Raw genomic sequence first — 114405 nt, 5'->3', positions numbered from 1 at the left:
ATATAGGCGAGAAGCGCCGCGACGATGACCAGCAACAGATATTTGCTGGCCGTCTCAAGCAACCCGATCACGCCGCCGCGCGATTGCAACGTGCCGTCAGGATTAGCCTGTAGAGTGACCGGGCCTGCTATGAAGGCCATGACGTTTTGCACGACGACTGCGACGAGATAAAGCGCAATCGCGATCCCGAAAACGGGGTTGAGGATGGTGCCGAGGCTGCCTGTCCATGTAAGCGGTTCCATGTCCGGGTCCCCCTTAAGAAATACGGATGCGTGGGTTCAGATAGACATAGCCGATGTCAGAGATCAGCTGTGTCAGAAGCACCACGAAAACAGAGATGACAGAGACGCCTAGGAGCATCTCAATATCGTTGTTAGAGGCCGCGCGGACCAGTTCCCACCCAAAGCCCTGATAGGTAAAGAGCGTCTCAACGATAACCACGCCATTCAAGAGCCACGGGATTTGCAGCATGATGACCGTGAAGGGGGCGATCAGCGCGTTCCTGAGCGCGTGTTTCAGCACGATCTTGGGGAAACTCACGCCTTTCAGTCGGGCGGTGCGGATGTATTGCGCGGTCATCACCTCGGCCATGGAGGCGCGGGTCATCCGCGCGATATAGCCCATGCCGTAAAGCGCGATGGTGATCACCGGTAGGAAGAAGTTCTCAAACGTCGCATCCTGCACCGCCGAACTGGCAGAGCCTTTGAACCATTGCATACCAAAGGTGGAGGTGGCGAAGAGCGCGATGAAGACAACACCCGATACATATTCCGGTGTCGCGGTGGAGATGATGGAGGCGGTGGACAGTGTCCGGTCCGTGCGAGAGCCTTCACGCATGCCCGCGAGCACGCCCACGATCAAGGCACCGGGCACCATGACAACCATGACCCAGAACATCAACTTGCCGGTATTGGCGAGGCGCGTGGGCAGCACCTCACTCACATCTTCCTTGGCGACGGTTGAAAAACCCCAATCGCCTTGCAGGATACCGCAGAACCGGGGCGCCTCCGAAGCGTCTTGGCCGGGGTCGATGCAGCGTCCGCGTATCTCGCCATCAGTTCCTTCAATCACATAGCCCGGCACGACGCCCAGCCATTGGCCGTATTTGACGGGCAGGGGCTGGGAATAGCCGCGATTGGCCAGCCATGTCTCAACCGCTTCATCGCTCATCCTTGCATTGCCTTGCGTCTTCGCAAGTTTTTCAAGGTTGGGCGCGAGGTTGGTGAGCCAGAAAACAATGAAGGTGAGGCATAATGCTGTCAGCAGCATCACGCCAAGGCGGCGCAGAATGAATAATCCCATCAAGACCCCTGTTGGTCGTTTGCGGGCGTGTTCACCCGCGTTTTTTGCCCATCGTTTATCGGTGGTGCGTGGTATGAAAAGGGCCGCGTCTAGTTTGAGGCGGCCCGATTTCGTTTAGGCGGCAAGCCCAATCTTATAGATCTGCGGCAGATACGCGATATGCATATCCCAGCCCACAAAGCCCGGCTTGGCATGGCGGTAAAGCGAGCGCCAGTAAGGCTGGATCGTCACACCTTCGTCGCTCATGATAGCCTGCAGTTTGCCCATCGTCTCGCGCCGTGCATCAGCGTCGGCGATGGAGTTTGCCTCGGCCAGCAATGCATCGAATTCGGCATTGGCGAAGCCGCTTTCGTTCCAGGCTTCACCGGAGCGATAGGCAAGGCCAAGGATCTGCGTATCAAGCGGACGGTGGTTCCAGTTGGTCGAGCTGAACGGGTATTTCGTCCAATCGTTCCAGAAGGTTGAGCCGGGGATGATCGTCCGTTTGACGTTGAAACCCGCATCGCGCAACTGAGCCGCAACCGCGTCAGTCGTGTTCTTGCGCCAATCGTCGTCGATGGAAATGATCTCCATCTCGAAGTCGGCCATGCCAGCTTCGGTCAGCAATTCCAAGGCTTTCGCAGGATCATAGGGCAGGCCGGGCACATCCGCCCAAGCGGGGTGCATCGGCCCCACATGCTGGTTTCGTGCAACTTCACCCAGGTTCGAGTAGCCAAGTTCTAGACAAACATCGTTGTTCACCGCCATGGCGATGGCCTGACGCACACGCTTGTCAGCGTAAGGCTGGATACCATCAACCTCAGCCAACTGGTTAGGCCGGATGGCGATGGTCGCACCCGAGGCCACTTCAGAGCGTTCCCAACCGATCCCTTCGAATACGTCAACAAAGTCGCCGACGGTTTCGTAGGTCATGTCGACTTCGTCTGCTGCGGCAGCGGCGACCCAGGCGGAGGGGTCCTGGCCGTAATCGATGTATTCGATCCGGTCGAGGAAGGCGCCTTTGCCAGCCGCATAGCCCCACCATTCGTGGCCTTCATTGCGCACGATCACGCCGCGCACACCAACCTCAAGGCTTTCAGGCATGTAGGGGCCCGTGCCGACAGGATTGTCGAGCATGGCATCGGGGTTAAAGCCCGCAGGCACAATCGCCGCCGGATAATCGGACATACCAGCAATCAGTGAGATGTCAGAGGCGGGCAGGTTCAGGCGCACGGTGTGACTGTCGACCACTTCGATGCCGCCATCAATGGCTTTTTCGGTGGTGTCGTCAATCAGAACCGCGAAACGGCCTGCCATGGAGTTGCCTTCGACTGTCTTGTCGCACCAGCCTTCGATGTTGCGGGCCACGTCTTCCGCTGTGAATTCGGTCCCGTCATTCCATGTCACGCCACGGCGGACATTGAGCGTATATTGGGTCGCGTCCTCGTTAACCTCCCAGCCTTCCAGCAGCATCGGCTCAAACGAGCCGTCAGAATTGTACTCAACCAGATATTCCAGCCAGCCGGCTGTAAAATAGGCGATCTGGGTCCAGTCATAGGTGCGCGGATCTTTCAGCGCCCGCACTTCCATCTGCATGCGCAACGTGCCGCCTTGCTGGGCATGCCCGGCAGCCTGCGCTGGCGCGTTCATGCCAAGTAGACCGTAAGCTGCGGATGTGGTTACCCCCAAAGCGGTCGTGCGCGCCAAAAACTCCCGTCGGCTGAGTTTGCCGGCTTTCGCTTCTTCGGCATACATCAGCGCAGCTGGATGGATGGGCTTTCGTGATGGCGTCATTATTTTCTCCCTGTGACACATCTTTTTATAGCGTCGGCTTGTTGCGCGCCTTTGTCGCGTGGCGCCGCCGTCTGTCCCATTCCGCACGTTTTCCGGGCGCAGGTCAACCGACGCTTTGATCAAACACTTGTCAAAAGCGACATCTGACATGTCGGAAAGCGACATCGCGCGCTTCACCATCAAAGCGCTTTGGTGCCGCATCGCAGCAATAAGCGGCGCTCAGATTCGTGCGCCCGCACCGCCTGTGCGCCGGAAATCTGAGGGCGTTTGGCCCGATTTTTCCTGAAAACTGCGGGTGAAGTAGGCGGCGGACCGAAAACCGAGCCGCCGTGCAATGTCCTGCACCGGCTCTTTCGTGTCGCGCAGCAGCATGCATGCCTCATAATGGATACGTTCGTTGAGGAGCTTTAGCGCCGAGCGTCCGCAGGTCTGCTGGCAGACACGGGTCAGATGGGTTGGGGTGACGTTCAGCGCCGTGGCGAAATCGGCAACGCTGCGATCGGCCGCAAAGTCGCGGGCAATCAGTGTCGCATAGCGCGCGACAAGCTTGCCTGCCGCTGAATTGCGGCGCTGGTCGATGCTGGCCGGGTCGCGGGCCTGCAACTGACGCTCGACGAAGATCGTCAAAAGGCCGAGATGGCAGGCTGCCGCACGATCATCGCCACCGGGCTGGAGCTCACGTTCAATTGCCTCAATATAGCCCTGCAACTCTTTTTGCGGGGCGACATCACGCAGCCGCAGGTGAAATGGATGGTCGGGCCAGTCTGTGATTGATGGCAAGGTCATGATCTGACCAAAGACCGTTGGACCCACTTCGAGGCCATAGATCGTCTCGGCTGGAATGAAGATCAGGTTGTTGGGCCCATAGCCATTTGTCAGCCCAGCAACGGTGATACGGCCCTGTCCCTTGGTGATGTGGATCAGGCGCGGCGTTGCATGGCTGCGCATCGCTTCGGTCCGCCATTTTGCTGCCGGTCCGGCATAGGTCAATGTGGCCAGCGCCAGCGCTGGTTTGACATCGCTCATCATCGTCATCAACTTTGCCTCAATGTTGATTTTTGACAAGTTTCTCCAGAAAGCGCTGCGGAATCAACGGTCTGGGTGATCGGCGAATCGCAGTGTTGCGGATATGTCAGCCGTTGCGATGGGCAGGTGATACCAGTCCTTTTGCCGCGCGCGGAACCACGTGCGCTGGCGTTTGGCGTATTGGCGCGAGGCGATGATTGCGGCCTCGCGCGCGGCCTCCAGCGACATCTCACCCTTCAGATGGGCGATGAGTTCGGGCGCGCCGATTGCCTTGGAGGACAGGTGGTTGGGGTCCCAGTGATCCAACATCGCCCGCGCCTCATCCAGCGCGCCCTCTGCCAGCATCAGATCGAAGCGCCGCGCGATGCGGTCGTTCAGCCACTCCTTCGGAGCATCCAGCGTGATGGCGACGGTTTGGTCCAACGGCAATAGCGGCGGCGGCGTCGCCTGTTGCCAATTGCGCAAAGAACGGCCTGTGTTCTCTTGCACCTCCCACGCCCGTTGCACGCGCATACGATTGGCCGTATCGATCCCTGCTTTGGTCTCCGGATCAAGCGCGGCCAACATCTCTGACAGTAGCAGCGTATCGGCATGCGCGCGCAGCGCGTCTGGTGTTGCTGGGATTTCGGCCAGACCGGCGGTCAGCGCATGAAAGTTGAGCCCGGTGCCGCCGACGATGATCGGCCGGTCCGGGCCGTCCAAGAGGGGCGCAAGATCACGCAGCCAGTGTCCGACCGAGTAGTCGGCATCAAATGGGACGTGCCCATAAAGTGCGTGGGGCGCTTGCGCGAGATCAGCATCATCCGGCCGTGCGGTCAAGATGCGCCATCCGTCAAAGACCTGCAACGCATCCGCATTCACGATCACGCCGCCCTGCATCTTTGCGATATGGAGCGCCAAGGCCGATTTGCCGGACGCGGTCGGTCCGGCAATCAAAATGGGCTTGTCTGGGAGAAGTGTGATCATCAAGGTTATTTGCACGTTACTGGCTGCGACGCCCGTACATAGGAAAGGGAAACTGACAGGAAAAGCCCATGCTCATCGTTCTCAACGGATATCCGGGCGTTGGCAAGCTGACCATTGGCCAAATTCTGGCCGAACGTCTGCAGGGACGGCTTCTGGACAACCACACGGTTTACAATCCTGCTTTTGCGCTCACGACATTCAAGTCGCCAGCATTCTACGATGCTGTGCGGGCGATGCAGGTGCTGACCGACGACTTAATTGGCCGATTGGATGCGCGTATTCCGCTGGTTCTGACCGAAACCTTGGCGGGTTCGGCGCCATGGGGCGATGAATGCTGGAAGCGTATCGAAAAGCTTGGTCGGATCCGTGGGCCTTTTTACGTGGTTCATCTTCTTTGTGACCCAGAAGAGAACGTGCGACGCATTCAGGAACCTGGTCGTGAGTCAAAACGCAAACCGCGCGATGCAGAAATGGCGCTGCGCAACCACAAAGACGGATATCGCCTTTATGGCGATGACGCCAAAAACCTGCTCCGTCTCGACGTGACTGACCTGTCGCCCGATAAGGCTGCAACAGAGGTCCACAACTGGATCGCGTCGCAGGGTTGAAATCATGACGCAATCCTTTGCCCAAACGGTTTTGAGGGCCATTGAACCCCGCAACCTTTTGGGACATTTTGCGCGCCAATAACAAAGCGCATCAGGGGGACGCCATGACCGATATCGAGACAACCACGTTCAAACGTGTGATGCTCAAAATCTCTGGCGAGGCGCTGATGGGGGACACGAGTTTTGGCTTGCATCCACCGACCGTGCAACGGGTCGCGGCGGAGATCAAAGCGGTCCACGATCTCGGGGTCGAGATCTGCATGGTGATCGGCGGGGGGAACATCTTTCGGGGCTTGCAAGGATCGGCCCAGGGGATGGAGCGGACGACGGCCGATTATATGGGGATGCTGGCCACGGTGATGAATGCGCTGGCGATGCAGTCCGCGCTGGAAGAATTGGGCATTCATACGCGCGTGATCTCGGCCATTACGATGAACGAAGTGGCCGAGCCTTACATTCGCCGCCGCGCAGTGCGGCACCTCGAGAAAAAGCGGGTCTGCATCTTCGCCGCCGGGACCGGGAACCCTTACTTTACCACTGACACTGCGGCAGCTTTGCGTGCCAGTGAGATGGCTTGTGAGGCGATCCTGATGGGCAAGAATGTGGACGGCGTCTATGACAAGGACCCGAAGAAACATGCGGATGCGCAGCGTCTCGACAAGATCGGCTATGATGAGGTGTTGCAGAAGCGCCTTGGGGTAATGGATGCGAGCGCGATTGCGCTGGCCCGTGACAACAACCTGCCCATCGTTGTGTTTTCGTTGAACGAACCTGGTGGGTTCCGTGGGATCATGGCGGGTGAGGGGACCTATACCATCGTCGAAGACTAACATGCGCGGTCGGGTCGCGCTCTTTCTTCGCGGGCTGCCTTGATCCGCATTTTTGAACTTTCGAAAACATGATTTTGCTCAATTTCTGCGCGATCCTTGCGGATAACCTGACCTATACAAGGAACGCACCATCGCGTAATAGGTTCAAAAGTAGGGCAAAGTGGCCCCGAGGAAGAGCAAAGAATGTCTGAAGAATTTGAACTTGATACCGATGACCTGGGCCGCCGGATGGATGGCGCGATTGCGAATTTGCGGACGGAACTGGCCTCGCTGCGCACGGGCCGCGCGTCCGGGTCGATGCTGGAACCCGTGATGGTCGATGCATATGGTACGATGACGCCCATCAATCAGGTCGGCACAGTGAATGTGCCAGAGCCGCGCATGGTCACCATCAATGTCTGGGACAAGGGTCTGGTCGGCAAAGTCGAAAAGGCCATCCGCGAAAGCGGTCTGGGGATCAATCCGCAGATGAATGGCACGATCATCATGTTACCCATTCCCGAACTCAACGAAGAACGCCGCCGTGAGCTAAGCAAGGTGGCGGGGCAATATGCCGAAGGCGCGCGTGTTTCTATTCGCAACCTGCGCAAGGACGGGATGGACCAGATCAAGAAGGCCAAGGCCGATGGTCTCTCTGAAGATGATCAGAAATTCTGGGAAAGCGCGGTTCAGGAACTAACCGACGCCCATATCGCCAAAGTTGATGAAACGCTTGAGACCAAGCAAACCGAGATCATGCAGGTCTAGGCCATCTAATCAGTAAAGGGGCCATCCATGCCCAAAGACGCAGACGCAAAGATCAACCCGGCCCATGTCGCAATCATCATGGATGGCAATGGCCGTTGGGCGCAAAAGCGGGGTCGCCCGCGGCTCTTTGGGCACCATGCCGGCGCGCGGCGCGTGCGCGAGATCGTGAAGGCCTGCCCTGATCTGGGAGTGAAGTACCTGACGATCTTTGCGTTTTCGACCGAAAACTGGAAGCGGACTCAGACCGAGGTGGCGGGGCTCATGAGCCTCTTTCGTAAGTATTTGGAGCGCGAGGCGCAGGAGCTTTTCGAAAGCGGTGTCTGCGTGCGGTTTATTGGCGACCGGATCCGGCTGGACGACAAGCTGGTCACATTGATGGACGATCTGGAATTGCGCACGGCGGGCAACGACCTCGTGCACCTGACAGTGGCACTCAATTACGGTGGACGGGACGAAGTGACGCGCGCGGCTAAGCGGCTGGCCTATGAGATTGAGCAGGGGCGCCTGACACATGATGATGTTGATGCAGAAACCCTATCGAAGTTCCTCGATACACATGTTTTGCCCGACCCCGATCTGGTGATCCGCACCAGTGGCGAGGCGCGGATATCGAACTTCCTGCTCTGGCAATCGGCTTATGCGGAGTACGAATTCATCGACACGCTCTGGCCCGACTTCACGGCAGATGAATTTGCCAAAGTTCTTGCCAGCTTTGGCGGTCGTGAGCGCCGGTTTGGGGCGATTCTGGCCTGACAATGACACCCCCACCTGCCAATCCGACCAAGTGGGATGATCTGACCGTTCGCATCGCCTCAAGCGCCGCCATGGTGGTTGTCGGCGCCGTTGGCGTAATCCTCGGTGGCGTCTGGTTCCAGATGATGGTCGTTTTCGTCAGCGCCGTCATGATCTGGGAACTCTGGATGATGATCCGCCCGAAAGAGCCGACAAAAGGCATGCTGCTCGCGGCCCTTGCGGCGTCGGTCATGTCAGGGCAGTTAACGCAGGCCACACCCTGGGGGTTCTTGCTGTTTCTGATCGTGCCGCTGATCGGGATCTCGCAACTCAAGACGGAAAAGAAGACATTCTTTGTTTTCGCCTTGGGCATTCAAGTCGCGGGCTGGGGGTTGGTGCATTTCCGGGTCGATTATGGGTTCACCTGGCTTTTGTGGCTGATGTCAGTCGTGATTGTCACGGATATCTTTGGCTATTTCGCGGGCAAGGCCTTTGGCGGCCCGAAATTCTGGCCCCGGATCAGCCCAAAGAAAACCTGGAGCGGGACCGTGGCAGGCTGGATCGGGGCCGGTATCGTCGGGTTCATCTTCACGCTTCTAACCAATGCCGGGGTGTGGGTGATTTTGATCTCAATGATCCTCAGCTTCGCTGGCCAGATGGGTGATATCGCAGAAAGTGCGCTGAAGCGGCGGATGGGGGTAAAGGACAGCTCAACCCTCATCCCCGGTCACGGGGGGCTTTTTGACCGGTTTGACGCATTGCTGGGGGCTTCGCTTTTTCTGATTTTCGTCGCTGACATTGTCGATGTTCCGGGGGTGGTCTTTTGAGGCGGATCACGTTGTTTGGGGCAACCGGATCGGTGGGCCAGAGCGCCATTGATCTAATTGCGCGCGATGATCAGGCTTACGATGTTGTAGCGCTGACCGGCGGGCGAAACCTCCAACAACTGGCAAAAGATGCCGTCCGGCTGAAGGCCGATCTTGCGGTAACGTGCTATCCCGAATGCTATGATGAACTGAAAGCTCTTCTTGACGGCTCGGGCGTCGAGGTTGCCGCCGGGCCGGACGCTGTGGCAGAGGCGGCTTCGCGACCGGTTGATTGGGCTTTGTCGGCGATTGTAGGTGCCGCCGGACTTGTGCCGGGCCTCGAGGCGCTGTCACACGGCACCACCCTTGCGCTGGCCAATAAGGAGTCGCTGGTGACTGCTGGGCCGCTTTTGCTGGGCCGTGCGAAGGCGCATGGGGCGACGGTACTACCTGTGGACAGTGAGCATTCGGCCGTCTTTCAGGCGCTTGTGGGCGAGCATATGGCCGCTGTCGAGCGGGTGATCATCACCGCAAGTGGCGGTGCGTTTCGCGATTGGCCCGTCGAAAAACTGGCGCAAGCGACATTGGCTGAGGCCTCAAGCCATCCCAACTGGAACATGGGCCAACGGATCACCATCGACAGCGCATCGATGTTTAATAAGGCCATGGAACTGATTGAAACGAAAGAGTTCTTCGAGGTTTCGCCCGGTATGATTGAGGTACTCGTGCACCGCGAAAGCCTGATCCATGCGATGGTGGGGTTCAATGATGGGGCGCTTATGGCACATGTGGGGCCACCCGATATGCGGCATGCGATCGGTTATGCGCTGCATTGGCCGGAACGCAAGGACTTGCCGGTCGAGCGGCTGGATCTGGCGCACATTGGTCAACTGACCTTTGAGGCACCTGATCCTGAACGCTACCCGGCCTTAGCGATTGCGAAAGACGTGATGGTGCAGGGTGGCCTATCAGGAGCAGTCTTCAATGCTGCGAAGGAACGTGCGCTTGATGCGTTCATCGCGAGTGAGATCGGATTTCTGGACATGTCACGGGTTGTTTCCGCGACGTTGGACAAAATGTCATCGGACGGTGGGCTGCAAAATGCCGCAATCACTCTAGATAACGTGCTTGAGACAGACAGGCTGGCCCGTATCCGCGCGGGCGAGGCCATCAGCCAATTGGGATAATGCCTTGGACCTGATGCAATTCGTGCCGATATTCGGCAATTTCGCCTTTATGATTGCGGCCTTTGTGGTGGCACTGTCGGTCATCGTCGCGATCCATGAGTATGGCCACTATATCGTCGGGCGCTGGTGTGGCATCCATGCGGAGGTCTTTTCGCTTGGCTTTGGACCAGTACTTTTCAGCCGGACGGACAAACGGGGAACCGAATGGCAGATCGCGGCGCTGCCGCTTGGTGGATTTGTCAAGTTCCTGGGCGATGCCAATGCGGCGAGTGTTGGCTCTGACGGCTCGGTTGCAGAGGTGGATATGCGCCGCACGATGCTGGGCGCGCCGCTTTGGGCCCGCGTCGCCACGGTTGCGGCTGGGCCGATCTTTAATTTTGTCCTGGCGATTGCGATCTTTGCCGGGTCCATCATGTATGAGGGGCGTGCCGTTACACCTGTAACCTTTGGTGAGCTTCGCGATCTGCCGCCCAGCTACACAACAGAGCTTGAGCCGGGCGACGTGCTCATTGCGATTGAAGGCCAGCTTTTTGATGACCCTGACCGTGAAGGGATGCTGATTGATCTTCTGCCGTTGGAAGAGCGATTGGACTATCTGGTTGAGCGCAACGGGGTCGAGGTGATCGCCGAAGGCCCGTTCCTGATGCCAACGGCGGTTTCCAGTGTCGTACCGCGTTCCGCCGCTGATGACGCAAACATCAAAGTAGGCGATGTGATCACTGCCGTGGACGGGCAGGAGATATTTGCCTTTCCGCAATTGCAAGAGCTGGTTCTTGCAGCTGAAGGAGCGCCACTCGAGCTGACTCTATGGCGTGATGGCGACGAACTGACTGTCACACTTCAACCCCGCGCCACAGACGAGCCGCGCCCGGGCGGCACCTTCGAAAGGGTGTACCGCATCGGGATTGCCGGGCAGTTGTTCTTTGATGCGCAGACCGAGCCGATTGGACTGGCAGAGGCCACCCAGCTCGGTGCCCAAAGCCTTTGGAACCTGCTGACAACCTCATTGTCCGCCTTGCAGCATATGATTGTTGGCCAGATTTCGACATGTAATCTGTCTGGCCCGGTTGGCATTGCCGAAACAAGTGGCTCGATGGCCGAACAGGGGGCGCGCAGCTTCATCTGGTTTATTGGTGCCCTGTCGGCTGCTGTCGGCATGATCAATCTCTTCCCGATTCCGGTTCTGGATGGGGGGCACCTTATGTTTTACGCCTATGAAGCGGTTGCCCGCCGTAAACCGAGTGAAAAGGCCGTTCAGGTGTTCATGTTCGTGGGACTGACGCTGATTTTGTCGCTGATGACATTCACCATTCTCAACGACACGTTGCTCTGCCCATAAGCGGCGCCTTGCCCCAAATGTGTGGGGCTTTCTCTCACCCATTTCACCCTGTTTCATAAAGCGGGGCGAGAGCCGTTTGGTGTTTTGACATCCCCTTGAGGACGGGCTACTCCGACAGGAACTGGGATGTGAGACGGGCGGTAAAAATGAAAAGAATAGTCGAACTGATCAAGGCGCAAAGCCGCGGTCTGCTGCAACACTTATGCGCGGTTTTTCTGGTACTTTTCACGGCGACGCAACTGCATGCGCAAAGTGTGACCGTGAATTCAGTCACATTCGAAGGGAACCAGCGTGTCGCGGACGGAACGATCCTTACATTCGCAGAAATTGATCTGGGTGAAACGCTGACAGTGGCGGAACTCAATGATGCGGGGCAGCGTATCCGGGCGTCTGGCCTGTTTGAAAGCGTGGACGTCATTCCACGCCGGGGCGGTTTGCTCATCAGTGTGGTTGAATATCCGACCATCAATGTCATCAATATCGAAGGCAATGCGCGTCTGCGTGATGCCCAGCTTTTACCGCTGATCCAGTCGCAGCCGCGCCGGGTCTTCAACCCCACACAAGCCGAAGCCGATACGGCAGCGATCACGCAGGCCTATGCTCAGCAGGGCCGCATCAATGCGATTGTGACCCCTCGCATCATTCGGCTTCCAGACAATCGGGTGAACCTTATCTTTGAGGTTGTCGAATCCGCCGTGACCGAGATTGAGCGGGTGTCTTTCTTGGGTAACCGCACCTTTTCCGACGGTCGCTTGCGCCGCGTGCTGGACACTAAGCAGGCCGGTATCTTTCGCACGCTTGTGCGGCGCGATACATACTCGCCAGAGCGCATTGCGCGTGATCGTGAATTGCTGACGGATTTCTATCGCTCACGCGGCTTCGTTGATTTCGTCGTTCAAAACGTGGACGTGACGCTCACCAATGAACGGGATGCTTATCTGGTGACGTTCAATCTGCGTGAAGGTCAGCGCTTTACCTTTGCCAACGTGTCGGTACGCAGCGAAATCCCCGGCGTGAATGCGTCCGAGTTTGAAAGCGCCGTGCGGGTGCGCCGTGGTGCTACTTATTCACCTGTTCCCGTCGATACGGATGTTGACCGTATTGAACGCCTGGCACTGCAGCGGGGGCTCAACTTTGTGCGCGTTGAGCCGCGCATCACCCGCAACGACCGGGATCTGTCGCTGAACATCGAATATGTGATGGTCCCCGGAGAGCGGATTTTTGTGGAACGGATCGATATCGAGGGCAACGGGACGACCCTTGATCGGGTCATCCGCAATCAGTTCCGTGTGGTCGAGGGCGATCCGTTCAATCCGCGTGAAATCCGCCAGAGTGCACGCCGCATCCGGGGCTTGGGCTTTTTCGAGAGCGCAAATGTCGATACCCGCCCCGGCACATCGCCCAATCAGGTGATCGTGGATGTTGATGTGGTTGAGGGGCCGACGGGGGAATTGTCGTTTGGCGCGAACTTCAATAGCGATACCGGTTTTGGATTGGTAGCCTCTTACCGCGAACGGAATTTCCGTGGCCGTGGTCAGCGGTTCAGCTTTGATGTCTCAACTGCCGAAAACAACCAACGCTACGGCTTCGGCTTTGCGGAACCCAACCTCTTGGGCCGCGATCTGCGTTTTGGCATCGACCTCTCCTATCGGACGACCAACAACGAAAACGCCCTTTACGATACTGAAGCATTGCGGCTCAGCCCATCATTGCGTTTTCCCGTCAGCGAAAACGGGCGATTGTCGGTGTTCTATGCCCTTGAGTACACCGACATTAGCGATGTGTCCGACGATGCCAGCCAGATCATCCAGGATGAGGCGGAGCAGGGCGGCCTTACAACCAATGCGCTTGGGTACAACTACAGTTTCGACACGCGCCGCACGGGGCTGAACCCGAATGCGGGCGTCTTGTTCCGCTTTGGGCAGGAGTTTGGTTTTGGCGAGACACAGTTTATCAAATCGACCGCTCTCGCGGGGGCTGAGACACGTATCTTCAACGAAGAGGTGACATTACGCGCCACGTTGGAAGGTGGGAACTTGACCTACCAGGATGGCAGCAGCCGGGTTACCGACCGTTTCTTCCTCAACAGCCGGCTTATGCGTGGCTTCGATCCAGGTGGCATTGGTCCGCGTGACGCAGATACCGATGATGCGCTTGGCGGTAACTCCTTTGCCGTCGCTCGACTTGAGGCAGAATTCCCCCTTGGCTTGCCAAGTGAATATGGCATCTCGGGCGGTGTGTTCCTGGACCACGGCGCCTTGTGGGATGTGGGGGAAACCGGATCGGCCAGCGTGCTGTCTGACGACCCGATTGCGCGAACTGTCATCGGTGCGTCGATCTTCTGGACCACGCCCATTGGCCCCTTGCGGTTCAACTTCACTGAACCTCTGGATGTGCAGGATTTTGATGAGCCGCGCTCATTCGATCTGACAGTCTCAAGTAGCTTCTGATGCGGTTCTGGCGGGCCTTTATTGTTTGCATGCTGCTGGCGTTGCCGGCGGCTGCGCAACAACTGCAATCCGGCCCGGACATTCTCATTATCGAGAGTGAGCGGCTTTACCCTGAGACGCTTTATGGCCGCAGGCTCGCGCGCGAGCTTGAGATGAGAGCTTCGGAGGTGCAGGCCGAAAATGACCGGATCGCCGAGACGCTGACCGCAGAAGAGCGCAGCCTGACCTTGCGCCGCCCCGACATGACACCCGAAGAGTTTCGGGCCGAGGCGGATGCGTTCGATGAAAAAGTGCAAGAGGTACGCCGTGTCCGCGACGCCAAGAATGCCGAACTTCAATCGGCCGATGCGGCAGCAAGGGCCGAGTTTGAAGACCGGGTGCAAAGCGTCATCGCTGATATGATGCTGGAACGCGGCGCGTTGATGGTGATGGACCGCCGCAATGTGATCATGTCGATCCGCGCGGTCAACATCACCGACGATCTGATCGTTCGCATTGACGCGGCCTTGGGCGATGGTACCCGTTAGCCGGTGCTTGCCCCGTCTCTGCGCGCTTGCTAGGGGTGGGGGAGCGGACGAAGAACCGCAAGAATAACAAGGAAATGCTGTCCGATGTCCGATGTGGTGACCGAAGCAGATATTCAACTGATCCAGAAAATCCTGCCGCATCGCTATCCTTTCTTGCTGGTCGATAAGGTGCACAGCATCGAAGGAACCCAATCGGCGATTGGTATCAAGAACGTCACCATGAACGAGCCGCATTTTCAGGGTCATTTTCCCGGCAACCCGATCATGCCCGGTGTCACGATTGTCGAGGCGATGGCGCAGACGACGGCTGTGATGGTGGGCGCCTCGCTGGGTCTGACCGACGGCAATCTGCTGGTCTATTTCATGGCGATTGACGGCTGCAAGTTCCGCCGCAAGGTCGTACCGGGCGATGTGCTTGAGATGCATGTGGAGACGACCCGCGGCAAGCCCGGCGGCAAAGTCTGGCGCTTTAAGGGCGTGGCCAGTGTTGATGGCGAGATGGCCGCAGAAGCCGAGTTCACCGCGATGATGGATATGCAGGGCTGATGGCCGGGATCCACCCCTCTGCCGTGGTCGCCGAAGAGGCGCAGATTGGTCCGGGTTGCGCGATTGGCCCGTTTTGCGTGATCGGCCCGGAGGTGGTTCTGGGTGCCGATGTGAACTTGAAGAGCCATGTCGTCGTGACAGGCGACACGCATATCGGCGATGGCACAGAGATTTACCCCTTTGCTGTGATCGGAGAAATCCCGCAGGACAAGAAATTCGGCGGCGAAAGGACCCAGTTGCGTATCGGTGCCCGCAACCGCATTCGTGAACATGTCACCATGAATACGGGTACGGCTGGTGGCGGCGGCCTGACGCGTGTCGGCGATGACGGTCTATTCCTTGCGGGCTGCCATGTGGCCCATGATGCGCAGATCGGCGACCGGGTTGTTCTGGTCAATTCGGTCGCAATAGGCGGCCACTGCATCGTCGAAGATGACGTGATCGTGGGCGGGCTTTCGGGCGTGCATCAGTTTGTGCGCATTGGCCGGGGCGCGATTATCGGCGCACTGACAATGGTTGCCAATGATGTCATCCCGCATGGTCTTGTCGTTGGGCCACGTGGTGAATTGGACGGGCTGAACCTCGTGGGACTGAAACGCAAAGGCGTGAAACGCAGCGATATCACGGCACTGCGCGCCGCGTTCCAGATGCTCAAGGACGGTGAGGGCACGTTTCAGGACCGTGCGCGCAGGCTGGCCGATGAAAGCGATAGCGACTTTGTCCAGCAGATGGTGGCTTTCATTCTTGGTGCCTCCGATCGCAATTTCCTGACGCCGAGATAGCGGATGCTGGCCCTGATCGCAGGTACCGGTGATCTGCCGCCCGCGCTGGTCGCGCGCCTGCCGGAGCGTCCTTTGATCTGTGCCTTGCAGGGATTTGACCCCGCATTGCCCGTCGATATCCGGTTCCGGTTGGAGCATCTGGGCACCTTCATGCAAACGCTGCGGGACGCTGGTGTCACGCGTATCTGCATGGCCGGTGCGATCCGGCGCCCTGAGATTGACCCGAGTGCAATTGATGAGGCCACCAAACCCTTGGTGCCGCGCGTCCTTGCTGCCTTGGGTCAGGGGGATGATGGTGCCTTGCGGATTGTGATTGGACTGTTGGAAGAGCATGGATTTGAGGTGCTGGCCGCCCATGTGATTGCCGCAGACTTGCTGCCTAGTCCTGGTGTCCTGACGAAAACGGCGCCGTCTGACCAGCACCATAAAGATGCAAGCGTGGGCGAGTTTTGTGTGGGTGCTATGGGCAAAGCGGATAAGGGGCAGGCCTGTCTGGTCACGCAGCAAGAAGTCGTGGCCGTCGAAGACGCCGAGGGTACCGATGCGATGATCGCCGCCTATGCCAAGGGCGAGACACCACAGGGCGACGATGACTTTCTCGGCATCGTTTCGGATGCGGCCACCTCCGCCTTTGATGGGCTGACAAGCTTGGTGGTGGGGGAGCCTTTGGACAAATCTGCAGGCGCAGACACAATCCTTTTCAAAGCGCCCAAACCTGATCAGGATCGCCGTGCTGACCTCCCAGTGATTGGCCCTGCCACGGCGCAAGGGATCGTCAATGCGGGGTTTGCGGGCATCGTGATCGAAGCGGGGGGTGTGATGGTGCTTGAGCAGGAAGAGGTCATCTCCATTCTGGATGCGGGCGGCGCTTTCCTGTGGGTCCGTGAAAAAGGGGCAGAATGAGGGTCTTTCTGATCGCGGGCGAGCCGTCGGGTGACAAGCTGGGCGGCGCGCTGATGGCCGGACTCAAAGAGCTGCGCCCGAACGTCACCTTTGACGGGGTAGGCGGCTCGCTGATGCAGGCCGAAGGGCTGGTCAGCCGCTTTCCGATGGATGAGCTGAGCGTCATGGGCCTCGCCGAAATCCTGCCGAAGTACCGCGCACTGAAGGCCCGGATCAGGCAGATGGCCGAGGCGATTTTGGAGACCAAACCCGACGTACTGATCACCATCGACAGCCCGGATTTCTGCCTGCGCGTCGCACGTCTGGTGCGGGCAGCGAGCGACATCCGCACGGTCCACTACGTGGCACCTACCGTCTGGGCCTGGCGCGCGGGCCGGGCGGCCAAGATGGCGCAGCATATCGACCATGTGTTGGCGCTCTTCCCGTTTGAGCCGCCTTACATGCAAGCGGCAGGCATGGATTGCGATTTTGTCGGCCATCCGGTGGTGGCGGAACCGGTTGCCACGCTTGACGAAGCCGCCGCCTTGGGGTCGGGCACGGTGGTTCTGGTCCTGCCCGGTAGCCGCAAGGGCGAGGTATCGCGCCTGGCTGACCGCTTTGGCGATGCTGTAGCCCGGATCGCGGCAGAGGTACCGGATGCGCGTTTTGTCATACCGACGACCGAAGGGGTGCATGCGCTGGTGCAAGAGCGGGTGCAGCATTGGTCAGTGCCCGTCACGGTCTTGCCGCCCGCATCACCGGAAAAGGCGCTGTGGTTCCGGCGGGCAGATGTCGCCCTGGCGGCTTCTGGTACCGTGTCCCTGGAACTTGCGGCCAACGGCACGCCGATGGTCATCGCCTATGACATGGCCTGGCTCAGTCGCATGATCATCTCGCGGATGCTGCTGGTTGATACGGTGACGCTTGTCAATCTCGTCAGCGAGACGCGGGCCGTGCCGGAGTTCATCGGCAAAGATTGCCAGCCGGGTCCGATTGCCGATGCGGTGCTGGCGGTTCTGCAGGACCCGGGCGCACAGTTGGACGCGATGCGCGTCACGATGGAGCGGCTGGGGCAGGGCGGTGAAGCGCCGGGCCTACGCGCGGCGCGCGCGGTACTGGACCGCCTGCAGCAATCGCCCGTCGATGATGATAAGCCCAAGAGCGAGTAGCGCGAAACCGGCATAGGCGCGCAGCGGCAGCGCCTCACCCAACACAAGCGCGCCAAGGACGATGGCCACAGGCGCCACAAGCAGCGTGACCAGCATCAGATTGCCACTGCCCGCCATGGCCAGAACCCGGTAGTAGAGCAGATAAGCAACGGCGGTCGCGATGATGGCGTAATAGGCGACGGCGGCCCAGGTCTGCGGCGCAAGCGCGAGGCTGAACGGCCCTTCGATAATCCAGGCGGCAGGGATGGTGATTAGGCTTGACCCGGTCAGCATACCCGCAGCGGCCACCTGTGGCGGCAGGCCCCCAAGTGTCTTGCGCGCCCAGACACCTGCCAGAGCATAGCTGATCGTTCCGCCGATCACCGCCAATTGGCCCAGCGAGCGGATGTCGAACTGCAAAAGCGCTGACAGCCCGATTGCGGTGGCGACGCCAAGAAAGCCAAGGCTCACACCCACCGCCTTGCGCAGGGTCAGACGTTCATCGGCAAGGAAAATCGCGGCGGCGATGACACCAAAAATGGCGGTCGCGGCATTCAGGATTGAAGTGAGCCCCGTTTCGATATGCAACTGCCCCCAGGCCATCAGGCTGAATGGAATGACGTTGTTCAGAAGCCCCATGACAAGGAAAGCGCCCCAGATTCCCGGGTCTTTTGGGATCGGAAGCCGCCGGAACAGCACATAGGCCCACAGGATCAGCATCGCCCAGCCGGTGCGGTGCGCGACAGAGGTCAGAAAACCGAGCTCGTTCAGGGCGATACGGATCGACAAAAACGACCCGCCCCAGATAAAGGCCAGCAGGACGAGTTCAGCCCAAGCACGGGGCGAAATGGTCATTTGTGCAGTTGTCATGAGGCCGGTTTGACCGTGTCCCGAACAGTAGAGCAACCCGTATCATGCGAAAGAAACGAAAAAGCCCCGCCGGTTTTGGCAGGGCTTTGCTTGGTTTGCTTATCGGATTTAGAAGTTGTAGCCGATTTTGAAGCCGACGCCGATCGCGCTGTTGTCTTCGAAATCTGACCGCGCGGTGTCTGGCGTACCTGTTTCGGCACTTGCGTCACCTGGCATGATGTAACGCACACCGGCTGCGAGCGTTACATTGTCCACCTCGTATTCCCCTGCCACGCCAATCGAGAAGTTACCGTTTGTTGGCGACAAGGGAGATACCAGATCGCTATCACCTTCTGGTTCAAATCCAATGCTGACAGAGCCCGAAAACTCATCGGTGAAGCGACGACCGATACCCAAGGTGTAACCAAAGCCGTCTTCGATGTCAGTCAATGAACCGAGTGGGAAGTTTTCGGGCTCTACAATAACAACACTGTATTCAGCCCAACGCACGGAGCCAAAAAGCAAGGTGTCTGCCGCGATGCCGGTTTGAAAATCTAGGTTGACGGCCTGTGGTGTCGTCACCTCGGTATCCTCAGTCGAACCGAAAGTGTCCGTTGTGCCGAACTCATGTTCGATTTCGGAGATATAGGTAAGCGCGACGCGCAAGGCGATATCTGGAATTTCATACGCAGCACCAAGCGTGTACCCAAACCCGGTATCCCGGTCCAGATCGACATTGTAACCTGAAACGCCGCCGGGTGGTGGGCCGCCATATGCCAGACCATCAAGCGTCACTGAGCCCTCGATCGACTGTGCGCGAAGGCCGCCATAGACGCTGATATTGTCGTCAATTTTATAGCGCAGAAGACCAGTGACGGCGACACTATCAAGAATTGCTTCAGTACCACCCAAAGCGACGGAGTCCCCGGTTGGGTAGACAATATCTGCGCCGTATGGTTCGTCCACAATAACGGCAATTGAGAATTGATCATTGATGTCGCGCTTGTAGCCGAAACCAAGCACGCTGTAGTCTTCGGCGACGTTACCAGTTTCGCTTCCTCCAAACGCAGCAACGTCTTCACCGTCGACTTCTGGCATCACGTAGCCAAAGCTGAACTCGGCATAAGCGCCTGTCTCGCCGCCCTCTTCGAAGATGATGCCAATCGGCTGCCCGGACCGGTCCAAGCCTACCGCATGTGCCAGTGATGTCGTCAAAAGCAGGGCTGCGCCTGCGGTGAGTGCCTGTTTCATGTCCTCGTCCCTATCATGAACAAAATCTGTGCAGCGGACCCTAAGGAGTGCGTAACCTTTGCGTCAATTAATGACGCGACGTCACGTCGCAGGTGGCATCGTAGCGTCACAAAAATACACTACCTGACGTTGTTTTGAAATATTTGAACTGTCCCGTTCAGTTCGGCGCTGTTTTTCGCGCCTGACTGATATTGAGGTAATTGCCCGCAAAAATGAGCGCTGCACCGACAAAAACAATCAGTTCAAGTGGTTCATCGTAAAGGAGCATGCCCACAACCGCGATGGTTGGCAGCCGCACGAAGTCGATCGGCATGACGACGCTGGCGGGCGCAATGCTGAGCGCCTTGGTCAGGCAGAAATGCGCGACCAACCCGGCAATGCCTATTGCAATGACCCAGGGGATATGCGTACGCGAGGGCAGGGCGATATCGCCATCAAAACCTGCCGCGACGAGGCCGAAAAGGGCCTGCATGACGGTGAGGTAGAAGAGGATTGTCGTGATCGACTCAGTCCGCGTCAGCTTGCGGGTGAATATTGCGGTCAGCGCAAAGAAGATCGCGCAGGCCGCCGCGGCAATCAGGCCGGGGCTGAGATTGGCCGGATCAGGTCGCGCTACGATCAGGATGCCAGCAAACCCGATCAACGCGCTGATCAGACCAATCCGCGTGATCCGCTCGCCCAGAATGAGGGGTGAGAGCAGGATGACCCAGATCGGTGTGGTAAATTCCAGCGCAAAGACCTGCGCCAGAGGGATCATCGTGATCGCATAAAACCAGAGGTTCTGGCCGGTGAAATGGCACAGGTTCCGCAGGCTATGCAGGCCCAATCGCGATGTGCGCGTTTGATGCAGCGTGCCCGCCAGATGCGCGATCACGACGACAATCACGATCCCCGTCAGGCTGCGATAGAGCATGATCTCAAACGTATCAAGCTCATCGCTGACCGCACGCCCGGCCACGGCCATGCTGGTGAAGGCGCCGATGGCACCGATCATCCAAAGGGCGGCCTGAAGGACCGTGTTATGGGAGCGTGCAATATCCATGGCGCTACTTGGTCTGCTGCCGACGGCTTTTGCAACCTCTCATCGTCTGTGTAAGGCTTTGATCATGAAAGGGGGCTACAGATGCGCTGGGTTATTCTGTTCCTTGTCATGCCTGTGGTTGCTGTCGCTGACCCGGTCGAAAGGGTGGAGCAGGCCGCTATGGAGGCTTTCGACAGCATGCCGCCTGTGCAGATCGCGCGCGAGATTGCGGGGCGCTGCGGTGCGGATGCCAACGTGAACCCCCATGCCGCCTATTGTACCAGCCAGAACGTCATCTTTCTGACGCGAGACGTGCGAGACCAGCCGCAAGCCGCATATCTTGTCGCGCATTCCTACGGACATGCCGTGCAGGTGCGGCACGGCGTGGCTGATTTTGCACTGGCCCAGATCCGCGCGCGCCGCGATGAAGAGGCGATGCTGCGTGGACTTGTTGAGCGGCAGGTGGACTGTATCGCTGGGTTCCTGGTGGCGGGGGCCGATTTGCCAAAGGCTGCTTTGACGGATTGGTTTGACACCGATCCCTTTGACGACATCCATTGGGGCCGTGACCCGCTCAGCATCGGGCCCGTGATGGGCGTTGATCTGGCTGACCGTGATACGTGGTTTCAGATCGGGCAGGAGGGTGACATCGCGGCCTGCAGCCCCGGAGAGTTTACGGCCGATTTATTGGTCGCCGCGCTGAGGAAATAGGACCCAGCCTATTCCCATTCAATCGTGCCGGGCGGTTTGGAGGTGATGTCATAGGTCACCCGGTTGATCCCCGGCACTTCGTTGATGATGCGGGTGGCGGTTTCGCCCAGGAAGTCGTGGCTGAAAGGGTAGTAGTCCGCTGTCATCCCATCGACAGAGGTAACGGCGCGCAGCGCACAGGCGTAGTCATACGTGCGCCCATCGCCCATTACGCCAACGGTGCGGACGGGCAAGATCGCGACGAAGGCCTGCCAGATTTCATCGTAGAGCCCGTGTTTGCGAATTTGGTCGATATAGACCGCGTCGGCCTTGCGCAGGATGTCGAGCTTGTCGCGCGTGATCTCTCCCGGGCAGCGGATCGCGAGGCCGGGGCCGGGGAAGGGGTGGCGTCCGATGAAACTGGCGGGCAGGCCAAGCTCGCGACCCAAGGTGCGGACCTCGTCCTTGAAGAGCTCGCGCAGGGGTTCGACCAGTTTGAGGCCCATCTTTTCGGGCAGGCCGCCCACATTATGGTGGCTTTTGATCGTGACCGATGGCCCGCCGGAAAAGCTGACGCTTTCGATCACATCGGGGTAGAGCGTGCCTTGGGCGAGGAATTCGGCGCCGTCGATGTCGTTGGCGTATTTCTGGAAGACGTCGATGAAGAGTTTGCCGATGATCTTGCGCTTGGTTTCGGGGTCGGACTGACCTTCGAGTTCGCCAAGGAAGAGATTCTGTTCCTGCGCGTGGATGACCTGAAGGTTCATGTGATCGCGGAACATGCCGACGACTTCTTCGGCCTCGTTGAGGCGCAGGAGCCCGTGATCGACGAAGACACAGGTGAGTTGATCTCCGACAGCCTCGTGGATCAGGGCCGCGGCAACCGATGAATCTACGCCACCAGACAGGGCACAGATCACCTTTTTGTCGCCGACCCGCTCGCGGATCGCGGCGATAGCCTGTTCGCGATAGGCGCCCATCGTCCAGTCGCCTGTGAAGCCCGCCAGCCGCACGAAGTTCTCGTATAGCTTGGCGCCGTTGGGTGTGTGGTGCACTTCGGGGTGGAACTGGACGGCGTAGAACTGGCGGGCGGGATCGGCGGTGATGGCATAGGGCGCGTTGGGTGAAGTACCGTAGACCGCGAAACCTTCTGCGATTTCAGCGACATGGTCGCCATGGCTCATCCAGACTTGCTCTTTGCCATCAGCAAACCAGCCGTCCAGCAAGGGCAGTTCCCCGGCAGGTGAGACATAGGCGCGCCCAAACTCAGCCGTGCCGCCGCCGCCGGTGATCTTGCCCCCCTCAACGACACCGCCCAGGTCTTGCATCATCACCTGCTGGCCGTAGCAGATACCCAGGATCGGCACGCCGAGTTGATAGACCGATTGCGGCGGGCGGGGCGAGCCTTCGCGGGTCACGCTGTCGGGACCGCCGGAAAAAATCACGGCTTTGGGGGCGAAATCCGCGAGAAAGTCATCCGTGACATTCTGATAGGGGTGGATTTCGCAATAGACGCTGAGCTCGCGCAGGCGGCGTGCGATCAACTGCGTGACCTGGCTGCCGAAATCGATGATCAGGAGGCGTTCGTGGGTGCTGTGTTCCATGGCGCCTCTATAGCGGTTGCCGGACCCGGCGCAAGAGAGGCGCATGTCGCTTTTGCCCGCCAAGCGGCGCAAAATCGGCAGGGTCGGCTGGCGCCGGGCGCTAAGAACGGTGCAATCACTTGCCGGAGGGATCGATCATGTCGGATGCACCAATCAGAACGGGACGCCGCGGGCGTGGTGGCGGTGGTGCGGCGCGCCGGGCAGAGCGGACGGCGGTCAGTGTCGAGACTGCGAAATACATCGAACGGAATGTGCCCAACTACGAGGTGCTGACTGACGAGGCCTTGGCCGTGATTGAGGCCAATGCAGAGACGGTGCTGGCCGAGATTGGTGTGAATTTCGTGGAAAACCCCGAAGCGCTGGCCCGCTGGAAAGAGGCTGGTGCCGAAGTTGAGGGAGAGCGGGTGCGCATCCCGCGCGGACTGGCACGCAAGCTTTGCGCGACGGCACCGGCGGAGTTCACCCAGCATGCGCGCAATCCGGAGCGCAATGTCGTCATCGGCGGCAAAAACCTCGTGCTTGCGCCGGTTTACGGCCCGCCCTTTGTGCGCGATGCCGAAGGTGGCCGCCGCTATGCGACGATGGATGATTTCGAGAAGTTCGTGAAGCTCGGCTATATGTCGAAATGGCTGCATCATTCCGGTGGGACGGTGTGTGAGCCCACCGATGTGCCGGTGAACAAGCGCCATCTGGATATGCTGCTGACCCACATGATCTATTCGGACAAGCCGTTCATGGGGTCGGTGACCGAACCCAGCCGCGCGCAGGATTCGGTTGAGATGTGCGAGATCCTGTTCGGCAAGGAATTCGTGCAAGAGAACACGGTGATGACCTCGCTCATCAACATCAACTCGCCGCTGACATTCGACAGCATCATGATGGGCGCGTTGGAGGTCTTTGCGAAGAACAATCAGGCCTCAATCATCAGCCCGTTCATCGTGGGCGGGGCGATGGCGCCGGTGTCGGTGGCAGGCACGCTGACGCAGGTGCTGGCCGAGGTTTTGGCAGGGGTTGCTTATAGCCAGATCGTCCGGCCCGGGGCGCCTGTCATCTTCGGGACGTTCGTGACATCAATCGACATGAATTCCGGTGCGCCGACCTTTGGCACGCCAGAGGCGAGTCACATTACATACGGGGCCGGACAGCTCGCCCGCAGGCTCGGATTGCCCTATCGTTCCGCAGGGTCATTCTGTGGATCGAAGCTGCCTGATGCACAGGCCGCCTATGAGACGGCGAACAGCCTGCAGATGGGGCTGCTCTCCGGTGTAAACTTCATGTTACATAGCTGCGGCTGGCTTGAGGGCGGGCTTGTCGCTTCGTTCGAGAAATTCGTGATGGATGCTGACCAATTGGGCACGTTGCACCACTTCGCAAAAGGCGTCGATCTAAGCGTCAATGGTCAGGCCATGGATGCTATCGAAGAGGTGGGGCCGGGCGGGCATTACCTTGGATGCGCCCACACACAGGCCAATTTCAAGACAGCTTTCTGGCGATCGGACCTGTTTGACTACAAGCCGTTTGAGACCTGGGACGAAGAAGGCGCGCGTGACACACAGACCCTTGCGACAGCGCGGGTCAAGAAACTTCTTGATACCTATCAACAACCCGCGCTTGATCCTGAGATCGAAGCGCGCCTGCGCGCCTATGTGGCTGAAAAGAAAGCCAGTATGCCTGACACCTTTACCTAGCGTCAGGTGTGGCTGTCTGCAAAAGCTGCGCTTCGCCTGCCAGTGCGATCAGGATTTCGACATGTTTTGCTACGGCATAATTGCCTGATTTTGCCTCGCGCAGACCGTTCATTTCGGCCTCGAGATCAAAGAGCCGCATGATAGCAACGGCCGGACGTGGCAAGGTGTCGCATTGCAGGAGCCTGCGCAGATGGATGTCTCGGCGATAGTCATCAAGCCCGAATCGGACGCTGCGCGCCAGCAGCTTTGGGCGTTTAAGTGTGTGTAAACGTGTTTGAATATCAAGCATTTGAAGGCCTTTCTGAAAGCTTTTTGTGTCAGGTTAGGTGTACACTCCTTTGGCCGGTGTTGCGGGAAGTGCATTAGTTAAGAACGCTGCCCTCAGGATTGTTTATCCTTCAGAAAGAATGGTTGACGTACGAAACACGTCGTTAACAAATGAGTAACCATACACGCATACGTTGCGTCGCCGATGCGCTTTCGGTGTGGGTGGCTCTTCGTTTGCGTCTCGGGACTATCGGTAAGAGGACGAGTGAGATGACTGCACAACAGGGGTCGGCTGGGCCCAATGCGCTTCCACAATGGGTACCTGATGCGGCGCGCCACTATCTGGCGCATACCGAAACAGGCCAATCCATTCGCGCATTGGCCCGCGCGAGTGACTGCCACCCCTCAACTGTTTTGCGTCAAGTGCGTCGGTTTGAATGCCGCCGCGATGATCCGCTGATTGATGCGGCTCTGAAATCCCTTTCTGCCCGAGTGACGACCGACTGCGATCACATGGAAAGGGAATTGGGAATGACACAAGTAGATTGCCTCGATGCGGCGCCTGTAAAGACTGCGCCATTGACACAAAAGCAGATTGATCAGGATGCCAAACGGATCTTGCGCAGACTTTGTGAACCGGGCGCGGTGCTGGCCGTCGCACGGGAAATGGAGACGGCTGTCGTTGTGCGCGAGGGGCAAACGGGTGAGCAGTTGCGCACCGCTGTTGTCGATCGTGAGATCGCACAGGCGATGGCGCTGAAAGACTGGATTGGGTGTCCTGACCCCGACGGGCGCGTGGCACGGTACTTCATCACAAATACAGGCCGTGCCGCCTTGCGCCGCCTGACGGCAGAGGATGAAAACCGCGCCAGTGGTTTTGCCGAAAAGAAGGCCGATTTGGACAGCGATGCCGGCTGGGACATTGCGGCGATTGAAGGTGAGACGCGCCCGGCCCACCGTTATCATATGACGGAAAGCCCGCTTGTCGGTCTGGCGCGTCGTCGGGACCGTGACGGGGAGCTTTTCCTTAAACGGGATCTCGTAGCCGCAGGCGAACGGCTGCGCGAAGACTTCGAGTTGGCGCAGGTCGGTGCAAAAACCGTCGAAAGCTGGGAGGCCTTTGTGACCGGCGAGGCCGTGGAATTGCGCCCCGAAGCCTCCCCTGGGGCGACCGCAGCCAAGAAACGTGTCCGCGATGCGTTGCAGGATCTGGGCCCCGGCTTGGGCGACATCGCGCTGCGCTGCTGCTGCTATCTGGAAGGGTTGGAGCAGACCGAAAAGAACATGGGCTGGTCCGCACGCTCTGCCAAGATCGTCCTGCGCATCGCGTTGCAGCGGCTCAAGCGGCATTATGAGGAAACGCAGGGCCAGTTCGGCCCGATGATTGGCTAGGCGGTCCATGCAGCCCGTGCAGTGCCGTCATGCGCGGCACTGTGGCGGTTGCATAAGGCAGGGCGGAGGCATTACCTAGGGTCCAGACAGCTTGGAGCCTGACATGCCCACCCGTGACCTGAAGATCCCGGCACAGCGCCATCCTGAAAAACAGCGCCGCGCCGATGCGCCGCAACCAAAAAAGCCGGATTGGATTCGGGTCAAGGCGCCGGTCTCGCAGGGCTACAAGGACACGCACAAGATCATGCGCGAGCATAAGCTCGTCACAGTCTGCGAAGAGGCAGGCTGCCCCAATGTCGGCGAATGCTGGAGCCAGGGTCACGCCACCATGATGATCATGGGTGAGGTCTGCACGCGGGCTTGCACCTTCTGCAATATCGCGACAGGCAAACCACCTGAAGCGCTTGATGTGTTCGAACCCGGCCGGGTCGCCGATGCCGTAAAGAAACTGGGGCTCAACCATGTGGTCATCACGTCAGTAGACCGCGACGATATTGAAGACGGGGGTGCTGCGCATTTCGCCCAGACGATCCGCGCAATCCGGCGACAGTCGCCTGACACGACAATCGAGATTCTCACGCCGGACTTCATTCGCTGCGACCCATCCGTGCTGGAACTGGTCGTCGAGGCGCATCCGGATGTCTTCAACCACAACCTCGAAACGGTGCCTGGCCTTTATCCGGAGGTCCGCCCCGGTGCGCGCTACTTCCATTCACTGCGGCTGTTGCAGCGGGTGAAGGAGCTTGACCCAACGATGTTCACCAAATCCGGCATCATGGTTGGCCTCGGCGAAGACAAGCAGGCGGTGATGCAGGTCATGGAAGACATGCGCGCGGCGGATATCGATTTTCTGACCATCGGCCAGTATCTGCAGCCCACGCCAAAGCATCACAAGGTTGATCGCTTTGTGACGCCCGAGGAATTTGAGGCCTATGAGAAGGCCGCGTATGGCAAGGGCTTCCTGATGGTCTCAGCCACGCCGCTCACCCGTTCATCCTATCACGCGGGTGAGGATTTCGCGCGGCTGCGTGCGGCGCGGAATGAAAAGCTGGGGGTTGTTTAGGGGGTGTTTTTTGGGTGAGGCGAACTGTGACCCTAGGGATTGAAGTATGAGCACTGCTTTTCACAGGCAGCGCAATCATCACAAAAGGAAACGAATAGCCCTTTGGGGGTTCGTGGCAATCATTACATGTAATGCTGGCTTGGCTCAGACTAGTCTCAATGCTCTAACTCGCTCGGACTGTGAGTTCATCGAAACCTATGACCGAGAAAACGAGACTTACACTTTTGCATCTGATTTCGCTCATATGGCGCATAATGTTGAGGTTTCCGCGTCAGGTTGTCGCGACTGTAGATCGCCCTTGAGAAAGCGCCAGCTAGATATCGAGATGTCGTTGGTACCTGCAGAAAATATGCAATATGATGCATTCCTGCACGCGGTGACGCAGGTAAGATTGTTCATAGAAGGTAATACTGAGCTATCGGCATCAGTACGCCCCCTGCAAGAGCCAAACCTTATGAATGGTGGGACAATCGTTTTTGTGTTCGTAGATAGTAACAATCGGGAATCTTTGTTGGACGCATTTCCTGATCGACCCATCTTGAGTTCGGTTATTAATACTGTAACAAACCCAAATGTCCCGTGTTTGCTCGGATTGTTCGAATGGACGGATGCCTCGGAACCGGCTTTCGTTTTCATAAATGCAGAATTTGACAATACCCCTGAAAAAACCGCCTCTTGTGTTCGCCAGGAGGCGTTCAATGCACTTGGTCTTCGGGGGGACCCGCAAGGGGATGCGTCTCTTTTCTCCGATGAGAAGTGGCTCGGAGAGGTTTGGCCCGCGCCTGCGTTTTTTGCTTTCGGCCAACGGGATGAGTTGATGATACGCTTGTTTTATCGATCAGAATTTCAGCCGGATCAGAGATATGAAGAAACACGCGCAGAGATAACGCAAATAATTGCTAGCGAGTGTAGTTGATACGTGCGCCTTTGATACGTTGATACCAAAGCGGGTTTGGAGCCTTTAACTGTTGCCTTCCTGCTAAGGACGCAACCGCTCCGCCGCCGCCCAGTCGGGCCAGTAGCCGAAGTGTTCAAGCGCAGCCAGTGTCAGGCAGAATGCGACAATGCAGAAAACCAGTTTGATCCGCGCGGGCGAGGGTGGGTTTTGGACCCAGCGTTTTGCGCGCAGAAACCATAAGGGGTTCATTCCGCGCCATCCTTGAACCGCACCTTGCCGATAAACGGCAGGTTGCGGTTGCGTTGGGCGTAATCAATCCCGTAGCCCACGACAAATTCATCCGGGATTTCGAACCCGGTCCAGTTCGCCTTGAACGGGACCTCGCGGCATGAGGGTTTGTCGAGTAGGGCTATGGTCTTGAGCCGCGCGGGCTTGCGCGATGAGAGCAGTTTTGTGACGTGGTTCAACGTATGGCCGGTATCCACGATGTCTTCGACCACCAGCACGTCGCGCCCTTCGATCTGTCCCCGTAAATCTTTGAGGATGCGGACTTCACGAGAGCTTTCCATGCCATCGCCATAGGACGAGGCTTCGAGAAAATCGACCTCCACCGGCAGGTCCAGTTCGCGCACCAGATCGGCAATGAAAACGAATGAACCACGCAAGAGCCCGACGACCACCAGCTTGTCGGTATCGGCGAAGTCAGCACGAATCTCATGGGCCAACGCCTCGATCCGCGCGGCAATGGCCTTGGCGCTGATCATTTCGTCGATCAGATAGGTTGCGTGGTCGGCGGGCATTGACGGCTCCTGCATCAGTAGTGATGCCCCAGATGTGAGGGCAAACGGCGCTTGGCGCAACGTGCAAATTGAGGTGGCACTGCGGCATCAGGACCGCTCGCAGCTTCGTGGCTTGATTTTTATTAGGAAAGTTAGGACATGCTTGCCGAATACCTGTTGCGAAAGACCCAAGATGCCGTCCCATTCTGAAACCAAGGTTCTGCCGTATACCGCAAAGCAGATGTATGACTTGGTGGCGGATGTGGCGAATTATCCTGAATTCCTGCCATGGACGGCGGCGGCCCGCATCCGCAGCACGCAGGATTATGGAGAAAAGGTCGTGTTACTGGCGGACCTGGTGATCTCGTTCAAGGTATTCCGCGAACGCTTTGGCAGCCGGGTCACGCTTTGGCCGGGTGAGAACCGGATCGATACCGAGTATCTTGACGGGCCGGTCCGTTATCTGGAGAGCCAGTGGCAATTCAAAGAAGTTGACGGTGGCTGTGAGGTCTCTTTTGCTGTTGATTTCGAGTTCAAAAACAGGCTGTTGCAGGGCGCGGCGAATGTGTTCTTCAACGATGCGATGCAGCGCGTGGTCCGGGCGTTTGAGCGGCGTGCAGCGGCACTTTACGGCTAGGCGTTTAGCCTGGCCCACCCATCAGTTCGGCACCCAGTAGATCAAGCGCATGAGCAGTGGCAGCCTGCCGAACCTTGGCACGCCCGAGCGCACCGAATTCAACGGTTTCCGCAAATGCACGATCCTTCGTCGCGATCCCGAAACAGACCCGTCCTTCAGGCTTATGCTCGGACCCGCCGGGGCCTGCAATACCCGTGATGGCAACGGCCAGATCGGCATCGGAATGGGTGATTGCCCCTTGACCCATTTCCAGCGCCACCTCTTCTGAAACGGCACCATGCGCGTCGAGCGTTGCCGCGCGGACACCCAACTGCGCCATCTTCGCTGCATTCGTGTAGGTCACGAAGCCGCGGTCAAAGACAGCCGAACTGCCCGCGATATCGGTAATTGCGGCACTGACCATGCCGCCGGTACAGCTTTCGGCGGTGGCGATCATGACGCCTTTCGCCTTGGCTAACTCCAGAAGATCTTGCGCGTTCACAACAGCACCAAATGAAAAAGTGCCGCGAGTACGCCGACGCCTATGGCCGCAAAGACGCCCGCGATCACATCGTCAAGCATTACACCTGTCGGGCCATGCAGCTTGTCGGCCCAACCCACCGGACCCCACTTGGTGATGTCAAAAAGCCGGAACAGAACAAAGGCCGCGATCCAGCCGGGCCAGAGTGCTGTGATCTCGATGCCTCGCACCCATGCCCCGAAAGCGACGGGCAAAAGCGCGATCCACTGACCGACAACTTCATCGATCACGATTTCGGATGGATCGTGATTATCCTTTCCCTTGGTCTCCACCGCTGTGGCCCAGACGCCCAGAGCGTAGGCAAGGATGCATGCCACGACCAAGCCCCATGGACCGACGATTGTGTAGATGACCCCGGCTACAGGCAATGCGGCGAGCGACCCCCATGTGCCGGGGGCAGGGCGCAGATGGCCAGCATAGAAGAACGTAGCGATCAGATGGGTCATGCTTTGACCAGTGTGACTGTGGCGAGCGCGGCGATCCCCTCTTCTCGACCGGTGAAGCCAAGCCGCTCGGACGTCGTGGCCTTCACGCTGATCCGGTCTGCGCCAAGCCCCATGATCTTGGCCAGTGCTGCCTTCATCGCCGGTTGATGCGGGCCGATCTTGGGGTATTCGCAGACGAGGGTGCAGTCCACATTGCTTACTTCAAAGCCCGAATCCAGCCCCAAGGCTACGGCATGTTCCAGAAAGATATGACTTGCCGCCCCTTTCCATTGCGGGTCAGAAGGCGGGAAATGCTGGCCAATATCGCCCTGGCCCAGAGCGCCATAGATCGCGTCGGTCACCGCATGCATGCCGACATCAGCATCGGAATGCCCTTGCAGGCCGCGCCCGTGGGGGATTTGCACACCGCAGAGCCAGACATGGTCGCCCGGCCCGAACCGGTGCACGTCATAGCCGTTGCCACATCTGATATCCATCTGCTGCCCCATCAGTTTTTCAACGCGGGCAAGGTCGCCCGGATGCGTGATTTTGATATTGTCCTCGTCGCCCGGCACGATGGCCACGCGCATGCCAGCGGCTTGCGCGACCGCGACATCATCGGTGGCGTCTCCGTTGCTGGCCTCATGTGCTGCCAGAAGCGGGGCGAAGTGAAATCCCTGTGGCGTCTGCGCGCGGAAGAGGCCCGCTCTATCCTGCAGACCCGTGACGCCGTTGTCTGCGCCATGCCAAAGCGTGTCGGTGACGGGTAGAGCAGGCGCCGCGCCTTCTTGTGTGTCAAGCGCGGTGAGGACACGGTCGACTATGGAAGCTGAGACAAGCGGGCGCGCTGCATCGTGGATCAGAACGCGGTCGGTTCCTTGGGGGCAGGCATTCAATCCGGCTAGCACCGATGCCTTGCGGGTCTCGCCGCCCGGCACGATCTTCGTTGGGTGCAAATTGTCGCCGCGACCCGCCGCAATATCGTCTCTATGCATAACGACAACGATGTCATGCACGGCCGCGTGGGCCTTGAATGCATCAAGCGTCCAGTCCAGCACTGGCCGGCCGCGCAGCATCTGCCATTGCTTGGGCAGGTCCCCGCCAGCCCGTGTGCCGCGCCCGGCTGCGACGATGATTGCAGTAACTTGCATCCCAGGCTCCGCCCATTCCCTGAGGCTGTTCTATGGCGCATAACCGCCCTGTGCAATTCGTCTGTTTTTGTGCTTGTTTGATTAATTTTTGGGCAGGTGATCATTTTTGGGGAGGATTCATTTCGGTGCATATTGTGAGGCTGCAATTATCGCCCTATTTCAACACTAACGCACACCCTTTGAGCGAATGACTGTTCTGTTGGCAACATCGAGTACCCTGAACGTTGGAAACGTTGCGCTGCAACCGCCGGTGGCCCTTGCCCCGCTGGCGGGCATTACCGATTTGCCGTTTCGCCAGCTGGTCAGTTCGTTCAGCGCTGGCTGGGTGGTGAGCGAGATGGTCGCGAGCCAGGAAATGGTGCAGGCAAAACCCGGCGTGCGGGAGCGGGCCGAGTTAGGTTTTGATCAGGCAGGGACCGCTGTGCAGATCGCGGGCCGCGAGGCGCATTGGATGGCCGAAGCGGCGCGGATGATCGTGGATAATGGCGCGGCGATGATTGATATCAACATGGGCTGCCCCGCCAAGAAGGTCACAAACGGCTATTCCGGGTCCGCGTTGATGCGCACGCCCGATCACGCGCTGCGCCTGATTGAGGCCGTAGTGAATGCAGTTGATGTGCCGGTGACTCTTAAGACCCGGCTTGGCTGGGACGACGATTGCCTGAACGCGGCCGATATCGCGCGGCGGGCCGAGGATGCGGGCATCAGATTGGTCACGATCCACGGGCGCACGCGGTGTCAGTTCTACAAAGGGTCCGCCGATTGGGATGCGATCCGCGAGATCAAGGATTCCGTGTCGATCCCCGTCATTGCGAATGGGGATATTGTGGATGCGACGACAGCACGCGTAGCTCTCAATCGTTCAGGCGCGGATGGTGTGATGATCGGCAGGGGTGCACAGGGACGTCCTTGGGTCTTGGCCGAAGTCGGAGCGGCGCTTCATGGTTCGCCCAAGCCAAAGATCCCTCAGGGCGGTGCCTTGATCGATATGGTTGCGGGGCATTATGAGGCCATGCTGACCTTCTACAGCCATGATCTGGGGCTCAAGGTCGCGCGCAAGCATCTGGGCTGGTACATGGATGACGCAGGCACGCCACCGGCCTTGCGCAAGGCGATCCTGACGCATCGTGCAGCACGCGATGTTTTGCGCGATCTGCCCGACGCGTTGGGTCAGCGGGTGGCCGCATGATTGTCGATACCGCGCTCTGGAATTCGCTGCCGGTGCCTGCGCTTTTGCTGGATGACGATGATCTGATTGTCTCGTCCAATCCGGCGGCGGAATCGTTTCTGAACATGTCCACGAAGGCGCTGATGCGCCAGAAATTGTGGGATACGGTGATGATCGATGCCCCGCTTGAGGCGCCGTTTGCCCGTGCGCGCAAGAACCGGACATCGCTTTTTGTCAATGACGTGGATGTGGGCAGCGGCGAACGGGCACCACGACTTTGCAACCTGCAATTCGCCCCGCTGCAAGGCGGGGATGACACGATGATCGTCATGATCAGCCCGCGTGAGATTGCGAGCCGGATCAATCAGAACCATTCGTCCGAGAAGGCCGCGAAGTCGGCCATCGGCATGGCCGAGATGCTGGCCCATGAAATCAAGAACCCGCTGGCGGGGATCACCGGTGCCGCGCAGCTTTTGTCGATGGGGCTCAATCAGGATGATCGGGAAATGACCGACTTGATTGTCGAAGAAAGCCGCCGCATTGTGAAACTGCTCGAACAGGTGGAGCAGTTTGGTAATCTGCGCCCGCCCGTGCTGAAACCGGTGAATATCCACGATGTACTCGACCGCGCGCGGCAATCTGCTGCCGTGGGTTTCGGCGCGCATATGCTCTTTATCGAGGATTACGATCCGTCCTTGCCGCAGACGCTGGCAGATGCTGATCAGCTTCTGCAGGTGTTCTTGAACCTGCTCAAGAATGCCTCCGAAGCGAACAAGGAAGGCGGATCGATCCGCCTGCATACATTCTATGAAACTTCGCTGCGGGTGCGCCGGTCGGATGGCACACAGGCGCGACTGCCGCTCCAGATCGAGATCATAGATGATGGGCCAGGCCTGCCGCCAGAGATCGCCGATGACGTGTTTGAGCCCTTCGTGTCAGGCCGCGAGAACGGCACGGGGCTGGGCCTTGCGCTTGTCTCAAAGCTGATCGGCGATGCGGGCGGGTGGATATCAGTGGAGTCCGTGCCGGGTCGCACGGTCTTCCGCATTTCCCTGCCGTTGGCCCCAAAAGAATCTGAAACAGGAGAGACGTAATGGACGGAACCGTTCTTGTTGCTGATGACGACCGGACAATTCGGACGGTGCTGACACAGGCGCTGACGCGGGCGGGGTGCAAGGTGCATGCGACCTCATCGCTGGTGACGCTGATGCGCTGGGTCGATGAGGGCAAAGGCGACCTCGTGATCTCGGACGTCATGATGCCTGACGGCAATGGTCTGGAGCAGCTGCCGCAAATCTCTGAAGCACGACCCGGCCTGCCTGTCATCGTCATCTCTGCCCAGAACACGATCATGACAGCCATTCAGGCGGCCGAGGCGGATGCCTACGATTATCTGCCCAAACCGTTCGACTTACCCGACCTGATGAAGCGCGCTGCCCGCGCGTTAGAAGTCAAGCGCCGTGCGCCGATCACCCGCGCACCGGACGTCGCCTCAACCGAGCAGGGGGGCGACTTGCCGTTGGTCGGACGCACGGGCGTGATGCAGGCACTCTACCGCCTTGTGGCGCGGGTGATGAACACGCAGCTACCCGTGTTGATCACGGGCGAAAGCGGCACGGGCAAATCGCTGATCGCCCGCGCGGTGCATGATTTCTCCGACCGGCGCAGCCTGCCTTTCGTTGTCGTCTCCGCCGCTGATCTCGAAGGGATGGATGGCCCATCAACCGTGCTGAGCCGGGCCAAGGGCGGATCGATCCTGTTTGATGAGGTCAGCGATTTATCGGACGAGGCGCAGGCGCGTATCGTGCGCATGCTCGACAGTCTGGGTGACAATGCCCCGCGCATCATGGCCACGTCGCAGTCGGATCTGATGGCGCGGATGGAAGAGGGGAAGTTTCGCGAGGATCTGTTCTATCGTCTGGGCGGCGTGACTGTGGATGTGCCATCCTTGCGCGAACGCGTGGATGACATCCCGCTTTTGGCCGAGCACTTCCTTGCGCGGGCGGAGCGTGACGGTGCCCCCGCGCGCCGTTTTGGCGATGCCGCGCTTGATCTGGTGCGGGCCTATAGCTGGCCCGGGAATGTCCGCCAGTTGGAGAACGCGGTCCGCAGGCTTGTGTTCACAGCCGCCGAGGAAGAGATCACCCGCGCTGAGGTCGAGATGGTGTTGGGTAACCAACCCGCGATTGAACCCCTGCGCTCTGGCGGTGAAGGGGAAAAGCTTTCTGCAAGCGTTGCCAAACACTTGCGGCGTTACTTTGATCTACATGGCGGGGTGTTGCCGCCGCCGGGCCTCTACAACCGGATCTTGAAAGAGGTCGAGGGGCCGCTGATCGAGATCGCGCTCGACGCCACGGGCGGCAATCAGGCCAAATGCGCCGACCTTCTGGGGATCAACCGGAATACGCTGCGTAAGAAAATCACCGATCTCGATATCCGCGTGACACGCCGCCGCAAATTGATGTAAACCCGCAACAGAACCGTGGCTTCGATGCGTCATCGTGTCGTTTTGACCACAAAAGATTGCGGTATCCGTGGGGCACATCACCCCACGCTTGTTGCGGGGCTTGACGCGTGCAGCGGACCCTTCTGGGCCTCAACATGAACCGGCTCAGCCGGTGGCAAAGACAGCGCCATGTGCAAAGCGCGCTGACGTCAGGCCTTGTGCTGGCTGCGCCGCTTCTTGCTGTGCTGACCTATATTGTCGTTGTGCCGATGGACCGGGGCGCCTCCTCGTCCTTGCTGCAATTGGTGCTGTTGACCGACCTTATTTATGTGCTGATCGTGCTGGCGCTTTTGATGCGGCAGGTGGCCCGTATGGTGGCGGCACGCAGGGCGAAATCGGCCGGGTCCCGCCTGCATTTGCGGCTTACGGGTGTCTTTGCGCTTGCGGCTTTGATCCCGACGGTGTTGGTGGCGGTCTTTTCGGTTCTGCTGATCTCGGTGGCGCTCGATGGTATGTTTTCGGAACCCGTTGGGAACGTATTGCGCACCTCATTGACCACCGCGCAGGCTTATGAAGAAGAGCACAAACAGGAACTGACCCGAGATAGCCGCGGTCTTGCCCTATACCTCAACCGCGAACGGCAGGCCAATCTGTTCATGGACAATGGCGAGGTACGTCGCCTTCTGGGTAGTATCCAGACACAGATCGAACGCGGGCTAAGCGAGGCTTTTGTGCTGGATGGGGAAGGCAATATTGCCGCACGCGGTCTGGGTTATGATTTCGACTATGAACGCCCACCTGATGGTGCTTTCGAAGAGGCGCGTGAAATCGGGATCGTGATTATCGAGGATTTCGAGAATAACGAATTTCGCGCGTTGCTGCCGCTTTTGGCATTTCGGGACAGGTATCTTTACGTCACGCGCCCTGTGGATGGGAATGTGCTGTCTTTGCTCGACGATACAACCGAAACCGTTGCTCAATACGAGGAGCTGGCGAATGAACGTGGGCAGATCCTGTTTCAGTTTGGCCTGCTTTATCTGGGCTTCGCTGCCATCCTGATCCTCGGGGCGATCTGGGGCGGCTTGTGGTTTGCAGAGCGTTTGTCGCGCCCGGTCGGGCGGCTTGTCTCCGCTTCCCAGCGTGTGGGATCCGGCGATCTGGATGTGCGGGTGATCGAGGATGAGGGTGACGACGAAATCTCTCAGTTGGGTCATTACTTCAACCAGATGACCAGCCGCCTAAAAGGGCAGCGCGATCAGTTGTTGGAAACCAACCGGATGACAGAAAGGCGCCGTCGCCTTTTCGATTCCGTTTTGAGTTCGGTGACATCTGGGGTCGTGGGCCTCGATGCGGATGGGCGCGTCACATTTGTGAACCCATCAGCCCGCAGGTTGCTATCCGTGAAACAGGACCAGGCAGATAGCGCGCTATCGGTAGCGATCCCCGAATTTGCGGCGCTCTTTGACCAGGTGCGTGGCTCAGGCGGCGATGGCGTGCAAGAGCAGGTCAACCTGATCCGCAAGGGCCAACAGGAAAGTCTGCTGGTGCGCATGTCGCCGCGCCGGAATGCCGATGGCGCGCTAGAGGGTTATGTTGTGGCCTTTGACGATGTCACCGATCTGGTGAGCGCGCAGCGCATGGCGGCCTGGGGAGATGTGGCCCGCCGCATCGCGCATGAGATCAAGAACCCGCTGACGCCGATTCAATTGTCAGCGGAGCGGATCAAGCGCAAGTTCAGCGTGCAGGTGGGCGATGAGGCGGGCAAGCTTGATCAGATGACCGATGTGATTGTCCGCCAAACCAATGATTTGCGGCGGATCGTCGATGAATTCTCAAAATTCGCGCGCATGCCAGAGCCGCAATTGAATGTGGCCGATATGACCAAACTGGTTCAGGACGCGATCACTCTGCAAAAGGCCGGGCAGCCGGATGTGCAGATTGTGGCGGACCTGCCCAAAGCTGCGGTTCTGGCCGAGATGGATTCGACAATGATCAGCCAGGCGCTGACCAATCTTATCAAGAATGCGGGCGAAGCCACGGAAACATATATCGAAAAACACCAGCCTGGCGACTATCAGCCAGAGGTACGTGTGTCGCTTGCTCATGCACCAAATGCGGTGACGATCAAGATCGCGGACAACGGGATCGGATTGCCGGAAGACCGTGCCCGGCTCTTTGAGCCTTATGTGACGACGCGCGACAGCGGCACGGGGCTTGGCCTGCCGATTGTGAAGAAGATCATTGAAGAGCATGGCGGGGTGCTGACCCTGACTGATGCCGAAGTTTTCGAAGGCCAGGATCACGCAGGCGCCTGTGCCATCATCCAACTTCCCGCTTTGTCGGCGGCCACAAAAATACCAGCACAATGAGGACGATATGGGCGATATTCTGATCACAGATGATGAACGCGATATCCGTGAGCTAATTTCGGAAATCCTGCAGGATGAAGGGTTTACGACCCGTCTTGCAGGTACGTCTGACGCCTGCATGGCCGAGATTGCAGCAGAGCCACCCGCGCTCATGATCCTCGATATCTGGCTGAAAGACAGCAATATGGACGGGATCGACATCCTCAAGGCCGTGAAGCGCGATCATCCGGATATCCCAATTGTGATAATCTCCGGCCACGGGAACATCGAAATCGCCGTCGCCGCGATCAAGCAGGGGGCGTATGATTTCATCGAAAAACCGTTCAATATAGATCAGTTGCTGGTTGTGATCCGCCGTGCGATGGAGACGTCGCGCCTGCGCCGCGAGAACCTGGAGCTCAAGCGTGGTGAGGTGGCCAGTGCCGAGATGCTGGGCGAAAGTGCGGCGTTCCGTACGCTGAAGTCGCAGCTTGACAAGGTCACGAAGTCGAATGGACGGGTGATGCTGACCGGACCGGCGGGCGCGGGCAAGGAGATTGCAGCACGCTACATCCACGCCAACTCCAATCGCTCTTCTGCCCCTTTCATCACAGTCAATTCTGCCTCGATTGAGCCGGAGCGGATGGAAGAGGTGCTGTTTGGCCGCGAAGATAGCGGGCGCGGGATCGAACCCGGCTTGCTGGAAGAGGCGAATGGCGGGGTCATTTACTTCGATGAAGTGGCCGACATGCCCTTGGGCACGCAATCAAAAATCCTGCGTGTCCTCGTGGAACAGCGCTTTCAGCGTGTGGGCGGCACAGACAAGGTGCAGGTTGATCTGCGCGTAATCTCCAGCACGAACCGGGATCTGCCCTTGGCGATTGAGGCGGGGACCTTCAGGGAAGAACTCTATCACCGCCTGAACGTTGTGCCGATTGCGGTGCCGTCGCTCGAAGAACGGCGCGAAGATATCCCCGTGCTGGCCGAACACTTTATTGAAGTTTTCAACAAGGCCCAGGGTTTGCCCATGCGCGATCTGGCAGATGATGCCCGCGCGCTACTGCAAACGATGCTCTGGCCCGGCAATGTACGTCAGTTGAAGAACGTCATCGAACGCGTTCTGATCCTTGGCGAAAACACGGGCGACATCCAGGCCAAGGAGTTGCCCGCAACGGAAGAGGCTGGTGCCGAGGAAGGCCGGATTGTGCTGGGTGGCGGGCTGGCCACGTTGCCCTTGCGCGAGGCGCGCGAGCTTTTTGAGCGTGAATATCTGCTCACGCAGATCAACCGCTTTGGCGGCAACATCAGCCGGACGGCGTCTTTCGTGGGCATGGAACGCTCGGCTCTGCATCGCAAACTGAAATCGTTGGGTGTTGTCACGACAAATAAGGCCGGTGGCCGTGTGGCCTATGTCGAAGGCGAAGCCTGATGAAGGTCATCATTTGCGGTGCGGGCCAGGTCGGCTGGCAGATCGCGCGCCATTTGTCGGGCGAAAATAACGATGTGACGGTGGTTGACAACAACCCTGAACTGGTGCGCCGCGCGACCGATACGCTGGATGTGCAGGGGATTGCGGGCTTTGCGAGTTATCCCGATATCCTCGACCGGGCCGGAGCGCGAGATGCGGACATGGTGATTGCCGCCACTCATTCCGATGAAGTGAACATGGTGACCTGTCAGGTCGCCCATTCGGTTTTTGCCGTGCAGCGCAAGATCGCGCGGCTGCGTGCGCAAAGCTATCTGGATGCGATTTATTCCGACCTTTACCGCCGCGATCATCTGCCGATTGATGTGGTGATCTCGCCCGAAAAAGAGGTCGCGGACGCCGCCCTGCAAAGGCTCGCCGCACCTGCCGCGTTTGACACCGAAAGCTTTCTTGAGGGCAAGGCGCAGCTTTTAGGCATCACGATTGATGAGGATTGCCCGGTCATCAACACTCCCTTGCGGCAGCTAACCGATCTTTTCTCAACCTTGCGGGCGGTCGTTGTCGGCATCCGGCGCGAAGGCGTCTTGTTCGTTCCTTCATCTGGAGACCAGATCTTTGCGGGCGATGAATGCTACGTCTTTACCCATACCGACGATATGACCCGCACGCTTGAGATTTTTGGAAAAACCCAATCAAAACAAGAGCGTATCGTGATCATTGGGGGTGGCAATGTCGGTCTGGCCGTGGCACAGGCGCTTGAGACCCGGACCGAACGCGTGCGCGTGAAGATGATCGAACGCAACCGCTTTTGCGCCGAACGCGCCGCCGATGCGCTGGACCGGACCATTGTGCTGAATGGCGATGGGTTGGATAGCGGCCTCTTGGAAGAAGCGAATATTGCGACCGCTGACGCCGTTCTGGCCGTGACCGATGATGACAAGACCAATTTGCTCGCTTCTGTCCGGTCAAAGGAAATGGGCTGTCCGATGGCGATTACGCTGATCAATGACCCAACTTTGGTGCCGCTCATGTCGCCGCTTGATATCGACGCCTACATCAACCCGCGCGCAACGACTGTGAGTTCCATCCTCCGCCATATCCGGCATGGGCGTGTGCGTGGTGTCTATTCGATTGGTGATGCGGAGGCCGAGGTGATTGAGGCGCAGGTACTCGGCACCTCTCCGATTGCGGGGCAAAAGATCAAAGAGGTCGACTTTCCGGAAGGCACATTGATCGGGGCGGTGATGAAGCAGGGCAAGGTGATCAGGCCGACCAGCGAGACGCGCATTGAAGAAAGCGATGTGATCACCATTTTCGCCATGACCGAAGACGTACCCGAAGTGGAGCGCCTGTTGCAGGTGTCGATCGACTTCTTCTGATGAACCGGATCGTCCGCCTGCCATTTTTCGTTGTCTTGATGGGCATCGGCGCCATCGCGATGATCGTGCCGGCGGGCCATGCGGCGGTGATGGAAGACTTCACCACGATGCGGGTGTTCTTCTACGGCTTCATCCTGTTTTCCATCCTAACCGTGCTAATCGCGCTGGCCACATCGGGCTACTCGCCCGCCAATGTGGCGCGGAGCCAATTAGTTGGGCTCTTGTCGGCTTTCTCGGTCCTGCCGGTGATGTTTGCGATCCCGTTCTATGTCGCCGTGGGCAACACAACGTTCATCAATGCCTGGTTTGAGATGGTGTCATGCTTCACCACCACCGGGGCCACAGTCTATGACACAGCGGGGCGGCTGACGCCATCGCTGCATCTCTGGCGCGGCCTTGTGGGCTGGTTGGGTGGTTTGCTGATTTGGGTCACGGCTGTTTCGATCTTTGCTCCGATGAACCTCGGCGGTTTTGAGGTGCGTGCGACGGCAAGTGCGGGACAGGGTGCCGCCCGCAGCTATACCCAAATTGACCGGATTGCAGACCCGTCCGAGCGGCTCTTGCGCTATACGCTGACGCTGACACCGATCTATGCGGGCCTGACCCTCGTATTGTGGATTGGATTGGTGGTGATGGGGGAATTCCCGTACATTGCCCTGATCCATGCCATGTCCACCTTATCGACCTCCGGCATTTCCCCGATTGGCGGGCTTTACTTTGCTGCGTCGCGGTTTTGGGGCGAGCTTCTGATCTTCCTTTTCTTCGTCTTTGCTTTGTCGCGACTGACATTCAGCAAAGGCATGATCGGCGAGGGGGGCAAGGGATTGCGCCGGGATCCGGAATTCATCACGGCACTTGTCTTGATCGGGACTGTGACGCTGCTTTTGTTCCTGCGCCATTATATCGGCGCCGCTGACCGGGACGGTCCTGCACAATTGCAGGAGGTTGGTGCGGCGCTCTGGGGAGCGCTGTTTACGGTGACGTCTTTTCTGACGACAACCGGCTTTGAGTCGCATTTTTGGGACGGCGCGACCGTCTGGTCCGGCCTAGAGACTCCGGGGCTGTTCTTGATTGGCATGGCGCTGATTGGCGGCGGCGTTGCAACGACGGCGGGCGGTGTAAAGCTCTTGCGGATTTACGCGCTTTACCGCCATGGCGAGCGCGAGCAGGAGCGGCTTTTGCACCCGTCCTCCATCGGCGGCGGCGGGCGCGAGGCACGGCGCGTGCGCAAACAGGGGGCCTTTATCTCGTGGGTCTTCTTCATGCTGTTCGCGCTCAGCATTGCGGCTGTCATGCTGATGCTGTCCCTCACTGGTGTGCAGTTCGAAACCTCCATGGTGCTGGCGGTCTCTGCACTTTCTACAACCGGGCCTCTGGCCACAGTGGCTGCGGAAACGCCCATTGCCTATTCGGGTATTCCCGACCCGGCGAAGGCGATTTTGGCGGCTGCGATGGTGCTTGGCCGGTTGGAGACACTTGCAATCATCGCGCTTTTCAACCCGGAAATCTGGCAGAGATAAGCCCCGACAAAGGTTTAGCTTTTTTGGGCTAGAAACTCTCAAAAGCACGCGACATACTGACCATTCAACCAGGGGGGCCGGTGCGCGGCCGTAAAAACAATAAAAGGGTGTCGTAATGGCCGCCGACAAAGCGAATCTGCAAGACGCGTTTTTGAATCATGTCCGGAAGACAAAAGTTCCGGTAACGATTTTCTTGGTCAATGGCGTCAAACTGCAGGGTGTGATCACATGGTTTGACAGTTTTTGTGTACTGCTGCGCCGGGATGGACAGTCGCAGCTTGTCTATAAAAGCGCGATTTCAACGATAATGCCCGCCCAGCCGATCAGCCTTTACGAAGGTGAAGAGTAACCTTGCTTGAACATGCGCGCCCGGTCACGCGGGCTTGGGTGCTGCATCCTGATCTGAAAAACGCAAGTGGACGACGCAAGGCGGAGCCGGCCTTGGCCGAAGCGGTGGCGTTGGCCGCCGCCTTGCCTGATCTAGAGGTCATTGGTTCGGATATCGTGCGCCTGTCTCAGGTCCAGCCGGGGATGCTATTCGGCAAGGGCAAGATTGATGAGCTGAAGGCCGTCTTGAAGTCGGCAGAGGTTGAACTTGTCCTGATTGATGGCCCCGTTACGCCGGTGCAGCAGCGCAATCTGGAAAAGGCCTGGGGTGTCAAGCTGCTCGATCGGACGGGGCTGATCCTGGAGATTTTCAGCGACCGCGCGCGCACCTCAGAAGGGGTGCTGCAGGTCGAGATGGCGGCACTGTCCTATCAGCGGACGCGGCTGGTCCGCGCCTGGACCCACCTTGAACGCCAGCGCGGCGGATTGGGTTTTGTTGGTGGTCCCGGTGAAACGCAGATCGAGGCGGACAGGCGCGCCATTGACGAACAGCTCAACCGCCTGCGCAAGCAACTCGCCAAGGTCGTCAAAACGCGCGAACTCCACCGTGCCTCGCGCGCGAAAGTGCCTTTCCCGATTGTCGCACTCGTCGGCTACACCAATGCGGGCAAATCCACCTTGTTCAACCGCCTGACCGGGGCCGAGGTGCTGGCCAAAGACATGCTTTTCGCGACGCTTGATCCCACGATGCGCAAGATCGTTTTGCCGACGGGCGACGAGGTCATCATGTCCGACACAGTGGGTTTTATCAGCGCGCTGCCCACCGAACTCGTGGCAGCTTTCCGTGCGACATTAGAAGAGGTGCTGGACGCCGACCTGATCCTGCATGTCCGCGACATCAGCCATCCGCAGACCGAAGAGCAGGCGGCGGATGTGCATGCGATCCTGCAAAGCCTCGGCGTCGCTGAAGAGGCGCCGATTATCGAGGTCTGGAACAAGATCGATCTGTTGGAGGGCGATGCGCGCGAAGCCGCATTGACCCAAGCCGAGCGGACGGATGACCTTTTCGCGATGTCTGCAGTGACCGGTGAGGGGATGGCGACGCTTCTCGCCGCGATTCCGGAAAAGCTGAAGGATCCCCGCACTTCTGAGACCCTGACCTTGGGATTTGCCGAGGGCCGCAAACGCGCGTGGCTTTTTGAGGCCGGGATCGTGACGGATGACCAGCAAATCGATAATGGCTACCAGATGACGGTGTTTTGGACGGAACTACAGAAAGAGCGGTTTGGGCGGCTTTAGCCGATTGAGCAATCGTTTGCTGTCAAGCATGTTTCTCACCACCTTTTTGTTTGATTTGACATCTCGACGCGCAAGACTGCAGGAAACGTAGAAGGATCATCGTCATGAAAGCCCCGCTACTTGGCGCCGCACTCGCCGCGCTTGCCACTCCGGCCTTGGCCGACACACCTGCGCACGAAGCTTTGGAAACCGTGATGCGTGCCCATCATCCGGTTATCGTGGCAGCGCAAGACGGCGCCGGCGCGGTGACCGTCGAGAGCGGTGTTGATATCAAGGCGCATGACGCTGATGAAATCGTTGATCTGGGCTCCATCGCCAAAACCGTCACGGCCATCGCAACGCTGCACCTGATCGAGGAGCCGGGTCTTTCGGTGCAAAGCACCTTGGCGGCGCTGTTACCTGATGTGCCCGATGATAAGGCGAACATAACGCTGCATCAGCTGCTCACGCACACATCTGGGATTGTGGAGTCAACGGGCGATGACAACGAACCGCTGACGCGTGCCGCGTTTCTGGAACGGGTCCTTGCGACACCTCTGGATAACACCCCGGGCGCGACTTACGCCTATTCAAATGCCGGATATTCGCTTCTCGCCGCGGTGATCGAGATACGAAGCGGGATGACATATGAGGATTACCTGATCGAGAATGTCATCCCCGAAGGCTCGACACCGATTGGTTATGGCCGCGCCTATGATGAGGACCGCGCGATCACCAGTCACAGAACTTGGCTGACGGGGTTCAAAAGGCGCCATGTGGCAGAGGCAAGTTGGGGCGGGCCCGCGCCGGGATGGAACCTGATTGGCAATGGCGGGCTTGTCACGACGGCAGAGGGGTTCCTGTCCTTCTGGGCGGCATTCCTGAACGCGGATATCGTGAGTGAGCATTATGTTGCGGCTGCCATGGCGCCACATGTCGATGAAGGCGATGGAATGCTGTTTTCCGGTTACGGCCTTGTTGTCGAAAAACTTGAGAATGGAAGTGTCATGTTCTGGCATGACGGCGGAAACGACATCTTTTCAGCAGAATGGCGGCACCTCGCTGACACCGGCCAAACCTATTTCACTGCCGGCACGGGTTCAGCCGCATTCGACGCCATGGAAAGCATTTTGGCCGCAACCTCTTTCTAGGACGTTTCCGATCAGCAGTTTGTACGTGGCCTAGTTTCCGGGCCGCAAGACGGTGACACCGACTGCCGCCGCCCTTGCGAGATCCGGATCAAGTGACATAGGGATGTACTCCCCCCGCCGCCAGAGCTCGCCCAGATTGTCGTAGTGGCGCGAAAGGGGGTGACCGGATTGACCCGTGGAGATGATGAAGACGGAGCTGTCCGGATCGGCGAAATCATAGACGCCGCGATAGCCTGCGGCGTGAACGTTCTGGAACGGGTTTGGCCCGGTGCCAGAAGTACGGCCGCGTTGTAGCGTGTTATCGCCACCGCTGGTCGATTGGCGGATATTCACGACCCATTCGAGGATCGGGGTTTGGCCCAGGACGGGGTGATCATGGGTCGCCTCGTGGGCATCGCCCCAGCGAACGGCCTCGACCGCGCCACCATGGTTTTCGTTGATCCAGAGAAGCGCATCATCAAGCGCCTGGCGAGCGATGTCGGTGCAGGTCTCAACCGGGGCGGACTGGATCACGTCGCACCAGATGCCGGCGCCATCCAGGTCGCGGAAAACCCGTTCGATGAAAACGGGGTTGGGATGGGTGAATTCGGCAGCCAATGGCCCCAGTTCGTCGCGGATCAGGCGCTCCTGAAAGGCGCGCACCCAGGCGGCGTAGATCAATGGTTCCGGCAGATGTTCGTTCATCTCTCCGTTCCAGGAGGACAGCAGGTTCAGCGCGATCTGGCGCTGGCGTTCGGGCGTGCCTTCGGGCGCGGCATCACCCGTGAACCACAGATCGGCCCCCATGAGCGTCGACAATGTCCGGGCGGTGAAACTGACCGTGTCCAACTGCGCTTCAATGAAGCTGTCACGGGTATGCACTTCGCGCGCCTGCATCAAGCGCCGCCAGCGGTTGATGCGCTGCGTGTCGCCCCACAGAAATGAGACATGTTGAGGGAAGGGCCGATCAATTGTCTTGTTGTTAGTGTTGCCGATAATGCCGCCCTCAGGGTTCGCAAACTCGGGATTGTCGCCATAGGGAAAGCGGCCTTGCCAGCGGTTCTGGGCCAGATAGCCGAAGGCCGGGAAGCGGCCTTGGCTTTGATGGCCTGGATCGCGGGCGGGCAGGGCGCCGATGGTCTTCATCGCGATGCGGTTGCGATCAGCGAGTGTCAGGTTTTGTGCGGGCGCGATGTAGGTCTCTGCCGCATCAATCGCATCATCCACATTGCGTGCGCGCATCAGTGCCATGCCGGCGGACATCGACGTGTCGCGGTCGGACAAAGCGCTCCAGGCAATGGCCGTCACATGGCCCGGAGGCGTGATTGTGCCAAGGTTGAACTGATCGCCTGGCATGACTGGGCCGTTCACTGTCCAGCGCAGCCGCAGTGTCACCGCGGGCGCGTCTTTGACATTGATGACAGAGTCGCGGCTGCGGAACGTGTTCCACCCGTCAAGGCCGCGATATTCGTTCGGGTTGTTGGGGTTCACCTCTTCCAGCACGATATCCTGATCGTCGACATAAGCGGAGGTAATGCCCCAACCCAACGCATCGCTGCGCCCGGCAAGGACCAGCGGCATGCCGGGGATCGTTCCGCCGATGATACCGCCGGTGGAAAGCTCAAGCCTCGCCAGATACCAGATCGAGGGCGCTGTGAGACCCAGATGCGGGTCACTGGCCAACAGGGTCGAACCGCTGGCAGACCGGCTTGGATCCGCAGCCCATGCATTCGACGCGCCTGCAAGTGGTGGACGGTTGAACGGCGCGAGAGGGTCCTCCGCTTGCCGCATATTGGCAGTGTAATTGGGCACACCCGGCACGAGGGTGGCATATTCCGGCAGGGCCGCCACACCGTCAGACGGATCATCGGGCAGAATGTCCCGCAGCCGTTCATTGTCGATGATCAGCGACGTGCGGGCACGCAGGACTTCACTTTCCAGATGCGAGGAAAGCTGCAACGCCATGAGCTTCTGGATTGCGATGGAATCCGCTGGTTGCCAGGGAGAGATTGGATGATTGAAAAGCCACATCTCCGGCGCGCCGCGTCCGCGCGCGCCAGCATTGACCTCTGCAAGCCAGGCGTTCACCCCGGCGGAATAAGCGTTCAGAGCAGCCTTGGTGCTGTCGTCCTGCGCGTTCACGGACGAGACGGCGAGCGTGTAGATATCGAAACGGCGCAGGACCTCGTCGATGCCGAGAGTACGCTCGCCAAAGAGTTCGGAGAGCCGCCCCTGCGCGGTGCGCCGCAGCATCGTCATCTGCCAGAGCCGATCCTGGGCATGCGCATAGCCGAGCGCGAAATAGACGTCATTGTCAGACGTGCCAAAGATGTGCGGCACATTCGCGTTGTCGCGCACAATCTCCACCGGTGCTGAGATCCCGCGCACTGTGCTTTCGGCATTGTATTCGGGCAGGGAACGGGACGCGAAATAGTAGGCGAGCGCGATCAGTCCGACGCCAAGAATGATCAGTCCTGTTGCCAGCCGCACAAGCCAGCGAAAGATGCGCGCCATAGGGTCCTCTGTGCTTGGGTGCCTCGTTTTACCAAGGCGGGCGGGCAGGGCAAGTCAGCGTTCGGGGATCAGACCACGCGGGCTGAAGCGCAGCACAAGGAGCAGGATCAGCCCCATGGTCAGCAGCCGCATATGTGCCGCCGAGTCAATCAGCCGTTCGCGGAGTGCGCTGTCTTCGGCCAGACCGCTGCTGATGATGCTCATCAGGCCAAGGCCCAATGGCTCAACTTGCACCCAAAGCCACCAGATCAGCATGCCACCGAGGATCGCGCCGAAATTGTTGCCGGAGCCGCCGACGATCACCATCACCCAGATGAGAAAGGTGAAGCGCAGGGGTTGATAGGTGCCCGGCGTGAGTTGCCCGTCAAGCGTCGTCATCATCGCGCCGGCGATCCCACAAATGGCTGAGCCGAGGATGAAAATCTGCAGATGACGACCTTTCACATCCTTGCCCATCGCCTCTGCCGCGACCTCATTGTCGCGGATGGCGCGCATCATGCGGCCCCATGGGCTGTTCAGCGCCTTTTGCGCAAGCCAGAGGATGATCAGAAGGACGATGGTGAAAAGCACCGCATATCCGATCTTGGTATAAAGCGTTGAGGCGGTCACGGGGTCGAGGCCGAGGCTCGCGGCCCGCTCGACGAAGCCGGGGTCGTTCTGCAAGTCGATCTCATAGGGCACGGGCCGGTCGAGGCCGATCACATTCTTCACACCGCGCGCCAGCCAGTCCTCGTTTTTCATGATGGCAATGATGATCTCGGCGATACCCAAGGTCGCGATGGCCAGATAGTCAGACCGCAGACCGAGGGCGGTTTTCCCGATCAACCAGGCTGCGCCCGCCGCCAGCAGGCCGCCCGCAGGCCAGGCCAAAAGGATGGGCAGGTTCAGCCCGCCCAGATAGCCGCTGACGGCGGGGTTTACTGCCTCCACGGCCGCCTTGCCGGGGTCGAAGACCGCACGATAGAGGAAGAAGCCGCCGATCAGGATGGCCAGAGTTGCGAGGGTCTTGGTGCGCCCGGTCAGCCGCTTTTGTGCCATGACAGCGGCAACAACGGTCGCGGCTCCTAGGACCAACCCGGCGATGATCCGCAATCCACCCGCCTGCCAGGCTTCGGGCACAGGCGGGGTTGAGATCAGAACAGCAGCGAGGCCTCCCAGCGCCACAAAGCCCATGACCCCGATGTTAAAGAGCCCGGCAAAACCCCATTGCAGGTTCACCCCCAGCGCCATGATGGCAGAGACAAGACCCATATTCAGGATCACGAGGGCCGAGTTCCAACCCTGAATGATACCGGTGCCGACCAGCAGGACGCCGACAAGGGAAAACAGGAATGTGTTTTTGACAGCAGGGTTCATACGGATTGCCCCTTGAACAGGCCCGTCGGTTTGAAGAGCAGGACGATCACAAGGATCGCGAAGCTCACGGCGAATTTGTAATCGGTGGAGAGAAGCTGGACGAGGCTATCCGGCTCCAGCGGCTCTGGCAGCAGGTAGGTCAAGACCTTTTTCCACGCATAGGTGATCGTGACTTCGCTGAAGGCGATCACGAAACCACCTGCGATGGCGCCAATCGGGTTGCCGAGACCACCCACAATGGCGGCGGCGAAAATGGGCAGCAACAGCTGGAAATAGGTAAAGGCGCGGAAGGATTTGTCGAGGCCGTAGAGGACACCTGCAGTGGTGGCCAGGGCCGCGACGATCATCCAGGTGACCTTGACCACCCAGTCAGGGTTGATGCCGGAGAGTAGGGCAAGGTCCTCGTTGTCCGAAAACGCCCGCATCGATTTGCCGGTTCGCGTCTTGTTGAGAAACCAGAAGAGCAGCGCCATGACCGCGAAGGCCACGACGACCGTGATCACCTGCGTGGTCTTGATCGCCAGCCCCTCATCAAGGCCCGTCATCGTACGGAATTCGCGTGCGGTGATCAGGAACCGTTCGCCATCGGCAAAGTTCACCTCACGCACGCCGATGATGAACCGCACGATCCCGTTCATCACGAACATCACGCCCATGGAGACGATCACGAGGATGACGGGCGAGGCTTTTTGCTGGCGGTAGAATTTGTAGACCGCCCAGTCTGTGCCCAAGAGCAACAGGATGGTGGCTCCGATCCCGATGGGCAGGGCGAGCAGGGCGGTTGGAAGTGGGCCAAAGGTGATACCCAGCCCGGTCAGGGCGGTTGTCACGATGATTGTCATCGCCGTGCCAAAAGCCATCGTGTCGCCATGGGCAAAGTTCGAAAAGCGCAGGATGCCGTAGATTAGCGTGACGCCAAGCGCGCCAATGGCCAGTTGCGCGCCGTAGGCAAGGCCCGGGACGAAGACGAAATTGGCGAAGGCCACCAGGGCGTTGAGGATGTCCATTATGCGGCAGCTCCGTATTCGCAGGTTCCGGAGTAAGTCTGGTCTGTCATTCCAACAAGTACGAGCCGGCCGTCGGTCAGATCGTAGTCGCCCGAGCGGTAACGGAGAGTGGCCGTCAGATCATTGTTGACGACAATGACGCTCCGCGGCGGCGCACCAGGAGGACCGTTTCCGCTGGTAAATACCTCACCGTAGTGGGTTCTAGCCCGCGTATAGTCATCCATGGCATCTCCACCGCCCCACTCAGCAAGTAACTCTTCATCACCCGGTCCTGCTTCATTGTGGATCCAGACCTCAAACGGCAGTTGGATGTTGGGTTCACCTTCTCCCAGAATGCGCGTAAATACACACGATAACACCAAGATGTTCTGGAACCTCGCAGATTGGCGATGCGCATCCATCTGAGCTTGTGTTGCCGGTTCCCATGTCGGCATGTCTTCGGTCCGACCGCATGAAGAAAAGATGAAGGGCACGACTACAAAGAAGCGGATGAGTGTGCTGTTTGCAAGGTGGCCAAATACGTTCATCGTGTCACCTGACAAATACCTTCTAAACGTGTTCCTTCGTTTGTGTTGCTGAGCACAGCATTTCCATCAGGCTGCACCACAAACATCACGTTTGACCCGCCAAGACCTTCACCCCAGAACCCGCGTACATCGCCCATCAGGATTGGCTCTGCCGGGAATTGGGCGTCGCCCATCTGGACTGTGGTGACCTTGCGCCGGGGTGGTTCTCCAGCGTGTTGTGCCGGGGCGAATTGGGTGCGGCCGATTTCAAAGACAACGGGCGTCCCCTGTAGGTTGCAGGTGACCGTTTCTGCCGTTGAGGGCGTACTGAGCGCCAAAAGAACCATCGCCATCCTCATCCACCCAAAAAACTCCGCCTTACTTCGGGATCAGCCAGCAGCTCTTTCCCAGTCCCCGCATGCGCATTCCTGCCCTGGACCAGCACATAGGCTTTGTCTGCGATCTCAAGCGCTTGGCGGGCGTTTTGTTCGACCATCAGGATCGGGATGCCGGTGCGGGCGACCTCGATGATGCGGTCGAAGAGCTCGTCCATGACGATGGGGCTGACGCCAGCGGTGGGTTCGTCCAGCATCAGCACCTTGGGCTGGGTCATCAGCGCCCGGCCCACGGCGACCTGCTGGCGTTGTCCGCCCGAAAGCTCGCCCGCCGCCTGATGGCGTTTTTCCTTCAGGATCGGGAACAGGTCATAGACCTGCGCTATTGTTTCACTGAAATCGTCGCGGCGGATGAAGGCGCCCATTTCGAGGTTCTCTTCAACCGTCATGGAGGTGAAGATGTTTGCGACCTGCGGCACAAACCCCATCCCCTTCACAACACGTTCCTGCGGGGAGAGGTGGGTGATATCCTCGCCATCCAGCCGCACCGCACCCTGATTGACATTCAACATGCCAAAAACAGCCTTCATCGCGGTCGATTTGCCCGCCCCGTTGGGGCCCACGATCACGGCAATCTCGCCCTTTTCGGCGGCAATCGTGCAGGCATGCAGGATATCAGGACCCTTGCCATAACCGCCGGTCATGGCCTCCCCGATCAGGAACGGCTCACTCACTGATTGATGTACTCCGCAAGGAACGGCGCATAGGTGGTCAGCGTGTCACGCATCAGCGCCTGTTCGGTCGGGTCCGCATGGTTGATATAGATGTAGTAAAGCGTTCCGGCGGCCCCGAGTATTGCGCCGAGCAGGACGGTCAACAAAAATTTCATATCGTCTTAACCTTTGCTAGTTGGTCGGGTCGGTGATGGTGTGATGCGGCTATTTCGAAATCCGCATATGTGAAAGGAATGCGTCGTGCAGAGCCCGGTGCCGATCAGTGAACTCTTGGCCAACTGCGAATGTCACTAGTTGCATCGTGCGGTTTGGTGACGTGTAAATGCCGTTGGCATAGACGACATCCAGCCCATCGATCGTAAACGTGTAGACCACAGTCTCGACCCCGGCATTCCCTGCGCGCGAGCGATAGACATCAACCACCGGAATATCTTGTGGTCGCACTCCGATAACGCCAGCGGCATTGCTGATCACCGTTTCGCGCATCAACGCAGCGGTCAGCCCGTCCCGCGCACCCAACTCTTCCGAGATCACTTGGCCGTAATGCCGGTCATCGTAGCGATATGCAGCAATGACATCGGGATTGGGGATCGTGGTGGGCGACCAGCCCGCAGTCTGGCCGCAGAACTGAAGAAACGGGGTTATCGCGCTGCAATCGCCTTCGATGGCTTCGGTATAGACCCAGGTCCCGTCATCAAGAAGATCCACCGTCCGGCCTTCAACGACAGACCGGCCAACAACCTCTTGTGCGGCCACCTGCGTGGCCATCAGGCCAAGGATCAGGCTGACGACGAAACGCATCATGAAACCAGTTCCTTGTTCTTAAGTCCGGTGCCGAGATAGGCCTCGATCACCTGTTCATTGGCCTTGATCTCTTCCAAGGTCCCTTCGGCCAGCACATGCCCCTCGGCCATGACGATGACCGGGTCGCAGAGCTTGCCGATAAAGTCCATGTCATGCTCAATGACCACAAATGTATAGTTGCGTTCTTGGTTCAGGCGGATAATTGCGTCCCCGATCGTGTTCAGAAGGGTACGGTTTACGCCTGCGCCTACCTCATCTAGGAACACGATTTGCGCGTCGACCATCATGGTGCGGCCCAGTTCCAGCAGCTTCTTCTGCCCGCCGGAGAGGTTGCCCGCCTTTTCATCTTTGAGATGTTCGATAGTGAGGAACTCTATCACCTCGTCGGCTTTCGCTCGCAGCGCGCGTTCTTCCTGCGCGATGCGGCGGCGCCCGAACCAGGCGTTCCAGAGGCGCTCACCCGATTGGTCGCCCGGAACCATCATCAGGTTTTCGCGCACGGTCATGGATGAGAATTCGTGCGCGATCTGGAAGGTGCGCAGGAGGCCTTTATGGAAAAGCTCATGTGGCGGCAGGCCGGTGATGTCCTCGCCGCGCAGGGTCACACGGCCTGAAGTTGGTTCAAGAGCACCTGCGATCACGTTGAAAAGCGTGGTTTTTCCTGCGCCGTTAGGGCCAATCAACCCGGTGATTGTGCCTTCGTTGATCGTCAGAGACGCGCCATCTACGGCGCGAAAGCCGCCAAAGGTTTTAACCAGGTCTTCGACAACGATCATTGATGTTCCCTGCATGCCACGCCCCGTGGCCGCTTTTGCAAAACGGCGCGAGGGCGATACCCCCGCGCCGCTTGAAGATCAAGTGCCCGGCTTAGCGGAATTTGATCGTGGAATAGACACCATCGGAAAACTCGATTTCCTGATAGTTGCCTGCAGATTCACCGGGGCCGATCAGCTCGACGGCTGAGGCGCCGACATAGTCGATGTCTTCGCCAGCTGCGATCAGCTCAAGCCCGCGGGCCAGTTCACCCGGCATAATCTCGACACCGGGGGCATTGGCTACATCAAAGACGTGATCTTTGAAGGCTGCGGGATCAGTGGAGCCTGCTTTTTGCATGGCCAGCATGATCAGTGCAGCGGCGTCATAGGATTCGGGCGCAAAGGCGCTGGTGCCGTCAAAGCCCGCAGCCTCGGCCATTTCGACGAATTTGCCTGCACCGGCATTATCCGTGCCGGGATAAGCACCGAAAGAGCCGTTGAGTTCTTCGCCGAAATTGTCGTTCAGTACAGAACCCACCATGCCGTCTGGCAGGTAGAACGTGTCGAACGCGCCGGTATCAAGGGCTGAGCGGATGATGCCGGAGCCGCCCTGGTCGACATAGCCTGCCACAACCAGCACTTCACCACCAGCGGATGCAAGCGCGCCGACTTCGGCAGAATAGTCGGCCTTGCCGTCTTCATGTGCTGCGGAGATGGTCACCGATCCACCGGCAGCCTCAAACGCAGCCTGGAAAGCGTCCGCCAAACCTTTGCCGTAGTCGTTGTTGGTGTAGGTCAGGGCAACCTCGCCCACGCCACGATCTTGCAGGATCTCGGTGATGATCACGCCCTGACGTGCGTCAGAAGGCGCGGTGCGGAAGAACAGTCCGTCATCTTCTGCAGTGGAGAGGCCAGGGGATGTCGCGGAGGGTGAAATCATCACCACGCCATTGGGGCGGGCGACGTTCTGCAGGATTGCACCGGTCACGCCCGAACAATCCGCACCCATGATCGCGTCGACCTCGTCCGATGTGATCAGGCGTTCTGCAGCAGCCGTCGCCGCACCCGCATCAATGCAGGTACTGTCACCGCGCACGGATGTCACAGTGGCACCATCAAGAAGTGCGCCGGAATCCGTCACTTCCTGCATCGCCAGTTCTGCACCAGCACCCATTGCGGGTGTGATCGATTCAAGTGGTCCGGTGAAGCCGAGGATCACCCCGATTTTGACCTCTTGGGCATGCGCAGCGCCCGCCATCATTGCGACCGCGCTGGTCGCCATGAGCAGTTTTTTCATGTTTATTCTCCCTATCGGATTTCTTTATCCTGCGGCGCAGATTAGCAGGCCGTTTCCAAAAGGAAAGCGTGAACCAAAAGGCAAAGCGCCCGAAATATGAGGGTTTTGCGGGCCGATGATCCAGTGATACCCCAAGGCGCGCGGGCAGTGTGGCCAGTGTCAGACGGATAGGCGTGCGCTATGGCTACCGCGCTCACGATAGGGGGTTGTGTCGTAGTGCGAGCGGTAGCATTTGGAAAAATGCGACGGGGACGCAAAGCCGCAGGCGAGCGCCACATTGATCACGGTCATATCCGTTTGCATCAATAGGTTGCGCGCTTTTTGCAAGCGCAACTCCATGTAGTATCGCTTGGGGCTGCGCGACAGATAACGCCGGAAGAGTCGCTCCAATTGTCGGGTCGACATACCCACATCGCGGGCAAGGATCGCGGGGCTGATCGGCTCTTCGATATTCTGCTCCATCATCTGGATGACGCGGCTGAGTTTGGGGTGTCGGACGCCAATCCGGGTCGGGATCGACAGGCGCTGCGTATCCTGATCGGTGCGGATTGCAGAATAGATCAGGATATCAGCAACAGCGTTGGCCAGCTCTTCCCCATGTTCGTCGGCGATCAGCTTGATCATCAGATCGATCGAGGCTGTTCCGCCCGCTGTCGTGATCCGCTGCCCATCGACCACAAAGACTGACTTTGTCAGTTCAACCTCTTCGAACTCTTCGGCGAAACTGTCCTGATTTTCCCAATGGATCGTGGCCTTCTTGCCGTCAAGAAGCCCCGCCTTGGCCATCGTGTATCCAGCGGTGCAAAGCCCCGCGATCCGTGCACCGCGTCGGGCCTCGCGCCGCAACCAGTTCAGCACACGCTTTGTAGTCGCCGCCTGTACATTTATGCCGCCGCACAGCATGACCGTATCATCACGCTCCAGCTCGACCAGATCATCCGCGACACGGAAGGAACAGCCGTTCGAGCAGGTGGCTTCTTCGCCGCCTTCCGCAATGATCTTCCACGTATAAAGCTCTTTGCCCGCAGTCCGATTTGCGATGCGCAGGCTTTCAAGTGCGGCCGCAAAGCAAAGCATCGTAAAATCATCCATCAGGACAAACACGAAACGGCGCGGTTTGCCGCTGTGGTCAACGTCGATGATCTGGGGTTCGGTCGTCATTGTGGCTTTCCGGTGCGCGCATTTTGATGACAGACCACACCAGTTTTGACGGCACCCTTCAAGAGGGAAAGTCACTTGCGCGACTGGCTTTTTGATCAAGTGGCGTCTTCACATTTTGCCATTGGCGTACCTGCACCTGCAGGTTATACGAGCATCCTGATAACGCTAACCTCTCTTGGATATGGAGCAAGACAATGACCGACTGGCAAAAATCTGACTGGCGCAGCAAGCCCCGGGTTCAGATGCCTGATTATACCGATGCAGCCGCGCTCAGCGCTGTTGAGGCGCGTCTTGCCGGTTATCCTCCGTTGGTCTTCGCAGGTGAGGCGCGGCGCCTGAAGGCGGAACTCGCCTCGGTTAGCCGTGGTGAGGCGTTTTTGCTGCAAGGTGGTGATTGCGCGGAAAGCTTTGCAGAGTTCTCTGCCGACGGTATTCGCGACACGTTCAAGGTGATGCTGCAGATGGCCGTGGTGCTGACATACGGCGCCAAGGTTCCTGTGGTCAAAGTGGGTCGCATGGCCGGGCAGATGGCCAAGCCGCGGTCTGCACCGACCGAGACCGTAGATGGTGTGGAACTACCCAGCTACCGCGGTGACATCATCAACGGGTTTGATTTCACCGAAGACAGCCGTGTGCCCGACCCGGAACGCATGCTGCAGGCTTACCTGCAGGCGGCGGCAACGCTGAATCTGTTGCGCGCATTTTCGACCGGTGGTTTTGCCAATGTGCATGAGGTCCATAAGTGGACGCTCGGCTTCACCGATGCCAACGAGGTCAAGAAATACAGCGATATGGCTGAACGGATCAGCGATACACTGGACTTCATGGAAGCGGCTGGTCTGACGACCGAAACGAACCATGAACTGCAGACCGTTGATTTCTACACCAGCCATGAGGCGCTGCTTCTGGAATATGAAGAGGCGCTGTGTCGTCTGGATTCCACATCCGGCAAGTGGCTCGCAGGTTCGGGGCACATGATCTGGATCGGGGACCGCACGCGTCAGCCTGATGGCGCGCATGTGGAGTTCTGTAAAGGCGTGCAAAACCCGATTGGCCTGAAATGCGGGCCCAGCATGACAAGCGGACATCTGAAATCGCTGATGGCCTCACTGAACCCCGAAAATGAGGCTGGGCGTCTGACGTTGATCGCGCGCTTCGGCGCCGGGTCGGTTGGTGAGCATCTGCCGCGACTGATCAAGGCGGTTCAAGAAGAAGGCGCCAACGTCGTCTGGACCTGTGACGCGATGCACGGCAACACGATCAAGTCCTCGACCGGCTACAAGACACGGCCATTTGAAAGCGTCCTGCGCGAGGTGAAGGAGTTCTTTGCCGTCCATAATGCTGAAGGGACTGTGCCCGGCGGTGTGCATTTCGAGATGACCGGCAAGGACGTGACCGAATGCACTGGCGGCGTGCGCGCTGTGACGGATGAGGATTTGTCGGACCGGTATCACACCGCCTGCGATCCGCGCCTGAACGCCTCGCAATCGCTGGAGCTCGCGTTCCTGGTGGCCGAGGAACTGTCTGCCCGCCGCAATGATCTGCAGCAGGCGAAGGCGGGCTAACTACCCGTTGTTGACGACCAAACGCAGGGCCGGGCGCGATGTGCTCGGCTCTTTTTTCGTCTGGCGGGGCGTGGTTTGGACGCTGGCGAGCTGTGGGCGCAGCGGATCGTTCCGGATCGCTTTGCCGGGCTGGATCTGAAAACGCCGCGGACGGTTGCCCGGTGCATCATCGGTCACAAGCGCGCCAAGAATACGTGTTGTTTCACCCTTCGCGTCGAGCAGCGGCAGAAGCAGCATCGTCCCCGTCAGTTCTTGCCGCAGGATCGTGCCCGGCGACAAAAGAGGGATCGCGACAATTGCCGGTGTGGTAAACGCCGTCTCGATCAGTTCGGCGATCTCATCACGCGCCTCCGGCAGGATCAGCGTGCTGATCGGCATGCCCCGCGCATCCATTTTCAAGAGGTCATGCAGGTTCTGCCCCGCAACCCGCATCCGGGCGACACCAGGGGCTACACGCTGCAAAATAAAGGCATGCGGCAGCGCATCGTCGATCTGGCGCGGTTCGATATCGTTGCGCGACGGGATCTTCTGCGCATGGCGCAGGTTTTGCCAATATGCCTCAAGGCTCTTAAGCGTTGCATCATTTGCTCCAGCCTTGTCAGAGCGTCGCCGTGTCGGAATATCACTCGCAGTTGTCATCTTGACCTCAATCGAACCTTGGCTGCCCCTGGGGTGGAGCGATACCAGCTTTACGTTAAGAGGAATTTAACAAAGCTTACCGCCCCGTTCACTTAATAAAGTGTAAAACGGTTAATGCTTGCTGAAGAAGAACGGATGGATTGCACCTGCTCTTGCCCCTTATGGCGGTTTTCACGTAGGTGCTTGCGAAGGTTTTTACACACCGGGGCCGCCGATGATCAGATCCATGACCGCTTTTGCCAGCCGGGCCGGGACATCCGGGGCGACATCATGGCGTTGGGAAATGCGGGGCGTGAATGCGCGCGGTCTTGATTTGCGGCTGCGGCTGCCCGACGGGATGACAGCACTTGAGATACCTTTGCGCGCGGCTTTGCAGGCTGGGTTGGCGCGGGGCAACGTGACGCTGAATTTGCGGCTTAACCGCGAGGAGGCGTCGGAGACGCTGAGCGTGGACGAGACCCAGCTTGAGGCCGTGCTAGGCGCCCTTGACCTTGTGCAGGAGCGTGCCTTTGCCATGGGTGTGACGCTGGCACAGCCCCATGCGGCAGATGTCCTGTCACAAAAGGGCGTGCTGAAAAATGCCACCGCCGAAGACGATGACGAGGCGCTGGCCAAAGGCCTTCAAGAAGATTTTCCGCTGCTTCTCGCCGACTTCATCCACATGCGCGAAACCGAAGGGGCCGCGCTCAAGACGCTGATCGCAGGGCAGCTTGATCAGATTGCGGATCTGACCGCGGCTGCAGCCAAAGCGGCGGCTGAGCGGGTGCCGCAGATGCACGAAAACCTGAGTGCCGCCTTGCGCCGCGTGGTTGAAGATGTGGGCGAGATCGACCCGCAGCGCATCGCGCAGGAACTCGCGCTTTTGGCGGTCAAGGCCGACGTGACCGAGGAGATCGACCGTTTGGGCGCCCATATCGCTGCCGCGCGCGATTTGCTGGACAGTGATGGGCCAGCCGGGCGCAAGCTTGATTTTCTTGCACAGGAATTTAACCGCGAGGCCAATACATTGTGTTCAAAAGCGCAGTCAAAGGACCTGACGGCGATTGGCCTTGATCTAAAGGCGGTCATTGATCAGATGCGCGAACAAATTCAGAATGTGGAGTAGCGTGATGCCCCGACGCGGCCTTTTAATCATCCTGTCGTCTCCATCCGGAGCGGGCAAATCAACCTTGGCGGGGCGCCTGCGCGCATGGGACGCGACCTTGCGCTTTTCCGTCTCGGCCACCTCACGCGCGCCCCGCGAAGGTGAAGTGGATGGGCAGGATTACGTCTTTGTCTCGGTCCCCGAGTTTCAAAGCCAGGTGGCCGAAGGTCAGATGCTCGAACATGCGCAGGTGTTCGGCAATTACTACGGCTCACCAAAGGCACCGGTCCAGAATGCGATAGAGAAGGGCTGCGATGTGCTTTTCGATATCGACTGGCAGGGCGCACAACAGATCAGCAATTCGGCCTTGCAGGAACATGTGCTGTCGATCTTCATCCTGCCGCCATCGATCACCGAATTGCACCGCCGTCTGGTCAGCCGAGGCAAAGATGCGGAGGATGTGATCGAAAAGCGGATGCAGAAAAGCTGGGACGAGATCAGCCATTGGGATGGCTATGATTATGTGCTTGTCAACGATGATCTGGACGAGACCGAGGCGCATCTGAAGACGATCATCAGTGCGGAGCGCTTGCGGCGCTCACAGCAACCGCAATTGGTGGACCATGTGCGCAGCTTGCAAGCGGAATTCGGAGAACGGGTATGAGCGTTTACGCCTTGGGTGAAGTGCAGCCAGATGTGGCAGAGGATGCCTGGATTGCGCCGGGTTGCTATGTCATCGGGCGCGTCAGACTGGGCGCAAAGTCATCGATCTGGTTTGGCTCGACTTTGCGGGGCGACAATGAGCTGATCAGCGTCGGCGCGGGCAGTAATATTCAGGAAAACTGCGTGCTCCACACGGATATGGGCTATCCGCTGACGATCGGTGATGGTTGCACCATCGGCCACAAGGCCATGCTGCATGGCTGCACCATTGGTCAGAACAGCCTGATTGGTATGGGTGCCACGGTGCTGAACGGGGCCGTTATTGGTGAAAATTGCCTGATCGGGGCAGGGGCGCTGATTACCGAAGGGAAGACGATTCCGGACGGTTCTTTGGTCATGGGGGTGCCGGGCAAGGTGATCCGGCCTCTGGATGATGCGCAGATTAACGGTTTACGCGCATCGGCGCTGCATTATCAGCAAAACGCGGCCCGCTTCATGCGGGATCTGCATCAGTAAGTGACGACCGGCATTGCCCTAGCCGTCATTCGCGGCGGGTGGAGGCGCGCGCAGTACCAGTAGTCCAAAATCAAGTTCATCCGATAAGGATTTGATTTCCCGGGTGATAAGGGGCGCGTCGACCTCCTGGTCAGTGATCGCGCGATACTTGCCGCGGTAGCTGCAGGTGATCAATCTCAGCGCGACATCAACGGCATCGAAAGTGTCCGCGACCAGGGCAGACAAGACGATATCCGGATTGACCCTCTTCAGAAGGTCCCCGTCGAGCGCATCAATCTGGGCAAAGTCAACATCGCCCGCATCAGCCATGCGCCGCCCCTCGGCCGCCCAGCGTTCCAGGTCACCGATCACAAGCGTAGCGCGACCAGTTTCAATAAGGATTTCAGGATGCCAGTGGGCGGATTCTGGCGCGTTTTGTCCCGACATTTGGTCCTCAATATTTATTTGTCGCTGACAATTCGTTATCGAAATCAGGGCGTTAGAAGCATTTCCTTCCGTGCCATCAAAAATAATATGCGTACACCGTGTCAGCGATGTAAGAGTGAGTGGGAGCATCACTATAACGTGAGGTCGAGCCGTGACATTAGAGCAAATTGCCGCAGTCATTGATGCACTGCCGTTGCCTGTACTGATTGTTGGCCCCGACGAGCGGGTGCGCGTCGCCAACGAGCCGCTTGAGGCGATCTTGGGCCCGGACTTAGTGGGCAAGCATTACATTACGGCCATGCGACAGCCTGCGATTATCGATGCGATTGCGAAGGTGCGCAGTACCGGTGGCGGCGCAGTAACGCGATTCGTCGGGCGCGACGGCGAAAAGGACACGACTTACCGTGTATCTCTGGCTGAGGCGGGGGGTGACACGGTCTTGACATTCGAAGATCAGACAGCGGCCGAGGAGGCCGGCAAGATGCGCCGGGAATTTGTCGCCAATGTCAGCCACGAATTGCGTACACCGCTTACTGCTTTGCTGGGCTTCATCGAAACGCTCAGTGGCGCTGCACGCGAGGATGCCGAAGCGCGTGATCGGTTTCTGGGCATTATGGCGCATGAGGCCAACCGGATGACGCGGCTTGTCGATGATCTTTTGTCGCTCAGCCGTGTTGAAGAAGATGAACGGGTGAGGCCCCGCGAACATGTCGATCTTGGTGCGCTATTGTCGTCCGTGATCAAGGGGTTAGAGCCACAGGCAGAGAACGCTGACGTCGACGTGAAACTTGATCTGCAAAGCAGTGACGAGATGGTGCCGGGCGATGCCGGACAATTGGTGCAGGTCTTCACCAATCTTGTGGAGAACGGCATCAAATATGGTGCGGCTGGCAAGGAAATCCTTGTCACGCTTTACCCCAAGTCCATGCACAAACGATTGCGCGGCGAAGGTGTTGAAATCCGGGTCGCTGACAAGGGCGAGGGGATCGCATCACATCACCTTGCACGCCTGACAGAGCGATTCTATCGCGTCGACAACCACAGATCGCGCGAAGTGGGCGGCACGGGGCTCGGTCTCGCCATCGTCAAGCACATCGTGAATCGCCATCGGGGGCGGCTTTTGATTGAAAGTGAAGAGGGGCAGGGCACGCAAATCTCTGTTTTTCTTCCAACAAATTAGAATCAAATTCACTGTCATAAAACTTTTACAAGACTGTCACAAAAGCATCGCGTGAGGTTCGTTAGGACCGCGCCTGAGGGTCGCGCGGTGCGCGCACGACCTATGTTTGACTGACAGGAGTGATTTGATGTCGATCATGAAACTGACCGCGACAACCGCGGCCATTGCCCTTACTGCTACGACAGCACTTGCACGTGACAACGTCCAGGTTGCTGGTTCTTCCACTGTGCTGCCTTACGCGTCGATCGTCGCTGAAGCATTCGGTGAGAACTTTGACTTCCCCGCACCTGTTGTTGAATCGGGCGGTTCTTCGGCTGGTCTAAAGCGCTTCTGCGAAGGTGTTGGCGAAAACACCATCGATATCGCAAACGCGTCCCGCGCGATCCGCGAGCGCGAAATTGCTGAATGCGCCGCAAACGGTGTTACTGACATCATCGAAGTGCGCATCGGCTATGACGGCATCGTCTTTGCATCGCAAACAGACGGTCCTGCATTCACCGCGTTCGAGCCTTCCGACATCTTCAACGCGCTGGCCCCACAAGTGATGGTTGATGGCGAGCTTGTCGACAACCCGCATGAAAGCTGGTCTGACTTCAACCCGGACCTGCCAGATGCCGAAATCCTCGCTTTCATCCCGGGCACCAAGCACGGCACACGTGAAGTGTTTGAAGAAAAAGTCATCGCTGCTGGTTGTGAAGCCACTGGTGCATTCGAAGCCATGATGGCTGCTGGCATGTCCGAAGACGATGCAGAAGATGCATGTCTGGCTGTGCGCACCGACGGTAAGTCCGTCGACATCGACGGTGACTACACAGAAACACTGGCCCGTCTGGACGCAAACGCAAACGCGATTGGTGTGTTTGGTCTGGCTTTCTACGAAAACAACACAGACAAGCTGAAAGTGGCGACAATGTCGGGTGTTGAGCCAACTACCGAAACCATCGCTGAAGGTGTGTACCCCGTGTCGCGCCCACTGTTCTTCTACATCAAGGCGGCTCATCTGGGTGTGATCCCAGGTCTGCAGGAATATGCTGACTTCTTCGTTTCTGACGAAGTGGCTGGCCCATCCGGCCCACTGGCTGCTTACGGTCTGGTGTCTGACCCAGAGCTGGCTGGGACGCAGGAAGCGGTCGCAAGCAATGTGACCATGAACTAATCGCCTCATGGTGATTGGTCGGCCTTGCCTTGCGTGAGGCCGACCAGATTTCTCTTGAGTCATACTGCAGCGATTTGAACTGGTTGCCTCATAAGGGCGAAAACGAAAAGGGCCGCAGGGGGACAAGACATGTCGAATACGCTGATCTTACTGATCATTCTGGGGCTTGGCATCGTTGGGTTTTTCCTGGGCCGCACCCGCGCAATCGCCGTCGCAGATGGTGACGCGCGCAAGCTGCACTCACTCCCGTCCTACTACGGCGCGCATGTCGGTCTGAACGCGATTGTTCCCGCAGCGCTGGCATTGTTCTTGTGGCTGATCGTCCAGCCTTTTGTGATTAACAACTCGGTTTCCGGAATGATCAGCGACCGCAGTATCGAAAGTGGTGGCTCTTTAAGCCTTGTGATGTCGGATGTGCGGCGCGTGGCAGAGGGTTTGGACGCTGCTGTTGCTGAAGGTGCGATGACCCAAGAGATGGCATCGGATATGCGTGTCGAGTTCACCAATGTGCGCGAGCGGTTGGCGGATGTTGGCGTGGCGCTTGGATCTGACGTCACATCGGATACGCTGCGCGCGGCGCAGCGCTATCGCGAGATGGCCGGTACTGGCAATGTGCTGAAAACGCTTGCGACCCTGGCGATTTCGATAGGTGGATTGGCGGTTTCATGGCGGCTCGTCACGCCCCATTTCCGCGCGCGGAATGTGGTTGAGAACGGCATTCTGCTGGTCCTGATCGCCGCCGCCTCCATCGCCATTCTGACGACCGTTGGGATCGTCCTGTCGCTCATCTTCAACACCTATGAGTTCTTCAGGCTCTACCCGATCACGGACTTTTTCTTTGGGCTGTCGTGGTCGCCGAGTTTCTCTGGCCGGGGCGGGTCGTCTGAACTGGGTATCATCCCGCTTCTGTGGGGCACGCTTTACATCTCGGTCATCGCGCTCTTGGTGGCCGTGCCAATTGGCCTTTTCGCGGCGATTTACCTCTCGGAATACGCGTCCAAATCGGTCCGCGCTTTCGCCAAGCCAATGCTGGAGGTGCTGGCCGGTATCCCCACCATCGTTTACGGTCTGTTTGCTCTGCTGACAGTGGGACCGCTCCTTGTCAGCGTATTTGGCGATGACGGTGCATTGGGTGTGGACTGGATGGCAGGCGGCACAGCGGTGATTACCGCGGGGCTTGTGATGGGCATCATGCTGATCCCGTTTGTCAGCTCGCTTTCCGACGACATCATCAACGCGGTTCCGCAGGCGATGCGGGACGGATCACTGGGCTTGGGCGCCACGCATTCCGAGACCGTGCGTCAGGTGATCATCCCCGCCGCCTTGCCGGGGATCGTCGGGGCGGTGCTGCTTGCTGCATCGCGCGCCATTGGTGAGACTATGATTGTGGTGCTGGGGGCAGGGGCCGCGGCACGCCTGTCGCTCAACCCGTTTGACGCTATGACAACCGTGACCGCCAAGATTGTCAGCCAGTTGACAGGTGATAGTGACTTTGCCTCGCCCGAGGCGCTGGTGGCCTTTGCATTGGGGATCAGCCTTTTTGTGGTCACCCTCGGGCTGAACATCTTTGCACTTTATATCGTGCGCAAATACAGGGAGCAGTACGAATGACCGACGCGACATCCAGCGCGCCCGCTGCGGCACCGTCACCAGCGCAACGTGCCTCACTGCTCACTGAATCCCCGCGCATGAAAAAGCGGAACGCGGCCGAGACCCGGTTCAAGATGTATGGGGTCCTCGCGATCTCTATCGGCTTGGCGTTCCTTGTCTTTCTTGCCTATTCGATCTTGCGCAATGGCATCCCCGCATTCACGCAGACCGTGGTGAATGTCGAATTCACCCTGACGCAAGAGCAGTTCGATGACGCTGAGAGCAGAATGCTCAAGACCGCCGTCTACACGGACATATTTGTCGAAAACGTCACGGCCCAGTTCCAGGAACAAGGGCTGGATGTCGAATTTGACGGCGACACGATTGAACGGCTTTTGGGGAAAGTCGGCGGCGATCTGCGAAGCTTCTATCGCGAAAACCCCGATCAAATCGGACAGGCGGTGGCCTTGCAATTGCCCGCCGCGAGCCGGGTCGAGCGTTATCTGCAAGGCCGTCTGACCCGCGATATGGTTGTTGATGGCCGTTTTCTTGAGGTGGCCGACCTGGATGTGGTCGATGTTATGGTCGATGCGGGCATTATCGGCAGCGCGTTTGACTGGAACTTCATCACCGGCACCGATACGGGCGTGGATAATCCCGGCGGCGCGGGTATCGGCGCATCCGTGATCGGATCGTTCTTCATGATGTTGGTGGTGCTTTTGCTGTCGCTCCCCATCGGGGTGGCCGCATCGATCTATCTTGAGGAATTTGCGCCTAAGAACAAATTCACGGACCTCATTGAGGTCAATATCTCAAACCTCGCTGCCGTGCCGTCGATTGTGTTTGGTATTCTGGGCCTCGCCGTCTTCATCCAGTTCGCGCATCTGCCGCAATCTGCACCATTGGTGGGTGGTTTGGTTCTGACGCTGATGACCTTGCCCACAATCGTGATCTCAACCCGCGCATCGTTGAAATCCGTGCCACCATCAATCCGCGACGCGGCACTGGGTGTGGGCGCATCAAAAATGCAAGCCGTGTTCCACCATGTCCTGCCCTTGGCGATGCCGGGCATCTTGACGGGCACGATCATCGGGCTGGCGCAAGCTTTGGGCGAAACCGCACCGCTTCTGTTGATCGGGATGGTGGGATATGTGGCACGCGAATACCCGGATGGTCTGACATCCGGTCTTTTGGATCCGAACTCGGCCATGCCGGCACAGATCTACACCTGGGCAGCGCGTTCAGATGAAGCGTTCTTTGAGAAAGCATGGGGCGGGATTATCATTCTTTTGATCTTCCTGCTGACGATGAACATCATCGCGATCATTCTGCGCCGCCGCTTTGAACGGCGCTGGTAGGAGGGGCTGACAATGGAAGATATGATACATGTGGATCGCGCAATGAGTACGCAACAGGACATCAAGATCTCGGCCCGAAAGGTGCAGGTGTATTACGGCGATACGCATGCCATCAAGGATGTCGACGTTGATATTGACGACAAGACGGTGACGGCTTTCATCGGCCCTTCAGGTTGCGGTAAGTCAACTTTTCTACGCTGCATCAACCGGATGAACGACACAATTGATGTCGCGCGCGTCGAAGGCGATATCCTGATCGACAACGAAGACATCTACGACGCCAAGGTTGATCCGGTGCAGTTGCGCGCCAAAGTGGGGATGGTGTTTCAAAAGCCCAACCCGTTCCCAAAGTCCATCTATGATAACGTGGCCTACGGGCCGAAAATCCACGGGCTCGCCCGCAACAAGGCGGAGCTGGATGAGATTGTCGAACGCTCCCTGCGCAAGGCGGCCCTGTGGGACGAGGCAAAGGATCGCCTTGAGGCGCCCGGCACGGGTCTCTCCGGCGGGCAGCAGCAGCGCCTTTGCATTGCGCGGGCGATTGCAACGGCGCCCGAAGTGCTGTTGATGGACGAACCCTGTTCCGCGCTTGACCCAATTGCCACAGCGCAGGTCGAGGACCTGATCGATGAGCTACGCCAAAGCTTTTCGGTGGTGATCGTCACCCACTCGATGCAGCAGGCCGCACGGGTCAGCCAAAAGACCGCTTTCTTCCACCTTGGGAACCTGGTGGAATATGACGCCACCGACAAGATCTTTACCAACCCGCAGGATCCGCGCACCGAAAGCTACATTTCCGGGCGGATCGGGTGAGGAGCAGTTTGATGAACGAACAACATATCTCGTCGGCCTATGACCGCGATCTGGAGGGGATCACGACCCTGATCATGAAGATGGGCGGTCTGGTCGAAGAGGCGATCCTGAAAGCGGCAAAGTCTCTGGCCGAGCGCGACGTGGAACTGGCCGAGGAAGTCCGCGCCGGTGACCGCGCCATCGATCAGCTGGAAGAACAGATCAATGAAGAGGCGGCACGCACCATCGCGTTGCGCGCACCAGTGTCAAAGGATTTGCGCTCGATCTTGACGGTTTTGCGTCTGGCAGCATCGCTCGAACGGATTGGCGATTATGCCAAGAACATTGCAAAGCGGACGAGCGTACTGGTTGAGATGAGCCCGGTGAGCGGATCCGACGCCGCGCTGCGCCGGATGGCGCGTGAGGTTGAGGCGATGCTGAAAGACACGCTGGACGCTTACTTGCGCGGCGATATCGATCTGGCCGAGGACGTTCGGCAGCGCGACCATGAAGTGGACCAGATGTATAACGCGCTCTTCCGCGAATTCCTGACCTTCATGATGGAAGACCCGCGCAATATCACAGCGTGCATGCATCTGCATTTCATGGCGAAGAATATCGAACGGATGGGCGACCTGACGACCAATATGGCGGAACAGGTGATTTATCTGGTATCGGGCGAACTGCCTGACGAAGCACGCCCAAAAGGTGACAAAACGGCATACGTGACTGACCCGAGCTAAGATGATGGCACAACAACCTCATGTTTTGATTGTGGAAGACGAAGCCGCACAACGCGAAGTGCTTGCATACAATCTCGAAGCCGAAGGGTTCCGCGTCACCCGCGCGGAAAATGGTGAAGAGGGGATGATTTGCGTCGATGAAGACACGCCGGATGTCATCGTCCTCGACTGGATGATGCCGAACCTTTCGGGGATCGAAGTGTGTCGGCGGTTGAAGATCAAGCCAGAGACCCGGGCCATCCCAATCATCATGCTCTCGGCCCGCTCAGAGGAGGTCGACAAGGTCCGCGGTCTTGAGACCGGCGCGGACGATTACGTTGTCAAGCCGTATTCCGTGTCCGAACTAATGGCGCGTGTGCGCACGCAATTGCGCCGCGTGCGTCCGGCGACAGTGGGTCAGGTGCTGACCTTTGACGACATCGTGCTGGACGCGGAAACACACCGGGTGACCCGTAACGACAACCCGCTAAAACTCGGCCCAACAGAGTTTCGGCTTCTGACCACGTTTATGGAAAAACCCGGCCGCGTCTGGTCACGCGACATGCTGCTCGACCGGGTCTGGGGTCGCGATATCTATGTGGATACACGCACCGTGGATGTCCATGTGGGCCGCCTGCGCAAGGTGCTGACCCAGCATGGCGGTAGCGACCCGGTGCGGACTGTGCGGGGTGCGGGCTACGCGTTGGGCTAGACCGGCGAGGCACAGGTCGGCTGTCCCGAGACACCGGACAACTGGATTGCCTCCTGCCCACTAATCAACTCAAGAGCTCAAAACCGGTCTTTGTTGTTTGGTTTTTTGTACGGTCAGGGCAAGCCATCATATTCACGAAACAGCCGGCAAATTGGCGAAAACGCCAACTCCGACCTGTTGAGCGAGGCGCATCCTCATGCCCTTTTGGCGGTACGCATTAGCCCTCAAAAATGGGAGAACGACATGGCATGTGCGTCTGAGGTAAACTTTCGAACGGGTCATCGCGCTTGCGAAGGTTTTTTTTCATTGGTGATGTTGACCGCTGTAGCGAGCCAGTCGGGTGCAGTCGCAGGCCCAAATTGCGGCGGCGTTTGCGACGAATGGGAGTACACTTCCAAGTGTTTCTGGTCCATGGAACATCCCTATGACTATTACGACCTGGACTACTAAGGAAGCACTGGCGCTTACACAGAGACGCCCTCCTTGCCGAATTCACCAGCGGGTGGTTCACTTTATCGGTTGCTGCGTTCAGCAATGAGCCTTTCGACGGCTTCGAGATATGTTCCACCGACCGGTAAACTGGTACCGTCTGTCAACCTAATCATCCTTGTACGGCCCTTTCGATACACCGCTTCGATCTGTTCGTGAGCGACCCAATAGGACCGATGGATGCGCATACCGGGATAGTTTTTCAGCTGCTTTTCAAGATTGCGCATCGTGGCATGGAGAGATACTTGCCCGGTCGCTGTAACGACATTGGCATAGTGATCCTCAATAGCGATCCAGTGAATGCGCGACCCTTTGAATTGTGGGTACTTATTGAAAAAGGCGATGCGTTCAAAGTCGATCTGAGCATCTCCATACGCTTCCGCATGTTGTGCAAAGGGCGGCATGAAACTGATGAAACAGATGAAGCCACCAATCATTGTCACTGACACAAAGACGTAAGGCAACATGACTGCTCTGATTGGCTCTCTCGCAGCGGCGTCAATCAAGATAACAAACGCAAACCCAACGATACTCCCCGACAAGACGCCAATTACGAAGCGGGGCATGCGTGAGAGTTTACGTCTCAGGCTGTCATTGTACAAAAAGCCGGGCACCGTCACTTCAAAGACGATGCTGCAGACCATCAGAATGGAACCCCAATAGGCGACGCGGCCCAGTATCCCGAAGTCATTGAACGTTCCGAAGGGCCCGAGCATCGATAGAGTGATCAAAGCCCCACCAAAGACGCGCAGTTTTCGATGCAGCACAGCCTTGTTGAGGATCGGCAATCTGATCGTCATATCCAGCCGTTTCCAATCACAAAATGGAGATTAGTTTATTCGTAGAGCGGACATACATCGCAGCAATTACAGGTTTCTGATCTGGAAACATTGGACAAAATGCATATCACTTGGCGCCAGTGGACAGCGTTCTTGTACGCTGTTCGACCGAATGAGGCACGAATAGAAATCTGTCGACACCTGGTTTCAACCGCCCCACGGCCCATGATGTCCCTCACCGCCGTCGATGCGGGCAAAACCGTGCGCCCCAAAAAAATCCCGCTGTCCCTGGATCATATTGGCGGTGCCGCGGGCGGTGCGCATTGCATCAAAATAGGCAAGGCCGGATGAGAGTGCGGGCATCGCGATGCCGTGTAGGGCACCCTGGGCCACGACTTGCCGAAGGGCGTTATGTGTTTTCTTGATCATTTCGGCGAAATACGGCGCAAAAATTAGGTTCTGTTGCGCATCAGCGGCCAGGGCTGTTGCCATATCATCCAGCATCGCTGACCGGATGATACAGCCGGCGCGCCAAACTTTGGCGATCTCGGGCAAGGGCAGGGCCCAGCCAAATTCCTCGGATGCCTTGCTGATCATCTCGAAACCCTGCGCATAACACAGGATCTTGCCTGCGATCAGCGCCTGTTCCAGCGTTTCGGTTGCCATCATGTCATGGGCAAGCCGGTGCGGTGCCGCGCCGAATGTGTCTTCGCCCAGCGCGCGATTGGCGCGCTGTGAAGAAAGGTTGCGGGCTACAACAGCCGCCTCGATCGCGGGGATGGGCGCCGCAAGGTGCTGCGCCTCAATCACTGTCCAACGCCCAGTGCCTTTTTGGCCAGCCGCATCAACGATGACATCCAGCATCGGTTTGCCGGTTTCGGGATCAGTCGTGTGGGCCACTTTGCCGGAAATCTCGATAAGGTAGGACTTAAGCGATCCCTTGTCCCACTTGGCAAACACATCACCCATCTCTGCCGCATTCATGCCAAGACCGTCACGCATCATCCCGTAGATCTCTGCGATCATCTGCATATCGGCATATTCGATCCCGTTATGGACGGCCTTGACGAAATGGCCCGCCCCATCCTCACCCATCCAGGTGGCGCAGGGGGTGCCCTGATGCTTGGCCGAGATGGCCGTCAGGATATGTGCGACGCGATCCCAATGGTCGCGTTTCCCGCCGCCCATGATGGAAGGGCCAAAGCGCGCCCCTTCCTCGCCGCCTGAAACGCCGATGCCCAGAAATGGCCCTTCGTCCGCCGTAGCGCGCCGGTTCGTGTCGTGAAAATTCGCATTGCCCGCGTCGATGATCAGGTCATCGTCGTCAAGCAGCGGGCGCAGGGCCTCGATCTGATCATCGACCGCCTGACCTGCCGGAACCATAAGGATGATGGCTCGCGGTTTCTTGATGGCCGCGACCAGGTCCTCAAGCGATTCTGTTGCAGTCACCTTTGCGGCAAGCGCGCCTGCATCGGCCTGAAACTGTTTTGTCTTGGCGGTGGTCCGGTTCCAGACGGCGATGTCGAAGCCGTTATCCGCGATGTTCAGTGCCAGGGCCGCGCCCATCGTGCCAAGGCCGATCAGGCCAATCTCTGCTGTGCTCATATGCGGGCGAGGTCCTTGTCATCCTGTTGGGTTCGGACTTGGTATAGGCACTGGTGGGCCGGATGCAAACGGGCTGGCAGCGATTTCCCGCGTCTCGTTAAGCGACCATCTTCGGCACGAGGTATTGTGCCGCAACAAACGCGATATAGGCGGTGACCATCACATATCCGACCGCCCGGGTGATCTTACCGACGGCAAGCATCCAGGCCACGAAGCCCAACGTGACGCCAACCGTTGCCCACATCTGAACTCCGGACAGTACGGGATCAACATCCAATGGCTTGATGATCGCTGTCAGACCGATAATCGACAGGATGTTGAACGTGTTAGAGCCGATGATGTTGCCAAGAATAAGCCCAACAGAGTGTTTGCGCGCGGCAGCAATGCAGGTCGAAAGCTCGGGCAGCGAGGTGCCAAAGGCTACGACAGTTAGGCCGATAATCGCCTCAGGCACGCCAATGATCGTGCCCGTCACAACGGCTCCTTTCACCAGCATTTCCGATCCGATGGCGAGCGCTGCCAATCCACCCAGCAGGATCAGAAGTGCCATTCCCATCGTTTCGATCCCTTCGGTCGCGTCGTCGTCGTCATCCTCTTCAAGCACAAGTGTGTTGGTTGCGTATTGGTAGCTGACAAACGCCACCAGAATGCCGAACATGATGAGGCCAAGCAGAATGGAAAAAACGCCTGCCATCATCCCGTAGACCATGATCGCCGTGGCAAGCACGAGCATGACAAGGTCTTTCATCAAGTCCTTGGCCCTGCCTTCGACATGAAAAACGATGGCCGTCGCCCCCAGAACAAGCAGGATATTCGCGATGTTCGACCCCAGCACATTGCCCAGCGCTATGCCGGGATAGCCCGCGAGGTTGGCATTCACAGATGTGAAAAGTTCAGGAACAGATGTTCCGAACGAGATGATCGTGGCGCCAATGAAGAGCGGTGACAGCCCGGTGCGCTCGGCGATAAAGACGGCCGATTCAATCGTCCAATCGCCCCCTTTGATCAGCAGGAAGAGGCCAAACATGATGGCGCCAGCCGCCAGTACGAACAGGTCGTAGTTGGGAAGTTCCAAGTGCTTTATTCCTGATCAGAGGGTGGATGCGGTTAGGGGAAGAGCAGCGTCGCCGGGACAAGGGTTTTCGTCTGCGCCTCTTGGCGGCATACTCTTCAACATGGTCAAACCCCTTCCCTGATCTCGCCTGTGCTGGCGATGTGTTCTTGCCTTACATCGATGCCCTAACCGGTTGACCGGGGCGGATGCAACATCCCATATGCCTTGCCCAATCGAGCATGCTTTTTCCGCATCGGGAATGGCGGGTGTCGACTGGTTTCGCGAAGAAGACCTTTGCCGCTCCGCCACATCGGCAATTCCTGTCATGAAGCCTCTCCGTCGCGCTTGATTATGCTCATGATCTGCCAATCTGCAGGCACCTAGATATGACGCAAAGCGTCGGGGACAAGTTGATCTGCAGTGCGCCCGACGCCGGGCATACCCACCGCTTTGATCTGCCAATCATCGCCATCGCGGGACAGGGTGGCCATCACGACCCCGGTATGCGCTCCCTTATTGCTCAGCGTGTAGCGGCAGAGTTCCATGCCGCTATCGGCATCGGTCACGCGGCAGAACGCATTGTCGACCTCGTCAAATGTATGTCCCTGATAGGAGTTAACAAAGAAGACAAGCGTTTCTGTAGAGGCGTCAAGTCGCGTCAGATCAACCTCGATCACCTCGTCATCACCGCGACCGTCACCGGTAAGGTTGTCGCCCATATGCTTGATCGCACCATCCGGGGATTCAAGCTTGCCGAAATAGACAATGCCGGTCGGCTCCTTCTTCTTGTCAAAGGTAATAACCGAGGCGTCGAGATCGATTTCCTTTGGCCCGGTCAATCGTCCGATCAGCCCTTTCGGTATGGCCGGATCCCAGCCAACACCAACATGAATATGTCTGAGGTTGTCGCCGACCTCATTCAGGCTGATTGTCTGTCCCTTTGACAATGAAATCGCCATGAGCGGGTCCCTTATTACCGCATGCCTTGCCGACACATGTAGGGCATGGTTGCAAAAGTTGTAGGTACGCACGGCGTGTGGCGGTTTTTCGCGGGTTTGACGCTCAGAAAAGTAGCAATCCTATCCATCTATGTATGCGCAAAGTCTTAGGGGTCCGTGTTATCGTTTGTCCGGTCGGATTTTTCATGCTTGTCTCTGCCCATGGACCAAGTCACCGACACCAAAGAGAAAACAACGGCATTCAGTCGCTTGCTAAAGCCATATCTGGCGTTTCTTTATCCGGACGTTGATACCGATATTCTGGCCACCAAGGTGATTGAGGCGTTTTGGCCTGAAGGTGCACGCCGCCGCAAGCGGGGCAGGGTGCCCGGCAATATGATGTGGTCGCAATCGGACGCGCTTTTGATCACCTACGGCAATACGTTGCGCGATGGTGTGCATAAACCATTGGACTTGCTCTACGATTTCCTTCTGGGAAATCTGAAGGGGGTGTTGAACGGGGTCCATATCCTGCCGTTCTTTCCTTTCACATCGGACGACGGGTTTGCGGTGTCTGATTTCCGAGCGGTGAACCCGCAATTGGGCGATTGGACCGACATCAACCGCATCGCGGGCGAGTTCAAGCTGATGTCGGATCTGGTGCTCAACCATGTTTCAAGCCAGGGGCGCTGGTTTAATGCGTACCGTCAGGGACAAGCGCCTTATGACCGGTTCTTTTTCGAGGCCTCGCCCGATGACGACCTCGACATGGTTGTGCGTCCACGCACCACGCCACTTTTGCAAGAGGTGGAAACGATCAGCGGTCCGCGCCATGTCTGGTGCACGTTCAGCCATGACCAGATTGACCTGGATTTTCGCAACCCGGAGGTCTTGCTGGAATTTCTGCGCATCATTCGGCTGCATATCGACAATGGCGTACAGATCATTCGCCTTGATGCTGTAGCTTTCCTTTGGAAAGAGGTTGGTTCGCCCTCCATCCATCTGCCGCAGACCCATGCCATCGTAAGACTGATGCGGTTGCTTTGCGATTACGCGGTGGAGCCGGTTGTCTTGCTGACCGAGACGAATGTGCCCAAGGCCGAAAATCTCAGCTATTTCGGCGAGAGGGACGAAGCGCATGTGATCTACAATTTTCCGCTACCGCCATTGATCCTGCATGCGATGATGACGGGTACGGCCAAGCATCTGGCCAAGTGGCAGCGCGCGATGCCGCCGGCCCCTTTGGGCTGTGCCTATCTCAACTTCACGGCCAGCCATGACGGGATTGGCATGCGCCCGGCAGAGGGGCTGTTGTCGGCGGATGATCAGAAGACGGTGATCGATCTGGTGCGCAAGATCGGCGGCCTTGTTTCGATGCGGGCGCTGCCTGACGGGGGCGAGGCACCATATGAGCTGAACACAACATTCTTTGAGGCGATGCGCGAAACGGTCAATGGCGTGGATGAATACCATCTGGCGCGCTTTATCTGTTCGCAAACAATTGTCATGTCGCTCGAAGGAATTCCCGCCTTTTACATTCACTCATTGCTGGCCACACCAAATGATCATGACAGCGTAGAAAAGCGCGGCATGAACCGGGCGATCAATCGGCACCGTTGGGATTACGATGACTTGCGCCAGCGCCTGGCAAATCCGGGCAGTATGCAAGCGCAAGTCATGTCGCAAATGCGGATGCGCCTGCAATTGCGCAAGGAACAGGCTGCGTTTCACCCCAATGCGACCCAGTTTACCTTTCCGATGGCCGATGAACGGGTCTTTGGTCTTTGGCGGCAAAGTCTGGATCGGCATCAGTCGATCTTTGCGCTGCACAATGTCAGCGCGGAGACGGTCACGATCCCCGACAGCGCCCTGAACCTCATCGCCGATCTGACCTGGATAGACCTATTGTCCGGGGATCATATCGGCACGGGCGATATCACACTGGCCCCCTATCAATGCCGCTGGATCAGCAATACCGGGCACTAAAGCAGTGACGCGCCGCCGGAAAACGGCGCGTCTCCAAATGGATCAGTTCGGGTCAAGGCGATGTATCTCGCCTTCATCCACAGCCGCGTAGAGCGCGCCGTCCGGTCCTTGGACCAGCGACCGGAAACGCCCCGGCTCCATGGGCAACGTCATCTCGGTCACGTCAAAAACGGATCGCCCATCGTCGGACAGCTCGATAACATCGATCCGCTGCCCAATGGGCGTGCCGCCAAAACCAATGCCCATGATGCCAACAACCATGTTGCCGTCCCACGACCCCCAGGCCTCGCCTGTCAGAAACTCAGCAGAGGACATGCCCTGTGACAATCCATTGTTGTTCCAAATGGGCGGCATCGCTTCAGGATATGTGCCGGTGTCGGTCATCGGCATGAAGGACGCGCGTTCAAAGGCGTTCATCCCATCCATCTGATTGGGCATGTAGCCACAGTAATTGTCGGGGCAATCGCCACGATCCGCGATATTGGGCCGAGGGTCCCAGCCGCCGTTCCCACCGGGATCAAGCACCGTGATCTCGTCGGAGTGCCACGGGCCATGTTCGGCCACAATCGGGACGCCTGTTTCAGGATGAAATGTGATGCCCTGAATGTTGCGGTGCCCATAAGTGTAGATACGCGGGTCAAAGCGATCGGGGGCGTTGTTGCCATCCGCCGCATTCCCATCGCTGTCAACGCGCAGCACCTTGCCGCCCAAAAGGCTCGGGCTTTGCGGCACCTCACCGTTATGCGTGTCGCCGGTTGTCACATAAAGGAAACCGTCAGACGGATTGAACCGAACGCGCCCGCCATTATGCGCACCGGGACCGCCAAAGGGATGGTCGGTCGCAAACTCCTTATAAGGAATGTCGCTGATGATATCCGTGCGGTCAGAGACGGATGCGAAGTCGTCGCTGAGCGTCAGACGCATGACACGGTTCGTCGGTGGTGATGACAGATTTGACGTCGAATAGACGTAGATCAGCCTGTTTTCATCAAAGCCAGGATCAAAAGCGACGCCATTCATACCCGCCTGTCCTTCGCAGAAGAGGTCATTGGCTGTTGCGGCGTAGCCTTCGCTTTCGGTCATGCCAAGCAGCGCGTTCACAGAACCATCAGGCAAACGCACCGAAAGACCCTGACATTTTTCGGTGAACAGCATGGTGCCATCCGGCAGAAAGGCCATGTCCCACGGGTCCGACAATCCTTCCAGCACGATGGAGTGCTGCAGACTGCTGGTATTGGGGCTCGTATCTGCGGTGACGGCTGACGCGAAGGTCGCTGCCGAGGCAATCATCGCAATGACTGATGCGGATTGTCCTCTGGGTAAACGCATACTCATAATAGCTCCTCCCTTGGATATTTGTGACAAACTGCTCGTGATTTCGTGCTGTTATTCTCCTCCTCTGGTGTCCTTTAGGTAGCACAAGGGGCGGCTTTCACCAATTCTGGGAAAGGCGAGCGCCGTTTTGACGTGAAGGCGGTGATCTCTAGGACTCAGATGGTACCAGTCGGCGCGAATTCCTTTGCATCCGCCGCGACCGCGCCATGCATCTCTCGCAGGAAATCGGGATCGGCCGCATGCACCCGGTTCCAGCTGGGGATGAATGGCGTCTCGTGCGGGCGATCAAGGAAGATCTGGCCCGCGCGCATGATGCTTTCGGCGAAAAGCTCAATTGCCGCTTCCTCGGCGTGCCGGTCGAGGCGGAGACCGTTCATTTTCGCATCAGTATAGTAGGCCTCAAGCAGGTCCAGCGCGATGCGGTAATAGGTGGCCTTGAGCGTGCGGAACGTGTTCTGGGTGAACACCGTGCCGTCAGCCGCCAGTTTACGGAACACCGCCTTGCAGATATCTGCCGACATCCGGTTGAGGCCGGCATTGGTATCATCCGGGCTCACCGTCTGATGCTTGTGGTCGTAGCTATCCGCGATCTCGACCTGGCAGACGGCTTTGGGGGCAAGGTTGCGCCACGCCTCGGACAACACACCGATCTCAAGCCCCCAATCGGACGGGATGCGCAGGTCAGGCAAGATGTTCGTGCGCATTGCGAACTCGCCTGAGAGCGGGTAGCGAAAGCTTCGCAGGTAATCGATGTAGTCACGATCACCGATCACCCGTTTCAGCGCGATCAGAAGCGGGCTGACCAAAAGCCGCGTGACCCGCCCGTTCAGCTTGTCATTGCCAATCCGCGCATAATAGCCCTTGGCGACCTGATAGGGAAAACCGGGATTGGCCACCGGATAGACCAACCTCGCCAGCATTTCGTTGGTATATGTTGTGATGTCGCAATCGTGGATTGCCATGACGGCGCTATCCTGACAGCCGATGAGGTACCCCATTGAAGTCCAGACATTCTTGCCCTTACCACTTTCTGCCGGGGCAAGTCCGATTGCATTCAAGCGGGCCTCGAGCGCCTTCATACGCGGGCTGTCGTTCCAGATGACGGTATGGTTCTGATTGAGCGGGGCAAAGAATTGGCGGGCATGCCGAAATTGCGCCTCATCGGCACGGTCGAGGCCGATGACGATGCGGTGCAGGTATTTGACCTCAGCCAGTTCCGATAGGATGCGAGGCATCGCCTCGGTCTCAAGCTCGGAATAGAGACAAGGTAAAACCAACGAGATTTTCCGCGTGGGAGCGAAAACCTCCAGCTCATGCGTGAGATCGGCGAGCGTCCGGGTCCGCAGATTGTGTAGGGTTGCGATATTCCCGTTCTGGTGAAAATCAACCAAGGTGTCAGCCTTTCATCGGTACTGCGTGACGGTCGAGAAATGCATTCATCGCGGTGTTCCAGCCTGCGGGTCCGGGCTCATCAGTGCGTGTGATCTGGCCGGTTTCTTCGCCAGACAGCGCGGGCAGGGGGGCATGATGAGGGTTGGCCACAATCACACCGAAATCGGCGCTTTCCAGCATCTCGACATCGTTAGGCGCGTCTCCGAGGGCGATGGACTTAGGGTGACCAAATTGCAGCATGACCTCCCCCATGCCGTCCATCTTTGTCTTGCCAAAGGACAGCGTCAAAAATCGCCCGCCCTCGCGAGCCGTGACACCATGTGCGGAGAGTTCGGACAAAAATGCATCCTTGTCCGCCGCGCTACCGGACCAAAGGCCGGGTTCGGAGAAATCGCGGTTTTTGGCGCGCGACGCGGCCTCAGGCGAGAGGCCGGTCATCTCTACGACCTCTTCGACTGACATATCTCCAAAACCCACAAATGAAGTGCGCAATTGAGCAGGACTTCTATCAACTATGGCGCGTAGCTTTTTGTATTCATGTGAATTCTGCGCGGTATCGCCGTCGAGACCTGCAATACCCGCACCGTTTTCTACGATCGCCGGATAACAGGTTAAGCCCATCTCTTTTTGCAGCAAAGTGGTTTCAGCTGCCGTCTTGCTTGTTGCTAGAATGACCGGGATGTCCAATCGTGCCAGCCGCTCTAGCGCCGGTTTTGCGGCCTCCCAACTGTAGGTGGTGTGATCAAGCAGGGTGCCGTCAAGATCAGAGAAGACAAGGAACGAGGGACGAGGCTGCATACGATCAGTGTGTTTCACCAAGTCAGTGTCTGCAAGGCCAAGTTCGGCTTACAACCACTTATCCGCCTTTCCATTTGGCGGGGATCATAGGGCGCGCATTGACCCAGAGTCGGGGCGCGACACAGTGATGGCAATCACGATACCTCGCTGGCCGCGGGATGCTGCTGCAGGAAGCTGCGCAAATCGTTGATCTGTTTTGCGCGGAGGGAGACATAGACAAAGCCCATATTCGTCCGCTCCGTCACCATGTCGCCGGGATAAGGCAGATAAGACAGTTCCTGCGACCCAAACGAGGGAGAGGCCGTGCCAACCTGCCATTCGGTGGTCAGTTGGACGTCCACCAGCTTCATGCTGGGGCCACCATCAGGTGCGTCAATCTCCAACGGGACCCCGGCAAGCCGCAGGTAGGACATCTTATCTTTCGCCGCGACAAAGCCGTCGATGAACTGCGTGGTCAGCACCTGCAATTCCTCGGCCTTATCTGCATCGGGCATGTGGCTGTGCAGGTGGTCGCCATGGCTGTGGTTGTGGCCGATATGGCCGTTCACGATATCATGGGGCATCTTTTGTTTCCTCCTCGGCGAACACTTCAAGTGCCGCGTTCAACCCGTTGATGGCCGCGGGAAACCCGCCATAAAGCGCCATTTGCCAGATTGCCTCGCCAATCTCTTGCTGGCTCAGGCCCGCCTTGCGGCCTCCGGCGATGTTCACTTTGAGCTGGGGGGCAGTCTGGCCGCCAAGTGCTGTCAGTGCGGCAATGGTCGCAAGATAGCGGTCGCGCAGCGGCAGGCCGGGGCGGGCATATTGGCGGCCATAGGCGAAATCCACAACGCCTTCGGCCATGCCCGGCACCAGATGGCCGTAGCGCGCCTCAAGTGCCGCTTCCATCCCAGGGTTCAGCTCTTCGGATAGCGTGCGACCCCTAGCGGTCGTATCGTCACTTGGCATTTGACCAGCGTTTCCCTTCGAATTCGCCGTGCGGGATCTCCACCGGTTTGTCGATGTGTTGTTTGTGGGCACCGAGTTTGCCGGATGCAACAAGCGACCCGAGCACATCTACAATAACCCGCGTCCCCATCAGCGCAGTGATCTCTGATTGATCATAGGGGGGTGCGACTTCGACGAGTTCCATGCCGCAGATCCCCTCGGCCGCGACCATGGAGGCGAGTTTCAACGCCTCACGCGGCAAGAATCCACCGGGTTCCGGCCAGCCGGTCCCTGGGACAAATCCGCAATCAATGCTGTCGATGTCAAAGGACATGTAGACCATGTCGACCCCGTCCCAGGCCATTTCCAGCGCCATTTCAGCGGTCTTCTCGACGCCCATTTTCTCCATATCTGACATGGTGATGATGTTGGTCTCACGGTCGCGCGCGACCTTGACCGCGTCGCGCGGCACCTGCCAACCGCCGATGCCGACCTGCACGAGATTCTTCGCTGGGACATTCGGCAGGTTTGTCGAATGGAACCACGGTGTGGTGTGCATCCGTTCGTCGAGATCCTTTTCCTGAATGTCCGCATGGCGGTCGAAATGCACGATGCCGATCTTCTTGGACGTACATTCCGCGATCCCCCGCACACAAGGAAAACCGATAGAATGGTCGCCGCCAATCATGATGGGTAGAGAACCTGATGATGCAACGTGGCTGACCGCGCGGCTGATCTGATCAAAGGTCTTTTCGATATTTGCGGGAATTGTGAAGACATCACCCGCATCGCAAAGCGTCATCTGCTCGCGCAAATCAATCGCCATTTCGTAGTTGTAGGGCGTGTAAAGCGCCGAGATTTTGCGCACCCCCTGCGGTCCAAACCGCGTGCCCGCGCGGTATGTCGTACCACCGTCAAACGGGATACCAAGAACGGTGGCATCGTAGTCTTTCACCTCGGTGACGTCCTCGGCATAGGGCGCCTTGAGGAATGTGTTGATGCCAGCGTAATGCGGTAACTCACCCCGGGCGAAGGTGGGGATGGATTTGTCTTCAATCGAATCCGCACCGGTCAGCCCCATTCGGAGCGCCCATTGACGCTCTTGCGCCCAACCGCTGCCGGGGATCTCTTTTTCGGCCTGCATCGCCTTCCAGCCCTGCAGCTTGGTCAGGTCCGGGTGGTGATGACGCCGCTCATCCCGGCGCAAGTCGGCGGGGTGATGAGATCGCGTGCGGTGATGGGAAAAGACGGGCATCAGGTGCTCCTTAGGTGTCCGTGGCGTTTTTGGTGAGGTCGGGCGCCGCGGTTTCGGCTGCGACCCATTCAGCGAAAGCCGGCTGGCAGTCGCAAGGGTGAAAGACGAGCCCGGGTAAGTCGTAAGGGTGATTTTCGATCAGATGATCGGCCACATTCCGGGCCAGTGGCTTCTGCGTTTTGACTGTCAGGCGCCATTCCGGCTCGATCTGGATGGCATCGTCCCAGCGGAACACGCTCTCAACCGGCCCGGCGATATGGACGCAGGCCGCAAGGTGACGCGTGACCAAGTCTTTGGCCGCAAGCCGGGCGGCGTCCGCCTCGTGATAGGTAATGGTGATTTCGATGATCTGTGCCATTTAAAGGCCCTCCGCAATGGTCATTCCCGTTTCTCGCAATCGCTGAAACGGAATACCACCATCACGTGCGTCAAAATCGTAGGTAATCGTCGCGCCATAGGCGTTCGGATCATGCGGATCCCAGCGAGGCTTGTCGAAGACAAGGACTCGGTCGCCGAGCTTGAACGCTTCTTCCAGATCATGGGTGACCATGAAGACGGTCATGCCGGTTTCCGTCCGGAGGTCCTGCAGAAAGTCATGCATCGACAGGCGCGTTCCGGGGTCCAGCGCCCCAAAGGGTTCATCGAGCAGCAGTATGCGGGGCTTAGCGGCAAGTGCCTGCCCGATAGCAAGGCGCTGCTGCATCCCGCCTGACAAGGTGGCGGGGTATTGTTCGGCCACATGATCGAGCCCGCAGCGGTCCAGAGTCTCATCGGCGCGCGCGCGAGCCGCCTTGCGTTCTGCCCCAAAGAACCGCCCCCATGGTTTGCGAAAGCATTCGCCAGCAACAACGTTTTCGCGGACCGTCATGTGCGGGAAGACTGAGTACCTTTGGAACACAATGCCGCGTTCCAAACCCGGTTCCTGAGCGGGAGGCGCGCCGTCAATGCGGATTTCCCCACGTAAGGGCCGTTCCTGCGCCAGCAAGAGCCGCAGGAATGTGGATTTGCCGCAGCCTGACGCCCCGACGATGGAGATGAACTCACCCTCATCGACGGCGACATTGATCCGCTCGATAATCGGACGCTGGCCATAGCTTTGGAAGACATCAGTGACGGCAACAAAGCTCATAGCCCATCCTCCGCCCAAGGGAAGAACCGGCGTGAGGTCCAGCGCAGAAGCCAATCCATCAGGAAGGCGAGGATCGTGATCCAGATCACGTAGGTCAGGATCACATCCATGGCGAGGAAGCGGCGGACGAGGAAGATGCGGTAACCAAGCCCCAAATCGGAGGCGATGGCCTCTGCCGCGATCAGGAAAAGCCATGCGGGACCCAGCGACAGGCGCACCGCTTGGATGAGGCGCGGCATCACTTGCGGCAGCGCGACGCGGATCGCGATGACCCATGTTGAGGCGCCAAGTGTCTGCGCTTTGACCAGCAATTCCTGCGGGACTTCCAGCACACGTTGGCTCAGGTCGCGGATGATGAAGGGCAGGGTGCCCACCACGATCAGGACTACCTTGGACAACTCGCCCAAGCCAAAGATGATGAACAGGATCGGCAGTAGGGCCAAAGGCGGGATCATCGAAAGCACCGCCACGAATTGCGCCAGAAAGCTGCGTACAAGCGGCAAGAGCCCAATCAGCAGTCCCACGACCAGCCCAATCGACGCGGATATCCCGATCCCCAGCCCCAGCCGTTTCAGACTGGCCCATGTGTCATACCAGAACAGCACACGCCCGCTGCGCCTATCCGGCTTTGTCATAAGCCGCCATGCGGTCTCGCCAATCGTGGACGGCGCGGGCAAGAGCTTGTCTGACGGGTTGGCCGCAAGCCGGATTTCGGACCCGATGGCATATGCGATGAACACCGCCGCGAAAGGAAGCAGAGCCAAAAAAACGGCCAGCGGACGGCCCGGTTTGATGTTGATCAGGCGCATGGGGCAAGGGCCCCGGATCAGGTCCGGGGCTGCGTTGTTCTATCAGAGGCTGCCATCGGCGGCCATTTGCATATAGGTCGTGTCATAGCGGAACATCACATTGTTCGGATCGCCGGTGATCGTGCCATCAGGATAGGCGACGCCGACAAAATCGGCAGATGGCGCACCTTCGCCTAGAATGCCTTTGTCGAACAGGAATTCGGCAACGCTCACCATCGTCGCTGGCAATTCGGGGCTTGCGGTGAAGGCCACAGCCTCTGCCGGATCATAGAACATTTCGGTCGAGGCAAGCTGTGCCTGATACCCGGAAAGGTCAGTGCCGGACGCTTCGGCCATGGCACTCAGCACCTCTTCATCGCCGGCGGCCATCAGGCCCATGACCTCGTACCATGCCCCAACCATCGCTTTGCCGAAATCCGGGTTCGCAGCAAGCGTTTCGGTGTTGACCACCATCAAGTCGATGATCTCACCAGGGATATCGGCACTGTCAAAGAGTTTGGTGGCGGTGGGGTCTTCCAGAATGGTCGACACAAGCGGGTTCCATGTCACCACCGCCTCAACCTCATCCGTGGAAAAGGCCGCAATCATGTCCGCGTCAGAGGTGTTGATGACGCCGTCGAGGTCCGCCTCTGACAGGCCCACACTGTCCAACCCACGCGCCAGCAAATAGTGCGAGACTGAGAGTTCCACGAGGTTTACCGGTTTATCGGCGAGGCTACTCAGGTCGCCATCACCCTTGATGATGATCGCGTCGTTGCCGTTGGAATAGTCGCCCACGATCAGGGCCGTGGTATCAACGCCGCCACCAGCGGGGATCGACAGCGTGTCCATATTGGTCGCCGACACACCGTCAAACTGACCGGCCGTGTATTGGTTAATCGACTCGACATAATCGTTGATCTGCACGATCTCGACATCGATGCCATAACGGTCGGCCCATTTGTCCATGATCCCACTGTCTTCCAGATACCCCCATGGCATCCAGCCCACATAGATCGACCATGCGACCCGGAACTCAGTCTTCTCTTGAGCAGAAGCGCCGGTTGCCAGGTAGAGTGCGATTGCCGTTGTCGTGATAAACGTCTTCATTTTCGGTCCCCATTCAATTTTCACCAATGGTTGACCGCGAGGAGGGCGTCGTCGGAGCGCGGGTCAAACCAGCGCAGTAGCCTCCCGGGATTTTGCCCCGCCGTGTACTGCCCGGTCTGTTGACGGACAGCGACATCTCTCGGACCAGTCACACGTCAAACCGCGTCGGAACCCTAGATGTCCTGCATTTTCGAGGGAAACGGACCACCTCGCAGCGATCAAGGTTTGGTTCCGTGAGGTGCGGGGTCAGCCGCACATTCGCCCAATGTTTTTGCGACCTGCATCAAAAATGATCATTTCAACGCCACTCTCTTATTGAAAGCGCAACCTGTTGGTTCCGAATTACAACAGATTCTGCCTTCCCTTGCGGAAACGCCAAAAGACAAACGTTGACTCACAAGAACTGACACCGCATGCGTATCGCATAACCAGTTGCCGGTTGTAGAATATCCCTTTCCAATACGCCCTTTGAGTGTTGAAGCATGTCTGCTTCAGCCAGCGATTTCGTTTTGTTGAGGGAACAACCATGACGTTAACGTAAGCGTCGTATACCTGTTAAGATTGTGTAAACCAATTCACGCGACCATGCCGCCATGGCGCATGCAGGAGATAACTGAATGAGAAGAAGCTCGCTGCTGAAGGTACTTGCTTTGATGAGCATGGGTGTCATGCCGCAAAGCACATTTGCCGATGGCGCCACCGTCGGCGCCGAAGAGGCTGTGCTGCGCGTCAACATCGCTGGGCGTCAACGGATGCTGAGCCAGCGGATGGTGAAAGCGGCATGCCTTATGGCATTGGACATCGACACGACCTCGGCCTTTGACCAACTCACGCAATCGTATGATCTGTTTGTCGGCTCGTCGCGGGCCTTGCGCGATGGCGATGCTGCACTGGGGCTTTCGCCAGAGACCTACACGCCTGTCTTAGAGGTGCAAAGGCAGGCAGACCGGCCTTGGTCGATCTACCGGCTCGTCATCGAAAACGGCATCGACAATGCTGAAATCACCACTGCCGAACTTGCTGCGCTTGATGATGCCGCGCTTGATTTGTTACGCGAGCTGAACCACGCCGTCTTTGTGACAGCACAATCACATGCCGCAGCGGCCCCGAAAGTGTCGCTGGGCCTAGCCGTTACCGTAGACGTCGCCGGTCGCCAACGCATGCTCAGCCAGAGGGCTGTGAAAGAGGCATGTCTGATGCAGGTTGCAGCGGCACCCGAACAACAGGCAGAGCGGCTTTACGACACGATCGATCTGTTCGAGCGCTCGCTCAATGCCTTACGTGAAGGGCATCCGACGGCGGGCATTATTGCCCCGCCAAATCCCGAAGTTGCACGCAAACTGGCAGAGGTTGCCGACCTCTGGCGGCCCATCAAGGCAAGACTGACCGATGCGGCGAAAACCGGCACCTTGTCGACGCAGGACCTGGGTCGCCTTGCCATCGATGTCGAGCCTTTGCTGCGCACCATGAATGAGGCGGTCGGGCTTTATGGCGCCTGAACTGCCTTACAGATTTGAACAAACGCACTGTGCCGTCGCCGGTACAGGAACGAAACGGAGAACACCCATGTTAAGAACCCTCATCAGCGCAGGATTGCTGGGCACAGCCTTGTTGACCCCGGCGGTCGCATCTGCGCAGAGCGCGGCGATCTCATCTGACGATCCGTCGGTCCGCATTAACGTCGCCGGGCGCCAGCGCATGTTGTCGCAACGGATGACCAAAGCCGCATGTTTGATGGCGCAGGATATTGATGCGACCGCTGCTTATGATCAGTTGACGCAGGCCTACGAACTGTTCACCCGAACAGATGTAGCTTTGCGTGATGGTGATCCGAGCATGCGGCTGGGGCCAGAGACGCATTCTGACGTGATCAGCGCGCTTCAGCGTGTTGACCCACATTGGGCCACCTACAAGATCATCGCGGAAAAAGGGATCGATGAGGCGTATGTGGAATACGCTGATCTTGCGGTGATGGACGAAACCGGCCTCGACGTTCTGAAGTTCATGAACATAGCTGTCTACAAGACGGCCCGGGCGTGGGCTGAGGGCTCAGAAAATCTGGACCTTGGTCTTGCAATCACCATCGATATTGCTGGTCGGCAACGCATGCTCACGCAGCTGGCTGTGAAAAACGTTTGCCTGATGCGAGAGGCAGAAGACCCAACCGTTTACGCAGATAGTCTGGCCAATGCGGTTGAGCTGTTCGATTCCTCCTTGCTGGCACTGCAGGACGGTTTTGGCGACATTGGTGTGATTGCCCCACCAACAACTGAAATCTCGCAAACCTTGCGCGAAGTGTCAGAGCTTTGGCAGCCCATTCGGGTGGTCATGGACCGTGCCGCAGACGGTGACCCGATCTCGGATCGGGAACTCTCAAGCCTCGCGCGGGACACCGAACTTCTGCTGCAAAAGATGAATGAGGCGGTGGGTCTTTACGCCGCATCAACCTCAGCAAGTTAGTGCTGGGGGCACATGCGCCGGATGTTCCGGGGCATGTGCAGGCAATGTGATGACGCATGGCCACCAAGAGTACGACGTTGTGAGTAAATCCGGTTCATCTGCCACATATCACCTTACGAGGGACACGCGATGCACTCTTCCGTCAAAAATGCCCATGCGCCGAACCAGGCGCACCCGATCCGTTATGCCACTGTTTTTTGTCTGGCATCATTCGCTGGCGCTCCGTTGGCGTTTGCGGAAGGCGACAAAAGCGTTGTTTTGACGGCGCGGGATGGAACGATCGAAATCCATGGCACGATGATGAGGTACGAGGACGAGGTTTATGTGATCTCGACCGCGTTCCAAAGCGAGTTGTTCATCGATGCAAGCCTGGTGGAATGTTCTGGCGCGGGCTGCCCCAGCCTCGAAAAGGATGAAGTTGCAGAAGATCGGTCTATTCGCCTGGTCGGGATTGACGAGGACTACACGCTTCAGGGTGAGTTGATCGCGTTCTCCGGCAATCGCTACATCATCGAAACCGATCTTGGGCAATTGCAGATCAACGGTCAGCAATTCCGCTGCGAAGGTACGGCATGCCCCGAGGTCGATATTTACGATCCAACCTTCAGCGTCTTTGCCAACGACAATGCAGCCCGCTTTCTGATACCGGAACTTCTGCGGGGATATGCCCGCGCGCATGATCTCAAGTATCAGTTTGGTCCGGAATCGGATGAGGGTCAGTTGATCAAATTGATCGACAGCGACACTGGCCTGCTCACCGCAGAAATCTCCCTTTTTGCGACGAACGGAATTCCAGCCTCCGAGATGTGGGGCGGTGGTTTCGGCATCGTCAATCAGCCCTTGGGTGAAGATAGCTTCGACGGTTTTGCAGGGCGCATCGATACGGTTCTGCAGATGGCTTATGACGCCAATGTCATAATCGTGGGCGACGACAATCCGATCCGCGATCTCAGCAATGCAGAGATGGCCGAGATTTGGTCTGGCGGCATGACCACTTGGGAGACATTGGGCGGCGGCACCCGGCAAATCGCACGACACCTTGTGTCGGAGACAGGCAATCTGCCCGATACACCCCTGTTCGGGCAAGGGCCGACCCGGATTGCCTCGGGTGGTGGCAGTGACATTGTTCTTCACAAGAGCATTGAGGACATGATCAGCGCGGTCCGCAACGACCCGGCTGCGATTGGTTTTGTTGACCGGGCTCATGCGATCCGCGGCGGTGCGGAAATGGTTGCATCGCGCAAGGTGTGCGGCCTGATCGCGCAACCAACCGATTTTGATATCCGCATCCAAAACTATCCTTTCGCTAACCCAGTGATTGCCTATGCCGACAGCGACACGCTGCATCCCGTGGCGAGCGATATCCTCGCTTGGTCGCAGACAAATGCAGCACAGATCAGCATCTCTGATGCCGGGTTCGCCAGCGCGCAATTACAACGCATGCGAATCCAGGACCTTGGAGTAGCGCTCATCCACAATGCGGTTGTTGAACCCGATTTCAGGGGCGGTCAGTTCTCACAGATGTTGCGCGAATTGCGCTATGCCGACCGGCTGTCGACAACGTTCCGTTTTGCCTATGGATCAAGCGTCTTGGATGCGGAATCGGTCGAAAACATCAAGGACATGGTGCTGCGCCTGCGCGACAACCAGTTTGAAGGTCTTGAGATCCTGCTTGTCGGATTTGCCGATAACATCGGCGACCCTGCGCAAAACACGGCCCTCGCGCAAAGGCGGGCCGAGACCGTTCAAGCGGTTCTCGAGGCCGAACTTGCAGGCAAAACCTATGACATCCCACGTATTCGATCCCTCAGCTTCGGTGAACAAATGCCCCTTGATTGCAACGACACCGAAGAGGGACGTGCGAGCAATCGCAGGGTCGAGGTGTGGGTCAGAGTTCCGGTGGGCGAGAGCCGCCTCTGACAAGTGGCACGCAAGACGGAGTTTGTTTCTCCGTCGCATCACTGGCCAGATTTCGATCTGATCCGACGGAGCGACGCCTTGGGAACAGGGCGTCGTTTTTCATTTGCGGGAGGCCATCGATCACGCGATTTCCTGACATTCGTCAAGTCAAACATAGTCGTACGACGAAGGTTCAATATCACGACCCAGGCTTTTTCGCGAATACTATAGCCGGATCAGTCCATGCGGCTGCGTGGGCGCACACGATCTTAATTGGGAAATGGGAGGAACCAGATATGAGAGGGTTCGCATTAGCCGTGGCTGCCGCGATCGCTGCGGCACCTGTTGCGCAGGCGCAGGTCACAGAAGAGATGCTGTTGAACGACACGGCCTCGACCGGGGACGTTTTGACAAACGGGATGGGACGTCATCTGCAGCGCTATTCACCGCTGGACACGCTGAACCGCGACAATGTCCAAAATCTGGTTCCAGCCTGGGCCTTTTCGCTGGGCGGTGAGAAACAGCGCGGGCAGGAAACACAGCCGCTTGTTCACGAAGGGGTCATGTATATCACCGGCTCTTACAGCCGCCTTTTTGCGATTGATGTGAAAACGGGCCGCGAGATCTGGCAATATGACGCGCGCCTGCCCGAAGGTATTCTGCCGTGCTGTGATGTGGTGAACCGCGGCGCCGCCATCTTTGGTGACAATGTCTATTTCGGCACGTTGGACGCCCGGATTGTGGCGCTGAACAAGGATACCGGCGATGTGGTCTGGAACAAGCGGATCGCGGATTATCGTGCGGGCTATAGTTACACTGCGGCGCCGCTCATTGTGAACGGGCTGGTCGTCACTGGCAATTCAGGCGGTGAGTTCGGGATTGTCGGTGAAGTGCAGGCACGTGACGCTGACACCGGCGACCTGGTCTGGACGCGGCCCGTGATCGAAGGGCATATGGGCACGCTGAACGGCGAAGAAAGCACCATGACCGGCACACTGAACGCGACCTGGCCGGGCGATATGTGGAAAACCGGCGGTGGTGCCACGTGGCTCGGCGGCTCTTATGATGCTGACACCGACACGCTTGTTTTCGGCACCGGCAACCCCGCACCTTGGAACAGTCATCTGCGCAATGCAGGGCAGCCGGTTGAAGACAATGCGGGCGACAACCTTTATGCAGCATCGCGCCTCGGGATCGATCCCGCCAATGGTGAAATCAAATGGCACTTCCAGACCACCCCACGCGAAGGGTGGGACTATGACGGTGTGAACGAGGTCGTCGCCTATACCGACCGCGACGGCAATGATCGTTTTGCCACGGCAGACAGGAACGGCTTCTTTTATGTGCTCAATCGTGAGGACGGCGCATTCGTGAATGCCTATCCTTTCGTGAAAGATATCAGCTGGGCCGAGGGCATCGATGAAAACGGCCGCCCGATCTTTGTCGAGGATAATCGCCCCGGCGATCCGGCCGAAGCGGCCGATGGGAACAGAGGCGAGGTCGTGTTCTCATCGCCCTCCTTCCTCGGTGGCAAGAACTGGATGCCGATGGCCCATTCACCGGATACTGGCCTGTTCTATGTTCCGTCGAATGAATGGGGCATGGATATCTGGAACGAGCCGATCACGTACAAGCAAGGTGCGGCCTATCTTGGCTCTGGCTTCACGATCAAGCCCAACTATGAAGATCATATCGGCAGCCTGAAAGCCATCGACCCTGACACGGGTGAGATCATCTGGGAACATCAGAACCCCGCACCGCTTTGGGGTGGCGTGATGACAACAGCAGGTGGCCTGGTCTTCACCGGCACGCCAGAGGGTGAGTTCATCGCTTTTGATGACATGACGGGCGAGGTGCTTTGGTCCTTCCAGACCGGCTCCGGCATCGTCGGACAGCCCATCACCTGGGAACAGGATGGTGAGCAATATGTCTCTGTGATTTCAGGTTGGGGTGGTGCTGTCCCGCTTTGGGGTGGTGAGGTCGCAAGCGCGGTCAACTATCTCAATCAGGGTGGTCTGCTCTGGACATTCCGCCTGCCGCAACAACTGGCCGCGAACTGAGTTCTCCCGATAGACGGCCAAGAGGCGCATCCCTGAAAGGGGATGCGTCTTTTTCGCGTATAAGACTTTTGGCGAATTGGCGCATGGGCGCGCGATGGCTATTGTCGGAGCATGGACACCGTTGAACACCGGCCAGCAGAAGTACAAGAAGTCAAGCAACGAATGGGCTGGGCCCTGATCATTGACGATCACCCGCTCTTTTGCGACGCGCTTGAATTGACACTGCGCGCCTTGGGCGAATTCAGTGATGTCAAGACGGCGGATTGCATGGAAGCCGGGCAGCGCATCCTTGATGGCGCGTCGGCACCAGCCTTGATCTTGCTGGACCTGAACCTGCCGGATGTGAGTGGCCTGGACGGTCTGATCCGCATCAAACGCTGTGCTGACAAATCACCCGTTTTGATCGTCTCCTCCGTCACGGATAATGCAATTATCAACGGTGCCATTGCCGCTGGCGCGTCGGGTTTTGTCCCCAAGCATTCCGGACGCGCCGTGTTCAAAGAAGCGCTGGCCGAGATTGCAAATGAAGGCGTCTACAAACCTTCTGGTTTCGTGGAGGCAGAGAATGATGACGACCATGCACAGATCATGGCACGGCTTTCTTCGCTCACAAATCAGCAGGGGCGCATTCTGGAATTGATCTGCGAAGGCAAGCTGAACAAGCAGATCGCCTACGACCTTTCGATTGCCGAAGGCACGGTTAAGGCGCATGTCACTGCGATCATGCGCAAGCTGGGTGTCCAGCGTCGCACACAGGCGGTTTTAGTCGCGCAAGAGGCGCGCTATTTTAACACCTTGCCAAATTCAAACTAGCCATCTTATCCTCTCGCGGTGGGAGGAAATATCTGAATGAGGACGACGGTAACGTCGCCGATTGGCCTTCTTTGCAAGGCGCAGGTGCGGTGTGGGACAACGGCGCCAGTTAAGGCTTTGAGTGCGGAGCTTGGCACAGACGCGCTGGCGGTGCTTTTTCTGTTTGTCACACCACAAGCCGACTTCAGGGCCGTGGTTGCAGAGGCCGAAAAGCTCTATCCTGATACGGATGTGGTGGCTTGTACGACCGCCGGTGAAATCGGTGCTTTGGGTTATGATGAAGGTTTGATCGTCGCGGTTGGATTTCCCCGCGCCGAATTCGCATCAACCTCGCTGGCAATCAGTGACCTCGATGAATTTCAGCCGGAACTGGAAATGGACCGGGTGGCGCAGGAGCGCGTGGCATTGCAAGAACGCAGCCCGGAGATGGAGAACGGTTTTGCATTCCTGATCGTCGACGGGCTTTCCCTGCGCGAAGACACGCTGACGACGACGATTTCGCCTGCTTTGCGGAATATGCCGCTGTTCGGGGCGTCGGCGGGCGACGGCACGGATTTTCAGACGACAATGGTCTCACTGAATGGCCAGATCATGACGAATGGTGCCGTTCTCAACCTGATCCGCAGCGTTCATGAGACCGAGGTCTTTAGCCTCGATCATCTGGTGCCGACTGAAACACAGATGGTTGTCACGGATGCCGATCCTGAACGACGGATCGTAAAATCGATCAATGCCGAACCAGCTGCGCGCGAATACGCCCGGCTTGTGGGCAAGGATCCCGATCAGCTCGACAGGTTCATATTTGCCTCGCATCCCGTTGTGGTGCGGATTGGCGGCGACCACCACGTGCGTGCGATCCAGCAGGTCAACGAAGCTGGCGAACTGGTGTTCTTTTCGGCCATTGATGAAGGCATGGTGCTGACCATTGCAGAGCCTGCCAATATGGCCACCCATTTGCGCGATCAGATGGAAAGATTGGCGCAAAGGGCCAGCTTTAGCGACATCATTGCCTGCGATTGCATTTTGCGGCGGATTGAGGCCGAGCAGATGCAAATGACCCGCGAGTTGTCGGACGTTATGTCACGCTACAACGTGACGGGGTTTTCGACTTATGGTGAACAGATAGGTCCGTTACATGTGAACCAGACAATGACGGGCGTCGCGTTCTATCGGAAGGATGCAAGCTAGGCTTATGTCGATCATCAACGAGAATGACACGATCGAGCGGCAGAACGAAAAACTGCTGCAGATCGCGCAGTCTCTGATGCGGCGCGTCGAACAAAAGAACGATCAATCCGGCCTAGCCTATCAGCAATTCGAACGGGCCGCCTTGCTAGAGACCCAAGTCAGGGAACGTACACGAGAGCTGGAACGCACGTTGGATCTATTGCAGGAATCCAACGCTCAACTGGAACAGGCCAATGCCGAAACGGAACGTACAAGGTCCAATCTGACCGAAGCCATCGAAACGATTGACGAAGGCTTCGCGCTCTTTGACCCTGATGAAAAGCTGGTGCTTTTCAATAGCCGTTTCTGCCGCGACATCTCTGACATCAAGGACCACCTGGTCGAAGGCCTTACCTTTGCCAATTATGTGGAGCTTGTGTCGCAGAGCGATCATCTGGCGATCCCCGAAGGCGAAACCCAAGCGGACTGGGCCAAACGACGGCTGTCGCGCCACAGTCTGGATCACGTTGTCTTTAATGTCAGATTGATGTGGAACCGCTGGTTGCAGATCAGTGAGCATCGTACCGCGCGCGGCGGAACCGTCATTCTGCAGACTGATGTGACCGAGATGATGCGTTCCGAGCGCGAAGAACGCGACAAGATGCTCGATCAGCAGGCCAGGATCCTGCAGGCGACATTGGATCACCTTAATCAGGGGGTCTGTATCTTCGATCACAACAACCGTTTGGTCGGCTGGAACAAGACGATGAACCGTATCCTGTCATTGTCGCCGAAACCGTCGATCCACGGGCTTCCGTTTGCAGATTTGCTTCAGAAGATTGAGAGCGATCTGACCTTCCATGGTGATTTTGATCCTGATCGGCTTTTGAAATGGGCAAATCGGCGCACGCGCCGCGGGCGGATTGCTTTTGAAGTCACTCGTGGCGATTTCCAGACACTCAGCATCTTTGGACAAGAGATGCCGGATCGTGGCTTTGTGATCAGCTTCACGGATGTGACGTCAGAGCGGGAAGCGGCACGGGCGCTCTCAAAGATGAACGAGACGCTTGAGCGTGGCGTGATCGAACGCACCGAAGAGCTTGGCGAGGCTCTGGCCGAGGCGGAACGCGCCAATGCATCCAAATCCCGTTTTGTCGCAGCAGCCAGCCATGATTTGTTGCAGCCGCTATCGGCAGCAAAACTCTTTATGTCTTCGCTGTCGGATCAGTTGCAGGATGACGGCGCATTAGCCGTTCTGGGCAAGGCCCAAAATGCCTTACTGGGTGTCGAAAACATTATCGAAGCATTGCTCGATATCTCGAAACTTGACGCGGGAAAGGCCGTCTTCGATATGCGTGCCGTCCCGCTTGCCGCAGTGCTGTCACCTTTGCGGGATGAATTGACACCTGTGGCCCGGGCCAAAGGTCTGGATCTGACAATCGTGGATAGCAGCCTGCATGTGGTCAGTGACCCAGGATATCTGCGCCGGATTTTGCAGAACCTGATTGGGAACGCTGTAAAGTATACGCCCACAGGTCGCGTGATCGTCGGCGTCCGTCGCAATGGTGGCTCTGCACGGGTTGAGGTTTGGGATACCGGACCCGGCATTGCAGACAATGACCGCGCGACGATTTTTCAGGAATTCGCGCGGCTGGATCAGCACAAAAGCAATGACGGCCTTGGGCTCGGGCTGGCAATCGTGGAACGTGCCGCAAAAGGATTGGGGCATGACCTGAGCCTCTGGTCCCGTGTTGGTCATGGCAGTTGCTTTTCTTTGAATATGCCGCTGGCTTCGTCAAAACAGCCTGATGGCCTTCCATTGCCGAAAGTCAGCGCGGATTGGGGCAACGCATTGGATGGCATGATCGTTCTGCTGGTCGAAAACGATATGCCGCTTGCGAACGCGATGAGCATGATGATCGAAAGCCACGGTGCCGAAGTGCTTTTGGCGCAGAGTGCAAGCGATGCGCTGGATTTGCTGGGTGAGATACAATTGGTGCCCGATGTTCTGCTCTTGGATTATCAGCTGGGATCGGGACCGTCCGGCATCGACCTCTATCGAGAGCTGTTCATGCGCTACGGGGAAGTCCCTGCAGCTGTGATTTCAGCTGATCGCAGCAGGGAATTACAGCAAGCCTGCGGAGATCTGTCCTTGCGTTTGTTGACCAAGCCCGTGGACAAGGAAAAACTGCTTCGCTTTCTGTCTGGCGTGCGGTGCCTGGAAGGGCCCTACACCGTTTTGGCTGGGCAATAACCGCTGCTCAGATCTGTCCAGGGGCGAGGCGCCATTTCGTGGCGCGTTTTTCAAACAGATTTATGACTGTCCACTCCAGGGCGAGGATGAACAGGACAAAGCTGAACGCATAGGCCATCACATAGCCGATCTCGAAGAGCTGAAAGTACAGATGGATCTGAAAGCCGATCCCGTCACTGCGCCCGAGAAACTCGACCACCAGAACGATTTTCCATATAATTGCCAGCCCGTTTCGAGTGCTTGATGCGATGAAGGGCCAAAGCTGCGGCAAAACCACGTGCCAAAAATGCGTGCCGCGTTTCATTCCAAATGAATGGGCCATATCCTCAAGCTGCGGATCCAGAGCACGAGTGCCTTCCCGGATCGTAACTGCAACCATTGCCGTTTTGTTGAGTGCGACAGCGACGATAGCAGCCGTTTCGTTCAACCCGATCCAAAGATAGCACAAGACAATGACAACAAGCGCCGGGATGTTCAGGAACACGACCAGCCACGCCCCGAACCAGCGGTCCAGCGTCTGGTTGCGTCCCATCGCAAAACCGATGATCAGGCCCAGTGTCATCGCCAACCCAAATGCCGCCGCCACACGCCAGATCGTTGCGATCATGTGACGCGCCAACTCACCAGATGCGGCTTCGGCCCGGGCGATGTGCCAGACCTCCAAAGGCGTTGGCAACACGGTCGGATCGGCCTTGAGCCACGCCAGGACGGTCCAGAAAACAATCAATCCGATCAGGGATATCGCGGTGATAACACCGTTCGACTGGGGCGTTGTGGATGTCATGACGACATCCTGTCATGAAATCTTTTGCGACCCCAATGCCAAATCGCCGGTCTCATACCTAAGTCGCATAGGACAAGGTGCGACCCCCGCATAGAGTTACGCCATGCGCGTACTCAAAGTTTGCTTGGGTTTTGTTCTGCTGCTCGTCCACGCTGCGGCAAGCCTTGCCGCGCCGTTGGATCGTGACGCATTGGCACCCTTCATCGTGCCGCCCATGTCGTTGGGTGAACAGCTCAACGATGAAGGTGTGTGGCAGCTTTTGAATTCAGGCGGCGCAGAGGCTGGCTTTGTCTTCGAAACCGAGCCAATGGCCCCGTTACCGGGATTTTCTGGCGCTGCGATCAACATGCTTGTTGTGCTCGATCTTGATGGTCGCTTTCTGGATGTGAAGCTGATTTCCCATAATGAGCCGATATTTGTCTCAGGCCTGGGCGAGGCACCATTTCACAAGTTCTTTGAGCAGTATCGCGGACACTCGATTTCCGACAATCTGGTGGTTGGCACGCCCTATGGCAGCGGGAGCGATGGATCATCGCTGGTGTATCTGGATGGTGTAACCAAGGCCACGGCCTCGGTTCGCATCGCTCATGAAAGCATTCTGGCCGCAACCCTGAAAGTCGCCCGTGAGAAGATGAGCGGTGTTGCCACAGGCCCGCCGGCCTATCCCGACATGGATTATCGCGAAGATTTGTCCTGGGCTGATCTGGTCGAACAGGGGTTGGTTGCGCACCACACCGTCACGAATGCCGAGATCGATGCAGAGTTTGCCGGAACGCTATGGGAATTTGACGACCCGGAAGCGCAAGCCGATCCCGATGGGACATATCTTGACCTCTGGGTTGTTGATATCGGCCCACCTGCGATTGCGCAGGCGGTCTTGTCCCCATCGACATTCGCGGAACTGCAGGATTTCATGGCGATTGCGACGACGGACGAACCTGTGCTGGTCATTGAAACTGCGCGGCATGGGCTCGTAACAGATGACTTTGTCCGCAACACGTCGCCCGATCTTATCAGTGCCGAGCAAGGTGGATTTCCGATTGCCCTGCGGGATGCGGATATCTTTATCCAGCTGCATCCTGACTTGCCGGATGCGCTTCATGACGGCACGGCGATGATCCTGCGGACCGATCGCCGCTTGGGCTTTGATCCAACCGCGGAGTGGTCATTGAATGTCGCCGCGCTCCGCGAGCATGGGATGTTTCAACCGCAGATCGGGTCGGTGACGATTGGCACCACGCTTGCGACGGATCCGCGCTTTTTCATGCGCCCAGAATTGGTCGCACCAAGGCCCGCATGGCTGGATGCGCTAGTGAACCGCTGGACAGATCTGGCGATCCTGGGTGCCTTTCTGATTGGTCTGGTGGCGCTGCTCGGTTTACGATTGAACCGGCTTGCCGGACATAAACACTTCACACCGATCCGGCTTATGATCCTCGCCTTTGTGACCGGCTTTATTGGTTGGTGGGGGCAGGGGCAGTTGTCGATTGCGACGCCATTGGCAGTGATCCGCACCGCGTTTGAAGGGGGGAGTTTTGCGTTTCTTCTATACGATCCATTCTCGCTCCTCCTTTGGGTCGTCTCCATCATCGGTTTCGTCCTGTGGGGCAGGGGCCTCTTTTGCGGCTGGCTGTGTCCGTTTGGTGCCCTACAGGAATTCGCACATCATGTTGGCCGTTTCCTGCGTTTACCTCAGATTGAACCGTCTGCGGCATGGGACAATCGCTTGAAATTGCTGAAATTTGTTGTGCTTGCAGCTCTCGTCGCGTTGGTTTTCACCGCGCCAGCACGCCTCGACAAAGCTATCGAGGTGGAACCGTTCAAGACGGCCATTACCACCTTCTTTATTCGTGAATGGTATTATGTGGCCTATGCCATGGGCCTGCTCCTGTTGTCGATGGTCCTCTTCAAAGGGTTCTGTCGCTATGTCTGCCCTTTAGGCGCTGTGATGGCGATTGGGGGGCTTCTCCGAGGGCGCGACTGGATCGCACGGCGCGCGGAATGCGGATCGCCTTGCCAGCTTTGCAATGTCAAATGCAGCTATGGCGCGATCAAGAAAACGGGCGAAATCCAGTATACCGAATGTTTCCAGTGTCTTGAATGCGTGACGATCCACGATAGCGCCGAGCAATGCGTGCCATTGATCCTTGCCAGCAAGAACGGACGCAGGTTGCAGAGGGCGGCAGCGTGATGCGCATGAACCGTCGGCGTTTCCTTTCGATCAGTGCAGCGATGGCGGCTACGCCAGCCTGGGCCGGGGTGCATTCTTGGCATGGCCGCGCCCTAGGGGCAGATGTGAGCCTGAAGATCAGAGGCGCGCGCGGCGCGTCGGTGGCGATCCTTGCACAGATGCGCGCACTGCTGACGGAGGTTGAGCAATTGTTCAGCCTCTACGACCCCTCTTCGGCAGTGGTTCGACTGAATAACGAGGGAGTTCTGGACAATCCCCCAGAGCAGTTCACAGCGCTAATGGCTGCTGCTGATACCGCCCACACAATAACAGATGGGTTGTTCGACCCAACCGTCCAGCCGCTCTGGCGCGCAATGGCTGAGGGCAGGGATGTCGAGCTTGCGCGTTCCGCGATCGGTTGGGATCGGGTGCAATGGGATGCAAGCCGCGTGCGGCTTGGTGCGGGCCAGGCGCTGACCTTCAACGGCATCGCCCAAGGTTTTGCGACGGATTTGGTGACAGAGCATCTGTCGGCCTCGGGTCTCACCGACGTGCTGGTCAATATCGGCGAATATCGCACCATCGGCGGGACGTGGCGGCTGGGGATCAGCGATCCGCAACATGGCCAGTTGGGCATGCGTACACTGAGCCGTGGTGCGATTGCGACGTCCAGCCCGTCTGCAATGGCGCTCGGTGATCAGGCACATATTTTGCATTCTGAAGCATATCCGCGCTGGTCGACCGTATCGGTCGAGGCCGAGACCGCCACCCTTGCTGATTGCCTTTCAACGGCCTTGTGTCTCGCGCCGCGTCAAATGATCGAACGCGTACGCGCAACACCACGTGTGAAGCGGATTACACTAGTGGATTCTGAGGGAAATCTGACCAGCCTCTAATTGCTAGGTTCTGGTGGTCAATCAAGGGGCGCCGCAGATTGCGACGCCCCGTCTTGTTATGATGCTGCCGTTACTGCACGACCTGTCATTACCTTGACCAGATGCGCCCGATATTCGGCATTGCCATGCAGATCGCTGATCAGGTTATCGTCTGGCACGCTCAGCCCCGCAATCGCATTCGCTGTGAATTCGGTCGAAAGCGCTTCCTCCGCGGCCGTCCAGCGGTGCACGCCGTCATTCGAAGCACCCGTGACCGCGACCCGAACGCTATCGCTGTACTTCGCAACAAAGACGCCAACCAGCGCAAAGCGCGAAGCAGGCTGGACGAATTTTTGATAATTCGCCTTTTCAGGTACGGGGAATGAGACGGCGGTGATGATCTCGCCTTCGTCCAGGGCGGTTGTGAACATACCTTGGAAAAAGTCATCCGCCGCAATCTGACGCGTGTTGGTGATGATTGTCGCTCCCGAGCCGAGTGCCGCTGCGGGATAGCAAGCCGCCGGGTCGTTATTGGCAAGCGAGCCGCCGATGGTGCCGCGGTTGCGTACGGCAGGATCGCCGATATTGGCGGCGAGGTCGGCCAAGGCCGGGTAGGTGCCACCGACCTGGGCTGCGACGGTCGCATGTGTCGTGGCCCCGCCGATGCGAATGTTGTCCGCTTCAGAGGCGACGCCTTGCATCTCGCTCACCGCGCCGAGCGAAACCAGCTTGGATGGTGCCGCTAACCGTTGTTTCAGCGTGGGGATCAGCGTTTGCCCACCTCCCAATGCCTGCGCGTCCTCGGCTCCCAAAGCGGCGACGGCATCGGCCACAGAGGCCGGGCGTTCAATGTCAAATGCATACATATCCGCTCTCCTTTCTTAAGCGTTCTTCATGGCCGACCACACACGGTGCGGGGTCATGGGCATATCTATATGGGTGACGTTCTTGCCGCCCGATTGCAGGGCATCGATGACTGCGTTCACGACCGTTGGCGGCGAGCCGATGGCCCCCGCTTCACCACAGCCTTTCACGCCCAAGGGATTGTGGGTGCAAGGGTTACCCTTGCTGTGGTCAACGATATAGAAGGGCAGATCGTCGGCGCGCGGCATGGTGTAATCCATGTAGCTGGCTGACAAGAGCTGGCCGTTTTCGTCGTAAGTGGTGTTTTCCACCAGTGCCTGACCGATGCCCTGACCAAGCCCGCCATGGACCTGACCAGTCACGACCATCGGGTTGATCACATTGCCGAAATCATCGACGGCCGTCATCCGGTCCACCCGCACCTTGCCGGTTTCGGGGTCCACCTCAACCTCGCAGCAATAAGCGCCCGACGGATAGGTGAAGTTCGCCGGATCATAGAATGCCGTCTCCTCCAGCCCCGGCTCTATGTCTTCCAGCGGGAATTCGTGGGGGATGTAGGCCTTCAATGCTACTTCGCCGAAGCTGACCGACTTGTCCGTACCGGCGACGCTGAAGACACCATCCTTGAGGGTGATATCCTCGTCGGATGCTTCCAACATATGCGCCGCGATCTTCTTGGCCTTGTTGATGATCTTCTCAGTCGCCCGCACCACGGCAGAGCCGCAGACCGCCAGCGAGCGGGAGCCGTAGGTACCCATTCCGAAGGGGATCTTGGACGTGTCGCCATGCACGATATCGACGCTTTCGGCATCAATCCCCAGCATCTCTGCCACGACCTGTGGGAAGACCGTCTCGTGGCCCTGCCCATGGCTATGCGCGCCGACCATAACGCTGAGGTTGCCGGTGGCGTTCACGCGTACCGTCGCTGCATCGTAAAGGCCCACGCGGGAGCCGAGCACACCCACAAGGTTCGAGGGCGCGATGCCGCAAGCTTCGATATAGGCGTTTACACCAAAGCCACGCAGCAGGCCCTTCGCCTCGGATTCCTTGCGCCGCGCTTCAAAGCCCGCCTTGTCGGCCACCTTCTCCATCTGGTCCATCAGCGCATCGTAATTGCCGCTGTCATATTCCAGCCCGGCGGCGGAGGCGAATGGATACTGGTCCGGCTTCACAAAGTTCTTCCGGCGCAATTCGATCGGGTCCATCCCCAATTCACGCGCGGCCTTGTCGATGACGCGTTCGAGCGAGAATGTGGCCTCTGGCCGCCCGGCTCCGCGATAGGCGTCAACGGGGGCGGTGTTGGTGAAGACCGCCTTCACGTTCACATAGACCAGTGGCACGGTGTAGTTGCCAGCCATGAGCGTGCCATGCAGGAAGGTGGGCGTCGCGGTCGAGAAGTTCGATAGATACGCGCCCACATTGGCCATGGTTTCCGTGCGGAAGGCGAGGAAATTGCCCTCAGCATCCAGTGCGAGCTCGATCTTGGTCACGTGGTCGCGGCCATGGGCGTCGGTCAGGAAGGCCTCGGTCCGGTCGGCGGTCCATTTGATCGTGCGGCCGAGCTTCTTGGCGGCGGCCAGAACCAGTGCCTCTTCGCCATAATGGTAGATCTTGGAGCCAAACCCACCACCCACATCAGGCGCAATCACGGTCAGTTTGTTCTCCGGGATCCCCATCACAAAGGCACTGATCAAAAGCCGCGTGAGATGCGGGTTCTGGCTGGTTGTGTGCAGCGTGTATTCATCCGTGCCGGGGTTGTAATGACCGATCGAGCAGCGCGGCTCCATTGCATTGGGGACCAGACGGTTGTTCACCAGTTCCAGCGTGGTCACGTGATGGGCATTCTTGATCGCCTCATCGGTTGCGGCGCGGTTGTCCTCGATCCAACCCCAGTCGAAACACTGGTTCGTGCCGATTTCGTCGTGGACATAATGATCGGCAGCCAGCGCGTCTTTCATATCCACGATAGCGGGCAGTTCTTCGAAATCAGCCTCAATGGCCTCAACCGCGTCACGCGCTTGTGCAACGGTTTCAGCGATGACTGCGGCATAGGCGTCGCCTACATGGCGGACTTTGCCGTGCGCCAGCACTGGGCGCTTGGGCTCATGCATTGGCGTGCCGTCACGGCTGTTGATGAGCCAGCCGGCAGGGTTACCGCCCACTTCGGCGAAGTCTTCACCGGTGAAAATGGCGAGCACGCCCGGCATTGCGGCGGCGGCGGACGTATCAATGGATTTGATCCGACCATTGGCAATGGTTGATCTGGCGAAGACCGCAGCGCATTCGCCCTGCGTCTGAATGTCGTCCGTATACTGACCGCGACCGGTCAGAAAGCGGACATCTTCGCGGCGCGTGGTGGCCGCGCCAATTCCGGTGTCTTTGGGCATTTATGCTTCTCCCTCTTGGGACGGCAATTTTTCATCGAAAAATTGGCCCCAAATTTTTTGAAAAATTTGGTTACTCGGCGGCAATGGCGGAAACATCCTGACCGGATGCCGCCATGATAGCCTTCACGATGTTGTGGTAGCCCGTGCAGCGGCAGATATTGCCTTCGAGGTATTCGCGAATTTCGCCCTCACTCGGCTTGGGATTGTCCTTCAGCAGGGCGGCCGCCGACATCACCATGCCGGGGGTGCAGAATCCGCATTGAAGGCCATGATGGTCCTGAAACGCCTGCTGAATGACGTTGAGCGAACCATCGGCATTCGCTTGCCCCTCAATCGTGCCAACCTCGGCCCCGTCTGCCTCAATCGCGAACATCGCACAGGCCTTAACCGCCTCACCATTCACATGCACGACGCAGGCGCCGCATTGCGAGGTGTCGCAGCCGATATGTGTGCCGGTCAGACGCAGGTCTTCCCGCAGGAAGGTCGACAATAATGTGCGCCCCTCAACCTCACCGGAAACAGCTTTGCCGTTTACGGTCATTGTCACTTTCGTCATCCCTTCCTCCCTTTGGATAAACTGATTGGTGGTTCAGGCGCGTCTCAGCTTGCTGAACCACCCTTTTTTCCTGGTCTCTTCAGTGCCTGCTTCATCATCCTCACCGGGTGGCTCAACAGCCTCCTGAAAATTGGCAAAGAACTGGTCGGCCATCTTCTTGGCAAAACCGTCGATGATGCGCGAGCCAAGCTGAGCCAGCTTGCCGCCCACCTTTGCCTCCACATCATATTCAAGCACTGTCATGTCGCCTTGCGCTGTCAGCCGCACATCGGCCCCGCCTTTGGCAAAACCTGCCGGGCCACCTTTGCCCTCGCCGGTGATGGTCAGGCTTTGATGTTCGACCTGATCGCTCAGCTGCACGGCACCTTTGAAGGTCGCCTTCACAGGTCCAACCTTTTGCGTCACAACCGCTTCAAACCCGTCCTTGGATGACCCCGTCATTTCGGTACATCCAGGCACACAATCCTTGAGCACTTCAGGGTCCAAGAGACCTTCCCAGACGGTGGCGATATCGGCGTTGATGGTGCGGCTTCCAGTCAGGTTCATGGCTTTGTCCGTTTCATTTCCTTAAGCAGACTAGGTGTCTGCGATGGATCGCGATATGCGACCAAGGGCTTAGTTTTTGCTATCTTTCAGGCTCTTGAAAACTCAGCCCATAATCGGCGTAGATCGCGGCAATGCGTCCGTCCTGAAGCGCATAATTGATCGCGTCGTCGACGGCGTAGGACAGGGGGCGGTAGCGAAAGTTCACGGCCACGCCCAGGGTCCATTTGCTGACCGCAAAGCCCGCGAGCGGTGGCTGATGCACATCGCTGCTGTCCGAAAGGCCGTGTTCAATCTGGCTCAGCGGGCCCATGGCGGCCATCACCTCGCCGCTGTTCAGCGCCGCCATGGCATCCGCCATTGTCGTATAGTGCTGGATGTTGCCCGCCATCTGCCCACCCGCGAATGACGACAGATAGAAATCGGCGATGGAATCGTTTTCCACTGCGACAGTGTCAAAGCGGAAATAGGCGGGAACGGGCTTTTCCTCGGGATAGCTGGCCTTGTCATACGCGATGGCGATGGACTCGGCGGCATATTGACCGGTGAAGACCACCTGTTCGACGCGGCACTTGAAACTGGAATCATAAGGCACGCGCATCATCACATTTGCGACGCGCCCGCTGATCAGCGGCCCTTTCCAGATGTTGTTGCGCAGGTCGGCTTCGAGGTTTTCGCCTGCGTCAACGAAATTGAACCGTGCGTCGACGCCCAGATCCTCGGCAATGATCCGGGCAATCTCGATATCGACACCGCGCGGCTGGTCGCCTTCCTCCCAAGAATAGGGAGGGAAGTCTTCGTAAACGGCAAAGAGCATGTGGCCCTGATCCTGGATCTTGTCCAACTCCTGCCCAACAATATCGCGGCCCACGTTCTGCGGTCGCTGTTGTGGGGCGTAATCGGCGCAAGGATCATCGGCCAAAGCCTGTCCGGCATGAAAAATCGCCAGCGTCAAACACAACGACCGTAAGATCAATTCTGCCCCCTATTGTGCTGCGGAAAGGCCAATCGTCAGCGTTTCGGCCGCAGCGGCATAGGCAGCCGGTGTTCCGTCAATCAGATTGGCCGCCCGGAAGGCGACGCTATCGGCAACGGGGGCACCCGAGATCGTGGGGATCTCTGCCGCAATCTCGTTTAGCCGCGCTTTCAGAGCATCGGCGTCCGCACCGGACGCGTCTTTGGCATACATCTCAAGCTGGTCACGCAAACTGGCAAGCTCGCCGGTGAACTGGCTCATGACCTCGTCGTCGGGGCGGGTTTCGATATAGGTGCGAATGGCCCAGGCCGCGTCCTGGCCAAGCAGGTCACCGAAGGCGGGCATCTTGGTGATACCGTTCTGGGTGAAGCCATTCCGATACCGCTCCAGATACCATTCATCGTCATAGTCGGCAGCTTGCAGCAACCGTAGATCAGGGGCGAGCCCGCCTGAGACGACTTCGAGCCCATGACATCTTGCGCAATTCTGGTTGTAACCAGACGCGCCAATTTCAAGCGCGCGCAGCCACACCTCTTCCCCCGCAGACTCTGCGCGGTAGGGGTTTTCGAACAACCACTCATCACCCGTTTCAGGTAAACCGGTCGTATCCACGGCTTGCGGGGCCACATCACCATGGGCATTCACAAAGGTTGCCGTCGCCAGAAGGGCGGCAATCGTCAGGCCATGTCGCAGGGTTGGTGTGGTCATCGGTCCATTCTCCAAACGGGTCAATTCCTTGTTTGCAATATCTTACACAGGCGTCGGCGGGCGGTGATATTGGACCTTGGTTGTGTATGCCCGCAAACCAAGACCAAGGTCGTATTCAACTCCCGGTTAAGCCCTTGTTAACCTCTTATCTATGGGGAGGAATTTTCTAATAACGACCGCGTTTGTGGCGTGCTTCGGGACGACCGCGCGGGCCGAAGTTGCGTTGAATATCGGCTACTTGTCGGTGTTTGAGCAGCGACCGCCCACGCTGTCTAACCTTGATCCAGAGCCCGAAGATATCGGGCTTGCCGGTGCGTTGACGGGGCTTGAGGACAATACAACGACCGGCCGTTTTCTGGGTCATACTTACGCGATCAGCGAGGTGATTCTGGAGGAGGGGGATGACCCGCTTGCCGCCGCAGCTGATCTGTTGTCAGAAACATCGTTTGTCGTTCTGGATGCGCCTGCGGACACGCTTCTGGCGATTGCCGATCTGCCAGAAGCGCAAGATGCGCTGCTTTTTAATGCGGCTGCTGGCGATGTTGCACTGCGCAATGAGGCTTGCCGCGCGAACGTGCTGCACACGTTGCCCTCTGACGCGATGCGCACCGATGCATTGGCGCAAATGTTCGTCAAAAAGCGCTGGGATGATCTGGTGATGATCGCGGGCACGCACCACAAGGATCTGGCCTATGCAGATGCGCTGCGGGCCAGCCTGACCAAGTTCGGGCTGGAACTGGAGGCCGAGAAAACCTGGGCCTTCGATGCCGATATGCGCAGGGCGGCGGCACAAGAAGTGCCACTCTTTACGCAAGACTTTGGTGACTACGATGTGTTGGTCGTCGCCGATGAGCTACAGGATTTCGGGCGCTATATCCTTTACAATACGTGGCAGGCCCGCCCCGTTGCGGGGTCCGAAGGGCTGACAGCCGTCACATGGTCATCCGTCATCGAACAATGGGGTGCCGCCCAGCTGCAAAACCGGTTTGAAGAGGCGCATGGCCGCGACATGACCAGCCAGGATTATGCGGCCTGGGCGGCAGTCCGATCCTTGGGTGAAGCCGTTACGCGCACCAATGCCGCCGATCTCGCGACCTTGCGCGATTATATCCTGTCGGATGATTTTGAACTCGCTGGGTTCAAAGGCCGTCCGCTGACTTATCGCGACTGGAACGGGCAGCTCCGCCAGCCCATCGCCATCGCCCATCCCCGCGCGTTGGTCGCGCAAGCCCCGCTTGAGGGGTTTCTACACCAAGTAACCGAACTTGATACCCTTGGGCTAGACCGGCCCGAAAGCAATTGTGAGGCTTTTCAATGATCCGCACCGCTCTGCTGGCAACCACGCTTTTGGCATCTCCCACATTGGCGGGCGAGATCTGGGTGACCAATGAAAAGGACGACACGGTGTCGGTCATCTCGACCGAAACACTGGAGGTGATCCAGACCTATCCGACCGGCGAACGCCCCCGCGGGATCACGTTTTCCAAGGATTACAGCGTGCTTTACATCTGCGCGTCCGACAGCAACGCAGTGCAGGTGATGGACCCGAATACAGGCGAGATTCTGCACGATCTTCCATCGGGCGAGGACCCCGAGCAATTCGTCTTGCACCCCAATGACCGGCATCTTTACATCGCCAATGAGGATGATGCGATCACCACCGTGGTCGATACCGAAACACGCCGCGTGATCGCGCAGATCGATGTGGGTATTGAGCCCGAGGGCATGGCCGTGTCCCCCGATGGCACGATCGCCATCACGACATCCGAGACGACCAATATGGCCCATTGGATCGACACCGAAACGCAAGAGCTGTTCGCTAATACACTCGTCGACAGCCGCCCGCGCCATGCCGAATTCGTGGCGGACGGCACCCAGCTTTGGGTGAGTTCCGAGATCGGCGGGACCATCACCGTCTTCAATGTCGAAGATCAATCCGAGATCGCGAAGATCGATTTTGAGGTCCAAGGTGTGCATCCCGACCGGGTGCAGCCCGTGGGCTTTGAGCTTACGGCGGACGAAAAGACCGCCTTTGTCGCACTTGGTCCCTCCAACCACATCGCCGCCGTCAATACCGAAACCTTTGAGGTTGAAGATTACATCCTCGTAGGGCGTCGCGTCTGGCACATGGATTTCAACGGCGACAAAACGCAGCTTTTCACCACCAATGGCGTCTCTGGCGATGTGACCGTCATCGATGTCGCCTCCCGCACGCCCATCAAAACAATCAAAGTTGGCCGCTTCCCCTGGGGGGCCGCCTATCGTCCGACAGAGTAAGGAAAAAGACATGAAACTGACTGCAATTGCCACAATGCTCGCCCTCGCGGCGACACCACTTCTGGCGGATGATGACGATACCGGCTTCGGCGCGGCGGGCCTTCTTTCGGGCGGAAACAAGGAAGATCTGCCTCCGATTATCCTTTCGGCGGGGGAACCGCTTTCGAGCGCGCCTTGGGAGCTGAAATCCGGCACCTACTACGAATTCGAAATTCAGGGTGATGGCAGCCAGGAACTGGCCCTTGTCGGCTCCGAATTCTTCCGCGCGATCTGGATTGATGAGATCGTGGTCGAAGGTCTGGAAATCCGCCCTCTTGGCCTCGACAGCGTCGAATTTGACGAAGCGGGCGAGATGGAGATCGGCTTTATCGCGATCAAACCTGGCAGCTACTACATCAAAATCCCCGGCACGACAGGTGAGACTCAACGGCTTGAGATTACAATCGAATGACCGGCATTCGCGTCGCAGATCTGAGTTACAGCTACGGCGCGAAAACGGCATTGGATGGGGTGAGCTTTGATGTCAGGGCAGGGGCCTTTTGTGCTCTGCTCGGCCCAAATGGTGCCGGTAAATCAACGCTCTTTGACCTGCTGACACGTCTATTCGTCGCCCCACGCGGGCGGATTGAGATTGCGGGCCATGATCTGGCCAAGGCACCTAGTGCCGCGCTCGCCAAGTTAGGGATCGTCTTTCAACAACCCACTCTCGACCTTGATCTGACCGTGCGCCAGAATCTAAGCTACTTTGCCGCCCTGCACGGGCTTTCGGGACGCAACCGCGCGCAGCGGATCGATCAGGTGCTGGAGCGGTTGGATATCGCGGACCGGATGCACGAAAAGGCTCGCACGCTCAACGGCGGTCACCGCCGCCGGACCGAGATTGCGCGCGCCCTTCTGCACGATCCGGCGGTGCTATTGCTCGACGAACCAACTGTGGGCCTCGATGCCGCCTCCCGCGCGGCCATCACAGATCATGTGCATGGCCTGGCCGATGACGGCACCACGATCCTATGGGCCACGCATCTGGCGGATGAGGTTCGGCCCGATGACCGGCTCGTGATCCTGCATCAGGCGAAGGTACTGGCAGACGGGCTGGCCCGCAATGTGAGCGGCGACACCTCTTTGCAAGAGGCATTCCTCGCCATGACATCCGAGCCCGCATGAACGGCTACCTCCCCGCCTTGATCGCAATTGTCACGCGCGAGGCGTTGCGCTTCATCCATCAACGGGAACGGTTTGTGGCGGCACTCGTCCGCCCGCTTGTCTGGCTTTTGGTCTTCGCCGCCGGGTTCCGCGCCGCACTGGGCCTCTCCATCATCCCACCATACCAGACCTACATCACCTACGAGACCTACATCGTTCCCGGCCTTTGCGGGATGATCCTGCTGTTCAACGGCATGCAATCGTCACTCAGCCTGATTTACGACCGCGAAATGGGGTCCATGAAGCTCCTCTTAACCAGTCCCTTGCCCCGCTGGTGGCTCTTGATGTGCAAACTGCTGGGGGCCACGGCCATCTCGATCTTGCAGGTATACGCATTCCTCGCAATCGCTGCCATCTTTGGCATCAACATGCCCGCCCTCGGCTACATCGCGGCATTGCCCGCTTTGGTGGTTGCGGGGCTCATGCTGGGGGCACTTGGGCTTTTGTTATCCAGCTTCATCAAACAGTTGGAGAACTTTGCCGGTGTGATGAACTTCGTGATCTTCCCCATGTTCTTCTTGTCATCCGCGCTTTACCCACTCTGGAAAATGGCTGAATCGTCAGAGCTGCTCCACGATATCTGCGCTCTCAATCCGTTTACGCATGCTGTGGAGTTGATCCGTTTCGCGCTCTATCTCCAGTTTAACGGACCGGCACTCGGCTGGACTGTTCTGGCCGCCTGTGTGTTCACTACGGCTGCACTTTGGGGATACAGCCCGGAAGGCACGGGGATACGTCGCAAAGGCTGACCTTTTCTATGACCATTGATCTGCTGATTTTGCCCTGACGCTGTGCTAAGCATGCTTCATGAGATACACTGCACCACTAATCGCCCTTTTGGCCACGCCCGCATTTGCCGACGATCCGTCCCAATATGGGACAACAAACCCCGATGAGATGACGTGGCAACGCTTTGTCGAACGCGCCGAAGATGGCGAAACCGGCATGGTGCTGTGTTCGATGGGGTATGCGCTGACAAAATCCGGCGATCACGATGCCGCCAGAACCCTGTTTTTGAACTGTGCCGAGGACGGCTATACCGGGGCGATGACCTGGATGAGCCAGCTCGACAATAATGGGCTAGGCGCAGAGTATGACCCTGATGCGGCCGCAGAATGGGATCGCCGTGCAGCGGCTTTGGGTGATCCGGTCGGCAAGTTCAACTACGGCCTTGATCTGCTGCGCGGTCATGGCGTCGAAAAGAATGAAGCCCGCGGTCGCCAGCTTGTGGCCGAAGCAGCGCAAGAGGGGCTCCCCATTGCCCGCAGGCTGGAGGCCGCAGATTACGATCTGGATGAAGTCACCCCCGACGCGGACAACTGGAAATACGCTCCGGTCTTCTAGCCATTGTTCATGACGTCGCTGGTAATGCGTGCCGGTGCACCCGAGAGCGCGACGATACGATCCGCCAACTTGCGCGCCTCTTCTTCGACATGCGTCACCAGAATGGTTGTGACGGGGTAGGTGTCACGCAGTCGCCTAAACAGCGTCATCATGTCATTTGTAAGGGCAGGGTCAAGCGACACGAAGGGTTCATCAAGCAACAGAAGATCCGGATGGACGGCAAATGCTCTCGCCAATGCCAGCCGCCGCTGCTGGCCCAGTGACAGCCTGTTGGGAAACGTGTCGGCGCGATCAGCCAAGCCTACATCCGCCAGTAGCGCGTCCGCGGCGGCGCCAGAAACGCCAGTCGGGATCATGACGTTGTCACGTACGCTACGCCAGGGCAGCAAGGTTGGTTCCTGAAAGACCATCGCGACTTTGCCATCGATCCAGCATTGCCCATTAAAGGATTGTTCCAACCCAGCAAAAACGCGCAGTAAAGAAGACTTACCGATACCGGACGGCCCGACGAGGGCAAGCGTTTGGCCACGCGGGACTGTCAGGCTGATATCACGCAGAACAACCTCGTCTTCGTACGCCAATGAAACAAGCTGCAGATCAAGAACAGGGGCTTGTTCGCGAGTTTCCCGGTGCGTCATCTGATCCGTTTCGATCAGCGCCACACTAGCTTCCGTTTTGCAGGAACGTACCCTCTGGCAACGCGGTCGCTTCGCCGAGCAGTTCTGCGCCGCCAAGACTATACATCAGTTCCAACATACGGCCCGCTGCTGCTTCATCAATCGGTCCTTCAGCCGGAATGCCCGCGCGGAAGCCCGCGACGAGAGCTGCAAACTGCGCATCGTTGTCCGCATTCATGTTGGGGCGCAAGCGATCCCATTCGGCATCATCGTTGGCCAGCAAATCCTTGGCTGCGCGGGAAGCTGCGGCAAATCCATTGACCAGTTCAGGATTGTCTCGCATCAACTCGCCCCTCACGACATAGCCTAAAAGTGGCGTTTCGGGATCAAGTCCCAAATCAGATGCAGCCTCCGACACGTCAATCAGCGTGCGCATCCCACCTGCATTCATCTTGGCCCCGAAATGCCAGAAATTGATCGCGGCACCCACTTCTCCGGACATGGCAGAACCAAAGATCAATGGCGGTGCCCCAAAAACCTGTTCAGTTTCTGAAGCCAGGTCCATGTTGTGGTTCTTTTCGGCGTAGGCCCGGAGGATCAGCCAGCTCTTGTCCAAGGGGCCGCCGGCGATACCGATCTGCATACCGGCAAGATCTGCCATATTCTGCGCCGGGCTGTCGGCGGGCACCATAATGCCTCCCACAGCCTTGGAGTAGGGAATGAAGACATAGTCCCGGCCCGCCGCGCGCTGCCTCGCGACCCATAGCCAATCCGAGACGATGACATCCGCTTCACCACCTTGAAAGGCGACCTTTGCAGCCGATCCACCCGCCACACCCTGGACTTCCAGATCGAAGCCATTCGCGGCATCCAGTTCATGATGTTGGATGGTGTTGAGTTCCCAGTTCACGGTTCCGAACTTCAAGACTGCAATGCGCAGTGTCGGCGTCTCGGCCAGACCAACAGTTGCAACACAAACCGCGATCACAGCGGCGCTGATGGATTTGATGAATGTCATTGAGGCCTCCCTAGCTGGCGCAATGTTACCAGCACGGGCCTGAACAGGAATACGACCAAAGGCAGGGTGCAGTAGTTGAGCCAGTTTGTCGGATCTTCCTATTGGTGAGATTACCGACAGTGGCGCAAACAACAACTTGGCATTTTTAGATCATTGGACGCTGTTTTGTACAAGATCTGAGCCCGATACAGGCCTTGAGGTTTAGCGTCGGCGATCCCGGCAATGCCATCCAGATCCACCTGGAGCACGGCAAGATTGTATTGCGGCGCCGCGCCCACCAGACGCGCAGGCAAGACCCGTCCATCAGCCATATGAATGTCCGCGCGGACAGCGCGCTGGATCACATGGGCATTCGTGACAATATGGCCCTCATCTCCCCAGAAGAACCCGGACCCCGAGCCGCTTGGCACGATTTCCGCCCGTCGCAGCCAAGGATCGACGCGCCTTTGTCCGGTTGTGATGGACACGACAGAGGACCGCGACGTTTCAAAAAGGGAGATCAGGCGCTCCTCAGGCGCTGTCAGCTCCTGCGACAGCGCTGGAACCGCCAAAGACAGAACCAGCACCATTTTCAACAGCAATCGCAGCATCGACCGATACCCCGTCACACCTCAAAAGCGCGGGACATGACGCTGCCCAGCCTGCGGGCAAAGGCAGATGCGTCGGTGGGTGTTTCTCCTTCGACTATGCGCGCCTGATCGAGCAGCAAATGGGCCGCGTCCTTCAACAGATCGTCGGCGTCGCCCTCCGCGCGTTCTGCCAGTTTTGTGATGATCGCGTGGCTCGGGTTCAGTTCCAGCACACGCGGCATACCTGTTTGCAGTTGGCCATGCCGCTTGAGCAACCGCTCAAGGTTCACGTCCATATCGCCCTCATCGGCAATCAGACAAACCGGGCTGTCCGTCAGGCGTCTGGAGGGCCGCACGTCTTTGACTAGCTCGCCTAGCTCCGCCTTGATTGCAGCAATCAGCTTGGACAGATCTGCTTCCTCGGCTTTGTCTTCGTCGGGCTTTTCCTCAGCCTCAATCGCATCCAGATCCGCGGCACCTCGGGTGATGGATTTGAGCGGCTTGCCCTCAAACTCCGTGATGTGCTGGAGCCAGAATTCGTCCACGTGATCCGACAGCAGGAGCACTTCGACGCTCTTAGCCTTGAAGCCTTCCAGATGCGGCGATTGCGCCAGTTTGGCCGCGTCGTCGCCCGCAATGTAGAAGATCGCCTCCTGGCCTTCTTTCATGCGCTCCACATAGGCCGCGAGGCTTGTTAGCCCGTCCTCTCCGGTGGAGGCGAACCGACAGACCTCAAGGATCCGGTCACGCAAAGATGGATCTTCGACGAGCCCTTCTTTTAGCACCGCGCCGAAATTCCCCCAGAATTTCGCATAGTCCTCCGGCGCTTTAGTGGCCTTTTTCTTGAGCTCGCTTAGCACCTTCTTGGTCACCTGGGTTTTGATCTTCGCAAGCTTCGGGTCGGTTTGAAGCATCTCGCGCGAAACGTTCAGCGACAGATCCTGACTGTCGACCACCCCGCGCAGGAACCGCAGATAGGCCGGGATCAGATCTTTGGTTGTCTCGGAGATGAAGACCCGGTTCACGTAGAGCTTCACATGGCTCTTCCGTTCGGCATCAAAGAGATCAAAGGGCTGAACCGAGGGCACAAACAAGAGGCTCGTGTGATTCAGCGAGCCTTCGACCTTGTTGTGCATGACGTGCCACGGCGTGTCGAAGGCATACGACGTATGCTTGTAGAACTCGCCGTACTGCTCTTCGGAAATCTCCTTTGCCGGTCGGGTCCAGAGGGCTTCGGCCGCGTTCAACGTGTCATCGCCCAGCTTCACGGGGAAGCTGATATGTTCCGAATAGGTCTTGATGATGTGACGGATCCGCGCCTGTTCCGCGAATTCCTTGGCGTCTTTCTTGAGATGCAGCGTCACGGTTGTGCCTGCCGTGTCGCGCGTGGCCGGTTCGATCGTGAACCCGCCTTTGCCATCCGAGGACCAAAGCCAAGCGTCGTCTTCTCCGGCTTTGCGAGTCAACACGTCGACCGTCGAGGCGACCATGAAGGCCGAGTAGAACCCAACGCCGAATTGGCCGATCAAGCCGGGTGTGTCTTTCTCCTCGGCCTTCAGCGCCTCGATAAACGCGCCTGTCCCGGATTTTGCGATGGTGCCAAGGGTGTCGAGCAAATCGGCATGGTTCATCCCGATGCCATTGTCCGAAATCGACAGTGTCTTTTTGTCAACACCAAGGGTGATCGCGAACCCCTCTGGAGGTGCGAGGCTCGCGTCGGTCAATGCAGCATAGCGGAGCTTGTCGCACGCGTCTGACGCGTTTGAGATCAGCTCACGTAGAAACACTTCGCGGTTCGAGTAGAGCGAGCTCGCGACAATCTCCAGTAGCTGGCCGACTTCAGTTTGGAAGGAAAAGGTTTCTTTCTCAAGGACTTCGGTCATCTATGCACCTCCAATTTGTTACGCGGCGTTGATTTAGGATCCGTATGCGTCGCTTTCAATGTTTCCCGCTTACCCCCAGGGGCCAGAGCTGGACTGCCTTGCGGGCCGAAGCCCGCCGGATGCACCACTCATTTTGCGTAGCTCTGCGATCCGTTTCTCAATGGGTGGATGGGTCGCGAACAGGCTATCGACAGCCTGCATGTGCAATGGATTGACGATAAACATATGCGCTGTGCCTGGGTTTCGTTCAGCGGCAATGTTGTCGATCCTGCCCGAGAGCACTGCTAATCTGTTCAGCGCTGATGCCAGCCAATCCGGATTTCCGCAGATCGCAGCCCCCTCGGCATCTGCTTCATATTCGCGCACCCGGCTTATGGCCATTTGCACTATGGCCGCCGCCATCGGCGCCAAGATCATCATCGCAATTGAACCAATCATACCAAGAGGACGATGACGTCCGCCCCCAAAGAAAATGGCAAAGTTGGCAAGCATCGACACGGCTCCCGCCAAGGTGGCCGTGATCGTCATGGTGAGCGTGTCACGGTTCTTGATATGCGCAAGCTCATGCGCGACCACGCCAGCCACTTCCTCGCGGGTCATATTGCGCAGAAGACCGCGGGTGACGGCGACGGCAGCGTTCTCAGGGTTGCGGCCCGTAGCGAAGGCGTTGGGCTGTTCGGTTTCAATGATGTAGAGCGCAGGCATCGGCATCCCCGCCAGCCGCGCCATGCTTGCCGTCATCTCCCACAGTTCTGGTGCCGTTCTTTGATCCACAGGCCGTGCACCATGCATCCGCAGAACGGCCTTGTCGGAATTCCAGTAGGCAAAGAAGTTCATGCCGAATGCGAATGCGATCGCCAGCGCAACGAAAAGACCGGCTTCGCCTGCGAGCATAAGACCAGCGACGCCCACAAAGGCAGTCATGGCAGCCATTAGCATAAATGTGCGCATCATTGGGTCTGTAATCCAGGAGCCGTGTCCGCGCATTTAGGAAGCGTCACAAAACATAACAATGGTCAGCTAGAACAAAATAGCTGCAAGCAGCTCCTAGTGCCGGGCATGGTGCAAAGCGGACCTTGATATTTAGAAGTCGAACGATCGTTGGGGCCGCGTCTGAGTTGTAGGATCAGGATGCGGCGAATTTACAGAAGCGGTTCAGGCGATATCTGCGCATGGCAATGGCCGGTCTGGCGACATGCCCTGCGCAGCAGCCGCGAGCGTGCCGCACTCGCGAAAGGATGCTGCGTTAGCAATAGCCGCATGAGCAAACGGCCAGTTTGTCCGCAACTCAGGCATCGACGTTTAGAAGTTCAATGACCGAAAGGTGGATGAAGCCTCCTTGAGTGTTGCTTGTTGTTTTGCACAGTGTTTTTGCATCACAGCATGGCATGCAATTTCAACGGGTTAGGGAAGGGCAACTGACTGCCGCAAAATGGAACCTTTTTGCAGCAACAAGCAGAGCAGTCGGCATACTGTAGCGCAAGCAGCGAGTCCCAATAATTCAGTCCCATCATTTAAGTAAACCGACACAACTGAAAGTAGCATTGCGTTGTAAACGCCATTCAGAAATGTCACCTGGGTTTGCAAAGCAGGAATGTCACCCTGAGTGCAAC

111 protein-coding genes and 1 riboswitch (1 of these 112 only partly in view) are annotated in these 114405 nt (G+C 58.1%); of the genes, 56 read left to right on the top strand and 55 right to left on the bottom strand.

All coding sequences use genetic code 11. The annotated features are described in order from the left end of the window. From SLH47_RS06710 to miaA, 5 genes are all read right to left on the bottom strand, one after another. Positions 1 to 242 carry the 5' end (the start) of an ABC transporter permease gene (locus SLH47_RS06710; RefSeq protein ID WP_320238696.1) on the bottom strand. 1204 nt of this gene lie to the left of the window's left edge, so the window shows 242 of its 1446 coding nt (coding positions 1–242); its start codon is at positions 240 to 242; its stop codon lies off the left edge, out of view. Positions 243 to 255: 13 nt separating this feature from the next. After that, positions 256 to 1302 (bottom strand): ABC transporter permease, encoded by a 1047-nt coding sequence (locus SLH47_RS06705; RefSeq protein ID WP_320238695.1) that lies wholly within the window; start codon positions 1300 to 1302, stop codon positions 256 to 258. 114 nt (positions 1303 to 1416) lie between these two features. Further along, on the bottom strand, positions 1417 to 3075 hold the full coding sequence (locus SLH47_RS06700; protein ID WP_320238694.1) for an ABC transporter substrate-binding protein: 1659 nt from the start codon (positions 3073 to 3075) through the stop codon (positions 1417 to 1419). Positions 3076 to 3294: 219 nt separating this feature from the next. After that, positions 3295 to 4110 (bottom strand): helix-turn-helix transcriptional regulator, encoded by an 816-nt coding sequence (locus SLH47_RS06695; protein WP_320238693.1) that lies wholly within the window; start codon positions 4108 to 4110, stop codon positions 3295 to 3297. A 54-nt stretch (positions 4111 to 4164) separates the two neighbouring features. Then, positions 4165 to 5067 (bottom strand): tRNA (adenosine(37)-N6)-dimethylallyltransferase MiaA, encoded by a 903-nt coding sequence (miaA, locus tag SLH47_RS06690; protein ID WP_320238692.1) that lies wholly within the window; start codon positions 5065 to 5067, stop codon positions 4165 to 4167. A gap of 68 nt (positions 5068 to 5135) precedes the next feature. Here miaA and SLH47_RS06685 point away from each other — a divergent pair, with 68 nt between their 5' ends. The 13 genes from SLH47_RS06685 (at position 5136) to lpxB (ending at position 17672) form a co-directional block, all read left to right on the top strand. After that, a complete protein-coding gene (locus SLH47_RS06685) occupies positions 5136 to 5675 on the top strand; it encodes an AAA family ATPase (protein ID WP_320238691.1) in 540 nt (179 codons plus the stop codon). A gap of 104 nt (positions 5676 to 5779) precedes the next feature. Next, a complete protein-coding gene (gene pyrH / locus SLH47_RS06680; RefSeq protein ID WP_320238690.1) occupies positions 5780 to 6505 on the top strand; it encodes a UMP kinase in 726 nt (241 codons plus the stop codon). Positions 6506 to 6688: 183 nt separating this feature from the next. Further along, a complete protein-coding gene (gene frr / locus SLH47_RS06675) occupies positions 6689 to 7252 on the top strand; it encodes a ribosome recycling factor (protein WP_320238689.1) in 564 nt (187 codons plus the stop codon). 27 nt (positions 7253 to 7279) lie between these two features. Next, entirely contained in the window at positions 7280 to 8005 is a 726-nt protein-coding gene (uppS, locus tag SLH47_RS06670) for a polyprenyl diphosphate synthase (RefSeq protein WP_320238688.1), read from the top strand. Positions 8006 to 8007: 2 nt separating this feature from the next. Further along, positions 8008 to 8811 (top strand): phosphatidate cytidylyltransferase, encoded by an 804-nt coding sequence (locus tag SLH47_RS06665; protein WP_320238687.1) that lies wholly within the window; start codon positions 8008 to 8010, stop codon positions 8809 to 8811. Beyond that, on the top strand, positions 8808 to 9977 hold the full coding sequence (gene dxr, locus SLH47_RS06660; RefSeq protein WP_320238686.1) for a 1-deoxy-D-xylulose-5-phosphate reductoisomerase: 1170 nt from the start codon (positions 8808 to 8810) through the stop codon (positions 9975 to 9977). Before SLH47_RS06665 ends, dxr begins: the two co-directional genes overlap by 4 nt. Before the next feature lie 4 nt (positions 9978 to 9981). Then, on the top strand, positions 9982 to 11316 hold the full coding sequence (gene rseP, locus SLH47_RS06655; RefSeq protein WP_320238685.1) for an RIP metalloprotease RseP: 1335 nt from the start codon (positions 9982 to 9984) through the stop codon (positions 11314 to 11316). 146 nt (positions 11317 to 11462) lie between these two features. Further along, positions 11463 to 13766, top strand: a complete 2304-nt coding sequence (bamA, locus tag SLH47_RS06650; protein ID WP_320238684.1) for an outer membrane protein assembly factor BamA — start codon at positions 11463 to 11465, stop codon at positions 13764 to 13766. A 29-nt stretch (positions 13767 to 13795) separates the two neighbouring features. Then, a complete protein-coding gene (locus SLH47_RS06645; RefSeq protein WP_320238683.1) occupies positions 13796 to 14293 on the top strand; it encodes an OmpH family outer membrane protein in 498 nt (165 codons plus the stop codon). 84 nt (positions 14294 to 14377) lie between these two features. After that, positions 14378 to 14839 (top strand): 3-hydroxyacyl-ACP dehydratase FabZ, encoded by a 462-nt coding sequence (gene fabZ, locus SLH47_RS06640; RefSeq protein WP_320238682.1) that lies wholly within the window; start codon positions 14378 to 14380, stop codon positions 14837 to 14839. Beyond that, a complete protein-coding gene (gene lpxA / locus SLH47_RS06635) occupies positions 14839 to 15621 on the top strand; it encodes an acyl-ACP--UDP-N-acetylglucosamine O-acyltransferase (protein WP_320238681.1) in 783 nt (260 codons plus the stop codon). The genes fabZ and lpxA overlap by 1 nt, the downstream gene beginning before the upstream one ends. 3 nt (positions 15622 to 15624) lie before the next feature. Further along, on the top strand, positions 15625 to 16524 hold the full coding sequence (locus tag SLH47_RS06630; RefSeq protein ID WP_320238680.1) for an LpxI family protein: 900 nt from the start codon (positions 15625 to 15627) through the stop codon (positions 16522 to 16524). Then, complete coding sequence (lpxB, locus tag SLH47_RS06625) at positions 16521 to 17672, top strand: lipid-A-disaccharide synthase (protein WP_320238679.1); 1152 nt, start codon at positions 16521 to 16523, stop codon at positions 17670 to 17672. The genes SLH47_RS06630 and lpxB overlap by 4 nt, the downstream gene beginning before the upstream one ends. Here the strand turns inward: lpxB and SLH47_RS06620 are convergent. The 3 genes from SLH47_RS06620 to SLH47_RS06610 form a co-directional block, all read right to left on the bottom strand. Continuing rightward, the gene (locus SLH47_RS06620; protein ID WP_320238678.1) at positions 17598 to 18521 is read right to left on the bottom strand and encodes a DMT family transporter; all 924 of its coding nucleotides are present in this window, start codon (positions 18519 to 18521) and stop codon (positions 17598 to 17600) included. The two genes, lpxB and SLH47_RS06620, sit on opposite strands and share 75 nt — an antisense overlap. A 108-nt stretch (positions 18522 to 18629) precedes the next feature. Then, a complete protein-coding gene (locus SLH47_RS06615) occupies positions 18630 to 19751 on the bottom strand; it encodes an OmpP1/FadL family transporter (protein ID WP_320238677.1) in 1122 nt (373 codons plus the stop codon). 157 nt (positions 19752 to 19908) lie between these two features. After that, positions 19909 to 20793 carry a DMT family transporter gene (locus tag SLH47_RS06610; protein ID WP_320238676.1) on the bottom strand — a complete coding sequence of 295 codons (885 nt, stop codon included), beginning with the start codon at positions 20791 to 20793 and terminating at the stop codon, positions 19909 to 19911. An 81-nt stretch (positions 20794 to 20874) separates the two neighbouring features. Between SLH47_RS06610 and SLH47_RS06605 the strand changes: the two genes are divergently transcribed. Next, positions 20875 to 21483 carry a hypothetical protein gene (locus SLH47_RS06605; protein WP_320238675.1) on the top strand — a complete coding sequence of 203 codons (609 nt, stop codon included), beginning with the start codon at positions 20875 to 20877 and terminating at the stop codon, positions 21481 to 21483. Between the two features lie 8 nt (positions 21484 to 21491). Here the strand turns inward: SLH47_RS06605 and guaA are convergent, their stop codons facing one another. Next, positions 21492 to 23066, bottom strand: coding sequence for a glutamine-hydrolyzing GMP synthase (guaA, locus tag SLH47_RS06600; RefSeq protein WP_320238674.1), 1575 nt, complete (start codon positions 23064 to 23066; stop codon positions 21492 to 21494). A gap of 137 nt (positions 23067 to 23203) precedes the next feature. On the opposite strand from guaA, the gene SLH47_RS06595 reads away from it, so the two are divergent. Next, entirely contained in the window at positions 23204 to 24754 is a 1551-nt protein-coding gene (locus SLH47_RS06595) for a trimethylamine methyltransferase family protein (protein ID WP_320238673.1), read from the top strand. Here SLH47_RS06595 and SLH47_RS06590 read toward each other — a convergent pair. Continuing rightward, the gene (locus tag SLH47_RS06590) at positions 24747 to 25043 is read right to left on the bottom strand and encodes a DUF6477 family protein (RefSeq protein ID WP_320238672.1); all 297 of its coding nucleotides are present in this window, start codon (positions 25041 to 25043) and stop codon (positions 24747 to 24749) included. The two genes, SLH47_RS06595 and SLH47_RS06590, sit on opposite strands and share 8 nt — an antisense overlap. A gap of 248 nt (positions 25044 to 25291) precedes the next feature. Between SLH47_RS06590 and SLH47_RS06585 the strand changes: the two genes are divergently transcribed. The 3 genes from SLH47_RS06585 to SLH47_RS06575 all read left to right on the top strand — a co-directional run bounded on the left by SLH47_RS06585 (position 25292) and on the right by SLH47_RS06575 (position 28392). After that, positions 25292 to 26413: a DUF6456 domain-containing protein gene (locus SLH47_RS06585; protein ID WP_320238671.1), complete on the top strand. Its 1122-nt coding sequence runs from the start codon at positions 25292 to 25294 to the stop codon at positions 26411 to 26413. A 103-nt stretch (positions 26414 to 26516) separates the two neighbouring features. Next, a complete protein-coding gene (gene lipA, locus SLH47_RS06580) occupies positions 26517 to 27476 on the top strand; it encodes a lipoyl synthase (protein ID WP_320238670.1) in 960 nt (319 codons plus the stop codon). A gap of 46 nt (positions 27477 to 27522) precedes the next feature. Continuing rightward, the gene (locus tag SLH47_RS06575; RefSeq protein WP_320238669.1) at positions 27523 to 28392 is read left to right on the top strand and encodes a hypothetical protein; all 870 of its coding nucleotides are present in this window, start codon (positions 27523 to 27525) and stop codon (positions 28390 to 28392) included. Positions 28393 to 28455: 63 nt separating this feature from the next. On the opposite strand, the gene SLH47_RS06570 is transcribed toward SLH47_RS06575, so the two are convergent. Together SLH47_RS06570 and hpt are read right to left on the bottom strand one after the other, a co-directional pair. After that, positions 28456 to 28623 carry a hypothetical protein gene (locus tag SLH47_RS06570; RefSeq protein ID WP_320238668.1) on the bottom strand — a complete coding sequence of 56 codons (168 nt, stop codon included), beginning with the start codon at positions 28621 to 28623 and terminating at the stop codon, positions 28456 to 28458. Beyond that, on the bottom strand, positions 28620 to 29174 hold the full coding sequence (gene hpt, locus SLH47_RS06565) for a hypoxanthine phosphoribosyltransferase (protein ID WP_320238667.1): 555 nt from the start codon (positions 29172 to 29174) through the stop codon (positions 28620 to 28622). The genes SLH47_RS06570 and hpt overlap by 4 nt, the downstream gene beginning before the upstream one ends. A gap of 172 nt (positions 29175 to 29346) precedes the next feature. On the opposite strand from hpt, the gene SLH47_RS06560 reads away from it, so the two are divergent. Continuing rightward, complete coding sequence (locus SLH47_RS06560) at positions 29347 to 29790, top strand: type II toxin-antitoxin system RatA family toxin (protein ID WP_320238666.1); 444 nt, start codon at positions 29347 to 29349, stop codon at positions 29788 to 29790. A gap of 4 nt (positions 29791 to 29794) precedes the next feature. Here the strand turns inward: SLH47_RS06560 and SLH47_RS06555 are convergent, their stop codons facing one another. From SLH47_RS06555 to SLH47_RS06545, 3 genes are read right to left on the bottom strand one after another with little or no spacing between them, the layout of a single operon-like run. Further along, positions 29795 to 30271 (bottom strand): CinA family protein, encoded by a 477-nt coding sequence (locus tag SLH47_RS06555; protein ID WP_320238665.1) that lies wholly within the window; start codon positions 30269 to 30271, stop codon positions 29795 to 29797. Continuing rightward, positions 30268 to 30756 (bottom strand): phosphatidylglycerophosphatase A, encoded by a 489-nt coding sequence (locus SLH47_RS06550; RefSeq protein ID WP_320238664.1) that lies wholly within the window; start codon positions 30754 to 30756, stop codon positions 30268 to 30270. The genes SLH47_RS06555 and SLH47_RS06550 overlap by 4 nt, the downstream gene beginning before the upstream one ends. Next, the gene (locus SLH47_RS06545) at positions 30753 to 31886 is read right to left on the bottom strand and encodes a bifunctional 2-C-methyl-D-erythritol 4-phosphate cytidylyltransferase/2-C-methyl-D-erythritol 2,4-cyclodiphosphate synthase (RefSeq protein WP_320238663.1); all 1134 of its coding nucleotides are present in this window, start codon (positions 31884 to 31886) and stop codon (positions 30753 to 30755) included. Before SLH47_RS06545 ends, SLH47_RS06550 begins: the two co-directional genes overlap by 4 nt. 187 nt (positions 31887 to 32073) lie before the next feature. On the opposite strand from SLH47_RS06545, the gene dusB reads away from it, so the two are divergent. From dusB to SLH47_RS06495, 10 genes are all read left to right on the top strand, one after another. Continuing rightward, entirely contained in the window at positions 32074 to 33075 is a 1002-nt protein-coding gene (gene dusB, locus SLH47_RS06540; protein ID WP_320238662.1) for a tRNA dihydrouridine synthase DusB, read from the top strand. Further along, on the top strand, positions 33072 to 34148 hold the full coding sequence (locus SLH47_RS06535) for a two-component system sensor histidine kinase NtrB (protein WP_320238661.1): 1077 nt from the start codon (positions 33072 to 33074) through the stop codon (positions 34146 to 34148). Before dusB ends, SLH47_RS06535 begins: the two co-directional genes overlap by 4 nt. Then, a complete protein-coding gene (locus tag SLH47_RS06530) occupies positions 34148 to 35521 on the top strand; it encodes a response regulator (RefSeq protein ID WP_320238660.1) in 1374 nt (457 codons plus the stop codon). The genes SLH47_RS06535 and SLH47_RS06530 overlap by 1 nt, the downstream gene beginning before the upstream one ends. Before the next feature lie 134 nt (positions 35522 to 35655). Beyond that, the gene (locus tag SLH47_RS06525; RefSeq protein ID WP_320239083.1) at positions 35656 to 37869 is read left to right on the top strand and encodes a PAS domain-containing sensor histidine kinase; all 2214 of its coding nucleotides are present in this window, start codon (positions 35656 to 35658) and stop codon (positions 37867 to 37869) included. A gap of 7 nt (positions 37870 to 37876) precedes the next feature. Next, positions 37877 to 39277: a sigma-54 dependent transcriptional regulator gene (locus SLH47_RS06520; RefSeq protein WP_320238659.1), complete on the top strand. Its 1401-nt coding sequence runs from the start codon at positions 37877 to 37879 to the stop codon at positions 39275 to 39277. Continuing rightward, positions 39277 to 40653, top strand: coding sequence for a Trk system potassium transporter TrkA (gene trkA / locus SLH47_RS06515; RefSeq protein ID WP_320238658.1), 1377 nt, complete (start codon positions 39277 to 39279; stop codon positions 40651 to 40653). Before SLH47_RS06520 ends, trkA begins: the two co-directional genes overlap by 1 nt. After that, positions 40653 to 42173: a TrkH family potassium uptake protein gene (locus tag SLH47_RS06510; RefSeq protein ID WP_320238657.1), complete on the top strand. Its 1521-nt coding sequence runs from the start codon at positions 40653 to 40655 to the stop codon at positions 42171 to 42173. Before trkA ends, SLH47_RS06510 begins: the two co-directional genes overlap by 1 nt. Positions 42174 to 42288: 115 nt before the next feature. Continuing rightward, the gene (hfq, locus tag SLH47_RS06505) at positions 42289 to 42522 is read left to right on the top strand and encodes an RNA chaperone Hfq (RefSeq protein WP_007204924.1); all 234 of its coding nucleotides are present in this window, start codon (positions 42289 to 42291) and stop codon (positions 42520 to 42522) included. Between the two features lie 2 nt (positions 42523 to 42524). Then, positions 42525 to 43799 (top strand): GTPase HflX, encoded by a 1275-nt coding sequence (gene hflX, locus SLH47_RS06500; protein WP_320238656.1) that lies wholly within the window; start codon positions 42525 to 42527, stop codon positions 43797 to 43799. A 104-nt stretch (positions 43800 to 43903) separates the two neighbouring features. Next, positions 43904 to 44929: a serine hydrolase domain-containing protein gene (locus SLH47_RS06495; protein ID WP_320238655.1), complete on the top strand. Its 1026-nt coding sequence runs from the start codon at positions 43904 to 43906 to the stop codon at positions 44927 to 44929. Between the two features lie 30 nt (positions 44930 to 44959). Here SLH47_RS06495 and SLH47_RS06490 read toward each other — a convergent pair whose 3' ends face one another. The 11 genes from SLH47_RS06490 to SLH47_RS06440 form a co-directional block, all read right to left on the bottom strand. Then, complete coding sequence (locus SLH47_RS06490; protein ID WP_320238654.1) at positions 44960 to 47422, bottom strand: penicillin acylase family protein; 2463 nt, start codon at positions 47420 to 47422, stop codon at positions 44960 to 44962. Positions 47423 to 47476: 54 nt separating this feature from the next. After that, a complete protein-coding gene (locus SLH47_RS06485) occupies positions 47477 to 48778 on the bottom strand; it encodes a branched-chain amino acid ABC transporter permease (RefSeq protein ID WP_320238653.1) in 1302 nt (433 codons plus the stop codon). Next, positions 48775 to 49785, bottom strand: a complete 1011-nt coding sequence (locus SLH47_RS06480; RefSeq protein ID WP_320238652.1) for a branched-chain amino acid ABC transporter permease — start codon at positions 49783 to 49785, stop codon at positions 48775 to 48777. The genes SLH47_RS06485 and SLH47_RS06480 overlap by 4 nt, the downstream gene beginning before the upstream one ends. Next, positions 49785 to 50312, bottom strand: a complete 528-nt coding sequence (locus SLH47_RS06475; protein ID WP_320238651.1) for a hypothetical protein — start codon at positions 50310 to 50312, stop codon at positions 49785 to 49787. The genes SLH47_RS06480 and SLH47_RS06475 overlap by 1 nt, the downstream gene beginning before the upstream one ends. Then, complete coding sequence (locus SLH47_RS06470; RefSeq protein ID WP_320238650.1) at positions 50309 to 50644, bottom strand: hypothetical protein; 336 nt, start codon at positions 50642 to 50644, stop codon at positions 50309 to 50311. Before SLH47_RS06470 ends, SLH47_RS06475 begins: the two co-directional genes overlap by 4 nt. A gap of 2 nt (positions 50645 to 50646) precedes the next feature. Beyond that, positions 50647 to 51360 carry an ABC transporter ATP-binding protein gene (locus tag SLH47_RS06465; RefSeq protein WP_320238649.1) on the bottom strand — a complete coding sequence of 238 codons (714 nt, stop codon included), beginning with the start codon at positions 51358 to 51360 and terminating at the stop codon, positions 50647 to 50649. After that, positions 51357 to 51515, bottom strand: a complete 159-nt coding sequence (locus SLH47_RS06460; RefSeq protein ID WP_320238648.1) for a hypothetical protein — start codon at positions 51513 to 51515, stop codon at positions 51357 to 51359. Before SLH47_RS06460 ends, SLH47_RS06465 begins: the two co-directional genes overlap by 4 nt. Before the next feature lie 49 nt (positions 51516 to 51564). Then, positions 51565 to 52164: a hypothetical protein gene (locus tag SLH47_RS06455; RefSeq protein ID WP_320238647.1), complete on the bottom strand. Its 600-nt coding sequence runs from the start codon at positions 52162 to 52164 to the stop codon at positions 51565 to 51567. Beyond that, positions 52161 to 52940 (bottom strand): ABC transporter ATP-binding protein, encoded by a 780-nt coding sequence (locus tag SLH47_RS06450; protein ID WP_320239082.1) that lies wholly within the window; start codon positions 52938 to 52940, stop codon positions 52161 to 52163. The genes SLH47_RS06455 and SLH47_RS06450 overlap by 4 nt, the downstream gene beginning before the upstream one ends. A 91-nt stretch (positions 52941 to 53031) precedes the next feature. Continuing rightward, positions 53032 to 54216 carry an ABC transporter substrate-binding protein gene (locus tag SLH47_RS06445; RefSeq protein WP_320238646.1) on the bottom strand — a complete coding sequence of 395 codons (1185 nt, stop codon included), beginning with the start codon at positions 54214 to 54216 and terminating at the stop codon, positions 53032 to 53034. Positions 54217 to 54375: 159 nt separating this feature from the next. Next, the gene (locus SLH47_RS06440) at positions 54376 to 55377 is read right to left on the bottom strand and encodes a GlxA family transcriptional regulator (RefSeq protein WP_320238645.1); all 1002 of its coding nucleotides are present in this window, start codon (positions 55375 to 55377) and stop codon (positions 54376 to 54378) included. Positions 55378 to 55571: 194 nt separating this feature from the next. On the opposite strand from SLH47_RS06440, the gene SLH47_RS06435 reads away from it, so the two are divergent. Continuing rightward, positions 55572 to 56942, top strand: a complete 1371-nt coding sequence (locus SLH47_RS06435) for a class II 3-deoxy-7-phosphoheptulonate synthase (protein ID WP_320238644.1) — start codon at positions 55572 to 55574, stop codon at positions 56940 to 56942. On the opposite strand, the gene SLH47_RS06430 is transcribed toward SLH47_RS06435, so the two are convergent. After that, a complete protein-coding gene (locus SLH47_RS06430; protein ID WP_320238643.1) occupies positions 56943 to 57581 on the bottom strand; it encodes a PAS domain-containing protein in 639 nt (212 codons plus the stop codon). It lies immediately after the preceding gene. Between the two features lie 226 nt (positions 57582 to 57807). Here SLH47_RS06430 and SLH47_RS06425 point away from each other — a divergent pair, with 226 nt between their 5' ends. The 3 genes from SLH47_RS06425 to SLH47_RS06415 are packed head-to-tail and all read left to right on the top strand — an operon-like array spanning position 57808 to position 59844. Beyond that, on the top strand, positions 57808 to 58686 hold the full coding sequence (locus SLH47_RS06425; protein ID WP_320238642.1) for a YicC/YloC family endoribonuclease: 879 nt from the start codon (positions 57808 to 57810) through the stop codon (positions 58684 to 58686). A gap of 4 nt (positions 58687 to 58690) precedes the next feature. Continuing rightward, a complete protein-coding gene (gene gmk, locus SLH47_RS06420) occupies positions 58691 to 59329 on the top strand; it encodes a guanylate kinase (RefSeq protein WP_320238640.1) in 639 nt (212 codons plus the stop codon). Continuing rightward, positions 59326 to 59844: a gamma carbonic anhydrase family protein gene (locus tag SLH47_RS06415; RefSeq protein ID WP_320238639.1), complete on the top strand. Its 519-nt coding sequence runs from the start codon at positions 59326 to 59328 to the stop codon at positions 59842 to 59844. The genes gmk and SLH47_RS06415 overlap by 4 nt, the downstream gene beginning before the upstream one ends. An 18-nt stretch (positions 59845 to 59862) precedes the next feature. On the opposite strand, the gene SLH47_RS06410 is transcribed toward SLH47_RS06415, so the two are convergent. Continuing rightward, on the bottom strand, positions 59863 to 60270 hold the full coding sequence (locus SLH47_RS06410) for a hypothetical protein (protein ID WP_320238637.1): 408 nt from the start codon (positions 60268 to 60270) through the stop codon (positions 59863 to 59865). 151 nt (positions 60271 to 60421) lie between these two features. On the opposite strand from SLH47_RS06410, the gene SLH47_RS06405 reads away from it, so the two are divergent. The 7 genes from SLH47_RS06405 to phoB all read left to right on the top strand — a co-directional run bounded on the left by SLH47_RS06405 (position 60422) and on the right by phoB (position 67780). Then, positions 60422 to 61450 carry a sensor histidine kinase gene (locus SLH47_RS06405; protein WP_320238636.1) on the top strand — a complete coding sequence of 343 codons (1029 nt, stop codon included), beginning with the start codon at positions 60422 to 60424 and terminating at the stop codon, positions 61448 to 61450. A 127-nt stretch (positions 61451 to 61577) separates the two neighbouring features. Beyond that, positions 61578 to 62606, top strand: coding sequence for a substrate-binding domain-containing protein (locus SLH47_RS06400; RefSeq protein ID WP_320238634.1), 1029 nt, complete (start codon positions 61578 to 61580; stop codon positions 62604 to 62606). Between the two features lie 129 nt (positions 62607 to 62735). Beyond that, positions 62736 to 64217, top strand: coding sequence for a phosphate ABC transporter permease subunit PstC (pstC, locus tag SLH47_RS06395; RefSeq protein WP_320238633.1), 1482 nt, complete (start codon positions 62736 to 62738; stop codon positions 64215 to 64217). Then, complete coding sequence (gene pstA / locus SLH47_RS06390) at positions 64214 to 65554, top strand: phosphate ABC transporter permease PstA (protein ID WP_320238632.1); 1341 nt, start codon at positions 64214 to 64216, stop codon at positions 65552 to 65554. The genes pstC and pstA overlap by 4 nt, the downstream gene beginning before the upstream one ends. Before the next feature lie 12 nt (positions 65555 to 65566). After that, a complete protein-coding gene (pstB, locus tag SLH47_RS06385) occupies positions 65567 to 66367 on the top strand; it encodes a phosphate ABC transporter ATP-binding protein PstB (protein WP_320238630.1) in 801 nt (266 codons plus the stop codon). Positions 66368 to 66378: 11 nt separating this feature from the next. Next, positions 66379 to 67089, top strand: coding sequence for a phosphate signaling complex protein PhoU (gene phoU / locus SLH47_RS06380; protein ID WP_320238629.1), 711 nt, complete (start codon positions 66379 to 66381; stop codon positions 67087 to 67089). Position 67090: 1 nt separating this feature from the next. Then, positions 67091 to 67780 carry a phosphate regulon transcriptional regulator PhoB gene (phoB, locus tag SLH47_RS06375; protein WP_320238627.1) on the top strand — a complete coding sequence of 230 codons (690 nt, stop codon included), beginning with the start codon at positions 67091 to 67093 and terminating at the stop codon, positions 67778 to 67780. 512 nt (positions 67781 to 68292) lie between these two features. On the opposite strand, the gene SLH47_RS06370 is transcribed toward phoB, so the two are convergent. The 4 genes from SLH47_RS06370 to SLH47_RS06355 all read right to left on the bottom strand — a co-directional run bounded on the left by SLH47_RS06370 (position 68293) and on the right by SLH47_RS06355 (position 72666). Next, complete coding sequence (locus tag SLH47_RS06370) at positions 68293 to 69069, bottom strand: LytTR family DNA-binding domain-containing protein (RefSeq protein WP_320238625.1); 777 nt, start codon at positions 69067 to 69069, stop codon at positions 68293 to 68295. 186 nt (positions 69070 to 69255) lie between these two features. Beyond that, positions 69256 to 70653 carry an NADP-dependent phosphogluconate dehydrogenase gene (gndA, locus tag SLH47_RS06365; protein WP_320238624.1) on the bottom strand — a complete coding sequence of 466 codons (1398 nt, stop codon included), beginning with the start codon at positions 70651 to 70653 and terminating at the stop codon, positions 69256 to 69258. A 97-nt stretch (positions 70654 to 70750) separates the two neighbouring features. After that, complete coding sequence (locus SLH47_RS06360) at positions 70751 to 71728, bottom strand: calcium/sodium antiporter (RefSeq protein ID WP_320238622.1); 978 nt, start codon at positions 71726 to 71728, stop codon at positions 70751 to 70753. A 359-nt stretch (positions 71729 to 72087) separates the two neighbouring features. Then, positions 72088 to 72666 (bottom strand): TerD family protein, encoded by a 579-nt coding sequence (locus SLH47_RS06355; protein ID WP_320238621.1) that lies wholly within the window; start codon positions 72664 to 72666, stop codon positions 72088 to 72090. 201 nt (positions 72667 to 72867) lie between these two features. Here SLH47_RS06355 and SLH47_RS06350 point away from each other — a divergent pair, with 201 nt between their 5' ends. Next, complete coding sequence (locus SLH47_RS06350; RefSeq protein WP_320238619.1) at positions 72868 to 74631, top strand: sugar phosphorylase; 1764 nt, start codon at positions 72868 to 72870, stop codon at positions 74629 to 74631. Between the two features lie 42 nt (positions 74632 to 74673). Here the strand turns inward: SLH47_RS06350 and SLH47_RS06345 are convergent, their stop codons facing one another. The 10 genes from SLH47_RS06345 to SLH47_RS06300 all read right to left on the bottom strand — a co-directional run bounded on the left by SLH47_RS06345 (position 74674) and on the right by SLH47_RS06300 (position 83365). Then, entirely contained in the window at positions 74674 to 75966 is a 1293-nt protein-coding gene (locus SLH47_RS06345; RefSeq protein WP_320238617.1) for a PQQ-dependent sugar dehydrogenase, read from the bottom strand. 155 nt (positions 75967 to 76121) lie between these two features. Then, complete coding sequence (locus SLH47_RS06340; protein WP_320238615.1) at positions 76122 to 77357, bottom strand: glycosyl transferase; 1236 nt, start codon at positions 77355 to 77357, stop codon at positions 76122 to 76124. 4 nt (positions 77358 to 77361) lie between these two features. Beyond that, the gene (locus SLH47_RS06335) at positions 77362 to 78156 is read right to left on the bottom strand and encodes an HAD-IIB family hydrolase (protein WP_320238614.1); all 795 of its coding nucleotides are present in this window, start codon (positions 78154 to 78156) and stop codon (positions 77362 to 77364) included. A gap of 134 nt (positions 78157 to 78290) precedes the next feature. Next, a complete protein-coding gene (locus SLH47_RS06330; RefSeq protein ID WP_320238612.1) occupies positions 78291 to 78719 on the bottom strand; it encodes a hypothetical protein in 429 nt (142 codons plus the stop codon). Then, positions 78709 to 79104 carry a carboxymuconolactone decarboxylase family protein gene (locus tag SLH47_RS06325; RefSeq protein ID WP_320238611.1) on the bottom strand — a complete coding sequence of 132 codons (396 nt, stop codon included), beginning with the start codon at positions 79102 to 79104 and terminating at the stop codon, positions 78709 to 78711. Before SLH47_RS06325 ends, SLH47_RS06330 begins: the two co-directional genes overlap by 11 nt. Then, positions 79094 to 80338 carry an agmatinase family protein gene (locus tag SLH47_RS06320; RefSeq protein ID WP_320238610.1) on the bottom strand — a complete coding sequence of 415 codons (1245 nt, stop codon included), beginning with the start codon at positions 80336 to 80338 and terminating at the stop codon, positions 79094 to 79096. Before SLH47_RS06320 ends, SLH47_RS06325 begins: the two co-directional genes overlap by 11 nt. Positions 80339 to 80348: 10 nt before the next feature. Then, a complete protein-coding gene (gene cutA, locus SLH47_RS06315; protein WP_320238608.1) occupies positions 80349 to 80696 on the bottom strand; it encodes a divalent-cation tolerance protein CutA in 348 nt (115 codons plus the stop codon). Further along, positions 80697 to 81467 carry an ATP-binding cassette domain-containing protein gene (locus SLH47_RS06310; protein ID WP_320238606.1) on the bottom strand — a complete coding sequence of 257 codons (771 nt, stop codon included), beginning with the start codon at positions 81465 to 81467 and terminating at the stop codon, positions 80697 to 80699. After that, the gene (locus tag SLH47_RS06305; RefSeq protein ID WP_320238604.1) at positions 81464 to 82276 is read right to left on the bottom strand and encodes an ABC transporter permease; all 813 of its coding nucleotides are present in this window, start codon (positions 82274 to 82276) and stop codon (positions 81464 to 81466) included. Before SLH47_RS06305 ends, SLH47_RS06310 begins: the two co-directional genes overlap by 4 nt. A gap of 42 nt (positions 82277 to 82318) precedes the next feature. Further along, on the bottom strand, positions 82319 to 83365 hold the full coding sequence (locus SLH47_RS06300) for a putative urea ABC transporter substrate-binding protein (protein ID WP_320238603.1): 1047 nt from the start codon (positions 83363 to 83365) through the stop codon (positions 82319 to 82321). Between the two features lie 79 nt (positions 83366 to 83444). After that, positions 83445 to 83553, bottom strand: a riboswitch (guanidine-I (ykkC/yxkD leader). A 429-nt stretch (positions 83554 to 83982) separates the two neighbouring features. On the opposite strand from SLH47_RS06300, the gene SLH47_RS06295 reads away from it, so the two are divergent. The 7 genes from SLH47_RS06295 to SLH47_RS06265 all read left to right on the top strand — a co-directional run bounded on the left by SLH47_RS06295 (position 83983) and on the right by SLH47_RS06265 (position 94018). Then, positions 83983 to 84864 (top strand): type IV pili methyl-accepting chemotaxis transducer N-terminal domain-containing protein, encoded by an 882-nt coding sequence (locus SLH47_RS06295; protein ID WP_320238602.1) that lies wholly within the window; start codon positions 83983 to 83985, stop codon positions 84862 to 84864. A 67-nt stretch (positions 84865 to 84931) separates the two neighbouring features. Continuing rightward, a complete protein-coding gene (locus tag SLH47_RS06290) occupies positions 84932 to 85825 on the top strand; it encodes a type IV pili methyl-accepting chemotaxis transducer N-terminal domain-containing protein (RefSeq protein ID WP_320238601.1) in 894 nt (297 codons plus the stop codon). A 129-nt stretch (positions 85826 to 85954) separates the two neighbouring features. Next, positions 85955 to 87745 carry a phosphate ABC transporter substrate-binding/OmpA family protein gene (locus SLH47_RS06285; protein WP_320238599.1) on the top strand — a complete coding sequence of 597 codons (1791 nt, stop codon included), beginning with the start codon at positions 85955 to 85957 and terminating at the stop codon, positions 87743 to 87745. Positions 87746 to 88020: 275 nt separating this feature from the next. Then, entirely contained in the window at positions 88021 to 89784 is a 1764-nt protein-coding gene (locus SLH47_RS06280) for a PQQ-dependent methanol/ethanol family dehydrogenase (protein ID WP_320238598.1), read from the top strand. Positions 89785 to 89895: 111 nt separating this feature from the next. Then, complete coding sequence (locus SLH47_RS06275; RefSeq protein ID WP_320238597.1) at positions 89896 to 90597, top strand: response regulator transcription factor; 702 nt, start codon at positions 89896 to 89898, stop codon at positions 90595 to 90597. A gap of 36 nt (positions 90598 to 90633) precedes the next feature. Continuing rightward, on the top strand, positions 90634 to 91785 hold the full coding sequence (locus SLH47_RS06270) for an FIST N-terminal domain-containing protein (RefSeq protein WP_320238596.1): 1152 nt from the start codon (positions 90634 to 90636) through the stop codon (positions 91783 to 91785). Between the two features lie 4 nt (positions 91786 to 91789). Next, positions 91790 to 94018, top strand: a complete 2229-nt coding sequence (locus SLH47_RS06265; RefSeq protein ID WP_320238595.1) for a PAS-domain containing protein — start codon at positions 91790 to 91792, stop codon at positions 94016 to 94018. 7 nt (positions 94019 to 94025) lie between these two features. Here SLH47_RS06265 and SLH47_RS06260 read toward each other — a convergent pair whose 3' ends face one another. Further along, positions 94026 to 94802 (bottom strand): ABC transporter permease, encoded by a 777-nt coding sequence (locus SLH47_RS06260; protein ID WP_320238594.1) that lies wholly within the window; start codon positions 94800 to 94802, stop codon positions 94026 to 94028. Between the two features lie 103 nt (positions 94803 to 94905). On the opposite strand from SLH47_RS06260, the gene SLH47_RS06255 reads away from it, so the two are divergent. Further along, positions 94906 to 96993, top strand: a complete 2088-nt coding sequence (locus SLH47_RS06255; protein ID WP_320238593.1) for a 4Fe-4S binding protein — start codon at positions 94906 to 94908, stop codon at positions 96991 to 96993. Further along, positions 96933 to 97868: an FAD:protein FMN transferase gene (locus SLH47_RS06250; protein WP_320238592.1), complete on the top strand. Its 936-nt coding sequence runs from the start codon at positions 96933 to 96935 to the stop codon at positions 97866 to 97868. The genes SLH47_RS06255 and SLH47_RS06250 overlap by 61 nt, the downstream gene beginning before the upstream one ends. A 56-nt stretch (positions 97869 to 97924) precedes the next feature. Here the strand turns inward: SLH47_RS06250 and SLH47_RS06245 are convergent, their stop codons facing one another. The 6 genes from SLH47_RS06245 to pedF all read right to left on the bottom strand — a co-directional run bounded on the left by SLH47_RS06245 (position 97925) and on the right by pedF (position 103881). Further along, complete coding sequence (locus SLH47_RS06245) at positions 97925 to 98713, bottom strand: xanthine dehydrogenase family protein subunit M (RefSeq protein ID WP_320238591.1); 789 nt, start codon at positions 98711 to 98713, stop codon at positions 97925 to 97927. A 15-nt stretch (positions 98714 to 98728) separates the two neighbouring features. After that, positions 98729 to 101098, bottom strand: a complete 2370-nt coding sequence (locus SLH47_RS06240; RefSeq protein ID WP_320238589.1) for a xanthine dehydrogenase family protein molybdopterin-binding subunit — start codon at positions 101096 to 101098, stop codon at positions 98729 to 98731. A gap of 70 nt (positions 101099 to 101168) precedes the next feature. After that, positions 101169 to 101654, bottom strand: coding sequence for a (2Fe-2S)-binding protein (locus SLH47_RS06235; RefSeq protein WP_320238588.1), 486 nt, complete (start codon positions 101652 to 101654; stop codon positions 101169 to 101171). Between the two features lie 33 nt (positions 101655 to 101687). Then, on the bottom strand, positions 101688 to 102200 hold the full coding sequence (locus tag SLH47_RS06230; RefSeq protein ID WP_320238587.1) for a carbon monoxide dehydrogenase subunit G: 513 nt from the start codon (positions 102198 to 102200) through the stop codon (positions 101688 to 101690). A 79-nt stretch (positions 102201 to 102279) separates the two neighbouring features. Beyond that, complete coding sequence (locus tag SLH47_RS06225; protein WP_320239081.1) at positions 102280 to 103170, bottom strand: substrate-binding periplasmic protein; 891 nt, start codon at positions 103168 to 103170, stop codon at positions 102280 to 102282. A gap of 12 nt (positions 103171 to 103182) precedes the next feature. Continuing rightward, positions 103183 to 103881: a cytochrome c-550 PedF gene (pedF, locus tag SLH47_RS06220; RefSeq protein WP_320238585.1), complete on the bottom strand. Its 699-nt coding sequence runs from the start codon at positions 103879 to 103881 to the stop codon at positions 103183 to 103185. 151 nt (positions 103882 to 104032) lie between these two features. Between pedF and SLH47_RS06215 the strand changes: the two genes are divergently transcribed. Genes SLH47_RS06215 through SLH47_RS06190 form a run of 6 tightly spaced genes read left to right on the top strand, consistent with a single transcriptional unit; the run spans position 104033 to position 108705 of the window. Continuing rightward, positions 104033 to 105199: an ABC transporter substrate-binding protein gene (locus SLH47_RS06215; protein WP_413785627.1), complete on the top strand. Its 1167-nt coding sequence runs from the start codon at positions 104033 to 104035 to the stop codon at positions 105197 to 105199. Further along, positions 105196 to 106158: a YVTN family beta-propeller repeat protein gene (locus SLH47_RS06210; RefSeq protein ID WP_320238581.1), complete on the top strand. Its 963-nt coding sequence runs from the start codon at positions 105196 to 105198 to the stop codon at positions 106156 to 106158. The genes SLH47_RS06215 and SLH47_RS06210 overlap by 4 nt, the downstream gene beginning before the upstream one ends. A 10-nt stretch (positions 106159 to 106168) precedes the next feature. Beyond that, positions 106169 to 106609 (top strand): hypothetical protein, encoded by a 441-nt coding sequence (locus tag SLH47_RS06205; RefSeq protein ID WP_320238580.1) that lies wholly within the window; start codon positions 106169 to 106171, stop codon positions 106607 to 106609. Continuing rightward, the gene (locus tag SLH47_RS06200) at positions 106606 to 107322 is read left to right on the top strand and encodes an ABC transporter ATP-binding protein (protein ID WP_320238579.1); all 717 of its coding nucleotides are present in this window, start codon (positions 106606 to 106608) and stop codon (positions 107320 to 107322) included. The genes SLH47_RS06205 and SLH47_RS06200 overlap by 4 nt, the downstream gene beginning before the upstream one ends. Further along, positions 107319 to 108110, top strand: coding sequence for an ABC transporter permease (locus SLH47_RS06195; RefSeq protein ID WP_320238578.1), 792 nt, complete (start codon positions 107319 to 107321; stop codon positions 108108 to 108110). Before SLH47_RS06200 ends, SLH47_RS06195 begins: the two co-directional genes overlap by 4 nt. 58 nt (positions 108111 to 108168) lie before the next feature. After that, positions 108169 to 108705 carry a sel1 repeat family protein gene (locus SLH47_RS06190; protein WP_320238577.1) on the top strand — a complete coding sequence of 179 codons (537 nt, stop codon included), beginning with the start codon at positions 108169 to 108171 and terminating at the stop codon, positions 108703 to 108705. Here SLH47_RS06190 and SLH47_RS06185 read toward each other — a convergent pair. The 6 genes from SLH47_RS06185 to SLH47_RS06160 form a co-directional block, all read right to left on the bottom strand. Then, the gene (locus SLH47_RS06185; protein ID WP_320238576.1) at positions 108702 to 109367 is read right to left on the bottom strand and encodes an ABC transporter ATP-binding protein; all 666 of its coding nucleotides are present in this window, start codon (positions 109365 to 109367) and stop codon (positions 108702 to 108704) included. The genes SLH47_RS06190 and SLH47_RS06185 overlap by 4 nt on opposite strands. A gap of 1 nt (position 109368) precedes the next feature. Next, positions 109369 to 110340, bottom strand: a complete 972-nt coding sequence (locus SLH47_RS06180; protein WP_320238575.1) for an ABC transporter substrate-binding protein — start codon at positions 110338 to 110340, stop codon at positions 109369 to 109371. Positions 110341 to 110450: 110 nt separating this feature from the next. Then, positions 110451 to 110930, bottom strand: a complete 480-nt coding sequence (locus SLH47_RS06175) for a serine protease (protein ID WP_320238574.1) — start codon at positions 110928 to 110930, stop codon at positions 110451 to 110453. Between the two features lie 14 nt (positions 110931 to 110944). Beyond that, positions 110945 to 112792: a molecular chaperone HtpG gene (htpG, locus tag SLH47_RS06170; protein WP_320238573.1), complete on the bottom strand. Its 1848-nt coding sequence runs from the start codon at positions 112790 to 112792 to the stop codon at positions 110945 to 110947. A gap of 69 nt (positions 112793 to 112861) precedes the next feature. Continuing rightward, on the bottom strand, positions 112862 to 113746 hold the full coding sequence (gene htpX / locus SLH47_RS06165; RefSeq protein WP_320238571.1) for a zinc metalloprotease HtpX: 885 nt from the start codon (positions 113744 to 113746) through the stop codon (positions 112862 to 112864). 450 nt (positions 113747 to 114196) lie between these two features. Next, positions 114197 to 114405 (bottom strand): hypothetical protein (locus SLH47_RS06160; protein WP_320238570.1); only part of this gene is annotated, 209 nt, incomplete at its 5' end.

Origin of the sequence: Cognatiyoonia sp. IB215182 (genome assembly GCF_033963905.1) — a bacterium.
Classification (GTDB): domain Bacteria; phylum Pseudomonadota; class Alphaproteobacteria; order Rhodobacterales; family Rhodobacteraceae; genus Yoonia.
The sequence above is the reverse complement of the archived record's forward strand: the minus strand, read 5'-3'. Positions and strand labels throughout refer to the sequence as shown.

Bases quoted from the DNA above. Each gene is read 5' to 3' on its own strand.
- SLH47_RS06245 (WP_320238591.1), bottom strand. From the start codon at position 98,713: ATGTATGCATTTGACATTGAACGCCCGGCCTCTGTGGCCGATGCCGTC.
- SLH47_RS06215 (WP_413785627.1), top strand. From the start codon at position 104,033: ATGGGGAGGAATTTTCTAATAACGACCGCGTTTGTGGCGTGCTTCGGG.
- pyrH (WP_320238690.1), top strand. From the start codon at position 5,780: ATGACCGATATCGAGACAACCACGTTCAAACGTGTGATGCTCAAAATC.
- SLH47_RS06685 (WP_320238691.1), top strand. From the start codon at position 5,136: ATGCTCATCGTTCTCAACGGATATCCGGGCGTTGGCAAGCTGACCATT.
- SLH47_RS06595 (WP_320238673.1), top strand. From the start codon at position 23,204: ATGTCGGATGCACCAATCAGAACGGGACGCCGCGGGCGTGGTGGCGGT.
- SLH47_RS06415 (WP_320238639.1), top strand. From the start codon at position 59,326: ATGAGCGTTTACGCCTTGGGTGAAGTGCAGCCAGATGTGGCAGAGGAT.
- SLH47_RS06485 (WP_320238653.1), bottom strand. From the start codon at position 48,778: ATGAACCCTGCTGTCAAAAACACATTCCTGTTTTCCCTTGTCGGCGTC.
- SLH47_RS06295 (WP_320238602.1), top strand. From the start codon at position 83,983: ATGAGAAGAAGCTCGCTGCTGAAGGTACTTGCTTTGATGAGCATGGGT.
- pedF (WP_320238585.1), bottom strand. From the start codon at position 103,881: ATGACCACACCAACCCTGCGACATGGCCTGACGATTGCCGCCCTTCTG.
- gndA (WP_320238624.1), bottom strand. From the start codon at position 70,653: ATGAGCACAGCAGAGATTGGCCTGATCGGCCTTGGCACGATGGGCGCG.
- SLH47_RS06605 (WP_320238675.1), top strand. From the start codon at position 20,875: ATGCGCTGGGTTATTCTGTTCCTTGTCATGCCTGTGGTTGCTGTCGCT.
- phoU (WP_320238629.1), top strand. From the start codon at position 66,379: ATGAACGAACAACATATCTCGTCGGCCTATGACCGCGATCTGGAGGGG.
- SLH47_RS06575 (WP_320238669.1), top strand. From the start codon at position 27,523: ATGAGCACTGCTTTTCACAGGCAGCGCAATCATCACAAAAGGAAACGA.
- SLH47_RS06530 (WP_320238660.1), top strand. From the start codon at position 34,148: ATGGACGGAACCGTTCTTGTTGCTGATGACGACCGGACAATTCGGACG.
- pstB (WP_320238630.1), top strand. From the start codon at position 65,567: ATGGAAGATATGATACATGTGGATCGCGCAATGAGTACGCAACAGGAC.
- SLH47_RS06235 (WP_320238588.1), bottom strand. From the start codon at position 101,654: ATGACGAAAGTGACAATGACCGTAAACGGCAAAGCTGTTTCCGGTGAG.
- SLH47_RS06410 (WP_320238637.1), bottom strand. From the start codon at position 60,270: ATGTCGGGACAAAACGCGCCAGAATCCGCCCACTGGCATCCTGAAATC.
- miaA (WP_320238692.1), bottom strand. From the start codon at position 5,067: ATGATCACACTTCTCCCAGACAAGCCCATTTTGATTGCCGGACCGACC.
- gmk (WP_320238640.1), top strand. From the start codon at position 58,691: ATGCCCCGACGCGGCCTTTTAATCATCCTGTCGTCTCCATCCGGAGCG.
- lpxA (WP_320238681.1), top strand. From the start codon at position 14,839: ATGGCCGGGATCCACCCCTCTGCCGTGGTCGCCGAAGAGGCGCAGATT.
- SLH47_RS06195 (WP_320238578.1), top strand. From the start codon at position 107,319: ATGAACGGCTACCTCCCCGCCTTGATCGCAATTGTCACGCGCGAGGCG.
- SLH47_RS06285 (WP_320238599.1), top strand. From the start codon at position 85,955: ATGCACTCTTCCGTCAAAAATGCCCATGCGCCGAACCAGGCGCACCCG.
- frr (WP_320238689.1), top strand. From the start codon at position 6,689: ATGTCTGAAGAATTTGAACTTGATACCGATGACCTGGGCCGCCGGATG.
- SLH47_RS06330 (WP_320238612.1), bottom strand. From the start codon at position 78,719: ATGCCCCATGATATCGTGAACGGCCATATCGGCCACAACCACAGCCAT.
- SLH47_RS06630 (WP_320238680.1), top strand. From the start codon at position 15,625: ATGCTGGCCCTGATCGCAGGTACCGGTGATCTGCCGCCCGCGCTGGTC.
- SLH47_RS06255 (WP_320238593.1), top strand. From the start codon at position 94,906: ATGCGCGTACTCAAAGTTTGCTTGGGTTTTGTTCTGCTGCTCGTCCAC.
- SLH47_RS06335 (WP_320238614.1), bottom strand. From the start codon at position 78,156: ATGCAGCCTCGTCCCTCGTTCCTTGTCTTCTCTGATCTTGACGGCACC.
- SLH47_RS06550 (WP_320238664.1), bottom strand. From the start codon at position 30,756: ATGACCCATCTGATCGCTACGTTCTTCTATGCTGGCCATCTGCGCCCT.
- SLH47_RS06175 (WP_320238574.1), bottom strand. From the start codon at position 110,930: ATGCTGCGATTGCTGTTGAAAATGGTGCTGGTTCTGTCTTTGGCGGTT.
- cutA (WP_320238608.1), bottom strand. From the start codon at position 80,696: ATGGCACAGATCATCGAAATCACCATTACCTATCACGAGGCGGACGCC.
- SLH47_RS06450 (WP_320239082.1), bottom strand. From the start codon at position 52,940: ATGATCGTTGTCGAAGACCTGGTTAAAACCTTTGGCGGCTTTCGCGCC.
- SLH47_RS06205 (WP_320238580.1), top strand. From the start codon at position 106,169: ATGAAACTGACTGCAATTGCCACAATGCTCGCCCTCGCGGCGACACCA.
- SLH47_RS06320 (WP_320238610.1), bottom strand. From the start codon at position 80,338: ATGCCCGTCTTTTCCCATCACCGCACGCGATCTCATCACCCCGCCGAC.
- SLH47_RS06705 (WP_320238695.1), bottom strand. From the start codon at position 1,302: ATGGGATTATTCATTCTGCGCCGCCTTGGCGTGATGCTGCTGACAGCA.
- SLH47_RS06700 (WP_320238694.1), bottom strand. From the start codon at position 3,075: ATGACGCCATCACGAAAGCCCATCCATCCAGCTGCGCTGATGTATGCC.
- SLH47_RS06535 (WP_320238661.1), top strand. From the start codon at position 33,072: ATGATTGTCGATACCGCGCTCTGGAATTCGCTGCCGGTGCCTGCGCTT.
- uppS (WP_320238688.1), top strand. From the start codon at position 7,280: ATGCCCAAAGACGCAGACGCAAAGATCAACCCGGCCCATGTCGCAATC.
- SLH47_RS06240 (WP_320238589.1), bottom strand. From the start codon at position 101,098: ATGCCCAAAGACACCGGAATTGGCGCGGCCACCACGCGCCGCGAAGAT.
- SLH47_RS06370 (WP_320238625.1), bottom strand. From the start codon at position 69,069: ATGACGATCAGATTGCCGATCCTCAACAAGGCTGTGCTGCATCGAAAA.
- hpt (WP_320238667.1), bottom strand. From the start codon at position 29,174: ATGCCCGCCGACCACGCAACCTATCTGATCGACGAAATGATCAGCGCC.
- SLH47_RS06665 (WP_320238687.1), top strand. From the start codon at position 8,008: ATGACACCCCCACCTGCCAATCCGACCAAGTGGGATGATCTGACCGTT.
- pstC (WP_320238633.1), top strand. From the start codon at position 62,736: ATGTCGAATACGCTGATCTTACTGATCATTCTGGGGCTTGGCATCGTT.
- SLH47_RS06440 (WP_320238645.1), bottom strand. From the start codon at position 55,377: ATGACGACCGAACCCCAGATCATCGACGTTGACCACAGCGGCAAACCG.
- SLH47_RS06190 (WP_320238577.1), top strand. From the start codon at position 108,169: ATGAGATACACTGCACCACTAATCGCCCTTTTGGCCACGCCCGCATTT.
- SLH47_RS06350 (WP_320238619.1), top strand. From the start codon at position 72,868: ATGGACCAAGTCACCGACACCAAAGAGAAAACAACGGCATTCAGTCGC.
- SLH47_RS06280 (WP_320238598.1), top strand. From the start codon at position 88,021: ATGAGAGGGTTCGCATTAGCCGTGGCTGCCGCGATCGCTGCGGCACCT.
- phoB (WP_320238627.1), top strand. From the start codon at position 67,091: ATGATGGCACAACAACCTCATGTTTTGATTGTGGAAGACGAAGCCGCA.
- trkA (WP_320238658.1), top strand. From the start codon at position 39,277: ATGAAGGTCATCATTTGCGGTGCGGGCCAGGTCGGCTGGCAGATCGCG.
- SLH47_RS06310 (WP_320238606.1), bottom strand. From the start codon at position 81,467: ATGAGCTTTGTTGCCGTCACTGATGTCTTCCAAAGCTATGGCCAGCGT.
- SLH47_RS06495 (WP_320238655.1), top strand. From the start codon at position 43,904: ATGAAAGCCCCGCTACTTGGCGCCGCACTCGCCGCGCTTGCCACTCCG.
- SLH47_RS06570 (WP_320238668.1), bottom strand. From the start codon at position 28,623: ATGAACCCCTTATGGTTTCTGCGCGCAAAACGCTGGGTCCAAAACCCA.
- SLH47_RS06645 (WP_320238683.1), top strand. From the start codon at position 13,796: ATGCTGCTGGCGTTGCCGGCGGCTGCGCAACAACTGCAATCCGGCCCG.
- hfq (WP_007204924.1), top strand. From the start codon at position 42,289: ATGGCCGCCGACAAAGCGAATCTGCAAGACGCGTTTTTGAATCATGTC.
- SLH47_RS06510 (WP_320238657.1), top strand. From the start codon at position 40,653: ATGAACCGGATCGTCCGCCTGCCATTTTTCGTTGTCTTGATGGGCATC.
- bamA (WP_320238684.1), top strand. From the start codon at position 11,463: ATGAAAAGAATAGTCGAACTGATCAAGGCGCAAAGCCGCGGTCTGCTG.
- SLH47_RS06265 (WP_320238595.1), top strand. From the start codon at position 91,790: ATGTCGATCATCAACGAGAATGACACGATCGAGCGGCAGAACGAAAAA.
- SLH47_RS06305 (WP_320238604.1), bottom strand. From the start codon at position 82,276: ATGCGCCTGATCAACATCAAACCGGGCCGTCCGCTGGCCGTTTTTTTG.
- SLH47_RS06490 (WP_320238654.1), bottom strand. From the start codon at position 47,422: ATGGCGCGCATCTTTCGCTGGCTTGTGCGGCTGGCAACAGGACTGATC.
- SLH47_RS06560 (WP_320238666.1), top strand. From the start codon at position 29,347: ATGCCGTCCCATTCTGAAACCAAGGTTCTGCCGTATACCGCAAAGCAG.
- SLH47_RS06445 (WP_320238646.1), bottom strand. From the start codon at position 54,216: ATGAAAAAACTGCTCATGGCGACCAGCGCGGTCGCAATGATGGCGGGC.
- SLH47_RS06180 (WP_320238575.1), bottom strand. From the start codon at position 110,340: ATGACATTCATCAAATCCATCAGCGCCGCTGTGATCGCGGTTTGTGTT.
- SLH47_RS06610 (WP_320238676.1), bottom strand. From the start codon at position 20,793: ATGGATATTGCACGCTCCCATAACACGGTCCTTCAGGCCGCCCTTTGG.
- SLH47_RS06525 (WP_320239083.1), top strand. From the start codon at position 35,656: ATGAACCGGCTCAGCCGGTGGCAAAGACAGCGCCATGTGCAAAGCGCG.
- SLH47_RS06615 (WP_320238677.1), bottom strand. From the start codon at position 19,751: ATGAAACAGGCACTCACCGCAGGCGCAGCCCTGCTTTTGACGACATCA.
- SLH47_RS06425 (WP_320238642.1), top strand. From the start codon at position 57,808: ATGACCGCTTTTGCCAGCCGGGCCGGGACATCCGGGGCGACATCATGG.
- SLH47_RS06460 (WP_320238648.1), bottom strand. From the start codon at position 51,515: ATGAAATTTTTGTTGACCGTCCTGCTCGGCGCAATACTCGGGGCCGCC.
- SLH47_RS06520 (WP_320238659.1), top strand. From the start codon at position 37,877: ATGGGCGATATTCTGATCACAGATGATGAACGCGATATCCGTGAGCTA.
- SLH47_RS06300 (WP_320238603.1), bottom strand. From the start codon at position 83,365: ATGAAGACGTTTATCACGACAACGGCAATCGCACTCTACCTGGCAACC.
- SLH47_RS06250 (WP_320238592.1), top strand. From the start codon at position 96,933: ATGCGTGCCATTGATCCTTGCCAGCAAGAACGGACGCAGGTTGCAGAG.
- htpG (WP_320238573.1), bottom strand. From the start codon at position 112,792: ATGACCGAAGTCCTTGAGAAAGAAACCTTTTCCTTCCAAACTGAAGTC.
- SLH47_RS06435 (WP_320238644.1), top strand. From the start codon at position 55,572: ATGACCGACTGGCAAAAATCTGACTGGCGCAGCAAGCCCCGGGTTCAG.
- SLH47_RS06345 (WP_320238617.1), bottom strand. From the start codon at position 75,966: ATGAGTATGCGTTTACCCAGAGGACAATCCGCATCAGTCATTGCGATG.
- SLH47_RS06230 (WP_320238587.1), bottom strand. From the start codon at position 102,200: ATGAACCTGACTGGAAGCCGCACCATCAACGCCGATATCGCCACCGTC.
- SLH47_RS06430 (WP_320238643.1), bottom strand. From the start codon at position 57,581: ATGACAACTGCGAGTGATATTCCGACACGGCGACGCTCTGACAAGGCT.
- SLH47_RS06620 (WP_320238678.1), bottom strand. From the start codon at position 18,521: ATGACAACTGCACAAATGACCATTTCGCCCCGTGCTTGGGCTGAACTC.
- SLH47_RS06325 (WP_320238611.1), bottom strand. From the start codon at position 79,104: ATGCCAAGTGACGATACGACCGCTAGGGGTCGCACGCTATCCGAAGAG.
- SLH47_RS06545 (WP_320238663.1), bottom strand. From the start codon at position 31,886: ATGCAAGTTACTGCAATCATCGTCGCAGCCGGGCGCGGCACACGGGCT.
- dusB (WP_320238662.1), top strand. From the start codon at position 32,074: ATGACTGTTCTGTTGGCAACATCGAGTACCCTGAACGTTGGAAACGTT.
- lipA (WP_320238670.1), top strand. From the start codon at position 26,517: ATGCCCACCCGTGACCTGAAGATCCCGGCACAGCGCCATCCTGAAAAA.
- SLH47_RS06590 (WP_320238672.1), bottom strand. From the start codon at position 25,043: ATGCTTGATATTCAAACACGTTTACACACACTTAAACGCCCAAAGCTG.
- SLH47_RS06475 (WP_320238651.1), bottom strand. From the start codon at position 50,312: ATGAACGTATTTGGCCACCTTGCAAACAGCACACTCATCCGCTTCTTT.
- SLH47_RS06275 (WP_320238597.1), top strand. From the start codon at position 89,896: ATGGACACCGTTGAACACCGGCCAGCAGAAGTACAAGAAGTCAAGCAA.
- guaA (WP_320238674.1), bottom strand. From the start codon at position 23,066: ATGGAACACAGCACCCACGAACGCCTCCTGATCATCGATTTCGGCAGC.
- SLH47_RS06260 (WP_320238594.1), bottom strand. From the start codon at position 94,802: ATGACATCCACAACGCCCCAGTCGAACGGTGTTATCACCGCGATATCC.
- SLH47_RS06480 (WP_320238652.1), bottom strand. From the start codon at position 49,785: ATGGACATCCTCAACGCCCTGGTGGCCTTCGCCAATTTCGTCTTCGTC.
- fabZ (WP_320238682.1), top strand. From the start codon at position 14,378: ATGTCCGATGTGGTGACCGAAGCAGATATTCAACTGATCCAGAAAATC.
- SLH47_RS06470 (WP_320238650.1), bottom strand. From the start codon at position 50,644: ATGGCGATGGTTCTTTTGGCGCTCAGTACGCCCTCAACGGCAGAAACG.
- SLH47_RS06585 (WP_320238671.1), top strand. From the start codon at position 25,292: ATGACTGCACAACAGGGGTCGGCTGGGCCCAATGCGCTTCCACAATGG.
- SLH47_RS06355 (WP_320238621.1), bottom strand. From the start codon at position 72,666: ATGGCGATTTCATTGTCAAAGGGACAGACAATCAGCCTGAATGAGGTC.
- SLH47_RS06695 (WP_320238693.1), bottom strand. From the start codon at position 4,110: ATGACGATGATGAGCGATGTCAAACCAGCGCTGGCGCTGGCCACATTG.
- lpxB (WP_320238679.1), top strand. From the start codon at position 16,521: ATGAGGGTCTTTCTGATCGCGGGCGAGCCGTCGGGTGACAAGCTGGGC.
- htpX (WP_320238571.1), bottom strand. From the start codon at position 113,746: ATGATGCGCACATTTATGCTAATGGCTGCCATGACTGCCTTTGTGGGC.
- SLH47_RS06200 (WP_320238579.1), top strand. From the start codon at position 106,606: ATGACCGGCATTCGCGTCGCAGATCTGAGTTACAGCTACGGCGCGAAA.
- SLH47_RS06290 (WP_320238601.1), top strand. From the start codon at position 84,932: ATGTTAAGAACCCTCATCAGCGCAGGATTGCTGGGCACAGCCTTGTTG.
- SLH47_RS06270 (WP_320238596.1), top strand. From the start codon at position 90,634: ATGAGGACGACGGTAACGTCGCCGATTGGCCTTCTTTGCAAGGCGCAG.
- pstA (WP_320238632.1), top strand. From the start codon at position 64,214: ATGACCGACGCGACATCCAGCGCGCCCGCTGCGGCACCGTCACCAGCG.
- SLH47_RS06455 (WP_320238647.1), bottom strand. From the start codon at position 52,164: ATGATGCGTTTCGTCGTCAGCCTGATCCTTGGCCTGATGGCCACGCAG.
- SLH47_RS06210 (WP_320238581.1), top strand. From the start codon at position 105,196: ATGATCCGCACCGCTCTGCTGGCAACCACGCTTTTGGCATCTCCCACA.
- SLH47_RS06400 (WP_320238634.1), top strand. From the start codon at position 61,578: ATGTCGATCATGAAACTGACCGCGACAACCGCGGCCATTGCCCTTACT.